The sequence below is a fragment of the Sphingomonas sp. PAMC 26617 genome, from assembly GCF_000242835.1.
Classification (GTDB): domain Bacteria; phylum Pseudomonadota; class Alphaproteobacteria; order Sphingomonadales; family Sphingomonadaceae; genus Sphingomonas.
In genome coordinates, this window is the sequence record NZ_JH594425.1 from 2,836,236 (window position 1) to 2,951,578 (window position 115,343).

General features: G+C 66.6%; 95 protein-coding genes (1 of these 95 only partly in view). 53 read left to right on the plus strand and 42 right to left on the minus strand.

What is annotated here, in order from left to right; translation table 11 throughout:
• A partial coding sequence (locus tag RH91_RS23150; protein WP_332306621.1) for a vitamin B12 dependent-methionine synthase activation domain-containing protein occupies positions 1-669 on the plus strand: 669 nt, incomplete at its 5' end.
• 55 nt (positions 670-724) lie between these two features.
• On the opposite strand, the gene RH91_RS12565 is transcribed toward RH91_RS23150, so the two are convergent.
• Entirely contained in the window at positions 725-1,936 is a 1,212-nt protein-coding gene (locus RH91_RS12565) for a cation:proton antiporter (protein ID WP_029623836.1), read from the minus strand.
• A gap of 176 nt (positions 1,937-2,112) precedes the next feature.
• Here RH91_RS12565 and RH91_RS12570 point away from each other — a divergent pair, with 176 nt between their 5' ends.
• Entirely contained in the window at positions 2,113-3,045 is a 933-nt protein-coding gene (locus tag RH91_RS12570; RefSeq protein ID WP_010163132.1) for a right-handed parallel beta-helix repeat-containing protein, read from the plus strand.
• A 110-nt stretch (positions 3,046-3,155) separates the two neighbouring features.
• On the opposite strand, the gene RH91_RS12575 is transcribed toward RH91_RS12570, so the two are convergent.
• Positions 3,156-4,796, minus strand: coding sequence for an alkaline phosphatase family protein (locus RH91_RS12575; protein ID WP_010163133.1), 1,641 nt, complete (start codon positions 4,794-4,796; stop codon positions 3,156-3,158).
• 96 nt (positions 4,797-4,892) lie between these two features.
• Here RH91_RS12575 and RH91_RS12580 point away from each other — a divergent pair, with 96 nt between their 5' ends.
• The 5 genes from RH91_RS12580 to RH91_RS12600 all read left to right on the plus strand — a co-directional run bounded on the left by RH91_RS12580 (position 4,893) and on the right by RH91_RS12600 (position 11,138).
• Positions 4,893-6,947, plus strand: coding sequence for a protein-disulfide reductase DsbD family protein (locus RH91_RS12580; protein ID WP_029623837.1), 2,055 nt, complete (start codon positions 4,893-4,895; stop codon positions 6,945-6,947).
• Positions 6,944-7,792 (plus strand): subclass B3 metallo-beta-lactamase, encoded by an 849-nt coding sequence (bla, locus tag RH91_RS12585; protein WP_010163136.1) that lies wholly within the window; start codon positions 6,944-6,946, stop codon positions 7,790-7,792. The genes RH91_RS12580 and bla overlap by 4 nt, the downstream gene beginning before the upstream one ends.
• Positions 7,793-7,873: 81 nt before the next feature.
• Positions 7,874-9,394 carry a circularly permuted type 2 ATP-grasp protein gene (locus RH91_RS12590; RefSeq protein WP_051116688.1) on the plus strand — a complete coding sequence of 507 codons (1,521 nt, stop codon included), beginning with the start codon at positions 7,874-7,876 and terminating at the stop codon, positions 9,392-9,394.
• Entirely contained in the window at positions 9,394-10,329 is a 936-nt protein-coding gene (locus RH91_RS12595; protein WP_010163138.1) for an alpha-E domain-containing protein, read from the plus strand. Before RH91_RS12590 ends, RH91_RS12595 begins: the two co-directional genes overlap by 1 nt.
• Complete coding sequence (locus RH91_RS12600) at positions 10,329-11,138, plus strand: transglutaminase family protein (protein ID WP_010163139.1); 810 nt, start codon at positions 10,329-10,331, stop codon at positions 11,136-11,138. The genes RH91_RS12595 and RH91_RS12600 overlap by 1 nt, the downstream gene beginning before the upstream one ends.
• A gap of 36 nt (positions 11,139-11,174) precedes the next feature.
• Here RH91_RS12600 and RH91_RS12605 read toward each other — a convergent pair whose 3' ends face one another.
• The gene (locus tag RH91_RS12605; protein ID WP_010163140.1) at positions 11,175-11,978 is read right to left on the minus strand and encodes an arginyltransferase; all 804 of its coding nucleotides are present in this window, start codon (positions 11,976-11,978) and stop codon (positions 11,175-11,177) included.
• Positions 11,979-12,162: 184 nt separating this feature from the next.
• Positions 12,163-13,410 carry a threonine ammonia-lyase gene (locus RH91_RS12610; RefSeq protein WP_010163141.1) on the minus strand — a complete coding sequence of 416 codons (1,248 nt, stop codon included), beginning with the start codon at positions 13,408-13,410 and terminating at the stop codon, positions 12,163-12,165.
• A gap of 154 nt (positions 13,411-13,564) precedes the next feature.
• Here RH91_RS12610 and RH91_RS12615 point away from each other — a divergent pair, with 154 nt between their 5' ends.
• Positions 13,565-15,241 carry an amidohydrolase gene (locus RH91_RS12615; protein ID WP_010163143.1) on the plus strand — a complete coding sequence of 559 codons (1,677 nt, stop codon included), beginning with the start codon at positions 13,565-13,567 and terminating at the stop codon, positions 15,239-15,241.
• Positions 15,242-15,401: 160 nt separating this feature from the next.
• Here RH91_RS12615 and RH91_RS12620 read toward each other — a convergent pair whose 3' ends face one another.
• The 4 genes from RH91_RS12620 to RH91_RS12635 form a co-directional block, all read right to left on the minus strand.
• Positions 15,402-16,073, minus strand: coding sequence for a hypothetical protein (locus tag RH91_RS12620; protein ID WP_010163144.1), 672 nt, complete (start codon positions 16,071-16,073; stop codon positions 15,402-15,404).
• Entirely contained in the window at positions 16,073-18,247 is a 2,175-nt protein-coding gene (locus tag RH91_RS12625; protein ID WP_029623838.1) for an alkaline phosphatase family protein, read from the minus strand. Before RH91_RS12625 ends, RH91_RS12620 begins: the two co-directional genes overlap by 1 nt.
• A gap of 234 nt (positions 18,248-18,481) precedes the next feature.
• A complete protein-coding gene (ctrA, locus tag RH91_RS12630; protein ID WP_010163146.1) occupies positions 18,482-19,186 on the minus strand; it encodes a response regulator transcription factor CtrA in 705 nt (234 codons plus the stop codon).
• A 145-nt stretch (positions 19,187-19,331) separates the two neighbouring features.
• A complete protein-coding gene (locus RH91_RS12635) occupies positions 19,332-20,234 on the minus strand; it encodes a LysR family transcriptional regulator (protein WP_010163147.1) in 903 nt (300 codons plus the stop codon).
• Between the two features lie 136 nt (positions 20,235-20,370).
• On the opposite strand from RH91_RS12635, the gene RH91_RS12640 reads away from it, so the two are divergent.
• Both RH91_RS12640 and wrbA read left to right on the plus strand, forming a co-directional pair.
• A complete protein-coding gene (locus tag RH91_RS12640; protein WP_010163148.1) occupies positions 20,371-21,069 on the plus strand; it encodes a pirin family protein in 699 nt (232 codons plus the stop codon).
• A 40-nt stretch (positions 21,070-21,109) separates the two neighbouring features.
• Positions 21,110-21,712: an NAD(P)H:quinone oxidoreductase gene (gene wrbA, locus RH91_RS12645; RefSeq protein WP_010163150.1), complete on the plus strand. Its 603-nt coding sequence runs from the start codon at positions 21,110-21,112 to the stop codon at positions 21,710-21,712.
• Positions 21,713-21,761: 49 nt separating this feature from the next.
• Here wrbA and RH91_RS12650 read toward each other — a convergent pair whose 3' ends face one another.
• Complete coding sequence (locus RH91_RS12650) at positions 21,762-22,538, minus strand: M15 family metallopeptidase (protein ID WP_010163151.1); 777 nt, start codon at positions 22,536-22,538, stop codon at positions 21,762-21,764.
• Positions 22,539-22,617: 79 nt separating this feature from the next.
• Between RH91_RS12650 and RH91_RS12655 the strand changes: the two genes are divergently transcribed.
• Together RH91_RS12655 and arfB are read left to right on the plus strand one after the other, a co-directional pair.
• Entirely contained in the window at positions 22,618-23,310 is a 693-nt protein-coding gene (locus RH91_RS12655) for an RluA family pseudouridine synthase (protein ID WP_010163152.1), read from the plus strand.
• Entirely contained in the window at positions 23,303-23,707 is a 405-nt protein-coding gene (arfB, locus tag RH91_RS12660) for an alternative ribosome rescue aminoacyl-tRNA hydrolase ArfB (RefSeq protein WP_010163153.1), read from the plus strand. The genes RH91_RS12655 and arfB overlap by 8 nt, the downstream gene beginning before the upstream one ends.
• A 160-nt stretch (positions 23,708-23,867) precedes the next feature.
• On the opposite strand, the gene RH91_RS12665 is transcribed toward arfB, so the two are convergent.
• Together RH91_RS12665 and RH91_RS12670 are read right to left on the minus strand one after the other, a co-directional pair.
• On the minus strand, positions 23,868-24,425 hold the full coding sequence (locus tag RH91_RS12665) for an ankyrin repeat domain-containing protein (protein ID WP_010163154.1): 558 nt from the start codon (positions 24,423-24,425) through the stop codon (positions 23,868-23,870).
• 70 nt (positions 24,426-24,495) lie between these two features.
• Positions 24,496-26,193 carry a catalase gene (locus tag RH91_RS12670; protein WP_010163155.1) on the minus strand — a complete coding sequence of 566 codons (1,698 nt, stop codon included), beginning with the start codon at positions 26,191-26,193 and terminating at the stop codon, positions 24,496-24,498.
• 235 nt (positions 26,194-26,428) lie between these two features.
• On the opposite strand from RH91_RS12670, the gene RH91_RS12675 reads away from it, so the two are divergent.
• Entirely contained in the window at positions 26,429-26,914 is a 486-nt protein-coding gene (locus tag RH91_RS12675; protein WP_010163156.1) for a GAF domain-containing protein, read from the plus strand.
• Between the two features lie 65 nt (positions 26,915-26,979).
• Entirely contained in the window at positions 26,980-27,390 is a 411-nt protein-coding gene (locus tag RH91_RS12680) for a hypothetical protein (RefSeq protein WP_232283493.1), read from the plus strand.
• A gap of 109 nt (positions 27,391-27,499) precedes the next feature.
• Here RH91_RS12680 and RH91_RS12685 read toward each other — a convergent pair whose 3' ends face one another.
• A complete protein-coding gene (locus tag RH91_RS12685; RefSeq protein WP_010163158.1) occupies positions 27,500-28,813 on the minus strand; it encodes a M20/M25/M40 family metallo-hydrolase in 1,314 nt (437 codons plus the stop codon).
• A gap of 153 nt (positions 28,814-28,966) precedes the next feature.
• On the opposite strand from RH91_RS12685, the gene RH91_RS12690 reads away from it, so the two are divergent.
• Both RH91_RS12690 and RH91_RS12695 read left to right on the plus strand, forming a co-directional pair.
• On the plus strand, positions 28,967-30,376 hold the full coding sequence (locus tag RH91_RS12690) for a dihydrolipoyl dehydrogenase (protein ID WP_010163159.1): 1,410 nt from the start codon (positions 28,967-28,969) through the stop codon (positions 30,374-30,376).
• 32 nt (positions 30,377-30,408) lie between these two features.
• The gene (locus tag RH91_RS12695; protein WP_010163161.1) at positions 30,409-31,029 is read left to right on the plus strand and encodes a glutathione S-transferase family protein; all 621 of its coding nucleotides are present in this window, start codon (positions 30,409-30,411) and stop codon (positions 31,027-31,029) included.
• Between the two features lie 35 nt (positions 31,030-31,064).
• Here RH91_RS12695 and RH91_RS12700 read toward each other — a convergent pair whose 3' ends face one another.
• Entirely contained in the window at positions 31,065-31,520 is a 456-nt protein-coding gene (locus RH91_RS12700; protein WP_010163162.1) for a universal stress protein, read from the minus strand.
• A gap of 127 nt (positions 31,521-31,647) precedes the next feature.
• Here RH91_RS12700 and RH91_RS12705 point away from each other — a divergent pair, with 127 nt between their 5' ends.
• The 6 genes from RH91_RS12705 to RH91_RS12730 all read left to right on the plus strand — a co-directional run bounded on the left by RH91_RS12705 (position 31,648) and on the right by RH91_RS12730 (position 36,885).
• Positions 31,648-33,018 carry a pyruvate dehydrogenase complex dihydrolipoamide acetyltransferase gene (locus tag RH91_RS12705; protein ID WP_010163163.1) on the plus strand — a complete coding sequence of 457 codons (1,371 nt, stop codon included), beginning with the start codon at positions 31,648-31,650 and terminating at the stop codon, positions 33,016-33,018.
• A gap of 7 nt (positions 33,019-33,025) precedes the next feature.
• Positions 33,026-33,244: a hypothetical protein gene (locus RH91_RS12710; RefSeq protein WP_232283494.1), complete on the plus strand. Its 219-nt coding sequence runs from the start codon at positions 33,026-33,028 to the stop codon at positions 33,242-33,244.
• Positions 33,237-33,647: an acyl-CoA thioesterase gene (locus RH91_RS12715; protein WP_010163165.1), complete on the plus strand. Its 411-nt coding sequence runs from the start codon at positions 33,237-33,239 to the stop codon at positions 33,645-33,647. The genes RH91_RS12710 and RH91_RS12715 overlap by 8 nt, the downstream gene beginning before the upstream one ends.
• Positions 33,640-35,034: a dihydrolipoyl dehydrogenase gene (lpdA, locus tag RH91_RS12720; RefSeq protein ID WP_010163166.1), complete on the plus strand. Its 1,395-nt coding sequence runs from the start codon at positions 33,640-33,642 to the stop codon at positions 35,032-35,034. The genes RH91_RS12715 and lpdA overlap by 8 nt, the downstream gene beginning before the upstream one ends.
• 1 nt (position 35,035) lies before the next feature.
• Positions 35,036-36,451, plus strand: coding sequence for a hypothetical protein (locus tag RH91_RS12725; protein ID WP_010163167.1), 1,416 nt, complete (start codon positions 35,036-35,038; stop codon positions 36,449-36,451).
• 98 nt (positions 36,452-36,549) lie between these two features.
• Entirely contained in the window at positions 36,550-36,885 is a 336-nt protein-coding gene (locus tag RH91_RS12730; RefSeq protein ID WP_010163168.1) for a phasin family protein, read from the plus strand.
• Between the two features lie 43 nt (positions 36,886-36,928).
• Here RH91_RS12730 and RH91_RS12735 read toward each other — a convergent pair whose 3' ends face one another.
• The 5 genes from RH91_RS12735 to RH91_RS12755 all read right to left on the minus strand — a co-directional run bounded on the left by RH91_RS12735 (position 36,929) and on the right by RH91_RS12755 (position 43,878).
• The gene (locus tag RH91_RS12735; RefSeq protein ID WP_010163169.1) at positions 36,929-37,450 is read right to left on the minus strand and encodes a GNAT family N-acetyltransferase; all 522 of its coding nucleotides are present in this window, start codon (positions 37,448-37,450) and stop codon (positions 36,929-36,931) included.
• A 92-nt stretch (positions 37,451-37,542) separates the two neighbouring features.
• Positions 37,543-39,126, minus strand: a complete 1,584-nt coding sequence (locus RH91_RS12740; RefSeq protein ID WP_010163172.1) for an efflux transporter outer membrane subunit — start codon at positions 39,124-39,126, stop codon at positions 37,543-37,545.
• Positions 39,123-42,353, minus strand: a complete 3,231-nt coding sequence (locus tag RH91_RS12745; RefSeq protein ID WP_010163173.1) for an efflux RND transporter permease subunit — start codon at positions 42,351-42,353, stop codon at positions 39,123-39,125. Before RH91_RS12745 ends, RH91_RS12740 begins: the two co-directional genes overlap by 4 nt.
• Before the next feature lie 6 nt (positions 42,354-42,359).
• Positions 42,360-43,562 (minus strand): efflux RND transporter periplasmic adaptor subunit, encoded by a 1,203-nt coding sequence (locus tag RH91_RS12750; protein ID WP_442852545.1) that lies wholly within the window; start codon positions 43,560-43,562, stop codon positions 42,360-42,362.
• A 133-nt stretch (positions 43,563-43,695) separates the two neighbouring features.
• Positions 43,696-43,878, minus strand: a complete 183-nt coding sequence (locus tag RH91_RS12755) for a hypothetical protein (RefSeq protein WP_026046530.1) — start codon at positions 43,876-43,878, stop codon at positions 43,696-43,698.
• Between the two features lie 86 nt (positions 43,879-43,964).
• Between RH91_RS12755 and RH91_RS12760 the strand changes: the two genes are divergently transcribed.
• Complete coding sequence (locus tag RH91_RS12760) at positions 43,965-45,131, plus strand: isovaleryl-CoA dehydrogenase (protein WP_198283256.1); 1,167 nt, start codon at positions 43,965-43,967, stop codon at positions 45,129-45,131.
• 473 nt (positions 45,132-45,604) lie between these two features.
• On the opposite strand, the gene RH91_RS12765 is transcribed toward RH91_RS12760, so the two are convergent.
• Positions 45,605-47,668 carry a M13 family metallopeptidase gene (locus RH91_RS12765; protein WP_010163178.1) on the minus strand — a complete coding sequence of 688 codons (2,064 nt, stop codon included), beginning with the start codon at positions 47,666-47,668 and terminating at the stop codon, positions 45,605-45,607.
• A 136-nt stretch (positions 47,669-47,804) separates the two neighbouring features.
• Between RH91_RS12765 and RH91_RS12770 the strand changes: the two genes are divergently transcribed.
• The gene (locus RH91_RS12770) at positions 47,805-49,406 is read left to right on the plus strand and encodes a carboxyl transferase domain-containing protein (RefSeq protein ID WP_010163180.1); all 1,602 of its coding nucleotides are present in this window, start codon (positions 47,805-47,807) and stop codon (positions 49,404-49,406) included.
• A gap of 141 nt (positions 49,407-49,547) precedes the next feature.
• On the opposite strand, the gene RH91_RS12775 is transcribed toward RH91_RS12770, so the two are convergent.
• Positions 49,548-49,892 (minus strand): GIY-YIG nuclease family protein, encoded by a 345-nt coding sequence (locus RH91_RS12775; RefSeq protein WP_010163181.1) that lies wholly within the window; start codon positions 49,890-49,892, stop codon positions 49,548-49,550.
• Between the two features lie 93 nt (positions 49,893-49,985).
• Here RH91_RS12775 and RH91_RS12780 point away from each other — a divergent pair, with 93 nt between their 5' ends.
• The 3 genes from RH91_RS12780 to RH91_RS12790 all read left to right on the plus strand — a co-directional run bounded on the left by RH91_RS12780 (position 49,986) and on the right by RH91_RS12790 (position 55,352).
• A complete protein-coding gene (locus RH91_RS12780) occupies positions 49,986-50,480 on the plus strand; it encodes a nuclear transport factor 2 family protein (RefSeq protein WP_010163182.1) in 495 nt (164 codons plus the stop codon).
• 1 nt (position 50,481) lies between these two features.
• Positions 50,482-52,344, plus strand: coding sequence for an acetyl/propionyl/methylcrotonyl-CoA carboxylase subunit alpha (locus tag RH91_RS12785; RefSeq protein WP_010163183.1), 1,863 nt, complete (start codon positions 50,482-50,484; stop codon positions 52,342-52,344).
• 266 nt (positions 52,345-52,610) lie between these two features.
• Positions 52,611-55,352, plus strand: coding sequence for a TonB-dependent receptor (locus RH91_RS12790; protein ID WP_010163184.1), 2,742 nt, complete (start codon positions 52,611-52,613; stop codon positions 55,350-55,352).
• A 179-nt stretch (positions 55,353-55,531) separates the two neighbouring features.
• On the opposite strand, the gene RH91_RS12795 is transcribed toward RH91_RS12790, so the two are convergent.
• From RH91_RS12795 to RH91_RS12805, 3 genes are all read right to left on the minus strand, one after another.
• On the minus strand, positions 55,532-56,218 hold the full coding sequence (locus RH91_RS12795; RefSeq protein ID WP_010163185.1) for an NAD(P)H-dependent oxidoreductase: 687 nt from the start codon (positions 56,216-56,218) through the stop codon (positions 55,532-55,534).
• A gap of 116 nt (positions 56,219-56,334) precedes the next feature.
• Positions 56,335-58,710: a TonB-dependent receptor gene (locus RH91_RS12800; RefSeq protein WP_029623841.1), complete on the minus strand. Its 2,376-nt coding sequence runs from the start codon at positions 58,708-58,710 to the stop codon at positions 56,335-56,337.
• Between the two features lie 199 nt (positions 58,711-58,909).
• Entirely contained in the window at positions 58,910-59,179 is a 270-nt protein-coding gene (locus RH91_RS12805) for a hypothetical protein (RefSeq protein ID WP_232283495.1), read from the minus strand.
• 184 nt (positions 59,180-59,363) lie between these two features.
• Here RH91_RS12805 and RH91_RS12810 point away from each other — a divergent pair, with 184 nt between their 5' ends.
• The 7 genes from RH91_RS12810 to RH91_RS12840 all read left to right on the plus strand — a co-directional run bounded on the left by RH91_RS12810 (position 59,364) and on the right by RH91_RS12840 (position 67,156).
• Positions 59,364-60,077, plus strand: coding sequence for a response regulator (locus RH91_RS12810; protein ID WP_010163190.1), 714 nt, complete (start codon positions 59,364-59,366; stop codon positions 60,075-60,077).
• Complete coding sequence (locus RH91_RS12815) at positions 60,074-61,384, plus strand: ATP-binding protein (protein ID WP_010163192.1); 1,311 nt, start codon at positions 60,074-60,076, stop codon at positions 61,382-61,384. The genes RH91_RS12810 and RH91_RS12815 overlap by 4 nt, the downstream gene beginning before the upstream one ends.
• A 149-nt stretch (positions 61,385-61,533) precedes the next feature.
• Positions 61,534-62,229 carry a carbonic anhydrase gene (locus RH91_RS12820; RefSeq protein WP_010163195.1) on the plus strand — a complete coding sequence of 232 codons (696 nt, stop codon included), beginning with the start codon at positions 61,534-61,536 and terminating at the stop codon, positions 62,227-62,229.
• Entirely contained in the window at positions 62,226-63,758 is a 1,533-nt protein-coding gene (locus RH91_RS12825; RefSeq protein ID WP_051116689.1) for a SulP family inorganic anion transporter, read from the plus strand. Before RH91_RS12820 ends, RH91_RS12825 begins: the two co-directional genes overlap by 4 nt.
• A gap of 169 nt (positions 63,759-63,927) precedes the next feature.
• Complete coding sequence (locus RH91_RS12830; protein ID WP_010163198.1) at positions 63,928-64,737, plus strand: TorF family putative porin; 810 nt, start codon at positions 63,928-63,930, stop codon at positions 64,735-64,737.
• Between the two features lie 138 nt (positions 64,738-64,875).
• Entirely contained in the window at positions 64,876-65,466 is a 591-nt protein-coding gene (locus RH91_RS12835; RefSeq protein WP_010163199.1) for an NADPH-dependent FMN reductase, read from the plus strand.
• A gap of 40 nt (positions 65,467-65,506) precedes the next feature.
• Positions 65,507-67,156, plus strand: a complete 1,650-nt coding sequence (locus RH91_RS12840; protein ID WP_010163200.1) for an FAD-dependent oxidoreductase — start codon at positions 65,507-65,509, stop codon at positions 67,154-67,156.
• 46 nt (positions 67,157-67,202) lie between these two features.
• Here the strand turns inward: RH91_RS12840 and RH91_RS12845 are convergent, their stop codons facing one another.
• From RH91_RS12845 to cyoA, 14 genes are all read right to left on the minus strand, one after another.
• Positions 67,203-68,507: an Hsp70 family protein gene (locus RH91_RS12845; protein WP_010163201.1), complete on the minus strand. Its 1,305-nt coding sequence runs from the start codon at positions 68,505-68,507 to the stop codon at positions 67,203-67,205.
• Between the two features lie 67 nt (positions 68,508-68,574).
• On the minus strand, positions 68,575-69,201 hold the full coding sequence (locus RH91_RS12850; RefSeq protein WP_010163202.1) for a glutathione S-transferase: 627 nt from the start codon (positions 69,199-69,201) through the stop codon (positions 68,575-68,577).
• Complete coding sequence (locus tag RH91_RS12855) at positions 69,198-69,581, minus strand: ribonuclease HI (protein ID WP_010163204.1); 384 nt, start codon at positions 69,579-69,581, stop codon at positions 69,198-69,200. The genes RH91_RS12850 and RH91_RS12855 overlap by 4 nt, the downstream gene beginning before the upstream one ends.
• A gap of 43 nt (positions 69,582-69,624) precedes the next feature.
• Positions 69,625-70,275, minus strand: a complete 651-nt coding sequence (locus RH91_RS12860; RefSeq protein WP_010163206.1) for a L,D-transpeptidase — start codon at positions 70,273-70,275, stop codon at positions 69,625-69,627.
• A gap of 1 nt (position 70,276) precedes the next feature.
• Entirely contained in the window at positions 70,277-72,688 is a 2,412-nt protein-coding gene (locus RH91_RS12865) for a two-partner secretion domain-containing protein (RefSeq protein ID WP_010163207.1), read from the minus strand.
• Positions 72,689-72,741: 53 nt separating this feature from the next.
• Positions 72,742-73,980: a ShlB/FhaC/HecB family hemolysin secretion/activation protein gene (locus RH91_RS12870; RefSeq protein ID WP_198283296.1), complete on the minus strand. Its 1,239-nt coding sequence runs from the start codon at positions 73,978-73,980 to the stop codon at positions 72,742-72,744.
• Between the two features lie 15 nt (positions 73,981-73,995).
• The gene (locus RH91_RS22850; RefSeq protein WP_198283257.1) at positions 73,996-74,409 is read right to left on the minus strand and encodes a POTRA domain-containing protein; all 414 of its coding nucleotides are present in this window, start codon (positions 74,407-74,409) and stop codon (positions 73,996-73,998) included.
• A 375-nt stretch (positions 74,410-74,784) separates the two neighbouring features.
• Complete coding sequence (locus RH91_RS12875) at positions 74,785-75,318, minus strand: response regulator transcription factor (protein ID WP_010163208.1); 534 nt, start codon at positions 75,316-75,318, stop codon at positions 74,785-74,787.
• Positions 75,308-76,621: an ATP-binding protein gene (locus tag RH91_RS12880; protein WP_010163209.1), complete on the minus strand. Its 1,314-nt coding sequence runs from the start codon at positions 76,619-76,621 to the stop codon at positions 75,308-75,310. The genes RH91_RS12875 and RH91_RS12880 overlap by 11 nt, the downstream gene beginning before the upstream one ends.
• The gene (locus RH91_RS12885) at positions 76,618-77,319 is read right to left on the minus strand and encodes an SURF1 family protein (protein ID WP_037478759.1); all 702 of its coding nucleotides are present in this window, start codon (positions 77,317-77,319) and stop codon (positions 76,618-76,620) included. The genes RH91_RS12880 and RH91_RS12885 overlap by 4 nt, the downstream gene beginning before the upstream one ends.
• Entirely contained in the window at positions 77,316-77,726 is a 411-nt protein-coding gene (gene cyoD / locus RH91_RS12890) for a cytochrome o ubiquinol oxidase subunit IV (RefSeq protein WP_010163211.1), read from the minus strand. Before cyoD ends, RH91_RS12885 begins: the two co-directional genes overlap by 4 nt.
• A complete protein-coding gene (gene cyoC, locus RH91_RS12895) occupies positions 77,723-78,346 on the minus strand; it encodes a cytochrome o ubiquinol oxidase subunit III (RefSeq protein WP_010163212.1) in 624 nt (207 codons plus the stop codon). Before cyoC ends, cyoD begins: the two co-directional genes overlap by 4 nt.
• Positions 78,343-80,349, minus strand: coding sequence for a cytochrome o ubiquinol oxidase subunit I (gene cyoB, locus RH91_RS12900; protein WP_010163213.1), 2,007 nt, complete (start codon positions 80,347-80,349; stop codon positions 78,343-78,345). The genes cyoC and cyoB overlap by 4 nt, the downstream gene beginning before the upstream one ends.
• Positions 80,350-80,361: 12 nt before the next feature.
• Positions 80,362-81,468, minus strand: coding sequence for a ubiquinol oxidase subunit II (cyoA, locus tag RH91_RS12905; RefSeq protein WP_442852546.1), 1,107 nt, complete (start codon positions 81,466-81,468; stop codon positions 80,362-80,364).
• Between the two features lie 126 nt (positions 81,469-81,594).
• On the opposite strand from cyoA, the gene RH91_RS12910 reads away from it, so the two are divergent.
• Entirely contained in the window at positions 81,595-82,929 is a 1,335-nt protein-coding gene (locus tag RH91_RS12910; RefSeq protein WP_010163217.1) for an MFS transporter, read from the plus strand.
• A gap of 78 nt (positions 82,930-83,007) precedes the next feature.
• Here the strand turns inward: RH91_RS12910 and RH91_RS12915 are convergent, their stop codons facing one another.
• The 3 genes from RH91_RS12915 to RH91_RS12925 form a co-directional block, all read right to left on the minus strand.
• On the minus strand, positions 83,008-86,121 hold the full coding sequence (locus tag RH91_RS12915; protein WP_010163218.1) for a helicase-related protein: 3,114 nt from the start codon (positions 86,119-86,121) through the stop codon (positions 83,008-83,010).
• Between the two features lie 231 nt (positions 86,122-86,352).
• Complete coding sequence (locus RH91_RS12920) at positions 86,353-88,689, minus strand: transketolase (protein WP_010163219.1); 2,337 nt, start codon at positions 88,687-88,689, stop codon at positions 86,353-86,355.
• Positions 88,690-88,732: 43 nt separating this feature from the next.
• The gene (locus tag RH91_RS12925; RefSeq protein ID WP_010163220.1) at positions 88,733-89,611 is read right to left on the minus strand and encodes a LysR substrate-binding domain-containing protein; all 879 of its coding nucleotides are present in this window, start codon (positions 89,609-89,611) and stop codon (positions 88,733-88,735) included.
• A 301-nt stretch (positions 89,612-89,912) separates the two neighbouring features.
• Between RH91_RS12925 and RH91_RS12930 the strand changes: the two genes are divergently transcribed.
• Genes RH91_RS12930 through RH91_RS12980 form a run of 11 tightly spaced genes read left to right on the plus strand, consistent with a single transcriptional unit; the run spans position 89,913 to position 102,916 of the window.
• The gene (locus tag RH91_RS12930; RefSeq protein WP_010163221.1) at positions 89,913-91,064 is read left to right on the plus strand and encodes an aromatic ring-hydroxylating oxygenase subunit alpha; all 1,152 of its coding nucleotides are present in this window, start codon (positions 89,913-89,915) and stop codon (positions 91,062-91,064) included.
• Positions 91,061-92,311 carry an aminotransferase class I/II-fold pyridoxal phosphate-dependent enzyme gene (locus RH91_RS12935; RefSeq protein WP_010163222.1) on the plus strand — a complete coding sequence of 417 codons (1,251 nt, stop codon included), beginning with the start codon at positions 91,061-91,063 and terminating at the stop codon, positions 92,309-92,311. The genes RH91_RS12930 and RH91_RS12935 overlap by 4 nt, the downstream gene beginning before the upstream one ends.
• A complete protein-coding gene (locus RH91_RS12940) occupies positions 92,308-93,720 on the plus strand; it encodes an FAD/NAD(P)-dependent oxidoreductase (protein WP_010163224.1) in 1,413 nt (470 codons plus the stop codon). Before RH91_RS12935 ends, RH91_RS12940 begins: the two co-directional genes overlap by 4 nt.
• Positions 93,713-94,873: an NAD(P)/FAD-dependent oxidoreductase gene (locus RH91_RS12945; protein ID WP_010163226.1), complete on the plus strand. Its 1,161-nt coding sequence runs from the start codon at positions 93,713-93,715 to the stop codon at positions 94,871-94,873. The genes RH91_RS12940 and RH91_RS12945 overlap by 8 nt, the downstream gene beginning before the upstream one ends.
• A complete protein-coding gene (locus RH91_RS12950; protein ID WP_010163227.1) occupies positions 94,870-96,126 on the plus strand; it encodes a sarcosine oxidase subunit beta family protein in 1,257 nt (418 codons plus the stop codon). The genes RH91_RS12945 and RH91_RS12950 overlap by 4 nt, the downstream gene beginning before the upstream one ends.
• The gene (locus RH91_RS12955) at positions 96,126-96,389 is read left to right on the plus strand and encodes a sarcosine oxidase subunit delta (RefSeq protein ID WP_010163228.1); all 264 of its coding nucleotides are present in this window, start codon (positions 96,126-96,128) and stop codon (positions 96,387-96,389) included. Before RH91_RS12950 ends, RH91_RS12955 begins: the two co-directional genes overlap by 1 nt.
• On the plus strand, positions 96,386-99,169 hold the full coding sequence (locus RH91_RS12960; RefSeq protein WP_010163229.1) for a 2Fe-2S iron-sulfur cluster-binding protein: 2,784 nt from the start codon (positions 96,386-96,388) through the stop codon (positions 99,167-99,169). Before RH91_RS12955 ends, RH91_RS12960 begins: the two co-directional genes overlap by 4 nt.
• On the plus strand, positions 99,162-99,596 hold the full coding sequence (locus RH91_RS12965) for a sarcosine oxidase subunit gamma (RefSeq protein WP_010163230.1): 435 nt from the start codon (positions 99,162-99,164) through the stop codon (positions 99,594-99,596). The genes RH91_RS12960 and RH91_RS12965 overlap by 8 nt, the downstream gene beginning before the upstream one ends.
• A 1-nt stretch (position 99,597) precedes the next feature.
• Positions 99,598-100,914 carry a spinster family MFS transporter gene (locus RH91_RS12970; protein ID WP_010163231.1) on the plus strand — a complete coding sequence of 439 codons (1,317 nt, stop codon included), beginning with the start codon at positions 99,598-99,600 and terminating at the stop codon, positions 100,912-100,914.
• Positions 100,911-101,774 (plus strand): formyltetrahydrofolate deformylase, encoded by an 864-nt coding sequence (gene purU, locus RH91_RS12975; RefSeq protein ID WP_010163233.1) that lies wholly within the window; start codon positions 100,911-100,913, stop codon positions 101,772-101,774. The genes RH91_RS12970 and purU overlap by 4 nt, the downstream gene beginning before the upstream one ends.
• 5 nt (positions 101,775-101,779) lie before the next feature.
• Positions 101,780-102,916, plus strand: a complete 1,137-nt coding sequence (locus RH91_RS12980; RefSeq protein ID WP_010163235.1) for a DUF3089 domain-containing protein — start codon at positions 101,780-101,782, stop codon at positions 102,914-102,916.
• A gap of 144 nt (positions 102,917-103,060) precedes the next feature.
• Here RH91_RS12980 and RH91_RS12985 read toward each other — a convergent pair whose 3' ends face one another.
• Positions 103,061-105,541, minus strand: coding sequence for a TonB-dependent receptor (locus RH91_RS12985; protein ID WP_232283496.1), 2,481 nt, complete (start codon positions 105,539-105,541; stop codon positions 103,061-103,063).
• Positions 105,542-105,880: 339 nt separating this feature from the next.
• Here RH91_RS12985 and RH91_RS12990 point away from each other — a divergent pair, with 339 nt between their 5' ends.
• The 5 genes from RH91_RS12990 (at position 105,881) to RH91_RS13010 (ending at position 112,704) form a co-directional block, all read left to right on the plus strand.
• Complete coding sequence (locus tag RH91_RS12990; protein WP_029623843.1) at positions 105,881-108,718, plus strand: PAS domain-containing hybrid sensor histidine kinase/response regulator; 2,838 nt, start codon at positions 105,881-105,883, stop codon at positions 108,716-108,718.
• 95 nt (positions 108,719-108,813) lie between these two features.
• A complete protein-coding gene (locus RH91_RS12995) occupies positions 108,814-109,698 on the plus strand; it encodes a ubiquinol oxidase subunit II (protein WP_010163238.1) in 885 nt (294 codons plus the stop codon).
• Entirely contained in the window at positions 109,695-111,782 is a 2,088-nt protein-coding gene (locus tag RH91_RS13000; protein WP_010163239.1) for a cbb3-type cytochrome c oxidase subunit I, read from the plus strand. Before RH91_RS12995 ends, RH91_RS13000 begins: the two co-directional genes overlap by 4 nt.
• Positions 111,779-112,390 (plus strand): cytochrome c oxidase subunit 3, encoded by a 612-nt coding sequence (locus RH91_RS13005; protein WP_051116691.1) that lies wholly within the window; start codon positions 111,779-111,781, stop codon positions 112,388-112,390. The genes RH91_RS13000 and RH91_RS13005 overlap by 4 nt, the downstream gene beginning before the upstream one ends.
• The gene (locus RH91_RS13010; protein ID WP_010163241.1) at positions 112,387-112,704 is read left to right on the plus strand and encodes a cytochrome o ubiquinol oxidase subunit IV; all 318 of its coding nucleotides are present in this window, start codon (positions 112,387-112,389) and stop codon (positions 112,702-112,704) included. Before RH91_RS13005 ends, RH91_RS13010 begins: the two co-directional genes overlap by 4 nt.
• A gap of 169 nt (positions 112,705-112,873) precedes the next feature.
• Here RH91_RS13010 and RH91_RS13015 read toward each other — a convergent pair whose 3' ends face one another.
• Positions 112,874-113,695, minus strand: coding sequence for a flagellin (locus RH91_RS13015; RefSeq protein WP_026046539.1), 822 nt, complete (start codon positions 113,693-113,695; stop codon positions 112,874-112,876).
• Between the two features lie 245 nt (positions 113,696-113,940).
• Between RH91_RS13015 and RH91_RS13020 the strand changes: the two genes are divergently transcribed.
• Both RH91_RS13020 and RH91_RS13025 read left to right on the plus strand, forming a co-directional pair.
• A complete protein-coding gene (locus RH91_RS13020; protein ID WP_010163245.1) occupies positions 113,941-114,366 on the plus strand; it encodes a flagellar biosynthesis repressor FlbT in 426 nt (141 codons plus the stop codon).
• An 87-nt stretch (positions 114,367-114,453) separates the two neighbouring features.
• Positions 114,454-115,343: the beginning of a hypothetical protein gene (locus RH91_RS13025; RefSeq protein ID WP_010163247.1), read on the plus strand. 1,894 nt of this gene lie beyond the right edge of the window; the window shows 890 of its 2,784 coding nt (coding positions 1-890); it begins with the start codon at positions 114,454-114,456; the stop codon falls past the right edge of the window.

Sequence of the window (115,343 nt, forward strand, 5' to 3'; positions counted from 1 at the left end):
GTGCCTGCTTCCGACGGCTCGGCTGCTGGACTGCCCCACCCCAACCCCTCCCCTGAAGGGGAGGGGCTAGAGGAAGTCCGCATGCCGTTCCTCCGCCAGCAGATCGCGAAGCGCGAGGGGCGCGCGAACATGTGCCTGACCGACTTCATCGACCCGGCAGGCGACTGGATCGGCGGGTTCGCGGTCACCACCGGGCATGGGATCGACGCGCATCTCAAGCGGTTCAAGGCGGATAACGACGATTATTCGGACATCTTGCTGAAAGCGCTCGCCGACCGTCTTGCCGAGGCGTTCGCCGAGCGGCTCCACCAGCATGTCCGCACGACGCTGTGGGGCTATGCCGAGGGCGAGCAACTCACCAACGAGGCGTTGATCCGCGAGCAATATCGCGGCATCCGCCCCGCACCTGGCTATCCCGCGTGCCCCGATCACAGCGAGAAACCGATGTTGTTCGAGCTGCTCGATGCGACCGCGGCTACGGGGATTACGCTGACCGACAGTTTCGCGATGCTGCCGACCGCGGCGGTGTCGGGCTTCTACTTCGGGCACCCGCAGGCGGAATATTTCGGCGTGGCGCGGGTGGGTCCGGACCAGTTGCACGACTATGCGACGCGGCGCGGGGTCGATCTGGCGACCGCCACGCGCTGGTTGCGGCCGAACCTGGACTAAGGCACCCGCGCCACCCCTCCCGTCATTCCCGCCTTCGCGGGAATGACGGGAGGGGTCAGGCGTCCACCCGCCCCGATGCGCGCCCCAGAGCCCGCAACCGGGGCGTCACCATCGGGATCGTCAGCATCGTCGAGCCGATCGCCATCAGCAGCAGCGCGGTGAACGCGTCGTTGGTGATGATCTTCTTGTCCAACAGGATGTTGACGAAGATGATCATGATCAGCGCCTTGGTCTGCAACAGCCAGCCGATCACACCCGCTTCGCCCTTGCCCCATCTCAGCAGCCGACCGGCGATCTGAACCCCGAGCAGCTTGCCGCCGACCGACGCCACCAGCAGCAGCGCCGCCGCCGCGAACACAGCGCCGCCGCCGACCTGGAACTGCGTGCGAAGCCCGGTCGACAGGAAGAACACCGGCATGATCGCGATCAGCACGAAGTGGCGGAACTGGTCCATCCGCGCGCGGTCGAACAATTTTCCATCGAGCACCGCCCCCGACAGGAACGCGCCGACCATGAAGTGCAGCCCCGCCCAGTCCGCCGCGAACCCGCACAGCGCGAGCCAGATCAGGCTGACATACCAGCGGTCGGTTTCCGCGATCGCCGCCATCAGTCGGCGTACGGCCCAGGTCGCGACCGCGAAGCCGACGAGAAACGCCGCCTGCCGCCCGACCCGCTCCCAGTCGAGCAGGATCAGCGCAAGGACGCCCCAGATCGCGATGTCGTCGAGACTGGCGTAGCGTAGCGTCCGCTGCCCGAGGGGCGCGCGCAGGATGTCGAGCTTTTCGAGGAACAGCACGAGGATCGGCAGCGCCGTCACCGCGCACGCCATCCCGATCCCGAGCACGACCTGCCACCGTGCTCCCGAAGGACCGGCCCAACCGGGATAGCGCAGCATCAGCAGCGCCGCCGCGCTTCCCGCGATCAGCGGCGTGAACAGCGCGAAGCCAGCGGTAACGCTGGTCTCGCCGCGGCGGCGCCAGGCCTCGCCGAGATCGAGTTCGATCCCGGCGATCCAGACGAACAGCATGACCGCCCACCACGCGATGCCGTTGAGCGACCCGATCGTCGCGGGCGTAAAGACCAGCGCATAATAGCCCGGGAACAGCGCACCGAGCACGCCTGGCCCAAGCAGGATGCCGCCGATGATCTGAACGACGACGAGGGGTGCCCAGTAATCGGTCCGTGCAAACCGCCACAACAGGTAGGGCGCACTGAAGATCAACAGCATCGCGAGGAGAAAGACCTCGGTCGGCGACATGGCGTGCATCAAATCCCCCCGTGCAGACCGCGTTTCCCCCCGGTCTTGCGGCTCGTCTACTTGGGCAGGCGCGGTTGGGCAACAAGGGGTTGGAGTGTCCTGACACGGGACGGTAAGACGTTAACCGTCTTTGCGGCTTCCGCACGGGGCCTACGCAGGGCAGGCGTGTCGGGAGGAGTCGATCGATGCACCGCCTTTTACCGCTTGTCGTTCTTGCGCTTGTCGCGCCGGCTGCCGCCGCTCCTACGCGGCCCCCGTTCACGATCGCGGAGACGGGGCAGGGGTTCGATACGATCGATGCCGCGGTCCAATCGGTGCGGATGGGGACCGCGACGATCCTGATCGCACCGGGCATCTATCATCAATGCACGGTGCAGGCGGGCGGGGTGATCACCTTCAAGGCGGTGACGCCGGGCAGTGTGACTTTCGAAGGCACCACTTGCGAGGGCAAGGCGGCGTTCGTGCTGCGCGGGCAGGGTTCGACCGTCGACGGGATCGTCTTTCGCGGGATGCGCGTGGCGGACGGCAATGGTGCGGGGATCCGCACCGAGATCGGCGACCTGACCGTCCGCAATGCGATGTTCCTCGACAGCCAGGAGGGGATTCTCGGCGGGCATCCATCCGCACAGAAGATCGTGATCGACCATTCGACCTTCGCCGGGCTCGGCCAGTGCGACCAGTCGACCGATTGCGCGCATGCGATCTATCTGGCGAACCAGGGGAGCGTGACGATCACCGCGTCGCGGTTCGAGCGGGGGACCGGCGGGCATTACGTCAAATTGCGCGTGCCCAATGTGACGATCACCGACAACAGCTTCGATGACACGCGGGGCAACAAGACCAACTACATGATCGACCTGCCCGAAGGCGCGACCGGACTGATCGCGCGCAACACCTTCGTCCAGGGGCGCGCGAAGGAGAATTGGACCGGCTTCATCGTGGTCGGTGCCGAGGCGAAGACCTATCCGTCGGCGGGGCTTCGGATCGCGGCGAACGATGCGCGGCTCGCACCGGGCGAGACTCGAAGCCCCGCGTTCGTCGCGGATTACAGTCGGGCGCCACTCGCAATCGGGACGAACCGGCTGGGCGCGGGGGTGCGCGGGTTCGAGACGCGCTGACGGGGGAGGAGCAGAGCGCGGCGATTGCCGCCCTGATCCTGCCCGGGATGACGTCATCCTACGCCAGGGATTCCGTCACCCCGGCACCCGGGCTGGGGTCACGACCGCCGTTACTTGCAGGGCACCCCGCCCCGGGATAGATCGAGGCACTTGCCATCCATCTTCGGTGCCGCGATCGGGAGGCCGATTTGGTGCGCGAGCGTCGGGGCGATGTCGACCGTTTCGATGCTGCCGGTGTGCTCGAACCCGGTCATCCCCTTGCGCCAGAACAGGATCGGCACGCGGCGGTCGTAATCATACGGGCTTCCGTGCGTCGCGACATAGCCCTTGGTCGGATCGGGGATCGGCGTCACGCGCGGCCTGAGGAAGATGATCAGCTCGCCCGAACGCCCGGTCTTGTACGAGGCGCGGGCGCGCTGGAGCATCGTCCATGTCTCGGGCGGTCCCTTCGGCGTCGGCGTGGCGAGGATCTGCGCCTGGGTGAACACCTCGGCGACCTGCGCATTCGCCTTGTAATAAGCGACCGCCGCTGCCTGCACCGCCTTGCGCTGCGCAGCCGTCAGGTCGCGCGCGAGATAGACGTCGCCATTGGGGATGTCGCCGAACAGCACCGGCGTGGCGATGCCGAGCTTTGCCGCAATCTCCTTCCCCGCGACGGCTGGCGCGAGCGCGACCTTGGCGCGCTGCGCGTCGGGGAGGCCGGCATCGACCTCGCGCTCGGGAATATCGTTGCCGCCATGATCCGCGGTCAGCACCAACTCATAATCGACCCCGGTCGAATCGAGCACGGCGAAGAACGACCCGAGCGTCGCATCGAGCTGCTGGAGCTGGATGCACATCTCGGCGCCTTCGGTCCCATTGGTGTGGCCGATGTAATCGGTCGCCGACGCACCGACGTCGATGATGTCGGTGGTGCTGCCCATGCCGAGCTTCATGTCCTGCACCAGCCCTGCGGCAAGCGCGACGATCGCGCCGTCGAACGCGGGCGAGGCGCGGAAGGCAGCAGGGCTGCCCGCATCGCGCGCGAAATGCCCCGCGCCGACGGTCTTGCCCGCCCCGATCTGGATTGCGCGGTCGTGCGACTGGCAGACGGCGGGAACCTCGAGCGCGGCTTGCGGCGCGGCGATCCGTTGCGCGATCGCGGCGTTGGCGCGCGCGACGACCGGGGGCGTGGCGCGACCGGCATAGCTGACCATCGCCTTGCCGTTCCACCACCAGAGCTCGTCGACGGTATGGCCGCCCATCATTACCGCGGCGCGATCCTTGCCCGCGACCGAGACGACGCGCACCTTCGGGTTGGCCGCCTTCATCCGCTCGCCGAGCGTGGGGACGAGCAGATGCTTGTCGCTGACGGTATAATTGGCGGAGGTGCTGCCGGGAACGGTCTCGTCCTCCGCGCAATAGACCTGCTTGTCGGCGCGCGCGACGCCGAGGTCGGTCCAGGTGTTCGCGATGATGCCGGTGTGTTCGGGGCGGAAGCCGGTCAGGATCGTCGAGTGGCCGGGGCACGTCTCGGTCGCGGCGTGGCTCTGGTAGCCGCTCGGGAACACCGCGCCCTTCTGCAGTCGCGCAAGGCCGCCGGTGAACGACGCGCGATATTCCGCGAACAGGTCGGCGGAGAACTGGTCGACCGAAATGACGACGATCAGCTTCGGCGGCGCGGTCGGGGTGGTCGCTGCAGAGGCCGGGGCCTGTTGCGCGGCGACCGGCGTGGTGACCATCGCGGCGGGCAGGGACAGGGCGATCGCCATGGCGGACGCGTAACGTTTCACACGAATTCTCCGAATTGGACGGCAGCCCGTCTTCACCGCTATGGCCCGTGGGTTGGGGCTCGACAAGGACGTGCGATGCGCTGGTTTCATGACGTAGTGGTTACGGTTCTCGCGCTACTGTCGTTGGGCGGTGTCGCGCAAGCGCAAGGCACCAATCCTGCTGCCACCAAGGCGCACCTCGCGATTTCATTGGTTGCGGTAACCAGTGCCCCCGCTGCCGGAAGCAGCGTCACGGTCGCGCTGGCGAGCGTTCCGGCTCCCGGCTGGCACGGGTATTGGCAGAACCCGGGGGATGCGGGCTTCCCGGCGAAGCTCGACTGGACCCTGCCCAAGGGCGTTACCGCGAGCGCGCCCGCTTACCCCGTACCCGGACGGCTGATCGTCGCGGACCTGATGAATTACGTGTTCGAAAAGCCGTACGCACCGCTGGTTACGCTTAAGATTCGGGCTGGGCTGGCGGTCGGGACCGCGTTGCCGGTGCGGCTCAAGACCAATTATCTCGTCTGCTCCGCCGAAGTGTGTGTTCCTGAATCCGCCGAGCTCGCGATCGACCTCGTGGTCGGCGATGGCGCGATCACGCCCGAGGCGCGCGCGCGGTTCGACGCGTGGCGGCGCGCGGTGCCCAAGCCGCTCGATGCGCGCGGAACGTTTCAGGCGACAGGCGGCAAGATCCGGATCGCGGTGCCCTATCCTGCGGGCGCGACGCTTGGGCAGGCCTATTTCTATCCCGTCACGACCGGGCTGATCGATTACGCCGCGCCGCAATCGGTCACGCAGGATCGCGACCGCCTCGTGATCGAGACCAAGGCTTCCGCCAACGGGGCGTCGACCGGCGCGCTCGAGGGCGTTCTCCAGATCGGCGCGCAACAGGGGCTGGTCGTGACCGCAGCACCCGGCCTGGTCGCCGCGTCCGCCGCCTTATCGAATCCAGTCAGCGGCGGCGTCCTCAGCGCGACGCTGATCGCCTTTGCCGGCGCGATGTTGGGTGGCCTGATTCTCAACATCATGCCGTGCGTCTTCCCGATCCTCAGCCTCAAGGCGTTGAGCCTCGCACGCGGGCATCTCGACGAACGCGCCGCGCGGCAGGAGGCGCTGGCCTATGCCGCTGGAGTGATTGCAGTGTGCGTTGCGCTGGGCGGGATCATCCTCGGGTTGCGCGCGGGCGGGACGGCGGTCGGCTGGGCGTTCCAGTTGCAGGATTCGCGCGCGATCGTCGTGCTGTTGCTGCTGACCGTGGCGCTCGCGCTCAATCTCAGCGGCCTGTTCGAATTTCCGACGCCTGCCTTCGTCAACCGCAGCGGCGGCGCGAGCGGCGCGTTCGCGACCGGCGCGCTCGCGGCGTTCATAGCGACGCCGTGTACCGGGCCGTTCATGGGGGCGGCGCTGGGGGCGGCGCTGGTGCTGCCGTGGCCCGCCGCGCTGGCGGTGTTCGCGGGGCTCGGGTTGGGGCTGGCGTTGCCGTTTCTCGCGCTAGGGTTCGTCCCCGCGTTGCGGCGGCGGCTGCCCAAGCCGGGGCTGTGGATGGAGACGTTCCGCCGGATCCTCGCGATCCCGATGTGGCTGACCGCGATCGCGCTTGCCTGGGTGCTCGGGCATGAGGCGGGGGTCAACGGCATGGCGATCGGTCTGCTCGTCGCGTTCGTGCTCGCGGTGTTGTTGTGGGTCGGCGGCGTCCGGCAGGCGAAGGGGCTGGCGATCGGCCCGGTCGTCACGGTGTTGCTGCTGGCCACCGTCATCGCGAGCGCGCTGCTGATCGCCGGGCGGCGTCCCGACAGCGTCGCGGCGGTCGCAACGGTGCCGGGCGGGGCGGAGCCGTTCAGCGAGGCACGGCTCGCGACATTGCATAAGGCGGGGCGGCCGGTGTTCGTCTATTTCACCGCGGACTGGTGCCTGACGTGCAAGGTCAACGAGAAGGCCGCGATCGAAACCGACGCGACGCGCAAGGCGTTCGCCGACCACAAGGTCGCGGTGCTGATCGGGGACTGGACCAATGGCGATCCGGTGATGGGGCGGTTCATCGAGGCACATAACCGCGCGGGCGTGCCCTTGTACCTCTATTACGCGCCCGGCTCTGCCGAACCGCGTGTCTTGCCGCAGGTGCTGACCTCTGCGATGCTCGCCGGGCTATGAAACGCTGGGTTTCCTGTGCGCTCGCTGCGCTTGTGTTCGCCACGCCGGTGATGGCGGAGAACCCGCCGGAATGGTCGCAGCCGATCCGACCGTTCAAGGTGGCAGGGCCGACATGGTACGTCGGAACGCGCGGGCTTGCGGCTTATGCGGTCGTCACGCACGACGGCACGATCCTCGTCGGCGGGCCGATGGAGGATGCGGCGGGACAAGTGAAGCGCAACCTCCGCGCGATCGGCGTGCAGCCGCATCAGGTAAAGTGGATCCTCAACTCGCACGCGCATTTCGACCATGCCGCGGCGTTCGCCGATCTGCGGCAGTGGAGCGGGGCGAAGCTGGCAGCGTCGGCGGGGGACGCGAATGCACTGCGTCGGGGGCGGCACGCAGCCGACAACGACAACGGTTTCACGCGCTTCCCCGCCGTTCCGGTCGACCGCATCGTCCGCGATGGGGAGCGGGTGCGGGTGGGTGCCGTCGCGATCACCGCGGTGCTGACACCGGGGCATACCGCGGGCTGCACGACGTGGACGCTGCCGATCGTCGACGCCGGTCGATCGCTGCAGGTGGTGTTTCCGTGCAGCATTACCGTCGCCGGGAATCATCTCCTCGCCAACCGCGGCTATCCCGGGATCGCCGCCGATTACCGGCGCAGTTTCGCGCGGCTCGGCGCGATGCGGGCGGATATCGTGCTGCCGATGCACCCGGAACTCGCCGACGTGCTTGGGCGCGCGGCACGCCGCGATGGTGGCGCGACGCAGGCGTTCGTCGACCCGACGCTGCTACCGCGGATCGTCGCGGAAGCGCGTGTCGACTATGCCACGGCATTGAATACGCAACGCAAGCATTGAGTTTCGCGCGAAAGCCCCTTGTGCAGCGCAACAATCCACCGCAGCATGGAACCGACCCGTAGTTGGAGGCTTTATCGTTCGATGGGGATGGGGCACGCGTTCGACGAGATCATGGGACAGGGCGGAAGCACGATTCCGCGCTCCGAGCTGGCTGCGCTCGGTGACTGGATCGAGGAGACGCCCTCGCACGAACTCCGGCGGCGGCAGCAATCCGCCGAGGCCACCTTCCGCCAGCTCGGCATTACCTTCGCCGTGTACGGCGAGAGCGACGCGAGCGAGCGGATCATCCCGTTCGATATCGTGCCGCGCATCTTCCTGGCGGACGAGTGGTCGCGGTTGTCCGAAGGGCTCGTCCAGCGGGTCGAGGCGATCAACGCCTTCCTCCATGACATCTACGGCGAGCGCCGTATTCTTGCGGAAGGGATCCTTCCTGCCGACCTGATTCTGGGCAATCCACAGTTCCGGCCCGAAATCGCCGGGATTCGTCCGCCGCATGACATCTGGGCGCATATCTGCGGGATCGATCTGGTGCGGACCGGGCCGGACGATTTCTTCGTGCTCGAGGACAATGCGCGCACGCCCTCTGGGGTGAGCTACATGCTCGAGAACCGCGAGGCGATGCTGCGGCTGTGCCCCGAGCTGTTCCGCTCGTTCCGGGTCGCGGCGGTCGATTCCTATCCGGACAAGCTGCTCGAAACGATGAAGTCGGTCGCGCCGATCGGCGTGGCGGCTCCGGTGTGCGTCGTGCTGACCCCCGGCCATTATAACTCCGCCTATTACGAGCACAGTTTCCTCGCGGATTCGATGGGGGTGGAACTGGTCGAGGCGGCCGACCTCGTGGTCGATGACGACATCGTGTGGATGCGGACGATCGCGGGGCTGGTGAAGGTCGACGTGATCTATCGCCGAATCGACGACGATTATCTCGACCCGCTCGTCTTCCGCCCGGATTCGATGCTCGGCGTTCCGGGGCTGATCGCGGCCTATGCGGCGGGCAATGTCGCGCTGCTCAATGCGCCGGGGAACGGCATCGCGGATGACAAGGCGATCTATTCGTACATGCCCGAGATCGTCCGTTTCTATTCGGGCGGTGAACCTAAGCTGCCGAACGTCGAGACGTGGCGCTGCCGCGAACCGCAGGCGCTCAAATACGTGCTCGACAACCTCGAGCATGTCGTCGTCAAGCTGGTCGACGGCTCCGGTGGGTATGGCATGCTGGTCGGACCGACCGCGACCAAGGCGGAGATCGAGACCTTCCGGGCTGCCCTGATCGCCGAGCCGCATCGCTACATCGCGCAACCGACGCTTGCGCTGTCGACCGTCCCGACGCTCGCCGAGGCTGGCCTCGCGCCGCGCCACGTCGATTTCCGCCCGTTCGTGCTGACCGGGTCGAAGGGCGTGCAGGTCGTCCCCGGCGGGCTGACGCGGGTCGCGCTCAAGGAGGGGTCGCTCGTCGTCAACTCGTCACAGGGCGGCGGGACGAAGGACAGTTTCGTGCTGATGGACAATGGCGCGCAGCCGGATGGCGCGGCGCTTCAGAGCCAGTCCCAGTCTCAGTCCTCGTTTCAGTCGCGGACGCAAGCGCAAGAGCAGGTGCGCTGATGCTCAGCCGGACCGCTTCCTCGCTCTATTGGCTCGGTCGCTATGTCGAGCGCGCCGACTTCATCGCGCGCCTGGTCGAGGCGACCGTGCGGCTCGACGTCCTGTCGCCTCGCCCGGCGGGCGAGGCGGCATGGGCTTCGGCGCTCGCCGTCACCGAGACCGACGCCGCCTTCGCCAAGACCGGGCAGCCGATCACGCAAGCGAATGTCGCGCGCTTCCTGACGATCGATTCGTCGCATCCCGGGTCGATCGTCCGCGCGCTCGACATGGCGCGTAACAACGCCCGCGCGGTACGCACCGCGCTGACGCGCGAGGCGTGGACCGGGATCAACCGCGCCTGGCTGATCTTTGACAACCGCGCGAGCCCAGGCGGCGCGATGGCGACGCTCAACCTGGTCGAGGCGGTCAAGGCCGAGACGCGTGGGTTCGAGGGCGCGATTCACCGGATGCTGCGTAATCAGACGACGTGGTTCATCCGGCTGGGACAGGCGATCGAACGCGCGGACAACACCGCGCGGCTGCTCGACGTGAAATATCACATCCTGCTGCCCGAGGGCGAACGTGTCGGCGGCGTGGTCGATCGCGACCAGTGGACGACGATCCTCCAGACCGTGTCCGCGGTGACGGCATATCGCTGGCTTTATTCGGAGGGCTTGCGTCCGGCGAACGTGATCGACCTGCTGATCGCGCGGACCGAATTGCCGCGCAGCCTTGCGGCATCGGTCGAGGAAGCGGTCGACATCCTCAACCTGCTGGCGAAGCGCACCGGGCTCCACGGCGAGGCCGACCGGATGGCGCGCGCGCGGCAGACACGGGTCGCGCGGACCAAGTCGGGCGTGGTGATCGCGGGCGGGCTGCACCAGTATCTGCAGGGCTTCATCAGCGAAAACGCGCAACTGCACACCGCAGTCGGCCGCCAGTTCAAGTTCGGTTGATGCGCCTCTCGGTCGATCATCGCACGACGTATCGCTTCACGGCCCCGCAGGCGCGCCTGACCCAGATGCTTCGGCTGATCCCGGAGGACACGCACGACCAGTCGGTTACGGGATGGAACCTCCACGTCGATTGCGACGCGCGGATGCGGCACGGTCGCGACGGGTTCGGCAACCGCATCACGATGCTGTACGTCGCGGGGCCGATTTCGGAACTGGAGATCGCGGTTTCGGGCGAAGTGCTGACCAACCCGTCGAACGGCATCGTCCACGGCGCACACGAACCGTTGCCGCCGCTGCTGTTCCTCCGCACCACCCCGCTGACCACGCCCGATGCCGCCATCACCGCCTTCGCCGCGGATATCCGAGAAACCGATGCGGTTGCTCGGCTGCATGCGCTCAACATCGCGGTCAAGCGCCGCTTTGCGCTCGATCACGGACGGCCGATCGCGGGTCGGACCGCGATCGAGGCGTTTGCCGAGGGTTCGGTCAGTTCACGCGACATGGCGCAGGTGTTCATCGCCGCGGCGCGGTCGCTCGGGATCGCGGCGCGCTATGTTTCCGGGTACAGCCCGGTATGCCAGGGCAAGGAAGACGGGCGGCCCGCACCGCATGGCTGGGCCGAGGCGCATGTCGACCGGCTTGGTTGGGTTGCGTTCGATCCGTCGACCGGGCTGAGCGCGGACACCGCCTACGTCCGGGTCGCGGTCGCGCTCGATTCGGCGGGCGCAGCGCCGGTGGCTGGTTCGCGGATGGGGGAGGGCGAGGAGATCCTCGACGTCGATCTGCATGTCGGCGGGAACGGGCAGTAGCCTGAACATTCACGCAGTCTGGAATAGCCTCGTCTCTTACCGCGTCCCGACGAGCTGCTCCGCCACCACCGAGTACTTTTCCGCCGGCGGCGCGAAGGTGGCGTTCTCATCGACCAGCAGGCTCCATCCGGTGGGCCCGAGCGCCTCGATCGGACGGTAGCGGATCTTATACTGCATCCGCGGCGATCCCTTCACCCAATAGCCGAGATAGACATAGGGCAGTCCTACGGCGCGTGCGCGCAGGATGTGATCCAGGATGATGAGGTTGCCGAGCCCGGGTCGGGTCGCATGCTCGGTGTCGAAGAAGGAATAGATCATCGACAGCCCGTCCGCCTGCTGGTCGGTCAGGCACGCGCCGACCAGCCGCCCACGCTCGCCATGCAGCGAGGGTTCGCGATATTCGACGATGAAGCTGTTGACCGGCGAATGCTCGACCATGTCGGCATAATCGCCTTCGTCCATCTCCGCCATCCCGCCGCCGGGGTGGCGCGATCCGAGATAGCGGCTGAGCAACTGGAACTGTTCATCGGTTGCCCATGGGCGACACGCGGTCACCTCGAGATCGCGATTGCGGCGCAACTGCTTGCGCTGCGTGGCATTCGCCACGAAGTCCGCGGTCACGACTCGGACTGACACGCAGGCGGTGCATCCCGCACAACTCGGCCGATACGCCACCGACTGACTGCGCCGGAACCCGATCCGACCGAGCGCATCGTTGAGGTCGCCCGCCTGGTCGCCGCGCAATTCGGTGAATACCTTCCGCTCCTGCCGATCCGGGAGATACGGGCAGGGGGCCGGGCTGGTGACGAAGAACCGCGGGAAACGAAAGGGCGCAGTCACCGCATATTGTCCTTTGCCGCAGGAAGGCGTCGTGCGTGCGTTCGACCTGGCATAGCGTTATGAAAGGTCGTCGGCATGATGAAAAGCCAGTTTACCCATTTTCCCGATCAAGCACGACCGGACGGTAGCATGATCGTCTAGCCGTGACCGTTACCCGGATTTGGTTAACGAAACTGTTCCGATCTCAGGCGAGTTCCACCGTCGTCACGACATAGCCCGCAACCTGTAGCGCTGCGGTCAGCCGGTCGAGATGCGCGCGGTCGCGCGTTTCGCACTCGACGTCCAGGAACAGGCCCTTGGCGGGGAGCTTGGTGAAGATCCGCTGATGCGAGAGTTCGAGGATGTTGACGCGCTGCGCATCGAAGATCCGCGCCACGTTGAACAAGGCGCCGGGCTGGTCCTGCAGCCGGATCCGCAACCGCGCGAGCCGCCCCGATCGCGCCAGATCGCGCAGCAGCACGTTGGCAAGCAGGCGCGTATCGATGTTGCCGCCGCACAGCACCACGCCGACGGTGCGCCCGGCAAACCGTTCGGGGTGCTGCAGCAACGCCGCCAGCCCCGCCGCGCCCGCACCCTCGACCACGGTCTTCTCGATCTGGAGCAACAGGCTGACCGCCTGCTCTAGGCTGCGTTCGTTGACCAGCACGATATCGTCGACCAGCGCATGGACCATCTGCGCGGTGATCACTCCGGGTTCCTTGACCGCGATCCCCTCGGCGAGCGTATCGCCCGCGCACGGCATGTTGGTGCCGTTGACGCGGTTGTACATCGACGGGAACAGTTCCGCCTCGACGCCGACCACCTCGATCCGATGCCCGCCCGGCGCACGGCTGGCGGCTTCGGCAACGACCGCCATCCCGGAGATCAACCCGCCGCCGCCGATCGGGGTGAGGAACGTGTCGATCTGGGGCACGTCCTGCAGCATCTCGAGCGCGACGGTGCCCTGACCTGCGATGACGCGCGGGTCGTCGAACGGGTGGACGAAGGTCAGCCCGCATTCGGACTCGAGTTCGCGCGCATGCGCATAGGCGGCGTCGAACGTGTCGCCGTGGAGCACGACGGTCGCGCCATGACCTTCGGTCTGGGTGATCTTCACGATCGGGGTATTGGTCGGCATCACGATCGTCGCGGGGATGCCGAGCCGGTTGGCGTGATAAGCAAGCCCCTGCGCATGATTGCCTGCCGACGCCGCGATCACGCCACGCGTTTCCGGGGGCAATTGCAGCAGCGTGTTGAGCGCGCCGCGCTCCTTGTAGGCGGCGGTGAACTGGAGGTTTTCGAACTTCAGATACACGGTCGCGCCGGTGAGCTCGGAAAGCGTGCGGCTGATGAAAAAGGGCGTGCGGACGATCTTGTCCGAAATGCGGGCGTGCGCGGCCTCGACGTCGGCGAGGGTGACAGGGAGGGTTTCGGACTTCGCTTGCGTCGCCATCATTCACTTCCGTTCGCCCCGAGCCTGGGAGGGCAGCCAATTGCTTTCCCACGCCGCAGGATCGGACGGTGCTTCGACAGGCTCGGCACAGACGGGAGCATCCGTCGCCTAGACTATCTGGCGCGATGAAGAAACACGCCTTATCGCAAGGCCCATGCTCATCCCATCCCGCGCCCGTTTGATCGCGCCGCTGCTCGTCGGCGCCGCACTCTCTGCCCTCGCATTACCGTCGCTCGCCAGCGCCGATGCGCTGATCGACAACGTCAACGGGATCACACTGGACAAGGACGGCAAGGTCGTCCGCTTCACCGGCCTGGTGATGACGCCCGACGGCAAGGTGGTGAAGCTGCTGTCCGCGAGCGACAAGCGCCCGGTCAAGCTCGACTGGCGCGCGGACGAAAAAGGCAAGGTGCTGTTGCCCGGCTTCATCGACGCGCACGGCCATGTGATGGAACTGGGGTTCCGCGCGCTCGAGCTCGACCTGTCGACCACGACCTCGCTCGAGGATGCCAAGGCCCGGATCGCCGCCTATGCCGCCGCCAACCCGGATCGCAAATGGATCGTCGGGGGCGGGTGGAACCAGGAGGCGTGGAAGCTCGGGCGCTTCCCGACCGCGGCCGATCTCGACTCCGTGGTGAGCGACCGCCCGGTCTGGCTCCAGCGCGCCGACGGCCATGCCGGCTGGGCGAACAGTGCCGCGATGAAGGCGGCGGGGATCACGGCCAAGACAGCAGCGCCGGCGGGCGGCCGGATCGAGAAGACCGGCACCATCCCGAACGGTGTGTTCGTCGATTCCGCGCGCGAGCTGATCGCAAAGGCCGCGCCGCAGCCGCTCCCCAAGGAGCGCGACTTTGCGTTTCTGAAGGCACAGGAGATCCTGCTCAGCCACGGCATCACCGCGACCAGCGACATGGGCAGCTCGATGGACGACTGGCTGAGCTATCGTCGCGCGGGCGACGTCGGCGCGTTGCGGGTGCGGATCATGAGTTATGCGTTCGGGGTCGATACCGCGGTCAAGATCGGCGGCTCGGGTCCGACGCCGTGGCTTTACAATGACAAGCTGCGGATGGGCGGGGTCAAGCTGTACGCCGATGGCGCCTTGGGGTCGCGCGGCGCGTGGCTCAAGGCCCCCTATAGCGATGCGCCGGGCCAGTCGGGCGCGGGGTTCATGTCCGACGACGTGCTGCGCAACCTGATGAGCCGCGCCGCGGTCGACCATTATCAGGTCGCGGTCCATGCGATCGGCGACCGCGCCAATGCCGAGGTGCTCGGTGCGATCGACGATATGGTCGGCACGTACAAGGGCGACCGGCGCTGGCGGATCGAGCATGCGCAAATCGTCGATCCAGTTGACCTCCCGCGCTTCGGCAAGAACGGGATCGTCGCGTCGATGCAGCCGACGCACGAGACGAGCGACCGGACGATGGCGGAAGCGCGGCTCGGGACGGCGCGGCTTGCGGGAGCCTATGCCTGGGCCTCGATGCTCCGCAACGGCGCGACGCTCGCCTTCGGGTCGGACTATCCCGTCGAATCGCCTGATGCGTTTGCCGGTTGGGCGGCTGGGTTCACCCGGCAGGGGGCGGACGGGCAGCCCTATGGCGGCTGGCGTCCCGAGGAACGCGTGACGCGGGAGCAGGCGTGGTGGGCGTTCACGGGGGCTGCGGCCTATGCCGGGTTCGCGGAGGAGAAGTTCGGGCGGCTTGGCGTCGGGCAACGCGCGGACTTCATCATCGTCGACCGCGACCCGCTACTGGCGAGCCCGAGCGACCTGCGCGCGACCAAGGTGGAGCAGACGTGGGTCGGGGGCGAAAAGGTGTTTGTGCGGCCTTAGCTGCTTAGTCTCGCCCCTCCCCTTCAGGGGAGGGGGTGGGGGTGGGGGGTGCCTCGCAGAGGCGCAGGTTCTGTTGGACTGCCCCACCCCAACCCCTCCCCTGAAGGGGAGGGGCTAAAGCGCGGTCTGCCGTTGCGATCTGCGCCGCTTGCGTCCCGCGTCAATCCGCCTCGATATCGCGATTCGCATCGTTCCGGATAAACCCGCGATCATCCGCGACGAACGTCGCCGCCGGGATCGGCCGCTGGTCGATCGCGGTCACGCGCCAGATCGGCGGGCCGCTTGCAGGGGCCATCAGCAGCGGCAGTTTGGCCTGCTCGTCCCAGCAGACGTGCGTGGTGCGCGAACCCTCGATCAGGTCGTACCAGCGACACGGCCGGCCGATCCGCGGCATCCCCGCGGGAGCCTTGGCGGCGACCAGGCGGTACGCGCTCTTGGGATGGCGAAGACCGTGGCCGAGATCGTACCAGTCGGTGAAGGATCCGATCCGGTAGAGATTGGTGCGTTCGATCACCGTGCTGATCCGGCGCTTCAGGTCGAGCACCTTGAGCGTATAGCCGGCGTCCTTGCCCTTGCGTGTGGCGTAGGTGACGAGCGCGGCGTCGGTGACGCGTTTGATCGAGCGATCATGGTCGCGCCACAGTTCCATCCGGTGCACCGCGCCGTTCGAGGCGAACAGAACGTTATAGTGAAGGAACGCAGGCTCTCCCGCCGCGCTGAACGTCCGGTCGAACGACAACGTTCGGGGGGGCTCCGCCGCCAGCCCCGGCGCAGCGGCGAGGGCGAGCAGCGGCAACAGGACACGCAATCCGGTGGTCGGCAGGTTCGGCATTACTGGCGGACCGCCTTGGCGTAATCGAAGTAGCGATAGGTCTTGCCGTCGATCGTCAGGTCCTTGACCTGCAGCGTGATCGAATAGGTCCCCTGCGTCAGCGCGGTATTCTTGCGGGCCCCGGTCGGATCGAGCGCGGTCTCGAAGGACAGGCCGGTCGCTGGCGCGGTCGGGGAGACTGCCGAGGCCGCCACGGTCGGGGTCGAGCCGCTTGCCGGAGTTGCCAGTGCCTCGTTGATGATCCGCCCGTCCGCCTGCGGCATCGCGAGGCGGAGGAGATACGCGACGGTCGGCGCGACGTCGACGTTGCCGGTCGGGGTGGTGACGGTCGCGCCCTTGCGGAACGACGGCCCCGCCGCGATCAGCGTGTTGTGAACGTCGACCGGGCTGAAGCTGCCGTGCATCCCGCGCTGGCCCCCGGTGCTCTCGAACTCGATCCCGGCCTTGCCCTGCACGACCGCCTGGTCGTCCCAGTTGAACGAGACGACGACATCGGGCTGGCCGTTGCCGCCACGCGTCGCGTTCTCGAGGTTGACCTGGCTCATCTGCAGCGTGCCCGGGATCGACCCGTAGCGGCTGTCGACGAACACCGCGCCATATTCCTCGCGCTGCTGGAGGAAGGTGACGAGGTTGCGGATCGTCGTCAGGTCGTGGCTCGGCACGTAGAAGTAATCCGATCCGCCGTTTGCGGCGACGACGATGCCGTTGGTCGGCAGGCTGCCGGGGGCGGGGACGCGGAAGCTTCCGGTCGCGCTGATTGACTGGTATTTCGCGTTTGCCGTGCCGCAGACCGAGCCGCTGGTATCGAGCCGGACCGGGACGGTCGGCGTGCCGGTCGCCGAGATGCCGTACATCGCACTGACCGAGCAACCGCTGCCGTCAAACGCCTTGAAGCCGCGATAGGTCAGCAGATCGGCCGAACGGACGTCGCCCGAGAAGGAATAACCCGACGGGTTGATTCCGCCGAAGCTCGCCGCGCTGGTGCCGCTGGTCGAGCCGTTGACGGTCGGGCCATTGGGCGTGGTCGCGGACGGGGTGATCGCGCGGAGCGGGTAGAGGTTGAGCGGTCCCGATACGCTCGAATGCGCATGGTCGGAGACGACGACGACGTTGGTGGTCGTGTCGAGCCCCTGCGCCTTGAGCGCCGCCATCAGTTCGCCCAGCCGTGCATCCTGCGACTTCAGTCCGGCGCGCGCGTTGCTCGAGCCCGGGCCATAGCCATGCTCGACATTGTCCGGCGTGCGGAACCAGATGACCGACAGCATCGGCTTCTTCTGCGGCAGGATGTACGAGGTGAAGACATTGAGCATGTATTTGTTGGCCGCGTCCTCGGGCGCGCCCTGGGTCGTGTCGCTCGAATCGCGTGCGGGGATCGTGATCGCGCCATTGGGATCGTAAGCGTTGGTATCGAAGGTCACATAGCCGGCGCGCGCGGTCGGCGTGCCGTTCGTCCCGGCGAGCGTCACCGCGTCGGTGCCCGAGTAATTGTTCACGACATTGGTCGGCAGCGCGATGTTGGCTGCCTGCAATTCGGTGACGAGACTGCGCGGCTGCACGGTGTTCTCGTCGAGGAAGATGCCACCCTTGCCGAGATCCTGAATATAGGCGGCCCCCGACTTGCCGATCGCGGCGGTGGTAAGCCCGGCGGCCTGCGCGGTCGCGAACAGGCTCTTCACCAGCAGAAGCTGGCCGCCGTAATAGTCATTGAGCGTGTTGAGGACCTGGTAATCCTCGGTGAAGACCGGGTCGGTGTAGCTTTGCGTTGCCCCGGCTGCGGTCTTGCCGGCCGGGATCGTGTTGCCGGTGCCCTGCGGCGGGGTCCAGAAAGTGTTGCCGTAGAAGCCCGACGTCTTCGGGAACGACCCGGTCGCGAAGGACGAGCCGTTCATCATCGTGAAGGTCGGGTAGGTCGAATGGTTGTCCTGGAAGTTCACGCCGCTCTGCTGAAGCGCATACAGGTTGGGGGTGTCGGTTGCGTTGACGTCATCGGGGCGCAGGCCGTCCCATACCATCACGATCGTCCGGGTGGCGGTTGCGACCGGGGTCGGGGTAGGCGTTGGCGACGGGGTCGGGGTGGGCGTGGGGGCCGCTGCGGAGCCACCGCCGCCACCGCTGCAGGCCGACAGGATGAGACTGGTCGCGCACAGTGCAGCGACGGCCGAATGCATCTTCATAAAGGAGCCCCACGAGTGACGGGTCGTGCCCTGGCAGCGACCGTATGACAGTGCAGTTAGATGGCAAAAATGACCAAGACGTGACGTATGGTAAACGAAGTGTAACGTAAATACTTGTTTTCGTGTCACTTAAAGCGCGGCGTCAGGGCTGGCGTCGGACGCACGACAAGGCCAGGCCCGCAGCAATTGCTGCGGCCTCGGCGTTATCCTGATCGTGAAACGGCGTCGCGGGTGTCAGGCGACTTCGGCGGATTCCAGCATTTCGTCGGGTTCGCGCAGCACATAGCCACGGCCCCATACGGTCTCGATGTAATTCTCGCCCTCACAGGCCATGCTGAGCTTCTTGCGAAGCTTGCAGATGAACACGTCGATGATCTTGAGTTCGGGCTCGTCCATCCCGCCGTACAGATGGTTGAGGAACATTTCCTTGGTCAGTGTCGTGCCCTTGCGCAAGCTGAGCAGCTCGAGCATCGCATATTCCTTGCCGGTCAGGTGGACGCGCGACCCATCGACTTCGACCGTCTTCGCGTCGAGGTTGACCGCGAGCTTGCCGGTGCGGATGACCGACTGGCTGTGCCCCTTCGAACGGCGGACGACCGCGTGGATGCGTGCGGTGAGTTCCTCGCGGTGGAACGGCTTGGTGACATAATCGTCAGCGCCGAACCCGAACGAGCGGACCTTCGAGTCCATTTCGTTGATGCCGGAGAGGATCAGCACCGGCGTCTGCACGCGCGCGACGCGAAGCCGCTTGAGCACGTCGTAGCCGTGCATGTCAGGCAAATTGAGGTCGAGCAGGATGATGTCGTAATCGTACAACTTGCCGAGATCGAGGCCTTCCTCGCCCAGGTCGGTCGTGTAGACGTTGAAGCCTTCGGCCGTCAGCATGAGCTCGATCGCCTTTGCGGTCGTCGGCTCGTCTTCGATCAGCAGCACACGCATCTTGCTGTTCCCCGTTTCAAGGCGTCGGTACCTCCTGTGGCCCGACCGACCTTCGCAGTAACTATTAACCTCAACACAAATGAAGGCAAAAGGTTAATTTGCGATTAATCCGGGATTAAGATGAGTCAATTTGAGTCGTACGCGGTTACGCATGCACGCAAATCGACTTGAGTCGGTCGGTCAGGAAGGCGATCAGCCCCTCGACGCGCGCGGGACGCAGGGTTCCCGGGGGCGTCATCAGGTGGAGTGCGCCGGTGTGCGGCGCCCAGTCCGCCAGGATGATCTCGATTCGTCCGGCGCGCAGGTCTTCGGCGACGATGAACTCGGGAAGCATTGCAATCCCGAGGCCGCGACGCAGCGCGGGCAGCATCGCCTCGCCGCTGTTGGTGGCGAGCGGTCCGTTGAGCCGGACCGAAACCTCGGTCCCGTCCGGCCCGACGAAGCGCCACGGTGACGTCACGTTGGTATAGGCAAAGCAGCGATGCTCCCCCAGCTGCCCGGGATGCGTGGGGCGACCGCGCAACGCGAGATAGGCAGGGGCGGCAACGACATGCATCCGCATGTCCGCAAGCTTGCGCGAGCGCAGCGAGCTGTCGGGAAGCGTCGCGATTCGCAAGGCGATGTCGAACCCTTCGGCGACGATGTCGACTCGCGCATCGGACAGATGCAGGTCGATCTCGATTCCCGGGTTCAGCACGAGGAAGTCCGCGATGACCGGCGCGATCGCGAGCAGCCCGAGCGACATCGGTGCGGCGACCCGGACCAGCCCGGTCGGCGCGCTGGCCGCATTGAGCGCGGCTTCCTCCGCCGCGTTCGCCTCGGCGAGGATCCGCCCGGCATGTTCCGCCAGCGCCTTGCCGTTCTCGGTCAGCGTCAGGCGGCGCGACGTGCGGTGGAACAGCGATTGTCCGAGATGGGCCTCCAGCCGCGTGACCGCCTTGGAAACCGTCGCCTTGGAGACGCCGATTGCTTCCGCCGCGCCGCTGAACGAGCGATATTCGACCACGCTGGCAAAGATCGCCCAGGCTTCGAGGTCGGGGAGGCGCATGGCGAAAGCTCCGGTCGGTACGGTCGCGTAATCCTTAGCTTCGGAAACGATCGGTTTCCAGTGTTTCCATTTACGATCTGATCTGATCGCCTATCTTGGTGGCAACGGAACAGGGCGTTCCTTCAGGAGATCCACGATGATCGAGAAACGATCCTTTGAAAGCCTCGGCCACGCCAACCACGGCTGGCTCAACGCACGCCACCATTTTTCCTTCGCCAATTACTACGAGCCCGCCCGCATGGGCTGGGGCGCGATCCGCGTATGGAACGACGATGAGATCGCCGCCAACAGCGGTTTCCCGCCGCATCCGCACCGTGACATGGAGATCATCACCTATGTCCGAAAAGGCGCGATCACGCACAAGGACTCGCTCGGTAACGAGGGACGGACCGGCGCCGGCGACGTGCAGGTGATGAGCGCGGGCACCGGGGTCCGGCATGCCGAATACAACCTCGAGTCCGAGCAGACGACGATCTTCCAGATCTGGATCGAGCCGAGCCGCACCGGCGGATCGCCATCGTGGGGCGCCAAGCCGTTTCCCAAGGACGACCGTTCGGGCCAGTTCGTGACGCTCGCCAGCGGCTTTGCCGAGGACAAGGATGCCTTGCCGATCCGCGCCGAAGCCCGTGTCCTCGCGGCGATGGTGCGCGCAGGCGAGACGATCACGCATGAAGTCCTGCCCGGGCGGCATGCCTATCTCGTCCCAGCAACCGGGATGATCGAAATCGCGGGCGAGACGTTCAAGGCGCGTGACGGTGCGGCGATCGATGGCGGGCAGACCGTGACGATCACCGCGCTCGAGGACGCCGAACTGGTTCTCGTCGACTCGCAATAAGCCCTTTTTCCTCCCCGTATTCATCAAGAAGGAAGTTCCCATGGCCAAGGTTCTGGTACTCTATTATTCGTCCTACGGTCACATCGAGCAGATGGCGGACGCGGTCGCCGAAGGCGCGCGTTCGGGTGGTGCCGAGGTCGACATCCGTCGCGTCGCCGAAACCGCGCCGCAGGACGTCGTCGAGGCTGCGCACTTCAAGACCGATACCAAGCATCCGTTGATCGAAGGCCCCGACGCGCTCGCCAAGTACGACGCGATCATCGTCGGTGCACCGACCCGCTATGGCCGGATGCCCGCGCAGATGGCGTCGTTCTGGGATACCACCGGCGGCCTGTGGTTCGGCGGCAAGCTGATCGGCAAGGTCGGCGGCGCGTTCACCTCGACCGCGAGCCAGCATGGCGGGCAGGAGACGACGCTGTTCTCGATCATCACCAACCTGCTCCACCACGGCATGACGATCGTCGGTCTGGATTATGGCTTCAAGGCGCAGATGGGCGTCGACAAGGTCCTCGGCGGCACGCCGTACGGCGCGACGACGATCGCGGACGGCGACGGCAGCCGCCAGCCGGCGCAGGAGGAGCTCGACGGCGCACGCTATCAGGGCAAGCGCATCGCCGAGACGGCAGCGAAGCTGTTCGGCTAAGGCTTTCGGGGGGCGGTTCGCCGTCCCCCGGACGTATCGTACCGATACTCTAGCGACGGCGCGCCCGCACTCCGGTTACGTCGGGTAGCTTTGCACGAACCGTCACGATCCGCCCCGCCGGCATTGCGACCGCCGCCGCATTCGCGCCCAGCACATCGCGCGCTGCGGGAAGCGCAGGATACATGTTCCGCGCGCGCGCGAACAACAGCCGCGCGACTGCCGCGCCGGGCTCCTCGACCCGTGTTCCAACCCAGCGCCAGTGCCACGGCTCCCACGTCACGCCCTGTCGGTTTGCCGCCGGGAACGACAGTTCGAACCCGAATTCGGGACCATGCGCCATCAGCCATTGCCCGGCGGGGGTGGAAGCAAAGCAATAATCTACGTCCGGACAACCGCGCGTCGGGCGGACGCCGAAGTCGATCGCATAGCCGGTTGCATGCTCGCTATACCCAGGCGGCGCGACCGAGCGCGCCCTGTCCGACGGATCGACGCAGGTGGTGCGGTGGCGCTCGCGACAAAACACCGATTCCTGATGCGCGACGCCGCGATAGCACGACACCGCGCGCAGGCTGGTGCCGACGCCCGGTGAATCCGCGGCCGCGACCAGCAAGCGGGCAAGGTCGGCAGCGGCATCCCGGTTGATGCGACAAGTCGCGCCGATCGAGAAGCCGGGCGGGGCAGGGACGAGATCGAGCGCGGCAATGTCGCCATAGGGCAGATGCCCGAACAGCCGGCCGTCGGCGCTCGGCATCGGGAGCGGCTGGAGCGGCGCTGCCGCCGCGACGCCCGGAAGCAGGACTATGATGGCGAGAATCGTCGACTTCAAACCCTGCAAACCACGTCTTCTCGCTGTCGTCGACGCGGCGCCTCTGGCATGCGCGGGCTTGCGGTGGCAAGAGGCGCCCATGCTGGCAAACCATGTTCTCTTCCTCGATGGCGAGGCGCTCGTCATCGACAAGCCCGCCGGGCTCCCGGTCGACCGTCCGCGCGACGGCTCGCTGAGCCTTGAAAACCACCTCGACGGGCTGACCTTTGGGTTCAAGCGCTGGCCGGTGCCGGTCCACCGGCTCGACCGCGATACGTCGGGATGCCTGTTGCTGTCGCGCAACCCCAAGGCGCACGCCCGGTTGCAGCAGGCGTTTGAGCAGGGGCTGGTGCGCAAGCGCTATCTCGCGGTGCTCGAGGGCGTGGTCGAGGGAGACAGCGGCATGATCGATCTCGCGCTCGCCAAGGTGAGCACCGTCGAGGACGGCTGGCGGATGATCGGCAGCCCCGAGGGTAAGGCGTCGCGGACGCACTGGCGCGTGCTCGCGGTCAAGGATGGTCGCAGCTTCGTCGAATTCATCCCCGAAACCGGGCGGACCCATCAGATCCGCGTCCACGCGCTCGAAGGGCTGGGGGCGGCGGTAGTCGGCGATCCGGTCTATGGCGCGGGCGGGGGCGAGACGCTGCTCCACGCCGCCGAACTGACGATCCCGCGCGCGGGCAAGGAGCCGATCGTGGCGAAGGCACCGCTGCCTGCGCGGTTCCTTGCTGCGGGGTTCAGCGAGAGCGAGGCGGTGGCGGCCGTCGCACCCGAAACGCCGTCCGATGGCTAGGACCGACCTGCCCGAGGATGCAATCGAGGAGCGGTTTCTCGCCGCCTCGGGGCCGGGCGGGCAGAACGTCAACAAGGTCGCGACCGCGGTCCAGCTGCGAGTCGACGTCTTCAAGCTCGGGCTCGAACCCTGGGCGTATCAGCAGCTCAAGACCGTTGCCGGCAGCCGGATGACCGCGGGCGGGACGCTCGTCGTCACCGCACGGCGGTTTCGCACGCAGGAAGCGAACCGGGTCGATGCGCGCGAACGGATCGTCGAGCTGCTCGAACGCGCACACGAACGGCAGGCGCGGCGAGTGAAGACCAAGCCGAGCAAGGCGGCGAAGGCACGCCGGGTCGATTCGAAGAAGGGCCGCGCGGTGGTGAAGGCGGGGCGGGGGCGAGTGAGCGTGGACTGACGACCGCCGTCCGCGGTCAATTCCGTTCTGGTGTAGTGCCTTACCCCGTTCGGGCTGAGCGAAGTCGAAGCCCTGGTTTCGCCACAGGCCCTGGTCTGTTGTGCGAGCGGCCCTTCGACTTCGCTCAGGGCGAACGGGTAGGGGTTGGGCCCCTATCCCCTCATCGCGCGACTCGTTTCGCCATCGCCGCATTGCCCTGGTCCGCCGCCACCGACGCCGCCGAGCGACCCGACTGGTCGGTGATCGTGCGATCCGCGCCGGCCGCGATCAGCATCTCCACCTGCTTGGTGCGGTTGAACAGCGACGCCATCATCAACGCGGTCTGCCCTGCGCCGTTGCGCGCGTTGACGTTGCACCCCGCCTTGAGTAACCGCGCCGCGACCGCGTCGTCGCCCTTGAACGCGACACCCATCTGCGCGGTGTTGCCCTGGTCGCGATCGGCGCGGCACGGGTCTGCGCCCTGCGCGATCAGCGTTTCGACCGTCGCGAGCTGGCCATTGTACGCCGCGAGGATCAGCGGGGTGAAGCCGCGGTCGTCGTAGCCATTGGCGTTCGCGCCCGCCTTGATCAGCGGCGCGATCAGGTCGGTCCGGCCGAGCCGGGCCGCCTCGAACAGCAATTGCTGCCGCCGCTCGGGCGAGGGCAGGGACGGGGCCGGGGCAGGCGTAGCCGCCGCCTGTGCCGCGGCAGCGGCGAGAAGCATCGCAATCAGGGTCATGTCGGTCTTTTCGATTGAGGCGGGTGCGTACCGGCGACAGCCCGGTCAGGGGCTGTCGCCGGTCGGTCACTCAGCGTGCGGGCTTCGCTGGATTGGCGGCCCGATAGTCGCTGACCGCGCGGCTCACGTCCGCCATCGGGACGTGGACCGCGGTCGCGAGCTGCGTGCCGAAGTCCTTGTCCGCCTGGTAGAAGTAACTGACCATCACCGTCTTGGTTCGCGCCGAGGTGACGACGTTGAGGTCGCCCGCCAGGTTGGCGATCAGGTCCGCCTTGTCCTGCGGCTTCAGCGCCCGGTAGAAGTCGCCGGTCTGCGCGAAGTTGCTGGTCTTTGAGATGGCCTTGGCATCGACCATTGCATTGACCTGATACGGTGCCGCGCGGAACTGTGCGTCGGTGGTCTTGGGCTCGGTCGCCGACGGATAGTAATTGACGTCCGAGGTCCGCTGCGACGCATTCAGCGTCCCGTCCTGATTGTTGTTCGCGACCGGCGCGAGCGGACGATTGACCGGCAATTGCAGCGCGTTGGCCCCAAGGCGATAGCGCTGCGTATCGGCGTAGGAGAACAGGCGACCCTGCAGCATCCGGTCCGGCGACGCCTCGATCCCGGGCACCAGGTTCGACGGCGCGAACGCGGACTGCTCGGTGTACTCGAAGAAATTGTCCGGCACCTTGTTGAGCGTCATCTCGCCGATCTTGCGGAACGGCACGCCGAGCCACTCCTTGGTGTCGTCGAACGGGTTATAGTCGAGCTTGGCGAAGTCGGCGGGCTTCATCGTCTGAACCATCAGGTCCCAGACGGGGAAGTTGCCCTTGGCGATCTCGCCGTACAGGTCGTCGGTAAGATAGTTGAACCCGGCGGTGGCGGCCTGCGCACCGTTGAGGTTGCGGACGCCCTGACGGCTGATCCAGCGGAACTTGGCGAAGATCACCTCACCCTTGGCGTTGACCAGCTTGAACGCGTGGACGCCGTTGCCGTCCATCGTGCGGTACGACGCGGGCGTGCCGAGGTTTGAATAGACGTGCGCGAGCATGTTGGTCGCCTCGGGCGTCGCCGAGAAGAAGTCGAACAGGCGGTTGGGATCCTGCTTGTTCGTCACCGGCGAGGGCTTGAGCGAGTGGATCATGTCCGGGAACTGGATCGCGTCGCGGATGAAGAAGATCGGCAGGTTGTTGCCGACGAGGTCCCAGTTGCCCTGGTCGGTGTAGAACTTGGTCGCGAAGCCACGCGGATCGCGCAGGCCCTCGGGGCTGCCCGAGGGATGGATCACGGTCGAGAAACCGACGAACACCGGAGTCTGCTTGCCTGCGGTGAACAGCGAGGCACTGGTGATCCCCGCCATGTCCGCGGTCGCGGTGAAGACGCCTTGCGCGCCGGTGCCGCGCGCGTGGACGACACGCTCGGGGATCCGCTCGCGGTCGAACCGCGCGAGCTTCTCGATCAGCGTGGTATCCTCGATCAGCACCGGGCCGAGGTCGCCCGCCGCCTTGCTGTGGCGGTTCTCGCCGATCGGTGCGCCGTTGTCGCGCGTCATCTGGACGGGCGCGGTGGTGCGCGCGCCGCGCTTGGCATCGACCGTTCCATTAACGCCGGCCTGTGCGGCAGCCGGCTTGTCAGCGCCGGTCGGGGCGGCGGCGGTGGTCATGCGGGTCTCGACCTGCGTGTCGGCGGGCGACAGCGTCTGTGCCGCGAGCGGCGCGGCGATCGCGCCCGTCGAGGCGGCGGCAGCGAGAAGCGCGCCAAGGCGATGGCGTGGAGTAGCGTTCATCAAAATCGGATTCCTTGTTGGCAACATCGGCGCGTCGCATCGAAACTGGCGACGAACCGCGCGGCGCCGTCCCCTGCGGGACGCGGGGGTAAATCCGAAACGGAACTTCTCGATCACAGCAAGTGTACGGGCCGATCACGGTCGCTGCGGGTGGCGCGATCGCGCAAGCGATACCAATTGGAGGCGTGCCGCTCTACAGGCCCCTCCATTCCCTGCGATGATCCCGGAGACCCCCATGTACGCCTTTTCGATCGACCAGAGTTCCAAGGCCGAACTCTACCGCGATCTCCACGCCGCGCTTGATGCGCTGACCGATGGCGAGCCGGACGCGATCGCCAACATGGCGAATGCGGCGGCGCTGATCTCGCAATATCTGCCCGATCTCAACTGGACTGGCTTCTACCGCATGGTTGGCGAATCGCTCGTCGTCGGGCCGTTCCTCGGCAAGCCGGCGTGCATCCGCATCGCGCTCGGCGATGGGGTTTGCGGCACGGCGGCAAAGAGCCGGAAGACGCAGCTGGTCGACGACGTTCACGCCTTCCCGGGTCATATCGCGTGCGACGCCGAAAGCCGCTCGGAACTCGTTGTGCCGATCGTGCATGAAGACCGCCTGATCGGTGTGCTCGATCTTGACAGCCCGAGCGCCGCGCGGTTCGATGCGCAGGATGCCGCCGGGTGCGAGGCGCTGATGGCGTTGCTCGCCCCGCGCATTGCGGGCTGAACGCGCCGGAATTTACCGAACCTTCATCCCGATCCGGCAGGCAAGCCTTTGCTGGGAGTGATCTGATGCGACGTCTGGGTGTTTTGACGGTGGCGATTGCGGCGGTGTTCGGCGCGACCACGGGCGAGGCGCAACGGTCACCCGCGCCCCCACGGCAGCAAGATCCGGGGCCGGCGGTCTATGTCGACGCAAGCCAGATCGTGCGGGACGCGACCGACCGGGCCGAACGCAATGGTGGGTACGGCTCCATCGACGAGCCGCCCGTCGTCATCCTGCCGCCGGTCGTGTCGCGCGGCGGGGTAACCAGTTATGCGACCAACGGGGCGTATCTCGACGGGGCAGCGCGACGATATGATGCCGGGGGCAGCAGCGTCGTTACGGTACAGAGCGGCGCGTCCTCTGGCGATCCGGACCGCCTCGTTTCCTCCCAGGCGCACCGCGGCAGCCGTCATCGAATCCGTTCGCGGCGGCGGTAGCCTTGGCGCCTCGACCGCGGGAGGATGCCCGAACTGCTCATGCTATGCTTTTCCCCGGCGAAGGCCGGGAAAGCGACCCTAGATCAGGCCGAATTGGCAATCCTCCACCTCAGCGCTTGCGCGGTTCCGGCCCGGCGAACGTTACCAGGCTTTCCGCCCCATCCGCACCGACCGCGCCGACGCCGACGAACGTGTCGTCGACGATCACGTCCTTGAGTACCGTCGTGACGGCTGGCGCTGGCACCTCGACCACTTTCTGCCAGTCCTGTGCATCGTTGCGGCGCAGGTGGACGCGGTAGCGGACCGCGCCGACGACCGGCTGCCAGGTCACCGTCGTATCGGTCGCAAGTGCACCCGCGATCGTCACGCCCTCGGGCGCGGCAGGGGCAGCGGCGAGGCGGCGGATCGTCGCCACGTTGATCGCGGTCACCTTCGCCAGATACGGGAAGTCCATCTTGTCGACCGTGTCGCCGTACGGAATGCCGTTTTCGGTGCGCAGGTCCTGATGTTGCTGCGTGTAATTCTCCGCGCCGACCGAGAACCGCACCGCGGGATAACCGAGCTTGAGGAACGGCTCATGGTCGCCGCCACGCCCGAAGCGATCGGGGCGGCGATCGAGCATCACGTCGAGCCCGCCGGGAATTCCCTGCGCGACGCCGTCGATCGCCTTGGCGAGGCTGCGCGAGGGGCCATCGTCCTCGCCGCCATTGCCGCGCCGCGCGATCTGCGCCGGGAGATCGTCCGACGCGCGAATGCCTTCGGAAAAGACCCGGACCCGGTCGGCGACGCGGACGCCGTTCTGCCCGAGCGTATTGCCGACGATATCGTTGTTGAGCATCGCCGAGACCGTCCAGCCGCGCTGTTTGGCGGTGTCGGCGAGCAGCGAGGCGCCCATCAGCCCCTGTTCCTCGCCCGAGAAGACCGCATAGACGATCGTCGCGCGGAATTTCTCCTTCGACAGCAGCCGCGCGGCCTCGAGCACCAGCGCGACGCCCGAGGCGTCGTCGTTCGCGCCGGGGGCGTCCTTGGTGATGTCCATCACGTCGGTGACGCGGCTGTCGATATGCGCGCCGACGATGATCACGCGCTTGGGATCGAGCCCTTGCTGGAAGCCGAGCACGTCGACGATGTTGACGCCATTCGGGGCCCGCGCGTTGGTCATCGTCTGCGCGATGTTGGCGACGGTGATGCAGCCATTGCACCCGTCCGCGATCCGCGTGAGCTCACCCCCCGCCCATTTGCGCGCCGCACCGATTCCGCGCGCGGGATCGTCAGGCGAGGACAGCGTGTGACGGGTGCCGAAACTGACGAGCTTTTCGACCGTCGCCTTCAGCCGCGCAGGGTCGGGCGCGGGACTCGCCTTGGTCTGGGCGAGAGCGGGGGTGGCGAGCATCGCAAGGGCGACGAGGGGAAGGGTGCGCATCCCCACATCGTGGCGGGGAAGCGGTCTCGCATCAAGGGCTTGTGTGTAGGGGCGAGGCTGGAGACGGTGTGCCGTCATTAATCCGGATTGCGTCGGCCCCATCCCAGCCGCCCGGCGTTGTGCAGGTCGCAAGAGCAATTTCAAGGACATCCGATGGCACACACCGAAGCAGCCGACCTGACGTGCGACGTCGCCGTGATCGGCGCTGGGACCGCGGGGTTGGCGGCGGAACGTGTCGCGCGTTCGGAGGGTGCGCGCACGCTGTTGATCGACGATTGTTTCGCCGGGACGACGTGCGCAACAGTCGGGTGCATGCCGTCCAAGCTGCTCGTCACCGCTGGCATGGCAGCGAAGTCGGTCCGGCACGCGTCGGTGTTCGGGATCGACGCCGTTCCGGAAATCGATGGCGCGCGCGTGATGGAGCGGGTGCGTCGCGAGCGGGATCACTTCGTAGCGGCGACCAGGAAGAGCTTCGATGATCTGCCCGAAGGCGTCGCCGTGCAGGGGCGGGCGCGGTTCACGGGCATGTCGACGCTTGTGCTGGGGGACGGACGAACCGTTTCGGCGCGTGCTGTGGTGATCGCGACGGGATCCAGGCCGATTGTCCCGGAGCCGTTTCGCGCGCTGGGGGATCTGATCGATACGAACGAAACGATTTTCGATCGTGAAACGCTTCCCGAATCGCTCGGCGTCGTCGGCGGCGGCGCGCTCGGGCTGGAGCTTGCGCAGGCGTTCGCGAGCCTTGGCGTCGCTGTGGCGGTGTTCGAAAGCGGCGACCGGATCGGCGGAGTCAAGGACACGGTGGTGCATGATGAGCTGTTACGGATCCTGCGAACCAGCATGACGGTCCATCTCGGGGTCGAGGTGACGCCTTCTGCCGGGCAAGGCGGCGTCGTGCTCAGTTGGGACGGCGGGAGCGCTCGGTTCGATCGCCTGCTGGTCTCGACCGGGCGCGCGCCGACGCTGGACGGGCTGGGGCTGGACGAGACGGGGATTGCGCTGGACGACCACGGCGTTCCGCACTTCGACAAGACCACGTTGCAATGTGGCGATTCGCCGATCTTCGTCGCAGGCGATGCGGACGCGGACCGCCCGGTGCTGCACGAGGCTTCGAACGAAGGAACCATCGCGGGCCGGAACGCGGTGCGCTTCCCGGACGTCAAGCCGGTCAAGCGCGACTTGCCGTTCACGATCACCTTCACCGATCCGCCCGTCGCCATGCTCGGCGCGCCTGCAGACGATGACAGCGTGATCGGATGTGCGCCGTATGACGATCAGGGACGCGCGCGCGTGATGGCGCGCGCCGAGGGCATGGTGCGGATCTATGCCAGCAAACCCGACGGGCTGTTAACGGGGGCGGCGATGATCGGGCCGGGCATGGACCACATCGCGCACCTGCTCGCGCTCGCCATCCTGCGCGGCGAGACCGCCACGAGCCTGCTGGAGCTCCCCTTCTATCATCCCACGCTCGAGGAAGGGCTCAAGCCGGGGCTTCGCGCGATCTGCCATGAAGTCCACGCGCCGCTGCCCGAGCGCGATCAGGGCGTGCCCCCAGGCGCCTGACAAAACCTGTTTCCCCCGAAGGAGTTCTACCGATGTTGACGCTTCACCATCTCGCCTTTTCGCGGTCGCAACGCATTCTCTGGCTGATCGAGGAGCTTGGTCTCCCGGTCGACCTCGTGCGCTACGCGCGGACCGCGGAATTTCGCGCGCCGCCTGAATTGAAGACGGTCCATCCGCTCGGCAAGTCGCCGGTCATCACCGACGACGGCCTGATGCTGGCGGAATCGGCAACCATCCTGCGGTATCTCGACGGTCGCTATGGCGGGAATCGTTTTTCGCCGGAAGCCGGAACGCCCGAGCATGCAATTCACGAAGAGTGGCTCGACTTCGTCGAAAGTACTGCCGCCGGTCCAGTCGTAACCGTCCTGCTGTCCGAGCGCGCCGGGGAGCAGGCCGCTGCCGATCGCGCCAAGCCGATGGTAAACACCGCGCTCGGCTACATTGCGGACGGCCTCGGCGACAAGCCGTTCCTGATGGGAGAGCGCCCGATGCTCGCGGATATCCAGATGAGCTACTTCCTCGCGATGGCGCGGATGGCCAAGTTGCTCGACGCGCATCCGGCACTGGTCGATTATCTCGCGCGGATCGAAGCAGAGCCCGGGTTCCAGCGGGCACAGGCGCGCGGTGGACCGATGATGCCGGAAAACTTCTGACCGCTCGAAAAAAGGGCGGAGGAGCGATCGACCGGTCAGCTCAACCGGTCGATCGCCTCGCGGTCCAGCGAGCCCGGCACGATCATCAACGGGATCGGCAAGCCACCCGCATCCTGCCCGGCGAAATGCGCGACCAGCGGCCCCGGCGCGCCCGAAGCCGCGGTCGCGAGGACCAGCGCGGCAATGTCGGGATTGGCCGCAATCATCTCGCGGATGACCTTCGGGCCTTCGCCCTGCCGGACCGTGATCGAGGGGCGCAGCCCCGATTCCTGGATCAGCGTTCCCGCCGCGCCCGTCACCAGCGCCTCGGCATGGTCGCGCGCCTCGTCCTCGATCGTCGCCTGAACGCCCCCGAAGGGCGTGAATTCGGTGGGGGGCACCAACGCCAGGATCTCGACCCCGCCACCGGTCTTGACCGCGCGGCGCGCCGCGAATCGCAGCGCGATACTGCTCTCGGGCGTTTCGTCGATCACGACCAGATAGATGCGCATGTAGCTGACTCTCCCCTACGGATAAGTGGGGCTAACTGGCGCAGGACGCAAGCGCCGGTCTTGACCGGGCGGTGATGGGGCGCGAAGGACGGCGGCAATAGGATTCGGTCAAAACAAGGACGTGTCGATGCCGGTCGAGATCAAAATGCCTGCGCTTTCCCCGACGATGGAGGAAGGTACGCTGGCCAAGTGGCTGGTCAAGGAAGGCGATGCCGTCAAATCGGGTGACCTGATGGCGGAAATCGAGACCGACAAGGCGACGATGGAATTCGAAGCGGTCGACGAAGGCACGATCGGCAAGATCCTCGTTGCCGAAGGAACCGACAATGTGAAGGTCGGCACCGTTATCGCGACGTTGCTCGCGGACGGTGAGAGCGCCGGCGAGACGACGCCCGAGCCCGCCGCGAAGGAATCGGAGCCAAAGCCGTCGCCGGCCGACCCCAACAAGACCGGCAGCGAAGCCAAGCCTGCCGAGCGCACGCTCGAACAGGCCGAGGATCACGGCAATCCCGAGGGCGGTGCCGCCCCGACGGCTGCTCCCGCTGCGACGCCCGCACCCGCTGCGCGCCAGGACGGCGACCGCGTCAAGGCGAGCCCGCTTGCGCGCCGAATCGCTGCCGAGAAGAGCATCGACCTCGCGTCGCTGCAGGGCTCCGGCCCGAACGGCCGGATCGTCCGTGCCGATCTGGAAGGCGCCAAGGCCGGTCATGCTCCTGCCGCGCAGGCCAGTGCACCCGTTGCCGCGCCGGCACCGACCGCCGCAGCCGCTGCTCCAACCGCAGCGCCCAAGCCCGCCGCGATCCCGGACATCCCGCACACCGCGGAGAAGCTCACGAACGTGCGCAAGACGATCGCACGGCGCCTGACCGAATCGAAGCAGACCGTTCCGCATATCTACCTGACGGTCGACATCCGGCTCGACGCGCTGCTCAAGCTGCGCAGCGACATGAACAAGGGGCTCGAGAGCCGCGGTGTGAAGCTGTCGGTCAACGATCTGCTGATCAAGGCGCTCGCTGCCAGCCTGATGCAGGTGCCCAAGTGCAACGTGATGTTCACGCCCGACCAGCTGATCAGCTTCGAGCGCGCGGATATCTCGGTCGCGGTGTCGACCCCGTCGGGTCTGATCACGCCGATTGTCTCGCATGCCGATACGAAGGGCGTCGCTGCGATCTCGACCCAGATGAAGGACCTCGCCGCGCGCGCCCGCGACAACAAGCTGAAGCCCGAGGAATATCAAGGCGGTACCGCGTCGCTCAGCAACATGGGCATGTACGGGATCAAGCAGTTCGAAGCGGTCATCAACCCGCCGCAGGGCATGATCATGGCGATCGGCGCGGGCGAGAAGCGACCGTACATCGTCGACGATACGCTCGGCGTCGCCACGGTGATGTCGGCGACCGGCAGCTTCGATCACCGCGCGATCGACGGCGCGGACGGCGCACAGCTGATGCAGGCGTTCAAGGCGTTGGTCGAGTCTCCGCTGGGCATGCTGGCCTGACATGCCGATGTGGCGCACCCTGATCGAGGTGTCGTGGATCGTCGCTGGGCTGATCGGCGCGGCGGTATTCGCCTGGCTTGCCACCTGGTCGGTCCCGGCGGCGCGCAGCTCGATCTGGGGTGTCGCTTACGTCTCGATGCTCGTCCTGGTGCTGATGGGGATCGGCCCGATCCGCCAGGCGTGGGCGCGGGATCGGGCGGCGCGGGACGCGAGCCGGCATGGCTGAGGCTCCACCCAGCGCCGCCCCCGCGATCCGCGCGACTGCGATGGCATGCGACGCCAACCCCTATGGCAAGATTTTCGTCGGCTGGTTGATGGGGCAGATGGCGCTAGCCGCCGGATCGGTGGCATCGCGCCATTGCGGCGGGCGCGCGCCGGTGGTTGCGGCGGACGCTTTCAGCTTCACCGCGCCGGTTGCAATCGGAGACGAGGTCAGTTTCCATGCCGAGATCGTCGCGACCGGCCGCACGTCGATGACGGTCGCGGTGGCGGTCTGGCGCCGCGACCGGCACGGCGAGCATACCGAACGCGCCGCGAACGGGCGGTTCACCCTGGTTTCGATGGGCGAGGACGATCGTCCCCAGCCCCTGCACGATATTCCGCTACATGAAGGATCCTCCCTTGGCTGATACGTTCGATCTCGTCATCCTCGGCTCCGGCCCCGGCGGCTATGTCGCCGCGATCCGCGCGGCGCAGCTTGGCCTCAAGACCGCGATTATCGAGCGCGAGCGCCTGGGCGGCATCTGCCTCAACTGGGGCTGCATCCCGACCAAGGCGCTGCTGCGCACGTCCGAAATCTATCATTACATGCAGAACGCCGAGAGCTACGGCCTCAGCGCGGACAACGTCAGCTTCGACCTGAACAAGGTGGTCGAGCGCAGCCGCAAGGTCGCGGGCCAGCTCAACGCAGGCGTCAAAGGCCTGATGAAGAAGAACAAGATCCAGGTGTTCGAGGGGGTCGGTGCGCTGACCGGCAAGGGCAAGCTGACCGTCCGCCAAGGCGACAAGACGACCGAGCTCGAAGCCAAGCACATCATCGTCGCGACCGGCGCGCGCGCGCGCGACCTGCCGTTCGCCAAGGCGGACGGCGAGCGGATCTGGACCTACCGCCACGCGATGGTCCCGCCCGAGATGCCGACGAAGCTGCTGGTGATCGGATCCGGCGCGATCGGCGTCGAATTCGCGAGCTTCTACAACGACATGGGCGCGGACGTCACGATCGTGGAGATGCTGCCGCGGATCCTGCCGGTCGAGGACGAGGAAGTTTCCGCTTTCATGGACAAGGCACTGACGAAGCAGGGAATCAAGCTGCTCGTCGGGACCGGGCTCGAGGGCATTGAGACGTCGGCGAAGGGCGTCTCCGCCAAGATCAAGGGGAAGGACGGCACCGTCACTTCCGAAGAATTCAGCCATGTCATCGTCGCGATCGGAATCGTCCCCAATACCGAGAACATCGGGATCGACACGCTCGGGATCGAGACCGAGCGCGGGCACATCAAGGTCGACGGCTATGCGCGCACCAACGTCGAGGGGATCTACGCGATCGGCGACGTGACCGGCGCACCGTGGCTCGCGCATAAGGCGAGCCATGAGGGCATCGTCTGCGTCGAGGCGATCGCGGGGCTGAAGCCGCATCCGTTCGAAAAGTGGAACATCCCGGGCTGCACCTATTCGCGTCCACAGGTCGCGAGCGTCGGCTTTACCGAGGCGAAGGCCAAGGAAGCGGGTTACGAACTCAAGGTCGGCAAATTCCCGTTCATCGGCAACGGCAAGGCGATCGCGCTCGGCGAGGCGGAAGGCTTCGTCAAGACCGTGTTCGACGCCAAGACCGGCGAGTTGCTCGGCGCGCACATGGTGGGCGCGGAAGTGACCGAACTGATCCAGGGCTATGTCGTCGCGCGTCAGCTCGAGACGACGGAAGCCGAACTGATGGAAACGGTCTTCGCGCATCCGACGCTGAGCGAGATGATGCACGAAAGCGTCCTCGGCGCGTACGGCCGGGCGATCCACTTCTGACATGACCAGCGACCGGCTCCGCCCCGCAATCCTCGCCGGGGCGGCGCTGGTCCTGTGCGTCGCCGCGCTCGCGTTGTTCTGGCCGGGTGTCGCTCTGTACGACACGGTCGCGCAATATGGGCAGGTGCTCGCCGGAGAATATGAGGATTGGCACCCGCCGGTCATGGCGCGGGTCTGGGCGGTGCTCCGTTTCGGGGTCGGCGGTGGCGCTGCGCCGATGCTGGTCCTGCAAATGGTGCTCTACTGGGCCGGGCTCGGGCTGATCGCCGCGGCATTGGCGCGGATCGACAAGCCGCGCGCGGCAATCGCCACGCTCGTCATCGGGGTGACACCACTGTTCCTCGGCTGGCAAGGCACCGTGCTCAAGGACGCGCAGATGCTCGGCGCGATGCTCGCCGCGGTCGGGCTTGTCGGGTGGTGGCGGTTGCGCGGGGTGGCGGTCCCGATCCTGGGGTGGCTGCTGATCGCGGTGTTGCTCGGCTATGCGACGCTGGTCCGCGCCAATGCGGTGTTCGCGACGGTCGCGTTGGTCGTCATGCTGATCGGTCCACGGGCATGGTGGGCGCGCGGCGTCGTCGCGTTGCTCGGGGTCGGCGCGGTGCTGGCGGTTTCGCCGGTCATCAACCACGGGGTCCTCCAAGCCGGCAGCAGCGGGGTGGAGCGGACCGAAGCAATCTATGATCTGGCTGGCATCGCGGTGCGCGCGCCGAATGCCCCTACCGGCCTGTCGGCGGACGCGGTGCGGGCAATCGTCGCGCGGCACTGCGTTAAACCCTATTTCTGGGATCCGCTCGGCGAACCCGAGCGATGCAACGCGCAGGTCGAGCCGTTGCGCGCCTATCCGGCGGCGACTCTGTATCGCATGCTCGCGGTCGCGATTATCCACGCGCCGATCGCTTATGCCGGACATCGACTGGCGCACTGGAATTCGACCGAACGCTGGTTGGTCGGGGCAGGCGGACCGGGCGCGTTGCCGCCCGTCGTCAGTCAGCCGAACGACCTCGGCCTGACCAGCCCGGGGCCGGCGGCGGGGTGGTGGCAGGCGCTTGAACGCGTTACGGTCGATACGCCGCTCGGCTGGCCGATTGCCTTTCTGTGCGTCGCGCTCGTCGGGCTCGGTGTCGGACTGCGGCGCGGCGGAAGCGCGGTGCGCGATCTGGCGATGGCGCTGCTGGTCTCGGCACTTCTGCTCGAGGCGAGTTTCCTCCTGCTGAGCATCGCGTCGGACTTGCGCTATCACCTGTGGTCGATGGTGGCGACGACGGTCGCGATCGTGTTGCTGGTCGCGGATCGGGCACCGTCGCGGCGTGAAGTGATCGCCGGTGTTACCGCGCTAGCGCTCGTGGTCGTAAGCGGGACGATCGCGCGGCTGGCCTTGCCGCGCGCGCCCTCGACCTATGCCGCGCAACTGTTGTAAGGTTCGAATTTTCGTTTCGTGCGTTGAAGATAGGGAACACCGGCAGCGAAGCCGGGATCGGCCGTTCGGAAGGCGGCACCAGCAGAAGGACTGAAGGCATGACCGACAATATGCGAGACGCGTTCACCGACAAGGTCGTCGACCCCGCGCGCAAGGCTGGCGAAGCGATGCGCGATGCGGGCAGCAAGATGTCCGAAACCGGATCGACGGTGAGCCTCAAGATGCTCGATCAGGCCGAGACCAACACGCGCGAGGCGTTCAACGCGATGCGCGCGGCGGCCGCCGCCAAGGACCTGTCCGAGGTGATGAAGATCCAGGGCGATTTCATTCGCGAGCAGAGCAGCCGCAACATGAACCAGGCGCGCGAGATCGGCGAACTGATCATGAAGTTCGGTCGCGATACCGTCGGCGTCATGCGCGGCGACAAGGGCTGAGGTCGCCATCTCCCTCCCCGGAGACGGGGAGGGACGTAGCCTTTCATCCCGCCGAATCCGGACTATCCCGTCCGATGTCCGCACTGAGGATCGCCAGATCGTGCGGGTTGCCCTCGCGATCGCGGACGTGATCGCGCAGCAGTGCCTCCGCCCGGAAACCGAGACTTTCGAACAGCATGACGGAGCCGATCTGGTCTGGCGTCATGTTCGCAACCAACTTGCTGAGTCCGCGCTCGCGGGCGATGACATAAATCCCTTCGAGCAGGTCACGCCCCACGCCCGCGCCGCGCCGCGACGGCGTAACCAGCAGGCGAACCTCGCCGACATGCGCGCTCCAGCCGAGTGGATCGCAGACCAGGGCTGCGGTGCCGACCAGCCTGTCGTTTTCTTCGGCCACCAGACCGTCGATATGGCCCGCCGCCATCGCATCGACCCATGCCGCGATCACACGAGGATGCCTGAGGTCTCGGCCCAGGAACAGCAGGTCGTGTTCCGGCAGTTCCTCGGCGAAGGCAATCATCGCAGTCTGGTCGGCGTCGGTGAAACGGCGAATCCGGTGGCTCATGGCGAACGTGTTCCCGGCCGATACACCGGGATGGCCACTACCCCCCGGTCCCCGCGGCCCCGCCGGCACCCTTACAGCGTGGCCGCGCAAAGTCACCTGATCGTTGGCGAAGCACCGCTCGTCGAAAGTCCGGTAACAGGACGCGGGCCGTCCGCAGCCACGTCGAGCAACGAGTCTCCACCCAGCACGCGATACAGCGTCACCAGATTTGCCGCGCCCGTCAGCCGTGTCGACACCAGCGTGCGTTGTGCCGAATAGAGCGAGCGCTGGGCATCGAGGCTTTGCAGGAACGTGTCGATCCCGCCGCGATAGCGCGCGTCGGACAGACGATAATTGTCGGTTGCCGCCGCCGACAGCGCGACCTGCGCCGCAAGCTGCCGGTCGATCGTTCCACGGCGCGCAAGTCCGTCGGCGACTTCGCTGAACGCGGTCTGGATCGTCTTCTCATAGGTGGCGAGGGCTGCATCGCGTTGCGCGCGGGTCTGTGCGACCCCGGCGCGGGCGGCACCGGCGGAGAAAATCGAGTAGCTCGCATTGGGCGATACCGAATAGTTGAACGCGCCACCCGAGAACAGGCCGGTCAGCGACGTGCTAGCGAGACCCGCGAGCGCGGTGAGCGAAATACGCGGGAACAGTGCGGCACGAGCGGCGCCGATCTCGGCGTTGGTCGCGCGCAATTCATACTCCGCCTGGACGACGTCGGGACGGCGGAACAGCACCGCCGAGTTGAGCCCGGCCGGGAGTTCCGCAACCGTCGGCGCGGCTTCCTCGATCGACCTGGGCAGCAGGGCAGGGTCGACCGGAGCCCCGACCAGCAACTGCAGCGCATTGGCATCCTGCGCGACGAGCGTGGTCTGTGCGGCCAGATCGGATTGCGCGGTTTGCAGCACGATCTGCGCCTGTGCCAGATCGGTGCGCGGGGCGATGCCACCGTTGAGGCGCGACCTGGTGAGATTGACGCTGGTCTGCGCGATCGCGGCAGTCTCGCGCGCAATGCGCAGGAGGCTGACGTCGGAGGCATAGGTCAGCCATGCCGTTGCGATATCGCCGACAAGCGTCAGGCGGGTTGCGCGGGCGGTCGCCTCGGTGCCGAAATAGCGCGCCTGCGCCGCGGTGGTGAGCGAACGAATCCGTCCGAACAGATCGATCTCGAACGACGTAATTCCGACGTTTGCCGAAAAACTGCTGCGCGCGCCGGAGCTTGTCGTCGTCGCCACGGCGCCGCCGGTGTTAGTCCCGGTGCCGGTGCCGACCCCGGTTCCAGTGTCCGTGCCGCCCGTTCCGGTTCCGGTACCCGACCCGACGCCGTTGTTGGTGTTCGTAACGACGCCGCCGGTCCCATTGTCCCGGCGCTGGAAGTTGGCGCTCGCCGCGACTTCGGGGAGCAGTTCGGCGCGCTGGATGCGATATTGCGCGCGGGCGGACTCGATGTTCGCTGCCGCAATCCGCAGGTCGCGGTTGTTGACCAACGCCTGTGCGATGATCGCCTGCAACCGCGGATCGCGGAAGATGTCGCGATAGGTGACGCTCGGCAGCGTCGCCTCGCTCTGGCGGAGATACGCGTCGCCGGTCGGCCAGCCCTGAGGAACGGGCAGTTCGGGGCGGACGTATTTGGGTGCCATCGAACAAGCGGAGAGTGCGGCGAGCGAAACGCCGACGAGGATCTTGCGCATCATGCCGTTGCCTCCGGGCGGTCTGAAGCCTTGGGTGCAGGCGGCCCGTACGGTTCCTCGTCCTTGCGGGTGCCGACGCGATCCTCGGCCTTGTTTCCGCGGATCTTGTTCATCAGATCCCGTGTCCCGCGCCGCACCAGCACGAAGAATAACGGGATGTAGAAGATCGCGAGGATCGTCGCCGTGATCATCCCGCCGATCACCGCAGTGCCGATCGCGATACGGCTGTTCGCGCCGGCACCGGTCGAAATCGCGAGCGGAAGAACGCCGAAGATGAACGCGAAGCTCGTCATCAGGATCGGGCGCAGTCGGATCCGCGCGGCCTCCAGCGCCGCCTCCATCACGCCCTTGCCTTCGCTCTCCGCCTGTTCGGCGAACTCGATCATCAGGATCGCGTTCTTCGCCGCAAGCCCCATCGTCGTAAGCAGCCCGATCTGCAGATACACGTCGTTCTGCAACCCGCGCAGCGTCACCGCGAACACAGCGCCGATCAGCCCGAGCGGGATGATCAACAGCACCGCGACCGGGATCGTCCAGCTTTCATACAAAGCGGCAAGGCACAGGAACACGACGAGCAGCGAGATCGCATAGAGATACGGCGCCTGACCCGAGGACAGTCGCTCCTGATACGACAGGCCCGCCCAGGCGACGCTGGTACCGGGATATTTCGCGGCAAGCTCCGTCATCTTGTCCATCGCCTGGCCCGAGCTCTGCCCGGGAGCGGCCTGACCCGAAATTTCGTAGGACGAAATCCCGGAGAAGCGCGCAAGCGACGGCGGGGCCTTGCTCCACGAGATCGTCGAGAAGGCGGAGAAGGGGGCCATCGTGCCCGTGGACCCGCGGACGAACCATTTCGACAGGTCGTCGGGCGACGAGCGATACGGCGCATCGCCCTGGACATAGACGCGCTTGACGCGCCCGCGGTCGTTGAAGTCGTTGACGTACGAGCCGCCCCAGGCGGTCGACAGCGTCGAATTGACGTTCGCCTGGGTAAGCCCGAGCGTGCTCAGCTTTTGCGAGTCGAGCTGAACCTGCAGCGTCGGCTGGTCCTCGAGATCGGTCGGACGGATCGCGGCGAGGGTCGAGTCCGCGCGTGCCGCCGCCAGCAACCCGTCGCGTGCCGCCTTGAACTGCTCGCGGCTCAGTCCGCCGCTGTTCTGCAGTTCCATCGTGAAGCCGTTCGACTGGCCGAGTCCGCGCACCGCCGAAGGAACGGTCGCGTAGAATTCGACGTCGCGCAGGCCACCGAGCGCCTTCGTCGCGCGCTGGGTGATCGCGTCCGCGCCGTTCTCGACGCCCGACCGGTCGGCCCAGTCCTTCAACGCGACGAACCCGCGCCCCGCGTTCGATCCGCCGCTACCGCCACCGCCGCCGGCGACCGTCAGATATCCGTCGACGTTTTTCGCCTCGGGGCCGGCGAAATACTTTTCGATCTCCAACTGCGCGACACGCGTCTGGTTGAGCGTTGCGCCGGGCGCGAGGTTATACTGGATCTGCGCGATCCCCTGATCCTCGGTCGGCAGGAAGCCGGTCGGCAACCGGACGAACAACAGCACCAGAACCGCCATCGTCCCGGCGTAAATAAGCAGGAACAGCCACTTGCGGTCGATCACCTTTTCGACGGCATGCCCGTACCGGTCGATCGTGCGGTCGAACCCGTTGTTGAACCAGTCCTTGGCACCCTGGGTCTTGCGCGCGAACCAGCCGTCCTGCTTCTCGTCGCTCTTCCGCTTGAGGAGGGAGGCGGTCAGCGCCGGGGTCAGAACGAGGGCAACGACGACCGACAGCACCATCGCGGAGACGATCGTGATCGAGAACTGACGATAGATGACGCCGGTGGAACCACCGAAGAACGCCATCGGCAGGAACACCGCGGACAGCACCAGCGCGATCGCGACCAGCGCGACGGTGATTTCCTCCATCGACTTTATCGTCGCGTCGCGCGGCGACATTTCCGGATTCTCGTCGAGCAGCCGCTCGACGTTCTCGACGACGACGATCGCGTCATCGACCAGCAGGCCGATCGCCAGCACCAGACCGAACAAGGTCAGCGTGTTGATCGAGAAGCCGGCGAGCGCGAACACGCCGAACGTGCCCAGCAGGACGACCGGGACCGCAATCGTCGGGATCAGCGTCGCACGCCAGTTCTGCAGGAAGACGAACATGACGATGACGACGAGGATGATCGCCTCGAACAGCGTCTTTTCGACTTCCTCGACCGACAGCTTGATGAAGGCGGTCGAATCCTGCGGGAAGCTGTACGCGTAGCCATTGGGGAACGCCTTGGCCGAACGCTCGATCTCGGCCTTGACGAGTTCCGCGGTGCCGAGCGCGTCAGCCCCTGGCGCGAGGCTGACCGCAATACCCGCGCCCGGGTGCCCGTTGACTCGGCTGGTGACCGCATAGCTTTCGGCACCAAGCTCGATCCGTCCGACGTCGGACAGATGGACCGTCGAGCCATCGGTCTGCGTCTTGAGGACGATGTTGCGGAACTGTTCGGGGGTCGACAGGCGCGACTGCGACGTGACGGTCGCGTCGAGCACCTGATCCGGCGTGTTGGGAACGCCGCCGATTTCACCCGCCGCGACTTCGGCGTTCTGTGCCTGGATCGCCGCCGTCACGTCGGACGGCATCAGGCTGAAGCTGGCGAGCCGGTTGGGGTCGAGCCAGATCCGCATCGCATATTGCGCGCCGAACACGTTGATGTCGCCGACGCCTTTGATTCGGCCGATCGTATCCTGGAGGTTGGAGACGAGATAATCCGACACGTCCTGATTGGTCGTCTTGTCGGTCGTGTCGTAGATCGCCGCGATCAGCAGGAAGTCCGGGTTCGACTTGGTGACCGTCAGGCCCTGTTGCTGGACCTGTTGCGGCAGCCGCGACAGCGCCTGCTGGACTTTGTTCTGGACCTGGACCTGTGCGATATCCGGGTCGGTCCCCTTGTTGAAGGTGGCCGCGATCGTCACCTGGCCACGCGATGACGAACTGGTCGTGAAATACAGCAGCCCGTCGATCCCGGTTAGCTGTTGCTCGATCACCTGAGCGACCGAATTCTCCAGCGTCTGCGCATTTGCGCCGGGGTAGGTGGCGCGAATGTTGACCTGGGGTGGCGCGATGTCGGGAAACTGCTCGACCGGGAGCGAGTAGATTGCGCCGACGCCCCCCAGCATGATGATGATCGCGATGACCCAGGCGAAGATCGGCCGGTCGATGAAAATGCGCGAAATCACGGGCGGTCAGTTCTTTTTCTGGTCGGAAGCGGCGTCTTTGCCTGGCGCGCGGATCTGCTGCGGCGTGTTTGCGGCCACGGGCTTGATCTGCTGGTTCGGCTTCACCTTGCCCACGCCTTGCGTGATGATCTTGTCGCCGGGTTTGAGCCCGTCCGTCACGACCCAGTTGGTGCCGACGGTGCGGCTCGTCGTGATGTTCCGCTGTACCGCCTTGTTGCCCGGACCGACGAGGAACACGGTCGCATTGCCCTTGGCATCGCGCGACACTGCCTGTTGCGGCACGAGGAAGGCGTTATTGTCGATCGACTGTGCGAAGCTCGCGCGGACGAACATGCCGGGGAGCAGCAGCCCTTGCGGATTGGGGAAGCGGGCGCGCAACGTCACGGTGCCGGTGGTGGCATCGACCATCGCTTCCGAAAATTCGACATCGCCGACCATGCCATAGTCGCTACCGTCCTCGAGCTTGAGCCGGACGTCGGCACGCCCCGCGGCGGAGGATCCGCCCCCGGCCAGCGCACGGCGAAGGCGGAGCAAGTCTGCACTTGCCTGCTGGATATCGACGAAGATCGGGTCTAGCCGCTGGATTACGGTTAGCGGGTCGGTTTGGCTCGCCGTAACCAGCGCGCCCTCGGTGTAGAGCGACCGTCCGATCTTGCCGGTGATCGGCGCGGGAACCGTGGTGAACTTGAGATTGATCCGCGCGGTTTCCAGCGCCGCGCGATTCTGCTGGACCGACGCGGACGCCTGACGCGCGAGCGCAGCGGCGTCCGTGTAATCCTGCGCCGCGACTGCCTGCATGTCGGCAAGCGGCTTGTAACGGTCTGCCTTGACCTTGGTCGCGGACGCGTTTGCCGCAGCGCTCTCGAGATTGGCCTCGGCCTGATTTGCGGACGCCCGATAGAGTCGCGGATCGATCTGATAAAGCGGCTGGCCCTTGCGGACGATCGACCCTTCGGTGAAATATCGCTTGGTGATCAGGCCGGTAACCTGCGGACGGACCTCAGAAGTCTGGTAAGCCGAAGTCCGCGCGGCAAGTTCCGTCACCGTCGGGACGCTCGATTTCTGAATTTCGATATAGCCGACTTCCGGCGGGCCTTTCGGACCGCCGCGACCACCCTTTGAATCCGTCTTTTGCGCGCATCCGCTGATCGCCACCGTCGCAAGACCAAGCGCGCCCAGCGCGCACACGGGAAGAGTCCGCAATTTCATCCGAGCCGCTGCTCCGCAGGGGTATGCGCCACAGGAGGATACCCTGCGCAATCGTCGCCTAACGCAAGCTCATACGGGTTGTTCCGGCGGCAGATCAACTGTCTCGGTACGGCCCTATTGCGGCGCAGCAACGTCAGCGCAATTTCGCGATCGTAAGCCCGTCTGCCTTGGCGCGATCCTTGGTCGATTCCTCGCTGCGCTTGAGCGCCTTGGAAATCGCCTTCAGCGCCATGCCCTTCTTGGCAAGCGTGTGCAGCTTCTGGATTTCATCCGTCGTCCAGGGCTGGCGATGGCGCTCGAATCGTTCTTCACTCATGCGGACATGCGGTATCGCATCGCGCGGCGACATACCATTGCCCGATACCGGCGCGACGTTTAGGCGGTGCGCAAAAGGAGATGGATATGATCGCCGAAATGGACTTCGCGCTGGGCGAGACCGCGGACATGATTCGCGACACCACGCAACGCTTCGCCACCGACCGAATCGCGCCCTTGGCGGCGAAGGTCGATGCCGAGGACTGGTTTCCGCAGCAGCTCTGGCCCGAGATGGGTGCGCTCGGGTTGCACGGGATCACCGTGGCCGAGGAAGATGGCGGGCTCGGGCTCGGCTATCTCGACCATGTCATCGCGTGCGAGGAAGTATCGCGCGCGTCGGCGTCCGTCGGCTTGAGCTACGGCGCGCACTCCAATTTGTGCGTCAACCAGATCGCGCGCTGGGCGAACCCGGAGCAAAAGGCGAAATATCTGCCCAAGCTCATTTCGGGCGAGCATGTCGGCAGCCTCGCCATGTCGGAAAGCGGCGCGGGATCGGACGTCGTCGGCATGAAGCTCAAGGCGGACAAGGTGCAGGGGGGCTATGTCCTCAATGGCACGAAATTCTGGATCACCAACGCAGCTTATGCCGATACCCTCGTCGTCTATGCGAAGACCGGTGAGGGATCGCGCGGGATCACGACGTTCCTGATCGAGAAGGACATGCCCGGCTTCGCGATCGGCCAGAAGATCGACAAGATGGGGATGCGCGGATCGCCGACCGCCGAGCTCGTCTTCACCGATTGCGAGGTTCCCGAAGCGAATATCATGGGCCCGGTCAACGGCGGCGTCGGCGTGCTGATGTCGGGGCTCGATTATGAGCGGACCGTGCTGGCGGGAATCCAGCTCGGGATCATGCAGGCATGCCTCGACGTGGTCGTGCCCTACGTTCGCGAGCGGCAGCAGTTCGGCAAGCCGATCGGTGCGTTCCAGCTGATGCAGGGGAAGATCGCGGACATGTACGTCGCGCTCAATTCGGCGCGGGCCTATGTCTATGCGGTCGCGCGGTCGTGCGATGCGGGGAAGACGACGCGATTCGATGCGGCGGGCGCGATTTTGCTCGCGAGCGAGAATGCGGTCCGCGTCGCGAACGAGGCGGTGCAGGCGCTTGGCGGCGCTGGCTATACCAAGGACTGGCCGGTCGAGCGCTTCTACCGCGATGCCAAGCTGCTGGACATCGGGGCGGGGACCAACGAGATCCGCCGGATGCTGATCGGGCGGGAATTGATCGGACACGACGCCCCGAACGCGCAGTAACGCGCTGTCGCCGGGGTGTGATTCCCCCGGCAACTACAGCGCTTCCCCGGCGGAGGCCGGGACCCATTCGTGGCGTCCAATGGCATTGCGCGTAGCACCTGCCACGCCCCGCCCTCAATTGGGCCCCGGCCTTCGCCGGGGAAGTGCCAGGGCGAGTTCGCCGCGGTTTACAGGACGTGGACGACGCCCTTGCGCTTCCCCGGTGGAGGCCGGGGCCCAGTCGTGATGTCCAATGGCATTGCGCGCAGTCATCGCCACGACCCGCCCTCAACTGGGCCCCGGCCTTCGCCGGGGAAGTGCTAGGGGGAGTTCGCTGCGGTTTACAGGACGTGGACGACGCCCATGCGCCTCCCCGGCGGAGGCCGGGGCCCAGTCGTGGCGTCCAATGGCATTGCGCGCAGCACCCGCCATGATCCGCCCTCGACTGGGCCCCGGCTTTCGCCGGGGAAGTGCTTTCAGGAGTGCGCCGCGCCTTACCAGACGTGGACGCGGTCCGTCGGAGCGAGATACAGCTTGTCGCCAGACTGCACCTTGTATGCCGAATACCAGGCATCGAGGTTGCGCACCGTCAGCACGCGGAACATCGCTGGCGCGTGGACGTCGGTCGCGATGCGCGCGCGGAGCGCCTTGTCGCGCATCTTGGTGCGCCAGCTCTGCGCGAACGCGAGGAAGAAGCGCTGGTCGCCGGTCATGCCGTCGATCACCGGGGGTTCCTTGCCGCCATAGGAAGCGCGGTACGCCTCGTAAGCGGCGGTAAGGCCAGCGGTATCCGCGATGTTCTCGCCCAGTTCCTGACGGCCCTTGAGCTTCAGGCCCGGGAGCGCCTGATAGGCATCATATTGCGCTACCAGCGCGGAGCCGGCCTGTTCGAACCGCTTGAGATCGGCCGGCGTCCACCAGTTGCGATACTTGCCGGTCGAATCGAAGTCCGCGCCGAGATTGTCGAAGCTGTGGCTGATCTCGTGCCCGATCACCGCGCCGATCGCACCGTAGTTCGCCGCTGCGTCGTATTTCGCGTCGAAATAGGGCGCCTGCAGGATCGCCGCGGGGAAGTTCAGCGCGTTCTGGAGCGGCAGGTTGACCGCATTGACGGTCTGCGGGGTCATCCACCATTCGGTGCGGTCGGGGGCCTTGCCGAGCTTGCCGATCTGGTAGCGATAGATTGCGCGGTCGGCGCGCTCGAGGTTGCCGATCGGGTCCTTCGCGTCGACCGCGAATTTCGGGAAGGCACGCCAGTGATCGGGGTAGCCGACGCCGACGTACAGTACCGAAAGCTTGCGTCGTGCCTCCGCCTTGGTCGCGGGGGCCATCCAGTCGAGCTTGCTGATCCGCTGATCGAACGCGCCGACGATGTTCTTGACCATCGTCTGGATCTCGGCCTTCGACTGCGCCGAGAAGTAGCGTGCGGCGTAGAGCCGGCCGACCTCGTCGCCGAGTGCTGCATTGACCGCCGCGATGCTGCGCTTGTCGCGCGGCAATTGCGCGGGCGTGCCGTTGAGCTGCTTGCCATAGAAGGCGAAGCGCGCGTCATCGAATGCCTTTGGCAAGACCGAGGCGACCGCACTGATGCGATGCGCGGTCAGCCAGTCCTGCCATGCGTCGAGCGGTTCGCTGGCGACCAGCGCGGAGAGTTTGGTGATCGCGTCGGGCTGCCACGCGATGAAGTCCTGCTGGCCTGCGGGGATCCCCGCTGCGGTCCAGTAGCTCGCCCAGTCGATCCCCGGGGCCTTGCGTGCGAAGTCGGCGCGGGTCCAGGGGTTGTCGCCCTTGCTTGCGTCCTGACTCGCCTCGATGTCGGTCTGCGCGGCGGCGATCTTCATCTCGAGCGCGAACACGCGCGCGGCACGACCGGCGGGGTCGCTCAGCCCCGCGAGGCCGAAGATCTGCTGGAGATACGCCTTATAGCCCTCGCGCAGTTCCGCCATCTGCGGGCTCTGCGAGAGATAGTAATCGCGGTCCGCGAGGCCGAGGCCGCCCTGCATCAGATAGGGGACGTTGCGCTTTGGCTGGTTGAGATCCTGTGAGACGAACAGGCCGAACAGGTTGGTCGTGCTTGCGTAATTGTTGTTGTTGAACGGGTCGGTGTCGGCACGCATCTGCGCACCCATCACCTTCGCCAGCGCTGCCTTGTCACGCAGCGCGTAATAAGGCGCGATCAAGGTCTTGAGCGGCGCGGTGCCGCGCGCTTCGATTCCGGCAGTGTCGTTATAGGCGGCGTAATAATCCGCGATCAGCCGCTGGCTGCTGCCCGGCGCAGCGTTCGCCTTGCCGGCGTCCTGGATGATCGTCGCGTTGCGCAGCTCGGCGACCTTCGAGACTTCGACCCCGACGCCGGTCGAGGAACGCGCGGGCTCGATCTCGGCGGTCTTGCGCCACGTGCCGTTGGCATAATCGTCGAAATTGTCGCCCGGCTTGACGCTCTGATCGACCAGCGCCTTGTCTACGCCCGACTGCGTACCGATCGCCTGCGCAGCAAGCGCGGTGCCGAGCGCAGAAGTGGCAAGCAGCGCAAGGGAAAGAAGCGGTACGCGAACCATGACAAGTATCCTCGGTAACTATCGGTTTGGCGTTGCGATAGACCCGCGCCACGGTTCTGCCAATCGGCTTTCCTTCGCCGCCCGGGGTCGCTAGGCAGTTTCAAATGCAACGGATACTGCAAGCAGGAAACCGCCCTTGAGCGCCCCCGTCCTAGACTCGAAGATCAGCGTCGAAAGCGACACGTTCCACGCCAATGCCGCGCACAATCGCGCACTTGTGGAGCGGCTGGCGGCGGACGTCGCGACCGCTGCGCTGGGAGGCAACGCCAAGAGTCGCGAGCGCCATACCGCGCGTGGCAAACTGCTCCCACGCGAGCGCGTCGAGCGGCTGCTCGATCCGGGCTCGCCGTTCCTCGAGATCGGCCAGCTTGCGGCGAACGGCCTGTATGACGATGAGGTGCCGGGGGCTGGCGTGATCGCCGGGATCGGGCGCGTGTCGGGGCGGCAGTGCATGATCCTGTGCAACGACGCGACCGTGAAGGGCGGGACCTATTATCCGCTGACCGTGAAGAAGCATCTGCGCGCGCAGGAGATCGCCGAGGCGAACCACTTGCCCTGCATCTATCTCGTCGACAGCGGCGGCGCGAACCTGCCGCATCAGGCCGAGGTGTTCCCGGATCGCGACCACTTCGGGCGGATCTTCTTCAACCAGGCGAACATGTCCGCCAAGGGCATTCCGCAGATCGCCTGCGTGATGGGGAGCTGCACCGCGGGCGGTGCGTATGTTCCCGCGATGTCGGACGAGACGATCATCGTCCGCGGGCAGGGGACCATTTTCCTCGCCGGGCCGCCGCTGGTGAAGGCGGCGACGGGCGAGGTGATCTCGGCCGAGGAACTGGGTGGTGCGGATACGCACGGGCGCAAGTCGGGGGTGGTCGATCATGTCGCGGAGGATGACGATCATGCTTTGACGATCGTGCGCGATATCGTCTCGATGCTGCCGCCGCAGACCGACGGTTCCGTCAATTACGCCGAGCCGCGTGCGCCGAAGTTCGCGCCCGAGGAATTGTACGGGATCGTGCCGGCCGACGTGCGCGCGCCGTATGACGTGCACGAGATCATCGCGCGGTTGGTCGACGGGTCGGAGTTCCACGAGTTCAAGGCGTTGTACGGGACGTCGCTGGTGTGCGGGTTCGCGCATATCTGGGGGATTCCGGTCGCGATCCTCGCGAACAACGGCGTGCTCTTTTCGGAGAGCGCGCAGAAGGGCGCGCACTTCATCGAGCTGGCGTGCCAGCGGAAGATCCCGTTGCTGTTCCTGCAGAACATCTCGGGGTTCATGGTCGGCGGGCGGTATGAGGCGGAGGGGATCGCCAAGCATGGCGCGAAGCTCGTCACTGCGGTTGCTACTGCTACCGTGCCCAAGATCACGGTGCTGATCGGCGGAAGCTTCGGGGCTGGGAATTACGGGATGTGCGGGCGGGCCTATTCGCCGCGGTTCCTGTTCAGCTGGCCCAACAGCCGGATCTCGGTGATGGGGGGCGAGCAGGCGGCTTCGGTTCTCGCGACGGTGCACCGTGATGCGGAGGGCTGGTCGGCGGACGAGGCGGAGGCGTTCAAGGCGCCGATCCGGCAGAAATATGAGGACGAGGGCAACCCCTGGTACGCGACCGCGCGGCTGTGGGACGACGGGATCATCGACCCAGCGCAGACCCGCGACGTGCTCGGTCTGGCATTCGCGGCGACGCTGAACGCGCCGATCCCGGAGCGGCCAGCGTTCGGGGTGTTCCGGATGTGATGGGGGTGGTTCGCTTAACCGACCGTCATGCTGAACTAGTTTCAGCATCCACCGTGCGACTGGCCCGGTCGGGACTCGTGGAGGGCTGGATCCTGAAACGAGTTCAGGATGACGGGGTGTGGTTATGAGTGCCCCTCTTCGTCATGCTGAACTTGTTTCAGCATCCACCGCGAGGCCAAGGACAGACGCCGGGGGCAGGCCCAACGCCGGCGCCAGGTCCAGCCAGTCGGGGTTGTCGCGCTCGATCAGGTTCATTTTCCATTCGCGGTGCCAGCGTTTGAGTTGCTTCTCGCGGGCGATGGCGGTGGGCATGTCGGCGTGGAATTCGTATCGGACTAGGTGCACTACGCCGTATCGTCTGGTGAACGCTGGCCCGTCGGCGTTGCGGTGCTGATAAAGTCGGGCGATCAGGCTGGAAGTCACGCCGATGTACAGCGTGCCGATCCGGCGGCTTGCCAGAATATAGACGCATGGTTGCTTGGGCATGGCGCAGCACCATAGCATGAATAGGCGGCACGGTGGATGCTGAAACAAGTTCAGCATGACGGCGGGTTAGTTGATTAGGACGAAGGAAACACCATGATGATCGCGCCAATGCTGCTTGTGCTCGCCGCGCAAATGTCGTCGCAAGTCACCCCGGTGCAACCGCTCCCCAAGGGCACCGGCCTGCCGCCCCCCGCCACCGAGGAGGGGCAGGTCCTCGCCCCCGTAACGGCGCTGCTCGCCGGGATCGGCGCGCGGGATGCCGCGCGGATCGGCGACGCAATGCGTGCCGATGCGACCGCCACCTCGGCAAGCGAGAACGCCGACGGCACGCGCACCGTTAAGCACATGACCCGCGCCGAGCTGCTCGCGCGCTTCACGCCGGGCGCGGAGCGGTTCGAGGAGCGGATCGCCACCCCCGCGATCGAGGTCGACGGCGACATCGCCATGGTGTGGGCGCCCTATACCTTCAGCATCAACGGCGTGCGCCACCATTGCGGCTACGATCATTTCGATCTGGTCCGCGAGAACGGGCGCTGGCTGGTCCAGAACATCACCTGGTCGTCGCGGACGACACCTTGCGAGAACTGACGTGATCCAATCGCTCCTCATCGCCAATCGCGGCGAGATCGCCTGCCGCATCATCCGCACCGCGCGCCACATGGGGGTGCGGACGATCGCGGTCTATTCGGACGCCGACGCGCAGGCGCTCCACGTTCGTGAGGCGGACGAGGCGGTCCACATCGGGCCGAGCCCGGCGCGCGAAAGCTATCTGGTCGGCGACAAGATCATCGCCGCCGCGCAGCAAACCGGCGCGGAGGCGATCCATCCGGGCTACGGCTTCCTCTCCGAGAACGCCGATTTCGCGCAGGCGGTGATCGACGCGGGGCTGATCTGGGTCGGACCCAACCCCGACAGCATCCGCGCGATGGGGCTGAAGGACGCGGCCAAGGCGCGGATGATCGCGGCGGGCGTGCCGGTGACGCCGGGGTATCTCGGCGAGGACCAGTCGCCCGAACGGCTCCGTGCCGAGGCGGATGCGATCGGCTATCCGGTCCTGATCAAGGCGGTCGCCGGGGGTGGCGGCAAGGGGATGCGGCGGGTCGAGGCGGCCGAAGAGTTCGCCGACGGGCTGCTGTCGTGCCAGCGCGAGGCGGCGTCGTCGTTCGGCGACGCGCGCGTGCTGATCGAGAAGTACATTTTGTCGCCGCGCCATCTCGAGGTGCAGGTTTTCGGCGATACGCAGGGCAACGTCGTCCACCTGTTCGAGCGCGACTGTTCGCTCCAGCGCCGCCACCAGAAGGTGATCGAGGAAGCACCCGCGCCCGGCATGACGCCGGCCACGCGCACGGCAATCTGCGCCGCGGCAGTGCGCGCGGCGAAGGCTGTGAACTATGTCGGCGCGGGGACGATCGAGTTCATCGCGGACGCGAGCGAGGGGCTGCGCGCGGACCGGATCTGGTTCATGGAAATGAACACGCGGCTGCAGGTCGAGCACCCCGTTACCGAGGAAATCACCGGGGTCGACCTGGTCGAGTGGCAGCTGCGTGTCGCCAGCGGCGAGCCGCTGCCGCATCGGCAGGACGAGCTCAGCATCAACGGCTGGGCGATGGAAGCGCGGCTGTATGCCGAGAACCCGTCGACCGGGTTCCTGCCATCGACCGGGCCGCTCGAGCATCTCGTGCTCCCCGAGGATGCGCGCGTCGAGACCGGCGTCGAGCAGGGCGGCGCGGTGTCGCCGTTCTACGATCCGATGATCGCCAAGCTGATCGTCCATGCGCCGACCCGCGTCGCTGCGATCGACCGGCTGTGGGACGCGACCACCGATGTCGAGGTGTGGCCGGTCCAGACCAATGCGGGGTTCCTCGGGCGGTTGTGCAGCGATCCCGATTTCCGCTCGGGGGCGGTCGACACCGGGCTGATCGCGCGGCGGGGGGATGCGCTGACGCAGCCGCCGGAAACGGAGGCTGCGGCGTTGCACGCGGTTGCTGCCGCGCTGGTAAGTGCGGACGACAGCACGCCGTGGACGACGGGGAGCGGGTTCCGGCTCAACGGCGCGGCGCGGCGGACCGTGCGGATCGTCGATCAGGCGGGGACGGTCCATGCGATCGACGACGTGACGCCCGATGACGATCTGGCGGAGGACGAGATCACGCTGTTCGCTCTCGGCGAGGCGCGGTCGTACCGGTTGTGGCGGCCTTATGGGACCGCCTCCGGGGCGGCGGCGGACGGTGCGATCCTGTCGCCGATGCCGGGGCGGATCATCGCGGTCGACGTCGCGGCGGGCGAGGTCGTGACCAAGGGACAGAAGCTCGTCACTCTGGAAGCGATGAAGATGGAACACAGCCTGACCGCGCCGTTCGACGGCACCGTCGCCGAGCTTTCGGCGACAAGCGGCGGGCAGGTGAGCGAGGGCATGGTACTGGTCCGGATCGCGCGGCGGGAGCCGGCGTAGGCTGTCTTTGCAGCGGCACCGACTCACCCCGTCCGTCATGCCGGGCTTGGCCCGGCATCCACCGTGCCGCGTATCCTGTGCAAGGTTCGGTCAGGACCACGGAGGATCCCGGTCTGACGCCGGGATGACGGTCGCGTTGACGATCCAGCCGGTTCGAACCTGGAACCGTCCGATTTTCTGTCGCGTGCCAGCAACCGGCACAATCTTGCGACACTTGCGCGATACCGCAGCTCCCACGCCGCGCCCTGCCAACGACCGGAACCCCGATGACGCGATCGACTGTCCTGCTTACGCTCGCGCTTGCGGCGACCCCGAGCTTCGCGCTTGCCCAACAGGCGACTCCGCCCGCGCGACCGGCCACCCCGGCGCCCGAGGCGGGCGAGGGCGGTACGGACGCTGGCGAGGACGGTCCGGACATCGTCGTGCGAGGCGCGCGCCAGCCGGGGTCGGTGGTCGGCGACATTCCGCCCGAACAGCAACTCAGCCCCGCCGACATCCGCTCCTACGGCGTCGGATCGGTCACTGAGCTGCTCGCCGAACTCAGCCCGCAGATCCGCAGCGATCGCGGCAGCGGTGGCGCGCCGGTGGTGCTGATCGACGGGAAGCGCATCTCGGGTTTTCAGGAAATCCGCGACTTGCCGACCGAGGCGATCCAGCGCGTGGATATCCTGCCCGAGGAAGTCGCGCTGAAATACGGCTATCGCGCCGACCAGAAGGTGGTCAACTTCGTGCTCCGTCGCCGATTCAGGGCAGCGACGGTCGAACTCGCGGACCGGCTGGCGACCGCGGGTGGGCGCAACGCGCCGCAGGCCGAACTCGACCTGCTCAAGATCGCGCGGACCGGGCGGCTCAACCTTCACCTCGAATATCAGGGCGCGAACGCGCTGACCGAGGACGAGCGCGGGATCGTCCGCACGCCGACACCGTTCGCGATCGGCGGGAATGTCGTCGGCGTGGGCGGCGCGGCGATCGATCCCGCGCTCGGCACTGCGACGATCGCGGGCGTGCCGGGCACGAACCCGACGCTCGCCGATTTCGCAGGGACCGCCGGGCGCGCCAACGCGACCGACGTGACGCGCTATCGCACGCTGTTGCCCGAGACTCGCACGTTCAACGCGAATGCGACCTATGCCCGTTCGATCGGCAAGGTGTCTGCAACGTTCAACGGGACGCTGGGTACGACCAGCAGCGATTCGCTGCTCGGGCTACCGACGGTCGCGCTGACGCTGCCCGCGGGCAACCCGTTCTCGCCGTTCGCCAATACGGTCGTGGTCGATCGCGCACTGACCGGCGACTATCTCCCGCTCGCGCAACATGGGTCGACCGTCGCAGCGCATTTCGGGACGGTGCTCAACGGCACGATCGGGACGTGGCAATGGTCGGTGACCGGCGCGTATGATCACAGCGAGGCCAAGACCTTCACCGACACCGGGCTCGACACCAGCGCGTTCCAGATGCGGCTGCTCGGAAATGATGCGACCGCGAACCCGTTCGGGGCGCTGACCCCGGGCGTGATTGGCCCGCTGCCGTCGAACTTCGGCTATTCGGTATCGAACGAGACGCAGGTCGACGCGCTGTTCACCGGCAGCCTATTCAAGCTGCCCGCGGGCGACGTGACGACGAGCGTCCATCTCGGCGGCGACATCAACGATTTCAGCAGCCGCTCGTTTCGCGCCGGGCTGACCTCGACCGGGGCGGTGTCGCGCAAGACCGGGAGCGGGCAGCTCAACCTCGACGTGCCGCTGACCAGCCGCGGCAAGGATGTGCTCGGGGCGATCGGAAGCCTTTCGGTCAACGGCAATTTCGCGGTCGACCAGCTTTCGGATTTCGGGACGCTCAAGACGATCGGCTACGGGCTCAACTGGTCACCGGTCGTGCCGCTGCGCATCATCGCGTCGGTCACCGATCAGGATGGCGCACCGACCCCGCAACAGCTTGGCAACCCGCAGATCACCACGCCCAACGTCGCGGTGTTCGATTACGTGCTCGGCCAGAATGCGGTGGTGACGACGCTGTCGGGGGGCAACCCGGGTTTGCGCGCGAGCAACAGCCATACGGTCAAGGTCGGCGCGACGCTCAAGCCGTGGAGCACCAGGCAACTCACGCTGTCCGCCAATTATGTCCAGGCGCGGGTGGAGAACCCGATCGTCGCGTTCCCGACCGCGACCGCCGCGATCGAAACGGCGTTCCCCGATCGCTTCACGCGCGGAGCGGACGGGGTGCTGCAACGGCTCGATACGCGGCCGATCAATTTCGCCGAGACGAGCCGGTCCGAACTGCGGTGGGGGATCAACTTCTCGGCACCGCTCAAGTCCAAGCTTCAGAAGCAGTTCGAGGCGTTTCGCGCCGGGACCGGGCCGAACCCGTTCGCGGGGCTGCGCCCGCCGGGGGGCGGGCGGCCCGGAGACGGTCCTGCGGCCGGCGGTCGTGGTCCCGGGGGTCCGGGTGGCCCCGGTGGTCCTGGGGGCCCGGGCGGTGGTGGCGGTCGCGGGTTCGGCGGCGGCGGGCGGGGCAATGCCGGCGGACGGTTGCAGTTCGCGCTGTATCACACCTGGCATTTCACCAATCGCGTGCTTGTCCAGCAGGGCGGCCCTGCGCTCGACCTGCTCAACGGCGATGCGATCGGATCAAGCGGCGGGCAGCCGCGCCATGAGCTCGAGGGGCAGGCGGGCTATAACAACAACGGCCTCGGCGTGCGCTTCTCGGCCAATTGGCAGAGCGCGACCGATGTCAATGGCGGGACGCTTGGCAACCCGCAGAACCTGCGCTTCTCGGGGCTCGGGACGGTCGGGGTGCGGCTGTTCGGCGATCTCGGGCAGCGGCTCGATCTGGTCAAGGCGCATCCGTGGGTGCGCGGGATGCGGGTCGCGGTGTCGGTCGATAACCTGTTCGACACGCGCCAGCGCGTGACTGACGCCAATGGCACGACGCCGGTGGCGTATCAGCCGGGCTATCTCAACCCGCTCGGGCGGACGGTACGGGTGTCGGTTCGGAAACTGTTTTTCTGAACCGGTAAATGCGCTCGGGGCGGTTTTGCCCTTCATCCTGAGCGCTTCCCCGGCGAAAGCCGGGGCCCAGTTGAAGGGGTCGCGGTACCGAAGCGCGGTGTGTGCCGTCGAACGGTATCGCTACTGGGCCGCGGCCTTCGCCGGGGAAGCAATTTCAGGAGTATGGCAAGCCCGCTCCCTCACTCCGCGATTGCGAAGCTTTCGAGCGCGCGCCGCGCGCCGATCGCATGACGTGCGGCGGCGAGGGTGCTGCACAAGGCGCGCGCGGTCTGCTCGACCGTTTCCAGCATTTCGCGCGCATATTGCGGGTCGAGATCGTCGACCACCGCCTCGAAATGGGTGTGCCCGCCATCCGCCATCCCGAAGATCGACAGCAGGTAGCGATCGAATGCCTGGTGGAGCGACTGCCACTGGCCCTGTTCCTCGAGCCACGCGCGCGTCGTCGCGGAGGTCGACAGGGTCGCGAAGGTGCGACCGTCGAGCACCGCGTCGGGGACGTTGTGCGCGATCGAATCCGGGGTCAGCGCCGCACCGAGCACGCGGTCGACATAGCCCTTGATGATCGCGGGCGGCATGCCGAACCACAAGGGATAGACGAACACCACGACATCGGCCTGCCTGAGCAACCCGAGTTCGCGCGACACGTCCGATGACAGGTGGTTGCCGAGCGACCCCGGACGATGGTCAGCGCGCAGACGCGGGTCGAAATCGAGGACGTACAGGTCGCGCAGGTCCGCTTCCTGTCCACAGGCGCGGACCGTTTCGCAATAGCGTTCGGCGATGGCATGGTTGAAGCTGCCCTCGGCGGGATGGCCGAGGACGACGACATGGCGAAGCGCGGGGGGAGTGCTGTCGAAATGGGCCACGGCGGATCTCCGGATAGAGGACGCGCCGGCTCGCCCCCTTGGCCAAGCCGGACCTTGCGTTTGGGCGATCCTGCGCCCCGCGGGATCGCGGCGCCATCCGTAGAGATACGCAGGCTTTACTGGCGCGCCCGCAACGTAATGCCGATCGTGCGCGGTTCGCTGGGCGTGCCGAGGATGAGGCCCGAATTGCCGGCCTGGATCGTCAGGTTCTGGATATAGTTCGAGTCGAACAGGTTGCGCACGAAGACCGCGATCTCCAGCCCGCTCGTCGCGCGGAAGCCGAGGCTCGCGTTGGTCTGGTTGAACCCGTCGATCAGCGTGTAGCGCGAAAGCGTCGGGTCGCCGTAATAGCTCGAGCGGAAGTTCGAATCGGCGTGCAGGACGATAGCGCCCGGTCCAATCGGCTGCGCATAGTCGAGCCCGATCGTCTCCGACCATTTCGACAGGCCCGCGAGCGGACGTCCGGTCAGGTTGCACGCGGTCGTCGCGTTGGTCTGGAGTTCGAGCGGGCACGGACCGGCAGGATAGTTGGAGTAGCGGCCGTCGGCGTACGCCATGTTCGCGCGCAGTTGCAGCGTGCGGGTAATCTGCGCGGTGACGTCGGCCTCGACGCCCTTCACCGTCACTTTCGGGATGTTCGACAGATAGCCGCGCAGCGCGACCGTTTGCGAGCTGTCGACCAGCGTCGCCTGGAAATCGCGCACGTCGGTCAGATAGCCTGCGAGATTGACCGTCAGCCGCCGGTCGAACACCTGCGATTTCAGTCCCACTTCGTAGGTCTGATTGCGTTCGGGCCGGATCACTGCGGTGGTCAGCACCGCCTGATTTTGCGCGTCGAGCGGCAGGCCCGACAGGTTGATCCCGCCCGATTTGAACCCGCGCGCATAGCTGCCGTAGGCGAGCACGCGGTCGGTCATCTGCCACGCGAGGTTGGCGCGGCCCGACAGGTTGCTCTCATCGTCATGCGCATCGTAGCTTTGCGGCCGCAGCACGCCGAGCTTGGCGTTGAGCAGCGCGGTGTTGGTCTTCTGCAACCCGCCGAAGACGGTGGTCGCATAAGTGCCGTCCTTGACCTCATAGGTATAGCGCAGCCCCCCGGTCAGCGTGATCCGGGGCAGGATCTTGTAATTGAGCTCCGCGAAGGCGGCATAACTATCCTGTTTCAGCCGCGTGCTGCCATCGGTGCCATAGCCGTCGAGCAGGTTGGTTGGGACGCGGACGGTGTTCGCGCCGGTGCCGGTGGTGGGGCCGATCAGCCAATAGGCGGCCTGCGATCCATAGACACTGTTAGGGCGGCCGACGATCTTCTGGTCGAAGACGTAGAGCCCCGCGACATAGCCGAGCAGGTGATCGCCGTTCGACGCGAGGCGCAGCTCCTGGCTGAACTGGTCCTGCCGCGACGGGATATGCTGGATCCGCTGGATCGGGACGCCGGTATAGTCGCGGTCGTTCGCGGCATCCCAGTTCCAGAACCGCCACGCGCTGACCGAGGTGAGCGTGCCGAACCCGAGGTTCCAGTCGGCGATTGCCGAGACGCCGCCTTCGTTGGTGGTGACGCCGAGCGGCGCATCGATGTCGGTCTTGCGGTCATAGGGGTTGGTGCTGGGGGGCGCATAGTTCAGCCCAGCCGCAAGCGCCGGATATTGCCGTGCGGCCGGGCGCAGGCTCTGCCCGACGCGCAGGTACACCTGCGTGCAGCATTCGCTTTCGAAATTGGTGAAGTCGGCGGTGAGCCGGAGCGAGAAATCGGTGGTGGGGCGGAACAGCAACTGGCCGCGGATCGCCTGATTGCCGATCCCGTTCTGCCGCGCGCCGGTCGCAACGTTGCGGATGGTGCCGTCACGGCGAGTGGCCAGCCCCGAGACGCGGAACGCGACCGTGTCGCCGACGAGGGGGCCGGAGGCGGATGCCTTGGCCTGGACGAAATTATAGCTGCCGACCGACAGTTCCTCGCTTGCTTCGGGGGTGAAGGTCGGCGCGCGCGTGACGATGTTGATCGCGCCCGCCGTGGTATTCTTGCCGAACAGCGTACCCTGAGGGCCGCGCAACACTTCGATCCGTTCGATATCCGAGAAATCGAACGCGGCGGTCGCCGGGCGCGCGTGATAGACCTGGTCGACATAGAAGCCGACGCCGGGCTCCAGACCGTCGTTCGCCTGGCTCACCGCAACGACGCTGCTGCCCAGGCCGCGGATCGTGAAGGCGGTATTGCGCGGATTGGCCGAGCTGTAGGTCAGGCTCGGCACCAGCAGGCTGAGCTGCTGCGTATTCACCGTGTACGACCGGTCGATCAACGTTCCCCCGACGACCGAGACCGCAAGCGGGACGGTCTGAAGGTCCTCGTCGCGGCGGCGGGCGGTGACGATGATCTCGCTATCGTCCGAGGTCGCCGCGGCCGGCGCCGCCGACGCGTCGCGCGCTACGGCGGGACTGGCGCCGCCGATGATGAACGCCGCCGTCGAGATCAAGACCGCCCAAGTCACTGTTCGCATGCAATCCCCGACGTTCCCTCGCCAGGCCGGCGACTCGCTATATTTCTTGGGATATAGCGATCGATACGAAGGTGTCGCGCGCGAATTGGCACGAGAGGAAAAAGAAGCCCCGGTTTCCCGAGGCTTCAAAGTCTGGTCATGAACCGTCGAGGATCAGGGTGGGGGGAACGACGGTCCCGCGGGTCGCTGGAGCTTTGGCTCAGTCGAGCCCGACTTCGCGCGAAGCCAGGGGGAGCTTCGGCGAAAGCGCGGCAATCTCGGAACGCGCGATCTGGCGGCAATTCTGCGGCTGGAAGATCAGGCCCTTTCCGGTCTGCATATGGGGCTGGCGGAGCTGGCACCGCGCGAAGGCGGTCTGCTCGGTGCGCGACATCGCGGTCGCACGGTCGGCGCTACCGTCGGCAAAGGCCGGAGCGGCGGCAAGGACGAGTACGGGAAGCGCGGCGGCGGTAAGGATCTGGCGGAACATCACAGTGCAATCTCCGAGGGAGTTCGATGACCACCAGATACGCCAGGCGCCTTGCCAGCCCTTCGCTGGCGTGTGAGGAAACGTTGCTCGCTGCGGGCCGTAACGGAAAGTCATGGTCCGTTGACCGCGCAGGCCCGCAACCGTACCGAAACAATTCCGGCCCCCCAACGGTTACGCGCTGCATATGACGACACCCCCAACGATTGTTCTCGTCGAGGACGACCCCGCGCTGCGGACGCTCACCACCCGGGCGCTGCAGGAACACGGCTATATGGTTCGCCCGGCCGCTTCCGCCCCCGAAATGTGGCTGGCGATGGAGGCAGGACCGGTCGATCTCGTGCTGCTCGACATCATGCTGCCCGGTACCGACGGGATCGAACTGTGCCGCAAGCTGCGACAGCAGAGCAACGTACCGATCATCTTCGTCAGCGCGCGTGGCAGCGAGACGGACCGGGTGGTCGGGCTCGAATTGGGGGCGGACGATTATCTCGCCAAGCCGTTCGGCACGCGCGAACTGACCGCGCGAATTCGTGCGGTGCTGCGGCGGGTCGATGCGCCGCGCGACACGCGTGATCGCGAGCAGGGGTTGATCAGTTTCGACGGCTGGACGGTCAACCTTCCGCGACGCGAGCTGCGCTCACCAAGCGGGGCGGTGGTCGACCTGACCGGTGCCGAATTCGATTTGCTGACGAGCCTGATCGATCATGCCGGGCGCGTCATCGCGCGGGAACGGCTGATCGAACTGTCGCGGACCCGCATGGGCGACAGCACCGATCGCAGCGTCGACGTGCTGGTCAGCCGGTTGCGACGCAAGCTCTCGGTCGATGACCAGCCCCCGCCGATCGTGACGGTGCGCGGCGTCGGCTATATGTTCAACGCGACCGTCGCGCGCACGTGACCCACTTCGTGCGACCGTCGCTCGGGTTGATCGGGCGGGTCGTCGCGATCCTGCTGTTCGCGACGCTGGTCGAGTTCGCGATGAGCACGGTGCTGTACGAACGCGCGAGCCAGTTCTCGGTGCGCGACGACGAGGGGCGGCGGCTGGCCGAACATCTCGTGATCGCGCGTCGGCTGGTCGCGGCACGCCCGCCGGCGGAGCGGGCGGAAATGGCGCGGGCGGTGTCGACCGCGCATTATGCGATGGCATGGCAGGCGGATGCCCCCCCGCCGAGCGACCGCTCGCTTTCCGAAATGCGGAGCAAGGTGCTCGCATGGGAGCCCGTGTTGCAATCGGCTCCGCTCCGGATGCGGCTGGAACCCGCCGGGACGGGATCGTTCGTCACCGGCGGTGCCGCCTTGCCCGATGGTAGCTGGATCCACTTCCGCACCGCCGAGGCGATCGACAGCCTGGACGAGTCGCGCAGCCGTATTCTCGTGGCCTTGGGCATAGCGGCGGCGGTGATGGCGCTTGGCGGCGGGCTGATCGGGCGGACGTTGCGACCGATGCGGCTGCTCGCGAGCGCGGCGGATCGGTTCGGCATGGGCAAGGCGGAACCGCTTGCCGAGGAAGGCCCCGCCGAAGTGCGACGCGTGATCACCGCGTTCAACCGGATGCAGGCGCGGATCCAGCAATTGATCACCGACCGGACACAGGCGCTGGCGGCGGTCGGGCACGATATCCGGACTCCGCTCGCACGGTTGCGGTTGCGCGCGGAGAGCATCGGCTCCGCGCCAGTGCGCGACGAGATCCTTGACGACGTCGCCGAGATGGACGCGATGGTCGGCTCGCTGCTCGCGTTCCTTGGCGGCGAGGACGATCCCGAAAAGCCGGCGCTCGCGGATCTTGCCGTATTGTGCGCGACGCTGGCGGACGATGCGGTCGATCACGGGCGTGCCGTCGAGTATGTCGGACCGTACCATTTGGAGCACGTCTTCCGTCAGTTGGGGATGAAGCGCGCGCTGTCCAACCTAGTCGAGAACGGGCTCCACCACGGGACCGAAGTGACGATCGGCCTGACGAAAACCCCCGACGCGGTGGTCGTGACGATCGAGGACAACGGCCCGGGGATCCCGCCCGAGCAGTTGCAGAGCGTGCTGGAGCCCTTCGTTCGGCTCGATACCGCACGTCGTCGGGATACGCTGGGGTTGGGGCTTGGTCTTGCGATCGTGGTGCGCGCGGTTGCGCTGGAGAAGGGGGCGCTGTCGCTGGTCAACCGACCGGAGGGCGGACTGCGCGCCGAGATCCGGCTTCCGACAGTCTCGTAACCCGTTCGTCGCTCAAGCCGAGCGGTCGGGGCGGCTGCGAAGACACGCTTTCTTACAAAGGTGCCGCGGCGCAGCAAAGCGTGTCCGCTATTTCATACTGTGAAGTCCGCGCACTCCATATCGCGCGGCCAACGCAGGAGCCCAAATTCATGAACGAGCTCATCGGTCGTGTCTTCGACTTTCAGAAGAACATTTTTCCCCAGAAGAGCGCGCTCTATCAGAACCTCGCCGCAAACGGACAGAGCCCCAAGGCACTGATCATTTCCTGCTCGGATTCGCGGGTCGTCCCTGAGGAGATTTTGCAGGCAAACCCGGGCGACCTGTTCGTCTGCCGCAATGCCGGCAACATCGTTCCCCCGTTCAGCAACGCCAATGGCGGCGTGACCTCGACGGTCGAGTTCGCCGTAATGGTCCTCGGCGTGCGCGACATCATCATCTGCGGCCATTCGGACTGCGGCGCCATGAAGGCGCTGATGAAGCCCGGTTCGCTCGACAGCATGCCCAACGTCGCCGCCTGGCTGCGTCATAGCGACGCCGCGTTCAGCGTCGTCCGCGACGGCTATCCCGAGCTCTCGGGACCGGAACAGGCACGCGCCGCCGCGCTCGAGAACGTCGTCGTCCAGTTGGCCCATCTGCGCACGCACCCGTCGGTCGCCTCCGGCATCGCACGCGGCGAGATCGCGCTGCACGGTTGGTTCTTCGACATCCACAACGGCGTCGTGCTCGCCCTCGACGGCGCGAGCGGTCGCTTCGAGGAAATCAACGCCGATCGTCCGATGCCGGTCGCGCTCGCCGCGCAGTCGCGTCTGGCCGCGGGTGAGCCCATGCTCGAGGCAGCCGAATGAAAACCGTAGCCGGTGTGAAGCTTCCGACACTGGCGATCGCCTCGCGGGACTTTACCGCATCGATCGTCGTGTTCCTGGTCGCGATGCCCTTGTGCATGGGCATCGCGGTGGCATCGGGCGTTCCGCCCGAAAAGGGGCTGATCACCGGCATCATCGGCGGCATCGTCGTCGGTGCGCTCGCGGGCTCGCCACTGCAGGTCTCCGGACCGGCGGCGGGGCTTGCGGTCGTCGTGTTCGAGCTCGTGCGCGACAAGGGTTTGTCCGCGCTTGGTCCGATCCTCATTCTCGCCGGGCTGATCCAGTTGATCGCCGGCATCCTCAAGGTCGGCGGCTGGTTTCGTGCGATCTCCCCGGCGGTCGTCCACGGGATGCTCGCGGGGATCGGCGTGCTGATCGTCGTCGGGCAGTTCCACGTCCTGTTCGACGCCAAGCCGCTACCGAGCGGGCTGCAGAACCTCGTCGCCATCCCGGAGCGGCTGATCGGCCTGTCCACCGTCAATCTTTCGACCGTCGAACATGCGTTTGCGATCGGCCTGCTGACTATCGCGACGATGCTCGGCTGGGAGCGCTTCCGTCCGGCATCGATGCGGCAGGTGCCGGCGGCGCTGATCGGCGTGCTCGTCGGTACGCTGACGGCTTACACGCTGGGGCTGGAGATCAACCGGGTCACGGTGCCCCAGTCGATCGTTTCCGCGGTTGCGCTGCCGGGGCCGGAATTCCTCGCCAAGTGGATGGACCCGTCGATCATCGTCGCGGCGCTCGCGATTGCGTTCATCGCCAGCGCGGAGACGCTGCTGTCGGCGGCGGCGGTCGACCGGATGCACGATGGCGTCCGGACCAACTATAACAAGGAACTGCGCGCGCAGGGGATCGGCAACCTGTTGTGCGGCTTTGCCGGGGCGTTGCCGATGACCGGCGTGATCGTCCGCAGTTCGGCCAACGTCCAGGCGGGCGCGACGACGCGGATGTCGACGATGCTGCACGGCGTGTGGATCCTCGGTTTCGTCGCCTTGCTGCCGTGGCTGTTGCGCGAGATCCCAATGGCGGCGCTTGGCGCGGTGCTCGTCATCACCGGTGTCCGGCTGGTCAGCCTCGCGCACGTCAAGCATCTGTTCCACAGCTATGGCGTGTTGCCTGCGCTGATCTGGGCGGTGACGCTGATCGTCGTGGTGACCGAGGATCTGCTGACCGGGGTGCTGACCGGGATCGCGCTTTCGCTGCTCGAGCTGCTGCCGCATCTGCGCAGCCTCAACCTCAAGGTCGTTCGGCCTGCGGTTGCGGACGAAGCGGACATGGTCCTTTCGGGTAGCGCGACGTTCGTGACGCTGCCGAAGCTGAGCGACACGCTCGATTCCCTGCCGCTGCGCGCGGCGGACCATTCGTTCGTGCGGATGGATGTGTCGGGGCTGACCAAGGTCGATCACACCTGCGCCGAGCTGATGAAGGACTGGCTCGCGCGCCGGAAGGCCGGCGGGAACCCGGTGGAGCTGACGGGCGCGTCGCCCAAGCTTGAGGCGATGATGGCCTGACCGCGGCCGACTCGGCAACGTTTCGTTACGAAGAAGCAATGCTGCGGTGCGGTATTTTCGGTACGGAGAGGATGTTCGGGAGGGATCGCTCACCATCGCCACGAAACGATGAGAGGTGCGACCCTTCGACCCCAGGCGGGAACCTTTCCTTATTTCCGAAGGGTATCCCATGTTGCGTTATTGTGTTGCCACGACCCTGTGCCTGCTCGCGGTTCCCGCTGCCGCACAGGATACCGCACCGCCCAAACCGGTCACGGTCACGGGCAACGTTGCGGTCGTCTCGGACTATCGGTTCCGCGGCGTCTCCCAGTCCGACGAGGAAATCGCGGTGCAGGGTGGCGTCACCCTCACGCACGAGAGCGGTTTTTACGGCGGCTTTTGGGGGTCCAACCTCGCCGGCTGGGGCACCTTCGGGGGTGCCAACCTCGAACTCGACGTCATCGGTGGCTACAAGCGCCCGCTCGCTGGCGGGACGGTCGACGTCGGACTGACCTGGTACATGTACCCGGGCGGCGCGGCGAACACCGACTTCGGCGAGCCTTACGTCAAGTATAGCGGCACGGTCGGCCCGGCGACGTTGCTCGCGGGGGTCGCCTATGCGCCGACGCAGCGCGCGCTCGGCAACTTCTCCGCGACGCCGCAAAGCCGGGGGCAGAGCCAGGACAATTTATATCTGTGGGGCGATGCAGCGGTTGGTATCCCGACCACCAAGCTGACCGCCAAGGCGCATATCGGCCACTCGTACGGCAATCCGGGGCTCGGGCCGAACGGCACGAGCGTTGCGCCGACCGGTGACTATTGGGACTGGCTGCTCGGACTCGATTACGTGATCGGACCGGTCACGCTGGGGGCGGCTTACGTCGACACCGACATCAGCCGCTCGGAAGCCGCCTATCTCCAGCCGAACTTTTCCCGGACCAAGAACGGGGAATCGATTGCAAACGGAAAGGTGCTATTCTCGATCTCGGCTGCGTTCTGACGCCTTTAGCTGGGTTCCAAAGGCGGGAACGGACCCGGCCGTCAGGCGCTGGAACGCTGACGGCCAGGCACATGCGACGCGTGGGGTGCAACGGCATTACACGCGCTTCGTTTGCGCCAATCACGCAAGGAACACAGCATGAGCGACCGGATCCTGATCTTCTACGGCTCCTACCGATCGGATCGGATGGGAATCCGGCTCGCGCACTATCTGGTCGAATCCTTCGCAGCCCGCGGCGCCAGCCCCGAACTGATCGACGCCAGGGCGATCGGGCTGCCCATGCTCGACCGCATGTACAAGGAATATCCGTCGGGTACCGCACCCGAGGCGCTCGAGACGCTGGCGGGCAAGATCCGCAACGCCGATGCGTTCGTGTTCGTTTCGGGCGAATATAACTGGAGCGTCCAGCCAGGGCTCAAGAACCTGACCGACCATTTCCTCGAGGAATGGTTCTGGCGGCCAGCCGCCATCGCGAGCTATTCGGCGGGTCGGATGGCGGGGGTGCGCTCGGGGCTGGCATGGCATGGCATCCTGTCCGAGATGGGGATGATCGTCACCTCGTCGACGCTCGCGGTCGGTGGCATTGGCACGGCGTTCGATGCCGAGGGGACGCCGACCGGCGAGGGCGGCGCCGCCGCCGCCAAGGCGTTCCCGCGCTTCGCCGACGATCTCGCGTGGTGGACCGAGGCTGCCCGCGCACAGCGCGCGCGCCGCGCGCCGCCGTTCTGACCCGGCGACGCTCAGACCAAAAACTGATAAAAGCGTGCGCATGAGCACGATCGATACGCGCCGTCATCAGATGTTCCCGTCGCTCGATGCGGCGCAGATTGCGATCGCAACGCGCTTCGCGAGCGGACCCGTCCGCAGCTTCGCGCCGGGCGAGGTCATCTTCAGCATCGGCGAGCGCGACGCGCCTGCGTGGCTCGTGCTGAACGGCACGATCGACGTCGTGCGCCGGGATGGGCTGAGCCATGAAGCGCCGATCACGACGCACGGTCCAGGGCAGTTCACCGGCGAGGTCAGCCAGCTTGCCGGGCGCGGATCGATCGCCGCGGGGCGCGCGGGTGGCGATGGCTGCACCGCACTACCGTTCGATCCCGCGCATCTTCGCGCCCTGATGGTCGGCTCGGCCGACGTGGGCGAGATCGTGATGCGTGCGCTGATCCTGCGGCGGGTCGGACTCATCGAGGAGGGCGGCGCGGGGACGATCCTGGTGGGGACGCCGGGCAGCCGGGATATCGTCCGCCTGCAGGGGTTCCTTACGCGCAGCGGCTATCCCAACTTGGTGCTCGACGCAGCAACCGATGCAGAGGGTCAGGCGCTGGTGGCGCGGCTCGGGGTGCAGTCCGACGAACTGCCGCTGGTGGTCTGTCCGAGCGGCGATCTGCTCCGCCGCCCCAGCGACGCCGACCTTGCGCGCTGCCTCGGGATGACGCCCGAAATCGATCCGGCGCATGTCTACGATGTCGCGATCGTCGGGGCCGGGCCTGCGGGACTTGCGGCGGCGGTCTATGCCGCGTCCGAGGGGCTGGACGCGATCGTGCTCGACGAACGCGCGATCGGCGGGCAGGCGGGGGCTTCGAACCGGATCGAAAATTATCTTGGCTTCCCCTCCGGCATTTCGGGGCAGGCGCTCGCGGGGCGCGCGTTCAATCAGGCGCTCAAGTTCGGGGCGGAGATCGCGGTGCCCGTGTCGGTCGACCGGCTCGAATGCGCTCCCGAGCGGGCGCCACAGGACCCGATCGCGCTGCTGCTGGCAGGCGCGCGCCAGGTGCGGGCGCAGGCTGTGATCGTCGCCTCGGGCGCGCGCTACCGGCGGCCCGACATTCCCGACCTCGCGCTGTTCGAAGGGGCGGGGGTCTCCTATTGGGCCTCGCCGATCGAGGCGAAGCTGTGCGCCGGGGAGGAGATCGCACTCGTCGGCGGCGGGAATTCGGCGGGGCAGGCGGTGGTGTTTCTCGCGCCGCGGGTCGAGCGGCTGCATCTGATCGTCCGGCGCGATCTGGCGGCGACCATGTCGCGCTATCTGATCGAGCGGATCGCGGCGTTGCCCAATGTCGTGCTGCATGTCGGCAGCGAGATCGTCGCGCTGCACGGCGACCGGGCGAGCGGCCTGACCGGAACCTCGATCCGCCAGCTCGACGGGACGGTGACCGAGTGCACGACGCGGCACCTGTTTTTGTTCATCGGGGCGGATCCCAATGCCGGCTGGCTGCGCGACTGTGTCGAGACCGACGGCAAGGGGTTCATCGTCACCGGAACGGGCCCGCGCTCGCTCGAGACCAGCCTGCCCGGCGTGTTCGCGATCGGCGACGTGCGCGCAGGTTCGACCAAGCGAGTCGCGGCGGCGGTGGGCGAAGGCGCGGCGGTCGTCGCGCAGATCCACGGATGGATGGCGGAACGTGCGGTCTCGCTCTAGTCGATGAGGGCGGCCGGTCCGGAAGAGTTCGGGTGGCGCGGAGGGCCTAAACCGACCACGCCGCGAGATCGTCCTGCTGCCCGATCAGGGCGAGTCCGTGCGCGATCGAGGTCAGTTCGCCTCCCGTCGCGATCCGGTCGTCACCGAAGCGTTCGGTGAACAGGCGGCGCACGCGCGGCGTCAGCGACGAACCGCCGGTGAGGAACACCCGGTCGATCGCGTCCGGCGTGGTCTGTGCAGCTTCGAGCACCTGATCGACCGCTCCCGCGATCCGCGCGATATCGGGCGCGATCCACGTTTCGAAGTCGGCGCGACTGACCTCCGCCTCGATCGCGAGCCCCGCGCCGCTGAACCGGAAGTTCGCATGCTCCGATGCGGACAGGTCGCGCTTCACCTGGCCGACCGCTTCGTGCAGCTGGAAGCCGAGCTCTTCCTCGATCACCGCGATCATCCGGCCGATCGCATCCGGGTCGAGTGCGGATTTTCGCAGCTTTTCCAGCTCGGCGATCGTCCGACGGTTGCGCATCAACGCAAGCCGCGACCAGTCCGCAAAATCGGCGAAATACCCACGCGGGATCTCGAGCGTCTTGTCGAACGAGCGATACGATCCGCCCTGGCCGAGCAACGGCATCACCAGTTGCTCGACGATCCGCGCGTCGAACCGGTCGCCGGCGATGCCGACGCCGGCATGCGCGAGCGGGACGCACCGTCGCGCCGCGCCGGGGGCCTCGATCCGCACGACCGAAAAGTCGCTCGTGCCGCCGCCGAAATCGGCGACGAGAATCGTCGCGGGATCGGCGATCCGTGCGGCGTAGCTATAGGCCGCGCCGAGGGGTTCGTAGACATAATGCACGTCCGCGCCGAGCGCCGCGAACATCAGGTCATAGCGTTGCCGCGCGAGCGCCGCGTCGGGGCGATGTCCGGCATATTCGACCGGACGCCCGACGACGACGCGGCTCGCGCGGTCCAGCATGCTGCGGGAGCGCGCGGCCATCCTGGCAAGGAAGGTCTGGCCGAGATCCTCGAACCGGTAGCGCCGCTCGAAGATCGTCGCGTGCTCGAAACTGGGGTTGGCGGCGACCGACTTGAACGACTGCAGGAACCGGCTGCCCTGCGGATATTCGAGATATTCGGCAATCGCCCAGGGACCGGCTTCGGCGGCGATCCCGCCTTTGACCGTATCGTCTTCCCAGAAGCACAGCGCCGAGCGGAAGGCGGCATCAGGGCCGTCGGGGCCGTCGAGCTCGAGCAGCTCGGACACACCGTCGCGAGCGACCGCCGCGACCGAGTTGGTCGTGCCGAAGTCGAGGCCGAGCGTGAACGGGGCGGGCGGGGAGGAGAGAGCAGCCATGCCGCGTGCCGCTACACAGCGCAGGCGCGGAGCGCAAAGCCTGTTCGGCGATCCGAGGGATGAAGGCTCATGGCCAGCGCAGCACCGGGTCGCCGGTTTGCCAGGGTGCAACCCGCAGCATCACCGTCGCGAACAATGCCGACGTCAGATGGCGGTCGAGCCAGGCATGGACTGCGGGCAGGGGCTGTGCTGCGAACCATCCCGGGTCGACGGCACCAAATTGACGGACGAACGGCATGATCGCCATGTCGGCAAGTGTCCGTGTGGCGCCGCACAGGTTCTCCCGCCCGGCCAGGCGATGTTCCAGACCGGTGAGCCAGTCGCGCGCGGCGGCGCGGTGTTCGAGCGGGTCGGCACCGTGACGATCGGGGTATTTGTAGCGGTCGAGATGGTGTTTGAACCGGTCGTCGCAGTCCGCGATCAGCGCAGCGTCGTCACCGGCGCGCCACGCCTCGGGGTCGTTCCGCCGAAGCGCCCAGCGCATGATGTCGAGGCTCTGGTCGATGACGCTGCCGTCGCCGGGGAGCAGGACCGGGACGGTGCCCTTGGGCGACGCCATCAGCATTTCGGCGGGCTTGGCGCGCAGGACGATTTCGCGCAGCTCGACCGACGTGCCACTGATCGCCAGCGCAAGCCGCGCGCGCATCGCGTAGGGGCAGCGGCGGAAGCTGTAGAGGATCGGCACCGCACTCAACGCTGGTGGTGCCGCGAAAGCGCGATCCCGGCTAGGTTCTGGGTACGCTTGATATAGCGGATCGGCGGGACGCGTCCGTTGCCGAGCGCGAGCAGGGTCGCGCGATGCGTCTCACCCGATCCACGACAGGGTTGTGTGCCGTTCGCCTGCGCGATCACCGCTACGGCATCGCCCAGCAGGACATATCCGTCCCGCCGCAATTCCAGCGCGATCGCGAGGCGCGCCGCCGCGATCAACGCGTGCCATTCGGCGTCCATGCTCGATCCTTCGCCCAGATCGGTGTGGAGGCGGACCGCACCGCGCGCGACCACCGCGATTTCCATCGCGCCGGGATTGGGGCGGCATCCCCCGTCGAAGAAGATCTTGAGACGTGCTGGCATCGCGTGGGCGATACCGACTTGCACCGCGGCGCGCGAGTCCCGCTCAGCGCTGTGCCGCGAGCGCGACCGGAAGCGCGGGGAAGACCTCCGACAGCGCGCGTTGTTCGGGTAGGATGTAGACCACCCCGTCCGCCGGCCGGAACATCGGCGCAACGACGGTCTCGTAGAAGATGCGGGGGACGTTTATGCAGCCGAACGACACCCGGTTGTCGGCGGTCGACGGGGTCGCCAGGCGGGTCAGCCGGTGTTCGGTGCGGCTGCCGGTGACGACGCGGTGGAGCGAGAGGCCGCTGTCATAGTCGATCCACAACACGTCCTCGTGCAGATCGGGGCCGATATGCGCTTCGAACCGGCCCGCCTGGGTGATCCGGTCCGCCGGACCGATCTGTGCGAGCGTGCGCTTCCCGATATCGGGCGGAGTCACGTCACCGCGCGCCGCACCGAGCAGCGCGGGCGTCGTCGCGCGCAGCGTGCCGTCCGCATCATAGGCGAACACCCGCGCCGCGACCTTGTCGATCACCAGGAAGGGCCGCCCCCTGGTGTCCTGCGATCGCGTTGCCCAGGCGGCAAGTCGCCGCGCGGCAGGCGTCGGTTCGGCGGCCGGAGCCGGGGAGGCGCGCGGCACCGGGGCCGCGCCTTGTGCGACCGCAGGGCTGCTCACCACCAGCAACAGCATCAGCCCCGCCGCGCGCACCTCAGTTGCGCGCCTGTCGCGCCGGAAGCGGTGGCGTCTGCCGCGGGGGTGCGACGGGCGGGACCGGCTGGACCGGCGGCACGAACTGGACCGGCGGGGGCGGGGGCGGCAGCAGCGTTTCGAGGACGGGCGGCGGCGGATAGTCGATCACCACGAGCGGCGGCAGCGGCGGCACCGGACGTTCGGGCGGAGGAACGGGCTGGAGTACGACCGGCGGCGCGGTGGGCGGACCGGGTGGCGTTCCGACCGGCGGTACGACCACCGGTCCGCCTGGCGGCACCACGACCACCGGCGGCGTAACGACGGGAGGGGTGACGGGGGGCGTCACGACCGGGGGCGTCGTAACGGGGGGCGTCGTAACGGGCGGCGTTACGACCGGCGGGGTGACGACAGGCGTCGTTGCCGGCGTGATCGTTCCGGTGGTGCGGAAGGTCGCGACGCAGCAGGAGCCCGCCAGGGCATATTGCCCCGCGTTTGCCCCCGCGAGCGTATAGCCCGTAAAGGTAATGCCGATCGCGCTTCCCGCGCTGGCGCTGTCGTAGGTCGCTGTCGCGTTGGTGCCCGCGACCAGCGTGATACCCGACGGAAGCCCGGTGACGGTGGTGCCGTTGAAGCCGGAAAGCGTCGCCGCCGTCGTTCCGTCCGCGACCTTCGTACTCCCCGGGAAGACCAGCATCCGCTGCGTCAGGCTCGCGCCCAGGCTGAGCGTGAAGAAGCCCGTATAATCATTCGGCGTGGTATAGGAGACCGGGTTGTAGTTGATCACCGCCGCGGCGTTCGGTCCGGTCACGGTGATCGGCGCGGTTCCCGGTGCCAAGCTGAGCGTGCCGTTGCCGGCCCCGGGACCAGTTCCCGCCGCGCCTGCGATGATCAGTAAGCCAGGTTGCAGGCCAAGGGCTTGCGCAGGGATGGTCGTGCCGCGTGTCAGCGTGATCGAGGCGGCGATGAAGGCATCGACGCCCGCGCACAGCGCAAGGTTGCCATCGGTGGTGGTGATCGCCGCGAGCACGTTCACGGTACGCCCGGCGTTGAGCAGGATACTGCCGTTGGTCGTCGTGAGCGCGGCGTTGACGATCACGTCGCGACCGCAGCAGGTCTGGATGTTGCCGTTGGTCGCAGTGACCGAATTGTTGAACACTACATCGCGCTCGGCATTCAGCCGCAGCGTCGTCGTGCTCGGCGTCGCGGTCCAGGCGATCGCATCGTTGACGATGATGTCGCCGTTGCCGGGCGAGGTCGTCCCGCTTTCAGTCAGCGGCGGCGTGCCCGGTGTGGTGACGGTGCCGGTCGGATTGGTGCTGATCGTCACGCTGTTGGTGACGAGCAGCGCGGACAGGGCTGCGCCGGAGATGTTGCCGCCCGCCCCGATGATGAAGTCCTGTGGATCGACCAGCCACGTGCCGGTCGTGCCCGCGGGCGCGAGCGTCGAGACCAGCGCGGAGTCGGCGATCGAGACGCTGGCGGCGGAGGTTTCGATGAAGCCGCCACTGCCGCCGTTCGGTGCGCTCGCGTCGAGCGTTCCGGTCAGGGTCAGCTTGCCGCTCGACATGTCGCCGAGCAGTTTGATCGTCCCGCCGCGCGTGTCGATCGTCTGCGCCTCGATCACACCGCTGTTGTTGACGACGGTGCCGAGCAGCGTTCCCGCGCCCTGCGCCGTCAGCAGGACGTTGCCGCCGTTCGCGCTGATCAGCCCGCCGTTGCGCACCAGCGCGCCGACCGTGCCCGCATCGACGACGACCGAGAGCAACCCGTCGCCCGCGACGTCGAGCGTGATCGCATCGCCGCCCGCGAGTGCGACCGTCCCGAGCCGCGCGGTGATCCGCCCGTCATTCGCGACGCTTCCGCCGAGCAAAGCGACATAGCCGCCGTCCGCCGCGGTAATCGTGCCCTGGTTGAGCACTGATGCCTTGCCCGAGCCGCTGAACTTGTACTTGCCCGCCATGAAGTCGGCGTCGCTGATATTCAGCGTCGACGCGACGAGCCCGCCGACATTGACCTGCGCGCCGCTACCGAACAGCACACCGTTCGGGTTGACCAGGAAGACCTTGCCGTTCGCGGTGAGGTTGCCGAGAATCTGCGACGCATCCGGCCCGGTCACCCGGTTGAGCGCGACCGAATTGCGGTCGGGCTGGACGAAGGTGACGCTGTTGCCCGCGGCGATATCGAAGCTCTGCCAGTTGAGCGCGGCGGCCTTGCTCGTCTGCGTAACGGTCAGCGCGGTCGCGCCGGACGCGACCGTCGCGGCACCCGCGGTTACGGTCCCGCCGGTCGGCAGCGGTTGCACCTGCGCTTGCGCCTGTCCCGCGAAACCGATCGCGGCGGCAAGCCCGAACAGCGCGAGGCGGACGACGCCGGGGAGGCCGGTCGTTTCAAGCAACTGGCGGCGGGAGAAAACCTGTCCGGAAATGGTCATGGTCGGGATCCTTGAAATAGCGTTCGGACGGCGTCGCGCGTGGCGCGCGCGCGTCAGAAGGTCTTGGCGACCTGAAACCAGAACTGGCCGGCACGGTCAGGCGCTGATGTGGCAGGGACGTTGCCGATCTTGCGGGCATAGGTGCCGCGCAGCGTGATCGCCTGTGGCGCGTACCAGACCAGCCCGCCGCCGAAGCCGCTGCGCTGGGTATGATTGCTGCCGAGGAACCACGCATCGTGCGCATATTGCACCCGCCCGGTCTCGACGAAGCCGATCAACTGAAGCTGGCCCGGAAAGCGCCGCGCCCAGTGGCTGAGCATCAGGCGGCCCTCGGCAGTGGCGATATAGCCCTGGTCACCGTAGGCCTCGCCCTCGGGATAGGCGCGGACGCCGTAGGCGCCGCCCAGTTCCATCTTTTCCGACGTGTCGAGATTGTCGAGCGCGATCTGCCCGCGCGCCGCGCCGTACAGTTCGAGCGGGCCGGTGACCGTCTGGAGCCGTGCGACGCTGAAGTTGAACTTGTTGAACGTGCCCGCGCTGTGCGCGGTGAGCGAGTCCGTCGCGCGGTCCAGTGGGGTACGGAGCTTGAGATCGCCGATCGTCCAGCCGACCGATGCGACGTTGAGGCCACCGCCCAGGAAGCCGTCGCGGCTGTTGCCGTTGAGGCCGAGCGTACCAGTCTTGCTCATCCGGCGCGACTGGCTGTTCGTCAGGTCGATCCGGTCGTCATACCATTTTGCGTCGAGTTCGCCGACCGCATAGAGGTTGGCGCGGCGCGAGCGGATCAGCGGGTAACTCGCGTAGAGGCCCGCGACATCGGCGGTGCCGTGCGCGTCGAGGCTCGCGAATTCCTTGCCGAGATCATAGCGGAAGTGCGCATAGGCCACCCCGACCGTGAGATTGCCGACCGGCACCTGCCACGAAGCGCGCCCGTAGGCGAGGCCATCGGTCGAGGCCAAGAGGCGCAGGCTGAGCATGTCGCCGAGCCCGGTCGCATCGTCGAGGTTGATCGACCCGCCGCCGCGATAGGCTCCGGTGTAGCGGTTGCCTGCGTTGTCGACCTCGATGTCGCCGGTGACGCGGCGGCCCGGCGCAAGCGCGACGTTGAGGTTGGAGGTGCCGAAGCTGGTCCCCGGCGACAGCGTCGACTGGACGACGACGCCCGGAATATCCGACAGCAGCAGCAGGCGGCGTTCGAGCGGCGCGATCGCAACGATGTCGCCGGTGTCGAGACCGTGGAGAACGTGGCGTGCAACGCCGGTGTGGAGGTTGGTCGCATTGTCGATTGTGATCGCGCCATAGTGGCCTTAGATCACCGCGATCGTGACCGATCCGCCCTGCACGTCCTGCGCGGGGAGATAGGCCTGGGCGAGGACATAGCCGTGCGCCTTGTAGAAGGCCGCGATCCGCGCGGCGGCGGCGCGCAACTGGTACAGGTTGAGGTCCCGATCCGGCGCGACCCCGCTGGCGGCGAGCAATGTCCGTTCGTCGTACAGCGTCTGGCCGGTGATCCGCAGCGTGTGCACGCGGATCGTCGGTCCGTTCGGATCGGTGTCGGGGGCCTTTGCCGTCGTCTGGACATCGAGGCCGGGGTCCGAACGCTCGGGTAGCGGGACGGGGGGAATCTGCTGCTGTAGCTGTCCGCCAAGAATGGGCACGCGTTGCGCGTGGACGAGCGACGTGCTCGCTGCCAGAAGCAGCGTGAAATATCTGATTTTCATGGGTTTGCCCCGCTCTGAACGTACAACCGTCGGCCGCGCGACCCCGGATGGGTCGACACGCCGTTAACTCCGGAGGAAGGTGGTTGTCCGAATTGCGTATCGGGACAGGGCGAGGACGCCTGTGGCAGTATGTGCCATCGTTGCGAAAATGATTGAATGCGACGAATAGTTCCAGAACTACGCCGTAATATCTATTTTTTCGAATTTAGTAGTTATTAATACATAGTCTTTACTACAGCAAGTTTGCCTTTGCTGTCGCAGAGAGGGCTAGGCCGTAACGGACGGCCCGGCGTTGGTTAGGCTGACGTCGGTTACGCCAGCAGATGCATTACCTACCCGCATTCTTTTAAAGATCAGTGAATTCCGTCGGGCGTCCTATACGATCCGGCGCTTCTCGAGCTTCCGCGCCAGCGTCCGGCGATGCATACCGAGGCGGCGCGCAGTTTCCGATACGTTGAAGCCCGTAGCCGCCAGCGTCTCGTTGATCCGTTCCCATTCGATCGTCTTGATCGAGGTCTGTCGGTCGCCAATCGGTGCATCCGCGTCGCCCAGCGTCATCCCGAACGCGCGTTCGATATCGTCGGTATTGGCGGGCTTGGCGAGATAGGAGGTCGCGCCAAGCTTGATCGCCTGCACCGCGGTGGTGATGCTCGCATAGCCGGTCAGCACGACGATCACCGTATCGGGGTCGTGCGCGCGCAGCGTCTCGACACAGACGAGCCCGGAGCTGTTCGCGAGCTTGAGATCGACCACGGCGTAATCGGGCGTGCGCGCGGCGAGCAAGGCGGGGAGGTCGCTTGGCCCCTCGGCCAGCACGACCTCGTAATCCCGCCGCCGGAACGAGCGTTGCAGCGTGCGCGCGAAGGCGGCGTCATCCTCGATGATCAGCAGCAGCGGGTTACTCGCCATCGTCCTCTCCTCCCAGCGCGATCGCGGCGAGCGGCAGGCGGAACGTCACCTCCGCGCCGCTGCGGGGCTGGTTCCGCGCGGTCAGCGATCCATCGAGCTTGCGCGCGACGTTGCTTGCGAGAAACAGCCCCATGCCACGACCGAGCTCGGGCTTGGTGCTGTTGTACGGCTTGCCGATGCTCGCGAGTTGATGCGCGGCGAACCCGGGCCCGGCGTCGCGGACCGTCAGCACGACGTCGTCGGCGTCGCGGGTCAGCGCGATCTCGATCCGCTGCGGCGAATATTCCGCGGCATTGTCGAGCATGTTGAAGACCGCCTGTTGCAGGACGACGTCCGACACGATCGGCACGTCCTCGCCGAACTGGTCGGTGTAGATCGCATTGGCGAAGCTGCGCGCCGCGATCCAGTCGGCGACGACGCGGTCGACGAAGGAGCGCACCGTCGTCGCGGCGGATTGTTCGCCGCGCGCATCGCCCGAGGACAGCAGGATGCTCGTGACGATCGCCTTGCAGCGTTGCACCTCGGCCTGCATCTCCTCGATATCGTTGAGCAGATCGGGATGTTGCGCGAGCAGGCGGCTGCGGCGCCAGTCGCCGAGGATCACCGACAGAGAGGACAGTGGCGTACCGAGCTCGTGCGCCGCACCCGAGGCTAGCATGCCGATCCGGACGATATGTTCTTCCTCGACCGCGTGGCGTTCGACATTGGCAAGCCGATTGTCCTGCGCCCGCAAATTCGCGTTGATCCGCCCGACGAAGGCCACCAGCAGCACCGCAACCAACGCGAAACAGACCCACATGCCTTGCACGTGCAACGCGAACAGCGAGCGGTCGAACCCGGCGGGCAGCGTGATCGGCTGGTAGAAGGCGGTGAGGACGGCGAACGACAGGCTGGTCGCGGCAACGATCGTCCATGCCGACCAGCTCGCCAGCAGCACCGATCCAAGCACGACCTGCAGCAGGAAAAGCGAGACGAACGGGTTGGTCGCGCCCCCGCTCAGATACAGTTGCGCGCTGAGCGCCAGCACGTCGAGCAGCAGCCCGCCGAACAACGCTCCGTTGGTGATCGGGCGGTCGAGCCGCAGCCGCAACAGGCTTCCGGCATTGAGGATGACGAGTCCGGTCAGCACGCTGAGCATCGCCATCATCGGGAGGCGGATGCCGAAGACCACGTGAGTCAGCAGGATCGTGCCGAGCTGTCCCGCCACCGCCATCCAGCGGAGTTCGACGAGTTGCAGCATGTTCGCATGGCCGGCGGTCTGCAGCGCGGGCAGACCGCGCAGGCTGGCGATCGCGCGGCTCACGCGGCGGGGGTGTGCCGCTGCCGCTCGACGCGGATCCAGTAGATCAACCCGGCGATGCCCATGAGGGCAAGAATGTACCATGTCACCGCATAAGCAAGGTGGCTGTTGGGAAAATGGATCACCGTAAGACCGCCGACGGGCGCGCCGGGGCGGGGGTCACTGGCATCGGCGTCGATGAAATAGGGCAGGGCGGGCGAGACCGCGCGCCGCGTGGCGATTGCGGCGACGTCGCGCGAATACCAGCGGTCGGTTGCCGGGACGTTGCTGCGCAGGAAGCCGCCACCTGGCTCGGTCAGGCGGAGCAGCCCGGTGATCGTCGTGGTGCCCGCCACCGGTGGGAGCGCCGCGCGGGCGGGGACGTAGCCGCGATTGATCAGGACGATCGATCCGTCGCCGCGCCGCAGCGGCGTGATCGCCCAGAAACCGGGACCGCGCACGGTCGAGGCCTGGACGAACGTATCCCGCCCCGAGAGATAATCGCCGGTAACCCGTACCCGGCGGTAGGCGTCGTCCTTGCCGGCGGTGGCGGGTGCCGCGACGGGCGCGGCGTGGACCCGCGCGTCGACCCGCGCGATCAGGTCCAGCTTCCACGCTCGGCGCTGGACCTGCCATGTCCCGAGACCGATCAGCGCGGCGATGACCGCGAGCCAGACCACGGTAACCGCGCCCCGCACGAAGCCACGGCGCGGTGTGCTCACCCCATCTGGCTCATGTCTTGGGCGGGCATCATGTTGGCGTTCATGTGATACATCACCCACAGCGACCCGCTGAGCGCGATCCCGACGATGACGATCGTGAAGATCAACGCCATCATCGACCAGCCGCCTTCAGCGCGCCGGTTCATGTGCAGGAAGAAGATCATGTGGACGACCATCTGCACCGCGGCGAACGCCATGATGATCAGCGCGGTCGCCTGATTGGTCAGCGTGCGCGTCATCACCAACCAGAACGGGATCGCGGTGAGGATCACCGACAGGCCGAAACCGATCCCGTAGCTCTTGTACGAGCCGTGCGACTCTTCGTGGGCGAGATCGTCGTGATGGCCGTTGCCGTGGGGCGCGCCGTGGTGCGCGTCGTGCGCGGCGTGGTGGAGGTCGGCGCTCATCGCAGCATTCCCATGAGATAGACGAAGGTGAAGACGCCGATCCAGATGACGTCGAGGAAGTGCCAGAACAGGCTGAGGCACATCAGGCGACGCTGGTTGGCGGGGATCAGGCCCTTGACCTGGATCTGCACCATCAGCGTGAACAGCCAGACCAGCCCGAAGGTGACGTGGAGCCCGTGCGTTGCGACCAGCGTGAAGAACGACGAGAGGAACGCACTGCGCTGTGGCGTCGCGCCTTCGTGGATCAGGTTTGCGAACTCGTAGAGCTCGATGCTGATGAACGCGATCCCGAACGCTGCCGTCACCGCGAGCCATGCCTGGGTCGCGCCGACCTTCTTGTTGACCATCGACAGCATCGCAAAGCCGTAGGTGATCGACGAGAACAGCAGCATCGACGTGTTGACCGCGACCAGCGGCAGCTCGAACAGCTGCTTCGGCCCCGGACCGCCGGCGTAGCTGGTCCCCAGCACGCCGTAGGTCGCGAACAGCATCGCAAAGATCAGGCAGTCACTCATCAGGTAGAGCCAGAAGCCGAGCATCGTGCTCGACCCCTCTGCGTGATGCAGCTCCTCGGCGAGGTGGAACGTGTCGATGTCGTAATCGGACGAAGACGTGCTCATGCCTTTACCTCCGCGAGGGCCGCGGTGCGGGCTTCTTCCTTGGCGGTAACGGTCGCCGCAGGAATGTAGAAGTCGCGCTTGTAGATGAACGTATGGCCGATCGCGACGGCGAGGATGGCGACGAAGCTGACCGCCGCGAGCCACCAGACGTACCAGATCATGCCGACGCCGAAGGCCACGCACAGACCCGCGAGGATGACACCCGAACCGGTATTCGAGGGCATATGGATGTCCTTGTAACCGGTCGTCGGACGCTCGTAGCCGCGTGCCTTCATGTCCGCCCATGCATCGCCCTGGTGAATGACGGGCGTGAAGGCGAAGTTGTAATCTGGCGGCGGCGACGAGGTTGCCCATTCGAGCGTGCGGCCGTTCCACGGGTCACCGGTGGTGTCGCGCAGCTTCTCGCGATCGCGGATGCTGACCGCGAACTGGAGGAGCATGGCGGCAATGCCGGCAGCGACGAGGAGGGCACCGATCCCTGCGATGATGAACCAGATCTGCAGGCTCGGGTCATCGAAGGTGCGCAGGCGACGGGTGACGCCCATCAGGCCGAGCACGTAGAGCGGCATGAACGCGAGATAGAAGCCCACGACCCAGCACCAGAACGACACCTTGCCCCAGAACTCGTTGAGCTTGAACCCGAACGCCTTGGGGAACCAGTAGTTGATCCCGGCGAACGCCCCGAACACCACGCCGCCGATGATGACGTTGTGGAAATGCGCCACGAGGAACAGCGAGTTGTGGAGCACGAAGTCGGCCGGTGGCACTGCGAGCAGGACGCCGGTCATGCCGCCGATCGTGAAGGTGATCATGAACGCGATCGTCCACATCATCGGCAGTTCGAAGCGCACCCGGCCACGGTACATGGTGAACAGCCAGTTGAAGATCTTCGCGCCCGTCGGGATCGAGATGATCATCGTGGTGATGCCGAAGAACGAGTTGACGCTCGCGCCCGACCCCATGGTGAAGAAGTGGTGCAGCCACACGAGGTAGGCGAGCAGGGTGATGACCATGGTCGCATACACCATCGAGGTGTAGCCGAAGATGCGCTTGCCCGAGAAGGTCGAGGTGACCTCGCTGAACACGCCGAACATCGGCAGGATGAGGATGTAGACTTCCGGGTGACCCCAGATCCAGATCAGGTTGACGTACATCATCGGGTTGCCGCCGAGCGTGTTCGTGAAGAACGCGGTGTCGGCGTAACGGTCGAGGCTGAGCAGTGCCAGCACTGCGGTGAGGACGGGGAAGGCTGCGACGATCAGGATGTTGGTGCAGAGTGCGGTCCAGCAGAAGATCGGCATCTTCATCATGGTCATGCCCGGCGCGCGCATCTTGACGATGGTGGCGATCAGGTTGACGCCCGACAGCAGCGTGCCGACACCAGCGATCTGGAGCGACCAGATGTAATAGTCGACGCCGACGCCCGGGCTGAACCCGATGCCCGACAGCGGCGGCATGGCGAGCCAGCCGGTCTGCGCGAACTCGCCGACGAACAGGCTCATCATGATGATCACCGCGCCTGCGGTCGTCATCCAGAAGCTGAAGTTGTTGAGGAACGGGAAGGACACGTCGCGCGCACCGATCTGAAGCGGGACGACGTAGTTCATCAGACCCGTCACGAATGGCATCGCGACGAAGAAGATCATGATGACACCGTGCGCGGTGAACACCTGGTCATAGTGGTGCGCGTTGAGATAGCCTTCGGACCCGTTGAAGGCCATCGCCTGCTGGGCGCGCATCATGATCGCGTCCGAGAAGCCGCGGAGCAGCATCACGATCCCGAGGATCATGTACATGATGCCGATCTTCTTGTGATCGACGCTGGTGAACCACTCCTTCCAGAGATAGCCCCACAGTTTGAAGTAGGTGAGTGCCGACAGCAGCGCGATCCCGCCGAGCGCGACGCCACAGAATGTGGCGACGACGATCGGTTCATGGAGCGGGAGCGACTCAAGCGTGAAGCGGCCGAGGATCGGACTGACGTTGAGGGGTGAAGCTTGCATGGTACTGGCCATTTAGAGGGGGCGCTGCTTGGGCGTATTGGACTCATCGGGAGCCGAAGGTCCGCGTTGCGGAATGTCGGACGGGCTTTTCGGCGGTGCCTGACCGGCGTCGCGCGTCGTCAGCGGGGACGAGTTGCGTTTGCCTTCGGCGTGACCGCTGTTGGGCATGCCTTCCATCGCCGCGCTGTCCTGCATGTCTTTCTTCATCATGTCGCTCATGCAGGTCGTGCCGGGGCGGATGCACTGGTTGACGACCGCGCTGAAGATACCGGGATCGACGTTCGCGAACCGCATGACAGGAACCTTCTCCGATGGTTTCTCGAGCTTTAGATAATCAGCGCGCGTCAGGTTTCCACCGGCCGCCTTGTTGCGCGAGATCCAGGCGTTAAAATCGCCCTCGCTCAGCCCGTGGAATCGGAAGCGCATTCCCGAGAAGCCCGCGCCCGAATAGTTGGACGAGAAACCCTCGTAATTGCCCGGCTTGTTGATTACCGCGTTGAGCTGCGTCTCCATCGACGGCATCGCGTAAATCATGCCGGCGAGGGTGGGGACGTAGAACGCGTTCATCACCGAGGACGAACTGATGCGGAAATGGATCGGGCGATCGACCGGTGCGGCGAGCTCGTTGACCGTCGCAATGCCATATTGCGGATAGACGAACAGCCACTTCCAATCGAGCGCGATCACTTCGACCTCGAGCGGCTTGACGTTCGCGACCAGCGGCTTGCCGGCGGACAGGCGGGCAATCGGGCGGTACGGGTCGAGCAGATGCGTGCCCGTCCAGGTCACCGCGCCAAGGCAGATGACGATCAGCAGCGGTGCCGCCCAGATCAGCAGCTCGAGCTGCGACGAGTGATCCCAGTCGGGTTCGTACGTCGCGTCCTCGTTGGTCGACCGGTAACGCCAGGCGAACAGGCCAACGAGCCCGATGACCGGAACGACGATCAGCAGCATCAGCGCGGTGGCGAAGATCACCAGATCACGTTGCTGCAATGCAACGTCGCCGGCCGGGTTCATGACGACCATGTTGCATCCGCCAAGCAGCAGCGTGAGCGAACCCGCGGCCAGCAAGTGACGAATCGGGCGGCGGGGAATCGGGGGGAGTCGGAGGGATGCCATGGGGGCGCGCTATACACAGATGCTGCGCTGCGACATTGGACATTTTGTCCAATGCCCTAAAGCCGTGGTATAAGGCATAGGGTGAAACAACGACCGATCGTCCCACGGTCCAGGAAGACGCGAACGATGACAGCACAAACCGCCTCCCACACCGCCGAGCGCGATGCGCGGGCGATCAACGCCCGGCACGGGCATGGCGATGGCCATGTCGACCCGAACGAGATCGCAATCGGCGTCGTCATCGGGCGTACGTCCGAATTCTTCGACTTCTTCGTCTATGCGATCGCATCGGTGCTGGTGTTCCCGGCGCTGATCTTTCCGTTCGCGGATCGCCTGACGGGCACACTGTATTCCTTCGGCATCTTCGCGCTGGCATTCATCGCCCGTCCGATCGGGTCGATGATCTTCCTCGCGGTCGATCAGGTGCTCGGCCGTGGCACCAAGCTGACGATCGCCCTGTTCATGCTGGGCGGATCGACCGCCGCGGTCGCGTTCCTGCCCGGGTATGAGACGATCGGTGCCTGGGCGATCGTGCTGCTTGCGATCTTCCGCATCGGCCAGGGTATTGCGCTGGGTGGCGCATGGGACGGCCTCGCCTCGCTGCTCGCGCTCAATGCGCCCGAGAACAAGCGCGGCTGGTATGCAATGATTCCGCAGCTCGGCGCGCCGCTCGGGCTGATCGTGGCGAGCGCATTGTTCGCTTTCTTCCTCAGCACCTTGTCGCCCGCCGACTTCCTCGACTGGGGCTGGCGCTATCCGTTCTTCGTCGCCTTTGCGATCAACGTCGTGGCTCTCTTCGCCCGTCTCCGCATGGTGTCGACGCCGCATTACGAAGCCCTTTTCGAAAGCCGCGAACTCGAGCCGTCGCATGTGCTCGAGACGATCCGCAGCGATTGGCGCAACATTGTGATCGGGGCGTTCGCGCCGCTGGCGAGCTTTGCGCTGTTCCACATGGTCACCGTGTTTCCGCTGTCCTGGGTGCATCTCTTTACGAACCAGAAGCCGGAACGGTTCCTGTCGATCGAGATCCTCGGCGGCATCGTCGGCGTGGTCGGCGTGATCGCGTCTGGCCTGATCGCGGATCGGGTCGGGCGGCGCTACCTGCTCGGCGTGACCGCAGCCGGGATCGCGGCGTTCAGTGGCTTCGCACCGCAGTTGTTGAGCGCGGGATATGCCGGCGAAATGGCGTTCGTGCTGGTCGGCTTCGCGCTACTCGGCGTGGCGTTCGGCCAGTCGTCGGGGGCGGTCGCCGCGAATTTCGGCAGCACGCGGCGGTACACCGGGGCTGCGCTGACGTCGGATCTGGCGTGGCTGGTCGGCGCGGGCTTCGCGCCGCTCGTCGCACTCCTGCTGGCAAGCAACTTCGGTCTGCTGGCGGCAGGTGCCTATCTCCTGTCGGGTGCACTGGCGACGTTGATCGCGCTTGGGGTCAACAAGGAACTTGGTCGGCGGATCTCGTAAGAGCCGCCAGCACGCCTGCGCAGGGCGGGGCGGTACCAATGGCGCACTGCGCCACTGGTACCGCCCCGCCCTGACATGTCAGGCGACCAGTTCCTCCAGCAGCGTCTGGACCCGTTCGGTCCGCGTGCCTTCATCGGTCGGTTCCGCGAGCAGGAACCGACCGTTCTTCTCGACCAGACCAGCTTCCGCCGTATCCGCCGCAAAGTCGCGCCGCGGCGTTAGCGCGATTGCCTTGTCGCCGGCGTCGATCCGCTCCACCCGCGCATCGCGCGCCAGCAACCGGACGCGGGCCCGCGCCAGCAAGCCCGATGCATCGACCGGGAGCGCACCGAACCGGTCGACCAGCTCATCCTCGAATTCATCAAGCATCGAGCCGTCTGAGATGCGGCTGAGCCGGATATAGAGCGACAGCCGCACGTCATCCTCGGGGATCCAGTCCGCCGGGAAACCACCGGCCGGGCCGAGATGCAGTTCGGGCGTCCAGCGCTCGACATCCTCGCCTTGCGCCTTTCGCAGCGCACCGCTCAGCAAGTGCTGGTAGAGGTCGATACCGATCAGCTTGGTATGCCCCGCCTGCGTCTCGCCAAGCAGATCGCCCGCGCCGCGCATGTCGAGATCCTGCGCGCTGATGTCGAACCCGGCGCCAAGCCGGTCGAAGGTGGCCAGCGTTCGCAGCCGCTTGAACGTCCGCTCCGCGATCGCATGATCCGAGTCGGTGAGCAGCACGACCTGCCCACGCCGGTTGCCGCGCCCGACCCGACCCCGCAACTGATGCAATTGCGCCAGCCCGAAGCGGTCCGCGCGCCACACCACCATTGTGTTCGCGCGCGGCACGTCGAGCCCAGCTTCGATGATATTGGTGGCGAGCAACACGTCACCGTAGCCTTCGGAGAACGCGACCATCACCGAGTCGATGTCGGCGGCAGGCATCTTGCCGTGCGCCTCGACGATCGTGAGGTCGGGTGCCGCGCGCCGGAGCTTCTCGCCGACGCTCGCCATGTCCTCGATCCGCGGGACGACGACGAAGCTTTGTCCGCCGCGCCCCTTCTCGCGCAAGAGTGCGGTGCGGATCCGGACGTCGTCATAGTGGTCGAGGCTGGTGCGGATCGGCTGGCGACGTGCCGGCGGAGTCGCGATGATCGAGATCTGCTGCAACCCGACCAGCGCCATCTGGAGCGTCCGCGGGATCGGCGTTGCCGACAGCGTCAGCAGATGGACCTCGCCCGATCCGCGCAACCGCGCCTTGTCCGCCGCGCCGAAGCGCTGTTCCTCGTCGATGATGACGAGCCCGAGCTTTGCGTAGCTGACGCCTTTCGCCATCACCGCGCCGGTCCCGATCACGATCTGGATCGATCCGTCGGCAAGCCCGGCCTTGACTGCTTTCTTTTCCGCTGCGCTCGACAGGCGGGAGAGGCCCTCGACCGCAATCCCCGCGGCTTCGAAGCGTCGTCGGAAACTCTCGAGATGCTGCCGGACCAGCACGGTGGTCGGCGCTGCGACCACGACCTGATAGCCCGCGAGCGCGGCGATCGCCGCCGCGCGCAGCGCGACCTCGGTCTTGCCGTACCCGACATCACCGACGACGAGCCGATCCATCGGGGTGCCGTGCGCGAGATCCTGTCGGACTGCCGCGATGGCGCGGGTCTGGTCCGCGGTTTCGTTGAACGGAAAACCGTTCGCGAAACGTTCGTAGGCGGCAGGATCGGGGGTGAGGACCGACGCTTTCAACGTTGCGCGCATGGCGGCAAGCTCGGTCAGCCCGCGCGCGCTTTCGGCGATCGCCGCGTGGATGTCACCGCGCCGCTTGAGCCAGGACGAACCGTCGAGCTTGTCGAGCGTCACCGCCTCCGCATCCGCGCCATAGCGCCACAGGCGGTCGGCATCGTCGACCTCGACCAGCCGCCGCGCGCCGCCGGCATATTCGAGCACGATCATCTCGCCCGAAGTCGCCTCGGCACGGGGCGCCACTTCGAGCCCGAGGACCGTACCGACGCCGTGATCCTCATGCACTACGACATCGCCGATCCGGATCTCCGCGCCGCCTGCAAGCGGGTTCGCCGAGCCGGGTTGCGCGTCATCGAGCAACGCGCGGCTGCCGAGCAGGTCGGCAGCGGCGATCACGACCCGCTTGTCAACGACGAACCCGCAGTCGACCGGCATTGTCACGGTCGCGGCCATTCCCGGGGTGAGATCGCGGAGCGAGTCCCACGTGTCATGGTCGACGAACTCGACCCCGAGCCGTTGCCCGATCCGCGCGCGCAGGAACCGGATGTCGCGTTTGCTCCCCGCCAGCACCAGGGCATGATCGGCGAGCAGCGGTTTGGTGAAGCGCACCAGCTTGGCAAGCGGCGCCTTCACTTCCGCGAAACGGGGGACGTCCGCCACAGCGTCGTCGAACGCCAAGGGCGTCCAGCCGTTTAGCGCGGCGTGCCACTGGTCGTCGTCGATCGCGTCGATCTTGCCGGTGCCGCGTGCGGCGACGTCGCCGGCGAGCTTGACGAACCGGGCCCGACGGCTGTCGGCCTTGTCCGCCAGCACGATCCGGCCCGGCTGCAGATGCGCGAGGATCGCGACCGGGTCACCCAGCGGCGGTTCGGCGGCACGTCCGATTTCGAGCGTATCGAGCGACTCGAGCGTCCGTTGCGTCGCGGGGTCGAAGCAGTGGATCGCTGCGATCTTTTCGTCGATGACATCGATCCGCGCGGGGCGGACCGCGTCGGCCGGAAAAATGTCGATCACTTCGCCACGGACCGCAACTTCGCCCGGCTCGTCGACGCGGTCGTCGGTGACGTAGCCGAGGTCTGCAACCATCGGCGCGAACGCTTCGAGATCGATCGCGTCGCCGATCGCAAGCGCTGGGGGCGCGCGGTCGAACTGTTCCGCGGCGGGGTACCGGCGCGCCGCCGCTTCGCCGCTGAGGATCAGTGCGATCGCGTCGCGCTCCGCTCGAGTCTGCGCGACCCGCAGCGCATGGAGCGTCGCCACTCGCCGCCCGGCGTTGGCGGGAGAGGCGGGGGCGACGTCGCCCGGGAGCGTGTCGCTCGACGGGAGGAAGAAGACGCGGCTACGGTCGACGATTGCGGCAAGCGCGCAGGCCAGCGCGTCGGCCTGCTGATCGTCATTGGCGATGAAGACGAGATCGTCGTCGCGCAGGGCTTCGGCAATCCGGGTTGCGAGAAACGCGACGGTCATGCTGCCCCCCCGTTTTTTCGCGCGCCACGCGCTTCAGGCGTCATGCTCGGGGGCGTGTCTTGCAGAACGACCTGGATTGGTCCGGCAATGCTTTCCAGCGGAGTGTCCTTCGCGTCGGTTACAGGACTCGAGGAAACGCGCAGGCCGCTTTTAGAACCATTTCCAAGGGGGGAATTTTGCGCTGATCCAAAGCAAGCTTGACGGGACGCCGTCCCCCTTCGCCAAAGCGTCCTACAGCAGCAATTCCGCTACCGCATCGACGATCGCCTCGGCGTCGAGCCGGTAGAGCCGGTAAAGGTCCGGCAGGTCGCCAGTCTGCCCGAACCGGTCGGTCCCGAGCGGGCTGACGCGCATCCCGCGCACCCCGCCGAGCCACGACAGCGTCGACGGCGCGCCGTCGATCACCGTTACCAGCCCGGCACCAGGCGCGAGCCGGTCGAGGAGCGTCTCGGCGTGGCACGCCGCGCGCGTGTCCCCGGTCCAGCGTTGCGCGTGGCGGGCGGAAAAGCCGCGGTGCAGCAGGTCGGGCGACGTCACCATCAGCAAGCCGAGGCCCGGGACATCGTCGGCGAGGGCGGCATGCGCTTCAAGCACCTCGGGCGTCACCGCACCGGTGAAGACGATCGCGACATCGCGCGCGGCGCCGGGTTCAACCAGCCAATAGCCGCCCTCGAGCGCATCTGCCTTCCATCGATCATCCGTGCGCGTAACCTGCGGGATCGTGCGGGTGGACAGCCGCAGATAGGTCGATCCGCCGTCGTCCGCCTGGATCTGCTCGAACGCCCAGTGCATCATCAGCGCGAGTTCATCGGCGAAGGCAGGCTCGAAATAGGTAAGCCCCGGTTGCCCGATCCCGATCAGCGGCGAGTTGATCGACTGGTGCGCGCCGCCCTCCGGTCCGAGGGTCAGCCCCGAGGGAGTCGCCACCAGCAGGAAGCGCGCATCCTGGTAACAGGCGTAGTTGAGCGCATCGAGCCCCCGCGCGATGAACGGGTCGTAGACCGTCCCGATCGGCATCAGCCGGGTGCCGAACAGCGGTGCCGCAAGACCAAGCGCGGCGAGCATCAGGAACAGATTGTTCTCGGCGATGCCGAGTTCGATATGCTGCCCCGCGCCGTGGCCCGCCCATTTTTGCGCGGTCGGAATGCGGGCAGCCGAAAACACGTCCGCGAGTTCCTGCCGCCGGAATAGCCCGCGCTGGTTGACGAACGCGCCGAGGTTGGTCGAGACGGTCACGTCGGGCGAGGTCGTCACGATCCGGTCCGCGATCGGATGCCCGCTCTTGGCGAGATCGAGCAGGATTCGCCCGAACGCCGCCTGGGTCGACCACTCCGCGCCCTCTGGGGCGGGGAGCGCGTCGGGCAGCGGGATTGCGGGGGCGGTGGGAACGGGCCGTGCGGTGGCGAGCGCGCTGCGTTCGACCACCGAACGCGCCTGCGCCGCGACATTGTCGCCGAGGCCACCGTAAGGCGCCCATTCGTCGCCCTCGGCGATGCCGAGACGGTCGCGCAGCGCGTGGATCTGGCCGGGGTTCATCAGCCCCGAATGATTGTCCTTGTGACCCGCGAAGGGGAGGCCGTAGCCCTTGATCGTATAGGCGATGAACAAGGTCGGCACGTCGTCGCCACACCGCGCGAAGGCGTCGAGCAGCGTCTCGATGCAGTGCCCGCCGAGGTTGGTCATCAACGCCGCCAGCGCATCGTCGTCAAACGTGTCGATTAGCGCGAGGCTTTCGCCCGCACCTCCCAGGTCCGCGTGCAGGCGAGTGCGCCAGGCGGCCCCGCCCTGATAGGTCAGCGCGGCGAATTCGGCATTGGGGCAGGCGTCGATCCAGTCGGCAATCGCCTGTCCGCCGTCGCGCGCGAAGGCGTCGCGCTGGAGCTTGCCGTGTTTCAGCGTCTCGACGCGCCAGCCGCAGGTTTCGAAAATGTCGTCGAAGCGTCGGAACATCCGGTCCGCGGTCGTGCTGTCGAGTGACTGACGGTTATAGTCGACGATCCACCAGCAATTGCGGATGTCGTGCTTATACGATTCGATCAGGCATTCGTAGATATTGCCCTCGTCGAGTTCGGCATCGCCCATCAGCGCGATCATCCGCCCGGCGTCCGCTTCTGCGAGATCGCCGTGCGCGATCAGATAATCCTGGATCAGGCTGGCGAAGGCGGTGATCGCGACCCCGAGCCCGACCGACCCGGTCGAGAAGTCGACGGGGATCGAATCTTTGGTCCGGCTCGGATAGCTCTGCGCGCCGCCCAGCCCGCGATACCGCTGGAGCGCGTTGAGCGATTGCTGGCCCAGCAGGTAATGAATCGCGTGGAGCACCGGCCCGGCGTGCGGCTTGACCGCGACCTTGTCGTTCGGGCGGAGCGCGCCAAAGTACAGCGCGGTCATGATCGCGGTGATCGACGCGCAGCTCGCCTGATGCCCGCCGACCTTCAGCCCGTCGCGGCTCTCGCGGAGATGATTGGCGTTGTGGATCGTCCAGGACGAAAGCCAGCGCAGCCGCGTCTCGATCGTCTCGAGAATCGCGATGGTTTCGGCCTCGGGGCTCGGAGCGATCGTTTCCATCGCAACCAAATAGCGCGTCGCGCGGCGGATGCGACCGGAAAATTCAGCCCGTCTGCCGCGCCGCGAATTGCGCGATCAGCCAGCTCCGGAACAGGCTGATCGTCGGATCGTCGAGATCGTCCGCGCGCAATTTGAGATAATAGCCAAACCCGTCGTCGACCATCGTGTCATGCGGCACGACGAGCTTGCCCGCCGCGATCTCGGGCGCGAACATCGCGATGTCGGCGAGCGCGATCCCACCCGACTGCATCGCATAGGTCGCGGCAAGCGACAGCGTGTCGAACGCGAGCCCGCGATTGGTGTTGAGCTCGATCCCGCTGCTGCGTGCGAAGCTGCTCCACAGCAGCCCGCGCACCTCGCCGTCGAGGGTCACGTGCAGCAGGTCGTTGTCCGACAGGAACTGCTCGAGCGACTTGCCCGTGTTGGCCGCTGCCACGGCGGGGGAACAGACCGGCGCGACTCGGACCAGCCACAACAGGTCGGTGATCCGGTCGTCGATGTTCGGCCGGTCGAAGACGATCGCCATGTCGGTCTCGGTGGTCGGCATCCCCGTCACCGGGGAACTCGAAATGTCGATCCGCACGTCGGGATAGTCGCGATGAAACGCGCGGATCATCGGCATCACCACCTGTTGCAGCAGCGATGGCGGGATGTGGATCCGGATCGGGCGGCCGCTCAACGGATCGTGGCTTACCGCATTCATCGTCTGTTCCAGCAGGTCGAACGATCGCCGTACCTCAGGGAGCAGCGCCGCGCCCGCCGCAGTCAGCACGAGGCGCTGGCCCGAACGGTCGAACAGCTTCTGCCCCAACAGTTCCTCCAGGCTGATGATGTGCCGGCTGACGGCGCTTTGCGAGACATTGAGCGCCTGCGCCCCCGCGGTGAAGCTCATCTGCTGCCCGACCGCGTCGAAGGCGCGCAATGCGTTGAGCGGGAGCCAGCGGCGGTTGATGATCTTCGACTTGGCGATGGCCCGTTCCCCGAATGACTGCGACGCGCTGTATGGCGGGTATCAATCCGGTTCCACGCCTGAATGCAAGAGCATGGCCGGTTCGCCGGACCGACGGCGAGGTTCGTCGCGGTTTTCGCATGGGTGTATGCGCAAATGGAATTTTCCGGGGGTGGTCCGCGCATGTCACACCCTGCATACGGGGCAGGAGCACGAGCGCGTGGACCTTTCAGGTGTTGCATCATGGGTTGGGTCGCGCCGCGCCGGGCATTCGTTGCCGCAGGACCTGTATCTTAGCGCCGAAGCCTTCGATTTCGATCTCGCCGCGATCTTCGGCACGTCGTGGCTGCTCGCCGGTTTCACCGCCGAAGTAAAGCAGCCGGGCGACTATCTGTCCTTCATGGTCGGGCGTTGGCCGGTGATCGTGGTGCGCGGGCGCGACGGGGCGTTGCGCGCCTTCCACAACAGCTGCCGCCACCGCGGATCAATTTTGTGCAAGCCGGGCGCGGGGCACGCGCCGCGGCTGACCTGTCCGTATCACCGATGGAGCTATGGGCTCGATGGGCGGCTGCTCGCGGCGGGGCGGATGCCGGATGATTTCGACAAGACCGATTATGGGTTGAAGCCGGTGCATCTGGAGACGATCGCGGGGGCGATCTTCGTATCGCTGGCACAGGTTCCGCCGGATATCAGTATCTTGTGGCGTGATCTGACGCCTTTGCTCGAACCGCACAATCTGGAGCGCGCCAAGGTCGCGCACAAATCCGTGCTGGTCGAATATGCCAATTGGAAGCTGGTCGTCGAGAACGGTCGCGAATGCTACCATTGCGCGAGCGGTCACCCCGAGCTGGCGCGGACCTTCCCGGTCGGCGCAACAAAGTATTTTGATCTCGAAGCCGCCGCAGCGCGACTGTTCACGGAACGGATGAATGCGATCGGGCTCCCAACGGGGCCGGTGGGCGAGGACTGGTGGCAGGCGGTCCGCTTCGCGCTCAACGATGGCAATGTCGCGATGACGACCTCGGGTCAGTTCGCGGTCAAGAAGCTGATGGTCGAGGCGGGTGGCGGCGATGCGGGGTCGCTACGTTGGGCGGTCGAGCCCAACAACTTCTGTCATTCGACCAGCGATTACACCTTCGCATTCAATGCGATGCCGGTGTCTCCGGGGGAAACCCACGTCGTCTCGACCTGGCTGGTGCACGAGGACGCGATCGAGGGCGTCGATTACGATATCGACGAGCTGACGCATCTTTGGACGCAGACCAACCTGCAGGACAAGGCGTTCGCCGAGGACAATCAGGTCGGTGTGTGGTCGCCGGGCTATACGCCGGGGCCGTACAGCCCGACCGCGGAATCGCTGACGCTGCGCTTCGTCGACTGGTATTGCGCGCGGGCCACCGAATATCTCGCGCGGGTCCCGGTATGACTGGGCCGCGCTGGCGCTCCGAAACGCTCGCGGTCCGCGCGGGATATGATCCGGCGGGTGCCGCCAATGCAGCGAAACCCCCGATCTACATGACGTCGACCTTCGCCTATGCCTCCGCGCGGCAGGCGAAGGACATTCACGAAGCTTATTTCGACGGCACGGGGCCGGAAGTCGGCGGCGCGGGGCACATTTATGCGCGCCTCAGCCATCCCAATCTCGACATGGTCGAGGAACGGCTGGCGTCGCTCGACGGCGCGGAAGGCGCGGCGGTGTTCAACAGCGGGATGGCAACGCACAGCGCGATCGCGCTCGCGCATCTGCGACCGGGCGACAGCGTGGTGTTCGGGCGGCCGATCTACGGCGGGACCAACGGTCTTTACACCGGGTTGCTGCCGGGGTTTGGGGTGCATCACGCGAGCTTCACCGACGGCTGTGATCGCGCAGACGTGATGTCGGCGGTCGAGGCGGCACTGGCGGCGGGGCCGCTCAAGCTGATCGTCGGCGAAACGCCCGCCAACCCGACCGCGGCGATGGTCGACGTCGCACTGCTGGTCGAGATCGCCGATACGGTCGGCGCGCGGACGGGGACGCGCCCGGTCGTCGTGATCGACAACACGCTGCTCGGGCCGATGATGCAGCGACCGATCGATCTTGGTGCGGATCTCTGCATGACGAGTCTCACCAAATATTGCGGCGGACACAGCGACTTGCTGGCAGGTGGTGTCACCGGGCGCGAAGCGCTGGTCGCGCCGCTGCGGCTGTTGCGCACCACGCTTGGGAGCCATCTCGACCCCTATACGTGCTGGCTGATGCTGCGCTCGATGGAGACGGTGCACCTCCGGGTCGAGCGGTCGATGGACAATGCGCGTCGGCTTGCCGAGGTCCTGCGCGACCATCCCAAGGTGGCGAGCCTCACCTATCTCGGTTTCCTTGCCGAGGGCACGCCCGCTCGTGCGGTCTACGACAGGCAATGCAAGGCGGCGGGTTCGACCTTTTCCTTCGCGGTCGTCGGCGGTGAGGCGGAAGCGTTCCGCTTTCTCGACCGGCTCGAATTGCTACGCTTTGCGGTCAGCCTCGGCGGGTCCGAGACGCTCATCACGCATCCGGCGACGACGACCCATTATGCGATCAGCCCCGAAGAACGCGCAGCGGGCGGGATTACCCCCGCCACGCTGCGGCTGTCGGTCGGGATCGAGCATGTCGACGATCTGATCGCCGATCTCTCCCAGGCTTTAGACGCGATATGAAGATCCTCGACCCCCACGCCATCGACGGCAAGATCCCCGCGCCCGACGAACAGTTCGACCTGATCGTGGTCGGCGCGGGTCGGGCTGGCCCGACGACCGCGATCCGCGCTGCGCTGAGCGGTGCGAGCGTGCTCCTGATCGACGAGAACCCGGTCGCGGGCGCGATGATCGGGAACGACGTGCCGCTGTTCTTCGGCGGTCGTGCCACTGCGGCGGTGCATCATCCCGACCGGCTGGTCGAACAGCTGTTCCGCGCCAATCCCGAACTGGAGGCGGCGTTCGATGCCGGGGTCGATGTGCGGCTCGGGACGGTCGCCTGGGGGCTGTACGTGCCGAATGCCGCTTTGCGGGCGCTGCCGGGGCCGTTGCTCGGGATCGCGGATGCCGAGGCGTCGCGGATGGTCGGCTTCCGGCGGTTGGTGCTCGCGACGGGCGCGCGCGATATCGCGATGGCGTTTCCGGGGTGGGATCAGCCCGGGGTAATGGGGGCGCAGGGATTTGCTGCGCTGCTGACCCGCTACGATGCGCTGGCGAGCCGGCGGATCGTGATCGTCGGATCGGGCGATCTGGCGCTTCAGACCGCGCGGCTGGCGCTGGAGCGGGGGATCGAGGTTGCCGGGATCGTCGAGGTCGCCGATCGGATCGACGGCGATCCGGCGCTGGCCGAGGCGCTCGGGGTGCCGATGTTCCTCGCGCACACTATTGCGGCGACCGATGGCGGGATCGACGGGGTTGAGCGCGTGACGGTCGCGCCGCTCGAAGGGGGCGGCGGACGTACTGTGCTGGCGTGCGATACGATCGTCTTCGCGATTGGCGTGACGCCCGCGACCGAACTGATCGAGGCGGCGGGGACGGTCGCAAACGGGCTGGTGCAGCTCGTGGGCGATAGCGCGACCGTAGTGTCGCCCAGCGACGAACGGCTGCTCGACTGGTCTGCCGGGCTTGGCCGTCATGCCGCCGCAGAAACGGTCGTCTGCCAGTGCGAGGCGGTCACGCGGGCAGACCTGCTCGGCGTACAGCCGCCGCGCTACCTCGACCGGCCCGCTCAGCTGGCGACCCGGTCGCTGGCGACGCTGCTGGCGGATGGCCCCGCGCATCCAGACCAAATCAAGCGGCTCACGCGCGCGGGCATGGGGCCGTGCCAGGGACGGCGCTGCCGTGAACAGGTGCGGTGCCTGCTTGCGGCAGAGCAAAACGTCCTGCCATCCGAGGTCCCGGTCGCGAGCTTCCGCGCGCCGGTTCGCCCGGTGCCGCTCAGCGTGCTCGCTGACTGGACCGAGGGCGCCGAGATGACCGCCGGTTGGGACGTCTGGTTCGGTATCCCGACACAATGGACGCCCTATGCGGTGATCGGCACGCCGGAGGAGGCGGAGCATGTCACCGGTCTCGGCGGGACGCTGCATGTCTGACGGCGCGATGCCGCGCTCAGCTTCGGTCGTCGTGATCGGCGCAGGCGTGACGGGGCTGAGCGCGGCGTGGTGGCTGGCGCGCGCGGGGGTCGATGTCGTTGTCCTCGACAAGGGCGTCGTCGGCTGGGAGGCGTCGGGCCGGAACGGCGGCGGCGCGTCGCATTATCAGAGCCCGTTGTTCGCCGAAGAACAGCGGTTGTGGCCACAGATGGACGAGCTGCTCGGCTATCCGACCGAATACCGGCGCGAGCGGATCATCATCCAGCGCGATCCCGACCTGCTTGAGCATTATCGTGCGGTCGGGCGGATGTGCACGGCGATGGGATACCGGGTCGACGATCTGGATGCGACGCAGGCGCAGGCGATGGTGCCGCTGACCGATCACACCTGCCTGGGCGGCATCCATTTGCGGTTCGGTGGCCACGCCAATCCGCAACGTACAGTGCAGGCCTATGCCTGGGCGTTGCAGGATCTTGGCGGACAGATCCTGCAACATTGCCCGGCGCTTTCGATCGAGACGCGCGGCGGGCGCGCGAGCGCAGTCGTGACGCCGCGCGGCACGATCGAATGCGATGCGCTGGTCGTCGCCTCGGGGCCGCAGGCCGAGGCGTTGGTCGCGCCGATCGGGATTCGCTTTCCGCTCGCCGCCGCGCGCGCGGAAATGATCGTGACCGAGCCTGCGCCGCTGATGGCGATCGGCGGGGTCGACGGGAACGGGCTGTACGGTCGCCAGACGCTGCGCGGCAATCTCGCCTTCGGGGGCGGGCCGCATGAATGGCTGGCGACCGATCCCGCCGGGCCATCTACGCGGCCGACCTCGCCGCTGGTGCGCAACCTCGCGCGGCGCGTGGCGGAGATGTTTCCGCGCGCCGCCGGGCGCGGCGTGATCCGGTCGTGGGCGGGAATCGTCGAGAATACCCCCGACGGGCGACCGATCCTTGATCGCCCCGCCGATCCGGGCAATGTCACCGTCGCGACGATGTCCGGGGTCGGCTTCGGCCTGTCGCCCGCGAGCGGCCATGCGATCCGCGATCTTGTGCTCGACGGGGTCTGTTCGTTCGCCGACATCGGCAAGCTCGGGCTGGCACGGTTCGCGACCCTCGAACCCGACTGGCGCGAGCGGCGCGGCTGGGCGCTGGAGCAGGCGGCGTGAAGCGCTATTCGGCGCTCGCCTTGCTCAAGGCGGGGTTGACCGGGCAGCGCGGCTGGGAGCGGGCGTGGCGCGATCCGGAACCGAAACGCCACTATGACGTCATCGTGATCGGCGGGGGCGGGCACGGCCTGTCGACGGCCTATTATCTCGCCAAGGTCCACGGCATCCGCAATGTTGCGGTGCTCGAGCGCGGGTGGATCGGCGGCGGCAACACCGGGCGCAATACGACGATCGTGCGCTCCAACTATCGGCAGAAGCCGCTTCACGACCTGTTCGATTTCGCGCTCGGGCTGTGGGAGGGGATGAGCGACGAGCTCAACTACAACGTCATGTTCAGCCCGCGCGGCGCGCTGTTCCTCGGCCATTCCGATGGCGACATGACGCAGCTGGCGCAGCGGGGAGACGCGCTGCGTTGTTCGGGGATCGACGCGGACCTGCTGTCGCGCGACGATGTGCGCAAGCTCGTGCCGTTGCTCGATATGTCGGAAAGCGCGCGCTTCCCGATCCACGGCGGGCTGATCCAGCGGCGCGGCGGGACCGCGCGGCACGACGCGGTCGCCTGGGGCTATGCGCGCGCTGCGGATGCGCTCGGGGTCGATGTGATCCAGCAGTGCGAGGTCACCGGCTTCACCCTGGCGGGCGGTCGCGTGACTGGCGTGGAAACCACGCGCGGGCAGATCGGGGCGGGGCGGGTCGGCATCTGCGTCGCGGGAAGCAGCGGGCGGGTGGCGGCGCTGGCCGGGCTCACGCTGCCGATCGAGGCGCATACCCTGCAGGCGTTCGTGACCGAGCCGGTCAAGCCGATGATCGATACCGTCGTCATGTCGCAGTCGCTGCATTGTTACATCAGCCAGTCGGACAAGGGCGGGATCGTGCTCGGCGGCGATCCTGACCAGTTTCCGAGCTATGCGCAGCGCGGGCTGCCGGTCCGGCTCGAGAAAGCGGCGGCGGAGGCGATCGCGCTGGTGCCCGCGCTGTCGCGGTTGCGGATGGTGCGGTGCTGGTCGGGGACGACCGACATGAGCTTCGACGGATCGCCGATCCTCTCGCCGCTGCCGGTCGACGGCCTCTATCTGAATGGCGGCTGGTGTTACGGCGGGTTCAAGGCGACGCCGGGATCGGGCTGGTGCTACGCGCATCTGCTCGCGACGGGGACGAGCCATCCGCTCGCCGCACCGTTCGCGCTGGATCGCTTCGCACGCGGGGCGACGATCGACGAGGCGGGAGTCGGCTTCATGCCGCAATTGCGCTGATGCTGCTGATCGACTGTCCTTATTGCGGCGAACGCGCACAGGTCGAGTTCGTCTATGAACGCACGCTCGATTCGATCGTGACGCCCGGCATGTCGCCGGAGGTGGCGGTTGCCCGGCTATATGCGCGGGCCAATCCGGTCGGGCTGGATGACGAGCTGTGGCGGCATGCTTACGGCTGTCGGCAATGGATCGTGCTGCGGCGGCACCGGCGGAGCCACGCGATTGCTTTGGTCGTCGCCTATGACCCGGCGCTGCTGCCATGAGTGGCCGACGGATCGGCGGCGCGCAGGGGACGCTGCGCTTCCGCTTCGACGGGCGCGCGATGCTCGCGCGCGAGGGCGACACGCTCGCTGCGGCGTTGCTCGCGAACGGGGTGATGCTGGTTGCGCGAAGCTTCAAATATCACCGTCCGCGCGGCATCATGGCGGCGGGGGTCGAGGAACCGAACGCACTGGTGACGGTCGGCGAGGGCGGGCGGACCGAGCCCAACACATGCGCAACCGACGTCTATGTCTATAATGGGCTGGTCGCGCGGAGCCAGAATGCGTGGCCCTCGCTGGCGGTCGATCTCGGCGCGGTCAACGGCCTGTTTGCACGGTTTTTGGGGGCGGGGTTTTACTACAAGACGTTCTTCGGGCCGCCGTCGCGGTGGATGGTGTATGAGCGGTTCATTCGGCGGGCCGCCGGGCTGGGCAAGGCCCCGACGCTGGCGGACCCCGATCGTTTCGAGCATCGCTCGGCGTTTTGCGATCTGCTGGTTGTCGGGGGCGGTGCCGCCGGTGTCGCGGCGGCGCGAGCTGCGCTTGTGGCGGGCGAGCGGGTGATGCTGGTGGAGCAGGATCGCGCCCCCCATCTGCTTTCCCGCGAAAGCGGGAATCCAGAGTCGCACACGCAGCGCTCGATCCCCTGGGCCCCTGCCTTTGCAGGAGCACGGACGGAAAATCTGCGCGTCCTCACGCGCACCACCGCGTCCGGCTTGTGGGACCACGGCTTTGCCACGCTTGCCGAACGCCTCGTCGAACCCGGCCAGCCGCCTGCGCCGGGCGAGCCCGTGCAGCGCCTGTGGCATGTCCGCGCGCGCAGGATCGTGCTGGCGACCGGCGCGATCGAGCGGCCGCTGACCTTCGCCGGGAACGACCGCCCGGGCGTGATGCTGTCGCAAGCAGTCCGCAGCTATATCGAACGGTTCGGCGTGCTCCCGGGGCAGCGCGTGGTGATCGCGACCAACAATGATGATGCCTATGCAACTGCCGATGCGGTTCGCGCCGCCGGCGGCGAGGTCGTGGCGATCCTCGACAGTCGGGAATCGTGTCCGGCGGGTGGGAATGCAGCGTCCTTTACCGACGCGCACGTCCTCCAAGCCCACGGCGGCGCGGGCGGGCTTAAGGCTGTCGTCGCAAGCATCGGCGGCAGGACGCAGCGCTTCGAGGCGGACCTGCTCGCCATGTCGGGCGGATTTACCCCCGTCGTCCATCTCCACAGCCAGGCGGGCGGCACGCTGGATTGGCGCGAGGACCTGCAGGCGTTCGTCCCCGGCGCGTCGGCACAGGCGGTGTGCAGCGTTGGTGCGGCGGCGGGCGACATTCTGCCGATCGCCGCCACCACCGCGGACCTGACCGATCCCAAGCACAGTTTCGTTGATTTCCAGAACGACGTGACCGCCGCCGACGTCGATCTCGCCTGGACCGAGGGCTATCGCTCGGTCGAGCATCTCAAGCGGTACACCACGCTCGGCATGGCGACCGATCAGGGCAAGACGAGCAACATGGCGGCGCTCGCGCGGCTGGCGCAGACCGGCGGCGTCACGATCCCGCAGGCCGGGCTTACGACGTTCCGCCCGCCGTATACGCCGCTGACGCTGGGTGCGCTGGCGGGGGCGGATGGCGGTGGGCATGCCGCGCCTGCGCGGCGGCTGGCGTTGTGGGACTGCCACCAGCGGCTCGCGCCGATCTGGCAACCGCTCGGACTGTGGCATCGCCCGCGCGCCTACCCCTTGGCGGGCGAAACGCTCCACGCCGCCGCGATGCGCGAGGCGCGCGCGGTGCGGATGGCGGCGGGGATCGTCGATGTCTCGACGCTTGCCAAGTTCGCGGTGAAGGGGCCGGATGCGGCAGCCTTGCTCGAACTGATCTGCGCAACGGGGATCGCCAAGCTGGCGGTAGGACGGGGGCGCTACACCTTCATGCTGCGCGAGGACGGCATGGTGCTGGATGACGGCACCGTCTGGCGGCTGGGCGAGACCGAGTATCTGCTGACGAGTTCGACCGGCGGGGCGGACCGGATGGAGGCGCATCTGAGCTACGTCCACCGCGTGCTCGCGCCGCAACTGCGCGTATCGGTGGTGATGCAGCAGGAGCATTTCGCCGGGATCGCGCTGGCGGGGCCGAAGGCGGCGCGGCTGCTGGGCGACGTCACGGGGATTACGCCGCCCGCGCACATGGGGCTGGCGCGCGGGGTGATCGCTGGCGTGGCCGTGCTGGTGCTGGCAGCAAGCTACAGCGGCGAGCGCGCGTTCGAAGTCTCTGCCGCGGCGCATGAGGCCGGGCCGGTGTGGGATGCGCTGGAGGCGGCGGTGCGCGGGGCGGGCGGATGTCCGTACGGACTGGAAGCGCTCGAATTTCTTCGGATCGAAAAGGGGCACGTCGTGGTCGGCGCGGAAGCCGATGGGCGCACCACGCCGGGCGACTTGGGGTTGGGGCGGATGCTGCGCAAGGCGGGTGGGTTCGTCGGCGCGCAGGGGCTGATGCGGCCGGCGCTTCATGCCGCAGACCGGCTGCAGCTCGTCGGGCTGACGTCCGACTCGCCGATCCCCGAAGGCGCGATGCTGGTGGCGGCGGAAGGCGGTGCGGCGCAAGGGCACGTGACCTCGGCGGGGCCGCGCGTGCTGGAGGCCGGATCGGTCGCCATCGGGTTGCTCGCCAGCGGTGCGGCGCGGCTTGGCGACACGCTGGTCGCGACGTCGCCGACCCGTGGCTTGCGCGCGACGGTCACGGTCGTCGCGCCCGTGTTCCACGATCCCGAAGGAGCGCGGTATCGTGATTGATGCGCACGTCGCCTTTGCGGCCGCGCGGGACATCGTTGCGGTCGACCTGTGGGACGGCATCTTGCCAATATTCCCCGGCGCTCGCGCAGTTCAGGTCGAGCCGAACCGCTGGTGGCTGATCGACGCCGAACCGGACGCCGCTGAAATCGCCGAGGTGATCGCAGATCGCGGGGCCTGCACCGCCATCGGCGGCGGCTTCGTCCGCGCGACGCTGTCCGGACCCGGCTGGCGTGACCTGCTGGGCGTCAGCGGGTTCCTCGATACCAGCGCGCACGCCCTGCCGCCGGGTGCGGTCGCGCGCACCGTGCTGCATCACGTCGCCGTAACCGTGCTTGTCACGAGCGAGTCGGGATGCGAGGTCTATTGCGCCGCCAGCTATGCGCAGACATTGGAAGCGCTCTGGCATGGAGCCACCGGGGGAAAGTGATTTGACGACCGAGACGCGACCAACCCTGTCCCCGGCGCGCTGGTATGTCGTCACGATTCTCGCTCTCGTCTACGCCCTCAACATCGCCGACCGCTACGTTGTCTCGACCGTGCTCGAGCCGATCCGCAATGAGTTCGGGCTGAGCGATACCGGGGTCGGCTGGCTGACCGGTGTGTCGCTCGCGATCTTCTACATCTTCGCCGGGCTGCCGATCGCGCGCTATGCCGATCGGGCGAACCGCCGCAATATCGTGGCACTTGCGCTGATCACCTGGTCGGGGATGACCGCGCTGCTCGGGATGACGCAGAATTTCTGGCAGTTCCTGCTCGCGCGGATCGGGGTCGGGATCGGCGAGGCGGGATGCACGCCGCCCTCGACTTCGATCATCGCGGACAATTTCCCGCGCGGGCGACGCGCATACGCGCTCACCCTGTGGGCGCTGGGTCTCCCACTCGGCGCGTGGCTCGGCTCGAGCGTGGCGGGGGCGATCGTCGATCATTTCCACAGTTGGCGCGCGGCGTTCATCGCGCTCGGCGTTCCCGGCGTGGTGTTCGGCGCGATCATCCTGCTGACCGTGCGCGAGCCGATCCGCGGGCGGTTCGAGCTCGTCACCGAGACCAGCGAACCCGCCGCCACGTTCGGCGAAACGTGCCGCTTCCTGTGGAGCCAGCGCTCGGCGTGGCACATCAACGCGGCGGGCGCGGTGATCTGCCTGTGGGGCTGGGGGATGCTGTTCTGGATGCAGACCTATTTTGAACGCGCTTACGGCCTGTCCACGTCGGACGCGGGCGCGCGGCTGGGGACGATCTATTTCTGGGCGGGAACGCTCGCGACGGTCGCGACCGGCGCCTTGCTTGCCTTGCCGCAGATGCAGGATGCCAAACGGATCGCGTGGTTTCTGGCGGGAATCACGATCCTCTCGACGATCCCGTCGTTCGTGATCTTCTGGACGCATTCGCTCCGCGTCGCGACGATCATGCTGTGGCTCGTGATCCCGTGCGTTTACCTTTATATGGGGCCGACGATGGCGTTGCTGCTCAACTTCCTGCCGCCGACGATGCGCGCGCAGGGGATGGCGATCAGCCTGCTCGCCGCGAACGTCTGCAACCTCATCATCGCGCCGACGGCGGTCGGCTGGATCAGCGATACGCTCGCGGTACGGCTCGGGAGCAACGCGGAATCGCTGCGCTACGCGTTGCTTGCGCTGTCGCTGACGGGGTTCTGGGCGGGCTATCATTATCTCACCAGCGTGCGGACCTATGACAGCGACGACGTGCGGCTCGGCTTTCCGGGCAAGACGCCGGCGTTAGAGGCATGAGCGGCGCGGCGCAGTTCATCCTGATCCTGTCCTGCCCGGACCGTCCCGGGCTGGTTGCGGCGGTGTCGGCACATATCCATGCGTGCGGCGGCAACATCCTCGAATCGAGCCAATATACCGACCCGGAGAGCGACCGCTTCTTCCTGCGCACGAGCTTCGTATTGGCGGATCCGATGGAAACCGAACGGCTTGCGGCGGGCTTCGACGCCCTCGCCGGTGCCTACGAGATGGACCTGACGCTGCGCCCCCGCGCCGCGCGGCAGCGTGTGCTGATCCTCGTCTCCAAGTTCGATCACTGCCTCGTGGACCTGCTCTATCGCCAGCGGATCGGCGAGCTCGACATGGACGTCGTCGGGATCGTCTCGAACCATGCACGCGAAGCCCTTGGCAGTCCGGACCTCGGCGCGATCCCGTTCCATCATCTCCCCGTCACCGCCGCGACCAAGCCGGCGCAGGAAGCGCGGATCATCGCATTGCGCGACGAAACCCGCGCCGATCTCGTCGTGCTGGCGCGCTACATGCAGATCCTGTCGGACGATCTTGCGACCGCGCTGTCAGGCAAGTGCATCAACATTCACCACAGCTTCCTGCCCGGCTTCAAGGGTGCCAAACCATACCATCAGGCGCATGCGCGCGGCGTGAAGGTGATCGGCGCGACCGCACATTATGTCACCGCGGATCTCGACGAAGGCCCGATCATCGAGCAGGATGTCGAGCGGATCAGCCACGCCGACACGCCCGACGATCTGGTCCGCAAGGGCCGCGATATCGAGCGACGGGTGCTGTCGCGCGCGGTTGGATTGCATCTGGCGGGGCGGGTGCTGATGAACGGCGCGCGCACCGTGGTGTTCAGGGACTGACGGTCATGCTGCTCGCTCTCGCTCTTGCTGCCACACCGGTCGACTATGCGCGCGGGGACGCCTGGCTATGCCGACCGGGCCGGACCGACGTCTGCGCGGCCGACCTGTCGGTCACGCGTATCGACGCCACCGGACAACCGCGGGTCGAGCGTGCGCCGACGCGGCGACCGGCTGACGTCGATTGCTTTTATGTCTATCCGACGGTGTCGCTCGACCCCGGTGGAAACAGCGATCTGGAGCCCGATCGCACCGAACGCGGGATCACCGAAGCGCAGTTCGCGCCCTTCCGCAGCGTGTGCCGGACCTTTGCACCGCTGTACCGGCAGGTTACCTTGACCGCGCTGCGTAAGGGCCTTGGCGGCGGCGGGATCCCGGGCGATTTCAACTTGGCGTATGGTGATGTTCGGGCCGCGTGGCAGCAGTATCTGGCGCACGACAATCGCGGGCGGCCGTTCGTGCTGGTCGGGCACAGCCAGGGATCGTTGCTGCTCAAGCGGCTCGTCGAGGAGGAGATCGACGGCAAACCCGTCCAGCGCCGGATGCTGTCCGCGATCCTGCCGGGCACTGCCGTGCTCGTGCCGACCGGGCGGGATGTCGGCGGGAACTTCCGGGCGGTGCCGTTGTGTCGCAGCGATGGGCAGATCGGGTGCGTCGTCACCTGGGCGAGCTATCGCGCCGGCACGCCGCCGCCCGCGAACGCGCTGTTCGGATCGTCGCGACGTGCGGGGCTGGTCGCGGGGTGCACCAACCCCGCGCGGCTGGCGGGCGGTGTCGCACCGCTGGATGCACGGTTCGGTGCACCGTGGTGGAAGGGCGGAGTCGCGCAATATGCGCCGCCGGCGGCGGGATGGAGCGTTGCCGGGAAGCCGATCACCACACGCTTTGTCGCGATGCCGGGATTGCTGTCGGGCACCTGCACCACCTTTGGCGCGGTGTCGTATCTCTCGGTGACGGTCGGCCCCGGATCCGCACTGGACCTTGCCGAAGCTGTCGCCGGCACAGCAACGATCGGCGACGCGGCGTATCCCGACTGGGGGTTCCACGTCGTCGACAGGGCGATCGTCCAGGGCGATTTGCTCGATGTGGTCCGGCGGCAGCGGCGTGCGTACGCGCGCCGCCGCGCCGGGACCAGGGCGGGGTAACGAGGCTTGCGCTGCTTCCCCGCCTAAGGCCGGGGCCCAGTAGCGAGACGTAACGGACCGGCTGGCTGCGCTTCGTTACCTCGACCACCGCGACTGGGCCCCGGCCTTCGCCGGGGAAGCAAGAGTAGTTCAGTCTCGACCGCCCTAGAAGCTGACCTTCCCGCGCAGGCCGATCGTGCGCGGCCGCGCGACCGTCACGCGGCTACCCGCCTGATAGACCTGATAATAGGTCGCCCTCGCGATGTCGGTCACGCGGACGCCGTTGGCGAGGTTGTTGCCGTATACGCCGAACTCGAACTGGCCGATGTTGTACGTCACCGCAGCGCTCAGATTGTGCGTCTCGGGGATCGTCGCGAAGCTCTGGTTCAACCCGTTGCGGGTCAGCACGCCGTTGGTGATGACCGTGCTGAACTGGTTGAAGTTGGTGTTCTGCGACGACTGATATTGATAGCCGGTCTGGACGTGCAGCGCGCCATCGCCGACCGGACGATCGTAGAACAGCTGAAGATTGCCGGTCCAGCGCGGGTAATAGGGCGTCCGGTCGCCGTCGAACGCGCCGACGGTCGGGATGTCGCCATTCGCCTTCGAATCATTGTACGACCCGCTCGCCGAGAGGGTGATCTCGGGTGTCGCCTTGACCATCGTCTCGAGCTCGACGCCCTTGCTGGTCACGCGGCCCTTGTTGTCGGTAAAGAAGTACGAGCAGTCGAGCCGCAGCCGGGTCTGCACGTCGCGCCAGTCGATGTAATAGGCGCTGGCGTTGAGCGTCACGCGACCGCCAGCGAACTTCGCCTTTTCGCCGATCGTGTAGTTCCACAGCTTGTCCGGCCCGAAGGTGAGCGGCGCGGCGCTATAGCCATAGCCGCCAAGCTGGCGCGTGCATTGCTGCGCTATCGTCCCGCCGGTCGCGGGGAAGCTCGTCGCAAGCGGTACCGGCTGGTTGCCGCCGCCATAGCGGAAGCCCTTCGCGGCTTCGGCATAGACCATGAAGTCGGGGTCGACATGGTAGGAGATGTTCGCGCGCGGATTGACGCCGTTCGACTTGAGCGTCGCATTGGTCGTCAGCGGCGTGTTGTCAATGACTCCGTAGACGCCGCTTTCGAACAGATAGTATCGTTCCTTGAAGTTGAAGTAGCGCAAGCCCGCGGTCAGATCGAGCTTGTCGGTCGCGTGCCACGTCCCGTCGGCATAAGCGGCGAACTGATGCTCGTTGGTATTTTGCAAGCCGGAGAAGATGTCGTTCGGCTGGAAGGCGGCGTCGACGGTCTGCGAATTGTAGAGACCATTCGGCGTCTTGTAAGGGCCATAGAAGAAATTCTGGTAGGACAGCGTGTCGAACCCGGCGACCGGGATATCCTGTCGCAGGTTGCGCTTCTGCTTCTCGTAGAATGCGCCGACCGTCCACGTCACCGGGCCGCCCGGCTTGGACACCAGCCGCCCTTCGATCATGTAGTCCTTAATCTTCTGGTCGATCTGGTACAGTTCGGCCGGAATCTGACGCGCGAGCGTGTCGCTGTACGCGGTGGGTGCCTCGAACAGCGGATAGGTGTTGGTCTTCGGCGTCAGTGCCGACCCATAATCCTGGAAGAAATAGCCGATCTGCGGTTCTAGGCTCGCATCGAAGCCGATCGCGCGGTCGGTATAGGCGCCCGTCACGATGACGTGGGCGAACCCGGCGTCATAGTCGGCCCCCAGCGTGTAGAGCCGGAAGCGGTCGTCGGTGCCTTCGGGGCCGTTGGTCAGCACGGTATAGTTCTTGAGGCCATCGAACGCCGAGTTGAGGCCGTTGGCGATGCTGCGCTCGTAGGTGATCGAGGCGTCGACGGTCAGCGCGGCGTCCGGCGTCCAGCGCAACGCGGCGCGCCCTTGATAAGTGCTGTTGCGGTTCGCGTCCTTCTTGTTGCGCAGCCCGATATTGTCGATGAACCCGCCATCGCGCCCGACATAGAAATTGGTGCGCAGCGCCAGCGTGTCCGCAACCAGCGGCAGGTTGAGCATCCCGCGGAAATTGAACCCGGGCTCGCCATGTTCGGTGAACACCACGCCCGCCTCGGCGGTGCCGAACGCCTTGGTGAGGCTTGGTTTTGCGGTGACGAAGCGGATCGTCCCCGCCATCGATCCCGCACCGAACAACGTCCCCTGCGGCCCGCGCAAAATCTCGACGCGCTCGAGATCATAGACCTTGAGATCGGGGGTCTGGCCCTGCACCGAGATCGGCGTATCGTCGAGATACACGGCGACCAGCGAGCGGTCCGACGTATCCGACGTGCGATACGGCCCGGTCGCGAGCCCGCGCATGTTGAACTTGTTGAACCCCGGCGCGCCTTCGGTGATCGCCAGTGAGGGCGTGAACTTGGCGAGATCCGAGAGGTTGCCCTGGCCCGACTTGGTGATCTGGTCGACGTTCACCACCGACACGGCGATCGGCACGTTCTGCAGCGATTGCGCGCCCGAGCGGTTGGCGGTGACGACGATGTCGGTCAGTTCGGAACTCGGCGTGGCGGCGCCATCGGCGGGCGGCGCGGATTGGGCGTGCACGCTCGTGGACGCGATCAGCGCCGCAAATGCGGCGGACCCGAACCAGCGTGCGCCGGACAGATATGGCTTGGTACGCAGTGACGTCATCTTACCCCCCAAGGTCGATTGATAGTCGCCGACATGCCGGGGGCCGTGGTGATGGCGCGCATTTTGCGCGTCGCACATCGTGGCGAGCACCCGGTGATCATGAAGGCTGGATGAATTCCGTTAGGCCGTGAAACACAATATTGACATGCCCATATGCTATTTTGCGATCCTGGCGATATGGTTTGATGCTCGCCTGTCACAAATATTGCGGGCTGTTCCGTCTGCGCGATCGTCACTCTGCGTGATGCCAGCGTGACGCGTTCAAATGATTTCGCTACCAACGCGCTTCTTTCCAATAGCCGCAGGGGTGCAGGAAGCGGTGACGAGTCGCGATCGACGATGAGAACGGAAGATGCCGCGAGCGCACGCCGCGGCGCCCGACAGGAGCCGCTGCCGGCACCCCTCGAGGCTTTGGCCGAGCGGGTCGACTGGACCGATACGCCGCTCGGTGCGGTCAGCGGATGGTCGCAAGCGCTCCGGACGACCGTGTTGCTGATGCTCGACTCGCGCCAGGCCATGTGCCTGTGCTGGGGGCCGGGTCTGACCTTGCTGTACAACGACGCCTACGCACCGTTCCTGGGGCAGAGGCATCCCGCCGCGCTTGGACGTCCGATGGCCGACGTCTGGTCCGACGTCTGGAATGACATTGCGCCCTTGATCGACCGGGCGCTCGCGGGCGAGGCGGTGTGGTTCGAGGAGTTTCACCTCGTCATGCACCGCAACGGCTATCCCGAAGAGACGTGGTGGAATTTCTGCTACAGCCCGGCGCGCGACGATGACGGGCGGATCGTCGGCATGCTCAACGTGGCAAGCGACGCCACCCCGGCAGTACTGGCGAAGGGCGAGGCGGTGGCCGAGCGCGAACGCCAGCGTCGCATGCTGCAGCAGATGCCGGGCTTCGCTGCGATGCTATCCGGCCCGGAGCATCGCTTCAGTTATGTCAACGACGCCTATGTCGACCTGTCCGGTCCGCACGATTTCATCGGGCGGACTGTTGGCGAGCTGTACTCCAGCCTAGCTGACCGGCGGATCATCGGGTTGCTCGATGACGTCTATCGCACTGGGACGCCCTTTTCCGAGCGCGCGATGGTGGTCAGGTTCGATCGCGTCGGCGGCGAACGCTTCATCGATATCCTGTTCGAACCGATCCGCGACGACGCGAATGCGGTGACCGGGATCTTCATCGGGGGCTACGACGTCACCGACCGGGTCCGGGCCGAGATCGAGCAGCGCGAGAGCGAGCAACGCTACCGCACGCTGTTCGAGGCGATTGATTCGGGGTTCTGCATCATCGAGCTGCGGTTCGACGCGGCGGATCACCCGGTCGATTATCGGATCGTCGAGGCGAATTCGGCATTCGAACGCCAGACCGGGTTGATCGGCGCGTCGGGCCGCTGGATCAGCGAGCTTGCGCCCGGTCTCGAGCCATATTGGTTCGAGGCGTACGGTCAGGTCGCGCGGACCGGCGAGCCGGTCCAATTCGAAAGCGAAGCCAGCGTATTCGGCCGCTGGTACGAGGTGCACGCCTATCGCAGTGGCGCGCTCGAACAGAATCGCGTGGCGGTGCTGTTCAACGATATCACCGATCGTCGGCGGGCGGACCTAGCGCTGCGCGAACTCAACGAGACGCTCGAGACCCGGGTCGAGGAGCGGACCGCCGAGCGCAACGTGCTCGCCAAGATCGTCGAGAGTACCGACGTGATGATCCTGGTCAGCGACCTCGACTACAATGTCATGGCGATCAACCGCGCCAATGCGGACGAGTTCGAACGGATCTACGGCGTGCGCCCCGTGGTCGGCGACAACATGCTCGATCTCCTGTCGCACCTTCCCGAAGAACAGGCGGTCGTCCGTTCGACCTGGGGGCGCGGCCTGCAGGGCGAGGAAATCACGGTGGTGACCCAGCACGGCGCCACAGACCGCGACCGGCCCTGGTATGAGGTCAAGTTCCGCACGCTCCGCGATGCGCAGGGCGCGCCTGTCGGATGCTACCAGTTCGTCACCGACGTGACACAGCGCATCCGCGATCAGCAGCGGTTGAGCGAGGCCGAAGACGCCCTCCGACAAAGTCAGAAGATGGAGGCGATGGGCCAGCTGACCGGCGGCGTCGCGCACGATTTCAACAATCTGCTGACGCCGATCGTCGGGTCGCTCGACCTGTTGATCCGTCGCGGGATCGGCGGCGAGCGCGAGCAACGGTTGATCGACGGCGCGCTCCAGTCGGCCGAACGCGCCAAGACGTTGGTCCAGCGGTTGCTGGCCTTCGCGCGGCGCCAACCGTTGCACCCCGTGCCGGTCGATGTCGGTGCGTTGATCGACGGAATGTCGGGGCTGATCGAAAGCACGCTCGGCCCCGCGATCGACGTTCGTACGGCGCTTGCGCGGGGTCTGCCGCCGGCGCGCGCGGATGCCAACCAGCTCGAGATGGCGCTGCTCAATCTCGCGGTCAACGCGCGAGACGCGATGCCGGACGGGGGGACGTTGCGGCTGATCGCCGAGCAGGAAGCAGTCGGCCCGGATCATCCGACCGCGCTTTCCCCGGGGGCCTATATCCGGGTGTCGATCGTGGACTCGGGGCAGGGGATGGACGCTGCGACGCGGACCCGCGCGATCGAGCCGTTCTTTTCGACCAAGGGGATCGGCAAGGGAACCGGGCTTGGCCTGTCGATGGTGCATGGGCTGGCGGCGCAGCTCGGCGGCGCGCTGACGATCGAGAGTGCGCTTGGAGCCGGCACGACGATCGAACTCTGGCTGCCGGTGAGCGCGGTCGCGCCGCCCGAAGAAGCGTCGGTGCCGTCTGTCGAGGTGCGGCCTGCGAGCACATCGCCAGCACGCGTCCTGCTGGTCGACGACGAACCCCTCGTGCGGCTGAGCACGAGCAATATGCTCGCCGAGCTTGGCTATACGGTCACCGAGGCCGGGTCGGCGGAGGACGCCCTGGTGCTGTTGTCCGACGATGCTTCTTACGGCGTCGTCGTCACCGATCATCTGATGCCCGGCATGACCGGGGCCGAACTTGCCCGGACGGTCCGGACCCGGTGGCCCGCGCTCCCGGTTCTGCTCGTGTCGGGTTATGCCGATCTGGACGATGTCGCGTCCGACCTGACGCGACTGGCCAAGCCGTTTCGTGGCGCAGAACTCGCGGTCGCTCTCTCTCAGGTCATGACTCAGACATAAAACCTTACAATCCGTCGACATCTCCCCCGCGATGGCGCTAGAGGACCGCGTCTTTGCCGGGCGCGTCGTCCGGCGGCGAGGGAATTGCGTAGAGGATGATCCGCCGGGAACAGGTCCGGATGCCGGGGGCGGCGCGGCTCGCGGCGCTGCCGCTCGCGTTCGCGCTGTGCGGGTGCAGCGCGCTCGAGCACGGTTTCCTCAATGCGGCGGGGCCGGTCGCGGCGGATGAGCGGCATCTGTTCATCATCGTGTCGATCGTACTGCTGTTCGTCGCGGGGCCGGTGCTGCTGCTGACGCCGTTGTTCGCGTGGCATTACCGGCTCGGCAATGCGGCGGACTCGTACAAGCCCAAATGGAATTTCTCTTGGTGGGTCGAGGGGTTGATCTGGATCCCGCCGACCGGAATCGTGATCGGTCTCGCGGTCCTGCTGTGGACCTGGACTCACGTCGACGATCCCTATCGCAAGCTCGCCGGCGGCCCGCCGATCGAGGTCGAGGCGATCGCGCTCGATTGGAAGTGGGTGTTTATCTATCCCGACGAAGGTGTGGCGACGGTCAACCAGCTCGCGATCCCGGTCGGTCGTCCGGTGCATATCCGGCTGACCAGCGGCACCGTGATGCAGTCGCTGCTGATCCCGCAGCTTGCCGGGCAGATCTACGCGATGGCGGGGATGACGACCGAGCTCAACGTCGCGGCATCGCGGCCCGGGCAATACCTTGGACAGAACACGCAATATAACGGTGCCGGTTTCGCGCGGCAGAAGTTCACGGTGCTCGCGCTGCGCGGCAACGGGTATCAGGCTTGGCTCGGGCGGATGCGCGCCGCGCCGCAGATCCTCGACCAGACCGTCTGGCACGCCCTGTCGCAGCGCGCGGTCGCGCCCAGGCCGTTGTTCTTCGGGGCGGTCCAGCCGGGCATGTTCCAGCGCGTTCTGGCGCAGACCAGCGGAATGCCGATGAAGCCGAAGGACGCACGATGAACACCCCCGTCTGGCCGCTCCTGCTCGGGCGGTTCGCCTGGCGCGACCTGCCATTCGTCCGCGCGTTCGAGAACCCGAGCGCGAGCGAACTGGTCGGCGCCTTTGCCGGCGGGCTTGTCGTCGTCGGCGCGATCGTGCTTGCGCTGCTGCTGACGCGCTATGGCAAGTGGCGGTATCTGTGGTCGGAATGGCTCACCAGCCTCGATCACAAGAAGATCGGCATCATGTACATCGCGCTCGCCTTCGTGATGCTGTCGCGGGCGCTGGTCGAGGCGGTGCTGATGCGCGGGCAGCAGGCGGTCGCGATCAACAATCCGGGCTTCCTCACCCCCGACCATTTCGGCGAGCTGTTCAGCACGCACGGGTCGATCATGATCTTCTTCATGGCGATGCCGTTCCTGACCGGTCTCATAAACTTCGTCATGCCGCTCCAGATCGGCGCGCGCGACATGGCATTTCCCTGGGCCAATTCGGTTGCCTTGTGGCTGACCGGCGGGGGGGCGGGGCTGATGATGGCGTCGCTCGTCGTCGGGCAGTTCTCGACCGGGGGGTGGACGGGCTATCCGCCGTATACCGAGACTGCGTTCAGCCCCGATGTCGGGCCGGACTACTGGATCTGGGCGGTGTCGCTCGGGTCGATCGGCTCTACGATGGCGGGGATCAACATCGCGTGCACGCTCTACAAGAAGCGCGCGCCGGGGATGAAGTGGATGCGGCTCCCGCTGTTCTGCTGGACCAGCCTGTGCACCGCGATCCTGATGATCTTCGCAATGCCGCCGCTGACGGTGGCAACCGCGCTGCTCGCGCTCGACCGGTATCTCGGGTTCCATCTGTTCACCAACGATCTCGGCGGGAACATGATGAACTACGCCAACCTCTTCTGGCTGTTCGGACATCCCGAGGTCTACATCCTGATCCTCCCCGCGTTCGGGGTCTATTCCGAGGTCGTCTCGACCTTCTCGACCAAGGACCTGTACGGCTACACCTCGCTGGTGCTGGCGACGATGGCGATCGCGGTGCTGAGCTTCACCGTCTGGGTCCACCACTTCTTCACGATGGGGCAAAGCGCCAATCTGAACGCGGTGTTCGGGATCGCGACGATGACGATTGGCGTGCCGACGGGGGTCAAGATCTACGACTGGATCTGGACGATGTTTCGCGGCGAGGTCCGCTTCACCGTGCCGATGCTCTATGCGCTCGCTTTCATGATGACCTTCGTGCTCGGCGGGTTCACGGGCATCCTGCTGGCGATGCCGCCGCTCGACTATCTGGTGCATAATACGCTGTTCCTCGTCGCGCATTTCCACAACATGCTGATCCCGGGGCTGCTCTACGGGATGCTCGCGGGCTACCATTACTGGTTCCCCAAGGCGTTCGGCTTCCGGCTGGACGAGCGCTGGGGGCGGATCGCGTTCGGCTGCTGGGTGCTGGGCTTTTACCTCGCGTTCATGCCGCTCTACGTCCTCGGCGCGAGCGGGATGGCGCGGCGGACGCACGAGATTTTCGATCCTGCGTTCCGGCCGTGGCTGTATGTCGCGATGGCGGGCGCAGGCGTGCTGTTCTGCGCGCTCGGGTCGCTCGCGGTGCAGCTCGTCGTCAGCATCCGCGACCGCGAGTTCACGCGCGTCTATGCAGGCGACCCGTGGGACGGGCGCTCGCTCGAATGGTCGATCGCGGCACCGCCGCCGGAGTATAATTTTGCGCGGCTGCCGCAGGTCGGCCAGCAGGATGAATTCTACAACCGCAAGCACGACGAGGGGCTCGATCCCCCATATGCCGAACCCTATGGGTATGAGGACATCGTCATTCCCCGCAACAGCGCGACCGGGGTCGCGATCGGGGTGTTCGCGGCAGTCTCGGCGTTCGGGCTGATCTGGCATATCTGGTGGCTTGCGGTGCTCGCGGCGATGGTCACGGTCGCGGCGCTGGTCGTCCGCAGTTTCGGGCGGAACCAGCATCGCGTACTGCATGCGGTGGAAGTCGCCCGCGAGGACCGCCGCTGGCGCGCTGCGCTCGCGGAGGCGCGGGCCGTGCCGCGCCAGCGCGAGATGACGCGCGACAATCAGGGGCTGGCGGACCGATGAGCGAGCGTACGATGCCGGCCGCCGACCGCCCCGACGCGGAGGAGGACGAAGAAGACACCGCTTTGTTCGGCTTCTGGATGTTCCTGATGAGCGACGCGGTGATCTTCGCGTTGCTGTTCGCGACCTATGGCACGATGACCGCCGCCACCGCCGGCGGGCCGACCGCGGCGAGCGAGTTCAAGCTGCTCCCGACCTTCGTCGAGACGCTGCTGCTGTTGACCAGCAGCGCGACCTTCGGGCGTGCGTCGGTCGCGATGAAATATGGCGAGCCGCGCCGCGTGCTGTTCGGGTGGCTGGTCGCGACGCTCGGGCTCGGGCTCGTCTTCCTCGCGCTCGAGCTCAAGGATTTCGCGGAGATGTTCGCGCATCACGCCTGGCCGATGCGAAGCGGGTTCCTCTCGGCGTTCTTCGCGCTGGTGCCGCTGCACGGGCTCCACGTCGCGATCGGCTGCTTCTGGCTGGTGGTGATGATCCTGCAACTCGGGTTCATTGGGCTCGATCAGCGCGTGAAGCTCAACCTGATGCGGCTGGGGCTGTTCTGGCATTTCCTCGACGTGGTGTGGATCGCGATCTTCTCGATCGTCTATCTGGGGGGACGGATCGCATGACCGACAAACAGGCGAGCGAACGGCGGACCGAGCTGCGCAACTATGCGGTCGGCTATGCGCTCGCGCTCGTGCTCACCTGCGCGGCGTTCGGAATGGTGGTGTGGCCGTCGTTCGGGGCTGCGACGACGTTCGGCGTCGTGCTCGCGCTCGCGCTCGTCCAGGCGATCGTCCACTTCCGCTGCTTCCTGCACATCACGATGCAGCGCGCGTCGCGGCACGATCTCCAGTTGATCCTGTTCTCCACGCTGATCATCGTGATGATGGTCGGCGGGACGTTCGTCGTGCTGCTCAACCTGCGCGGGCGGATGATGTAGCCGCGCGCGTCGCCCGAACGAACGAAGCGACAGGGGCCGACACGGTCAAGGGAGCGTCCGTATCGACCCCTGTCGTAACGCCGGTGCCTAGAGGGGGGCTGGCACCGACGATCCTTTAGCACCCGTGCGACGCCGGCGACGGTCATCCCGCCGCCGCCGGCGCTTCACCTTAGCGAAACAGCGAGGTGATGCTCTGCGGTGCCTGGTTGGCGATCGACAGCGCCTGCACGCCAAGCTGCTGCTTGACCTGCAACGCCTGCAGGTTCGCCGATTCCTTCGACAGATCCGCATCGACGAGGTTGCCGATGCCGCTGGTGATCACGTCCGACAGGCTGTTCACGAAGCTCGACTGACCGTCGATCTTGCGCGATGCCGAACCCAGCGTGCTGAGGCTCGAGTTGATCGTCGTCGAGACGTCCTTCAGCGTGTCGACCATCGTCTTGGCCGTTGCGGCGTCCGTGAACGTGGAGCCGATTGCCGTGACGACACCCGTGTCGAAGTCCTGGTTCGCGACATCGAGCGTTGCTGCGCTGGTGTCGGTGGACTGCAGCGCGCTGACGCTGCCACCGCTGCCCTTCAGCAGGTTGGTGCCGTTGAAGCTGGACGAGTCGATGATCGACTGGATCTGCTGCTTCAGCGCGTCGAAGTCCTTACCCATCGCATCGCGGCTGTTGGTGTCGAGACCCGCGTCCGATGCCGACGTGGCCTTTGCGGCCATCTGGTTGACCAGATCGGAAATCTGCTGCGTCCCCGCAACCGCCACGTCGACCGTGCTCTTGGCGCGGCTCAGCGACGACCCGACCGATGCGAGCTTGCCGACATCGCCGCGCAGCGTCTGCGCGATGGTGTAGGAAGCCGAATCGTCCTTGGTCGAGGAGACCTTGAGGCCGGTGCTGATCCGCTTCTGGGTCGAGGCGAGCTCGGTGCTCGTCATGCTCAGATTCTGCAGCGCGGTGAGAGCGGCGGTGTTGGTATTGACCGACATAACCATGATGTACATTCCTTCTCAAACAACGGCTGCTTCTGCAGCCGGGGCCAGAGCGCTGGCCCGCGCGATGCTCCGCGATTGGCGGGGCATGCTGCATTTGTAGAAACGCGCCTCGCGGGGCGGTTTCGGGTGGCGAACTTTTTCACGGTTAAGGCATCGCAAACGTCGCATGCGGCAAAATTTGCCGGGTGCCGACCGGTTGGCGCTTGCACGATCTACGATGGCCACAGGTGCAAGGGAGAGACACGGTGGCGCTCAAGATCTGGTTGCGGGACGGGGAGAAGGTCGTCGTCAACGGCGCGGTGCTGGTCGCGCTCGGGCGGACCCGGCTGGCGATCGAGAATCACGCGGCGGTGCTGCGCGAAAGCGAGATCATGGGGCCGGACGAGGCCAATACCCCGGCCCGGCGGCTCTATTTCGCGGCGATGATGGCCTATGTCGAGGAGAGCGCGCGCGAACGCTATCAGGATCAGGTCGTCTTGCTGCTTCATGCGTTGCTCGGCGCGATCGAAGCGGACGAGGCCAAGGCGCTGTGCGTCGCTTTCGCGCGGCATATCGCAGCGGGGGATTTCTACCGGGCGCTCGGGATTTGCCGCGAGCTGATCGCTTACGAGGCAGTCGCGCTGGCGCGGGATCCGGCGGCAGTGGCGGAGCGGGTGGAGGCGACGCACTGAATAAAGCGCCCGTCGGCGACCGGACACCCGGCGCGCGCGCTACGATGGGATCTGACCCAGAAGGGTCGTGATCCGGAGTGACATGCGATGGCCGCGGATATCTCCAATGGCCTGGCCGGCCTGAGCCTCCTGGCGGGGAAGAACGCGTTTGCCCTTTACGGTCCGACCGCGACGACCGCGCCCGCGAGCGAAACCAACGCGCAGCGCCGCGCGCACGCGCAGTTCAAGACGCCGGCCACCACCGCCCCCTGGACGCAGGCGCGCGTGCCGTCGCCCTCGGTCGCCGCAGTCCAGGCGATGGTATCCGTCATCGACACGCACGCCGCAACCGGGGCGCTGCCGCACGACGTGCAGACCGATTTTACCACCTACAAGGCGCTCGACCGGCTCCGCGTGCTTGCACAGGCTGCGGCAAATAGCGGCGCGAGCGACGCGCAGCGCACCCTCTATCAGGACAGTTTCGGGCGCGGCCTCAAGGACTTGCAGGCGTATCTGGGATCGACAGCCGGCGCCCAGTTGCAACTTGCCTTCGACCAGCCGCGCACCCGGGCGGAAAGCGTTGCGATCGGTGGGCCGCCAGTTCTCCCCGCGATCGTCGGGAAGGGCGTCGTCGCCGACCGCGCCGCTGCGCTGCCCGGTGTCGCGGGGACCGAGCGGTTCCGCATCACGCTGGCGCAGCGGGACCATCAGGACGTCGTCGAGGTCGACCTGTCGCAAGCGCCGCAACCGCCGACGCTCGACGGCATCGCCACCGCGATCACCAGTGCGATCGCCGCCATTCCGGCGCGCGACGCGGATGGTGCGGTGAAACTCGACGCATCGGGCAATCCGGTTCCGCAGTGGGACGTCAAGGTTCACGCGTCCAAGACCGGGGACGCCTGGGGCCTGACAATCGACCGAACCGGGAACGAGCGGATCACGATCGATCAGCCGGGCGCGCCTTCGACACTTGTCGTTGCGGCAGATATGACCGGAGC

Coding starts and splice junctions, on each gene's coding strand:
- RH91_RS12675 (WP_010163156.1), top strand. CDS start 26,429: ATGTACGCCTTTTCGATCGACCAGAGTTCCAAGGCCGAACTCTACCGC.
- RH91_RS12865 (WP_010163207.1), bottom strand. CDS start 72,688: ATGACCATTTCCGGACAGGTTTTCTCCCGCCGCCAGTTGCTTGAAACG.
- RH91_RS12955 (WP_010163228.1), top strand. CDS start 96,126: ATGCTGCTGATCGACTGTCCTTATTGCGGCGAACGCGCACAGGTCGAG.
- bla (WP_010163136.1), top strand. CDS start 6,944: ATGAAACGCTGGGTTTCCTGTGCGCTCGCTGCGCTTGTGTTCGCCACG.
- RH91_RS12640 (WP_010163148.1), top strand. CDS start 20,371: ATGATCGAGAAACGATCCTTTGAAAGCCTCGGCCACGCCAACCACGGC.
- cyoC (WP_010163212.1), bottom strand. CDS start 78,346: ATGAGCACGTCTTCGTCCGATTACGACATCGACACGTTCCACCTCGCC.
- RH91_RS12710 (WP_232283494.1), top strand. CDS start 33,026: ATGTGGCGCACCCTGATCGAGGTGTCGTGGATCGTCGCTGGGCTGATC.
- purU (WP_010163233.1), top strand. CDS start 100,911: ATGAGCGGCGCGGCGCAGTTCATCCTGATCCTGTCCTGCCCGGACCGT.
- RH91_RS12615 (WP_010163143.1), top strand. CDS start 13,565: ATGCTCATCCCATCCCGCGCCCGTTTGATCGCGCCGCTGCTCGTCGGC.
- RH91_RS12945 (WP_010163226.1), top strand. CDS start 93,713: ATGTCTGACGGCGCGATGCCGCGCTCAGCTTCGGTCGTCGTGATCGGC.
- RH91_RS12845 (WP_010163201.1), bottom strand. CDS start 68,507: ATGGCTGCTCTCTCCTCCCCGCCCGCCCCGTTCACGCTCGGCCTCGAC.
- RH91_RS12985 (WP_232283496.1), bottom strand. CDS start 105,541: ATGACGTCACTGCGTACCAAGCCATATCTGTCCGGCGCACGCTGGTTC.
- RH91_RS12740 (WP_010163172.1), bottom strand. CDS start 39,126: ATGATGCGCAAGATCCTCGTCGGCGTTTCGCTCGCCGCACTCTCCGCT.
- RH91_RS12600 (WP_010163139.1), top strand. CDS start 10,329: ATGCGCCTCTCGGTCGATCATCGCACGACGTATCGCTTCACGGCCCCG.
- RH91_RS12910 (WP_010163217.1), top strand. CDS start 81,595: ATGACAGCACAAACCGCCTCCCACACCGCCGAGCGCGATGCGCGGGCG.
- RH91_RS12835 (WP_010163199.1), top strand. CDS start 64,876: ATGAGCGACCGGATCCTGATCTTCTACGGCTCCTACCGATCGGATCGG.
- RH91_RS12750 (WP_442852545.1), bottom strand. CDS start 43,562: ATGAAATTGCGGACTCTTCCCGTGTGCGCGCTGGGCGCGCTTGGTCTT.
- RH91_RS12705 (WP_010163163.1), top strand. CDS start 31,648: ATGCCGGTCGAGATCAAAATGCCTGCGCTTTCCCCGACGATGGAGGAA.
- RH91_RS12855 (WP_010163204.1), bottom strand. CDS start 69,581: ATGCCAGCACGTCTCAAGATCTTCTTCGACGGGGGATGCCGCCCCAAT.
- RH91_RS12610 (WP_010163141.1), bottom strand. CDS start 13,410: ATGGCGACGCAAGCGAAGTCCGAAACCCTCCCTGTCACCCTCGCCGAC.
- RH91_RS12690 (WP_010163159.1), top strand. CDS start 28,967: ATGGCACACACCGAAGCAGCCGACCTGACGTGCGACGTCGCCGTGATC.
- RH91_RS12685 (WP_010163158.1), bottom strand. CDS start 28,813: ATGCGCACCCTTCCCCTCGTCGCCCTTGCGATGCTCGCCACCCCCGCT.
- RH91_RS12670 (WP_010163155.1), bottom strand. CDS start 26,193: ATGAACGCTACTCCACGCCATCGCCTTGGCGCGCTTCTCGCTGCCGCC.
- RH91_RS12790 (WP_010163184.1), top strand. CDS start 52,611: ATGACGCGATCGACTGTCCTGCTTACGCTCGCGCTTGCGGCGACCCCG.
- cyoA (WP_442852546.1), bottom strand. CDS start 81,468: ATGGCATCCCTCCGACTCCCCCCGATTCCCCGCCGCCCGATTCGTCAC.
- RH91_RS12810 (WP_010163190.1), top strand. CDS start 59,364: ATGACGACACCCCCAACGATTGTTCTCGTCGAGGACGACCCCGCGCTG.
- RH91_RS12655 (WP_010163152.1), top strand. CDS start 22,618: ATGCTGGCAAACCATGTTCTCTTCCTCGATGGCGAGGCGCTCGTCATC.
- RH91_RS12800 (WP_029623841.1), bottom strand. CDS start 58,710: ATGCGAACAGTGACTTGGGCGGTCTTGATCTCGACGGCGGCGTTCATC.
- RH91_RS12915 (WP_010163218.1), bottom strand. CDS start 86,121: ATGACCGTCGCGTTTCTCGCAACCCGGATTGCCGAAGCCCTGCGCGAC.
- RH91_RS12780 (WP_010163182.1), top strand. CDS start 49,986: ATGATGATCGCGCCAATGCTGCTTGTGCTCGCCGCGCAAATGTCGTCG.
- RH91_RS12960 (WP_010163229.1), top strand. CDS start 96,386: ATGAGTGGCCGACGGATCGGCGGCGCGCAGGGGACGCTGCGCTTCCGC.
- RH91_RS12980 (WP_010163235.1), top strand. CDS start 101,780: ATGCTGCTCGCTCTCGCTCTTGCTGCCACACCGGTCGACTATGCGCGC.
- RH91_RS12575 (WP_010163133.1), bottom strand. CDS start 4,796: ATGGCGATCGCCCTGTCCCTGCCCGCCGCGATGGTCACCACGCCGGTC.
- RH91_RS12565 (WP_029623836.1), bottom strand. CDS start 1,936: ATGCACGCCATGTCGCCGACCGAGGTCTTTCTCCTCGCGATGCTGTTG.
- RH91_RS12700 (WP_010163162.1), bottom strand. CDS start 31,520: ATGCGCATCTATCTGGTCGTGATCGACGAAACGCCCGAGAGCAGTATC.
- RH91_RS12725 (WP_010163167.1), top strand. CDS start 35,036: ATGACCAGCGACCGGCTCCGCCCCGCAATCCTCGCCGGGGCGGCGCTG.
- RH91_RS12570 (WP_010163132.1), top strand. CDS start 2,113: ATGCACCGCCTTTTACCGCTTGTCGTTCTTGCGCTTGTCGCGCCGGCT.
- RH91_RS12935 (WP_010163222.1), top strand. CDS start 91,061: ATGACTGGGCCGCGCTGGCGCTCCGAAACGCTCGCGGTCCGCGCGGGA.
- RH91_RS12665 (WP_010163154.1), bottom strand. CDS start 24,425: ATGACCCTGATTGCGATGCTTCTCGCCGCTGCCGCGGCACAGGCGGCG.
- RH91_RS12920 (WP_010163219.1), bottom strand. CDS start 88,689: ATGGAAACGATCGCTCCGAGCCCCGAGGCCGAAACCATCGCGATTCTC.
- ctrA (WP_010163146.1), bottom strand. CDS start 19,186: ATGCGTGTGCTGCTGATCGAAGACGAGCCGACGACCGCAAAGGCGATC.
- RH91_RS12625 (WP_029623838.1), bottom strand. CDS start 18,247: ATGAAGATGCATTCGGCCGTCGCTGCACTGTGCGCGACCAGTCTCATC.
- cyoD (WP_010163211.1), bottom strand. CDS start 77,726: ATGAGCGCCGACCTCCACCACGCCGCGCACGACGCGCACCACGGCGCG.
- RH91_RS12825 (WP_051116689.1), top strand. CDS start 62,226: ATGAAAACCGTAGCCGGTGTGAAGCTTCCGACACTGGCGATCGCCTCG.
- RH91_RS12765 (WP_010163178.1), bottom strand. CDS start 47,668: ATGGTTCGCGTACCGCTTCTTTCCCTTGCGCTGCTTGCCACTTCTGCG.
- arfB (WP_010163153.1), top strand. CDS start 23,303: ATGGCTAGGACCGACCTGCCCGAGGATGCAATCGAGGAGCGGTTTCTC.
- RH91_RS12875 (WP_010163208.1), bottom strand. CDS start 75,318: ATGGCGAGTAACCCGCTGCTGCTGATCATCGAGGATGACGCCGCCTTC.
- RH91_RS22850 (WP_198283257.1), bottom strand. CDS start 74,409: ATGAAAATCAGATATTTCACGCTGCTTCTGGCAGCGAGCACGTCGCTC.
- RH91_RS12730 (WP_010163168.1), top strand. CDS start 36,550: ATGACCGACAATATGCGAGACGCGTTCACCGACAAGGTCGTCGACCCC.
- wrbA (WP_010163150.1), top strand. CDS start 21,110: ATGGCCAAGGTTCTGGTACTCTATTATTCGTCCTACGGTCACATCGAG.
- RH91_RS12715 (WP_010163165.1), top strand. CDS start 33,237: ATGGCTGAGGCTCCACCCAGCGCCGCCCCCGCGATCCGCGCGACTGCG.
- RH91_RS12680 (WP_232283493.1), top strand. CDS start 26,980: ATGCGACGTCTGGGTGTTTTGACGGTGGCGATTGCGGCGGTGTTCGGC.
- RH91_RS12940 (WP_010163224.1), top strand. CDS start 92,308: ATGAAGATCCTCGACCCCCACGCCATCGACGGCAAGATCCCCGCGCCC.
- RH91_RS13015 (WP_026046539.1), bottom strand. CDS start 113,695: ATGGTTATGTCGGTCAATACCAACACCGCCGCTCTCACCGCGCTGCAG.
- RH91_RS12840 (WP_010163200.1), top strand. CDS start 65,507: ATGAGCACGATCGATACGCGCCGTCATCAGATGTTCCCGTCGCTCGAT.
- RH91_RS12760 (WP_198283256.1), top strand. CDS start 43,965: ATGATCGCCGAAATGGACTTCGCGCTGGGCGAGACCGCGGACATGATT.
- RH91_RS12580 (WP_029623837.1), top strand. CDS start 4,893: ATGCGCTGGTTTCATGACGTAGTGGTTACGGTTCTCGCGCTACTGTCG.
- RH91_RS12695 (WP_010163161.1), top strand. CDS start 30,409: ATGTTGACGCTTCACCATCTCGCCTTTTCGCGGTCGCAACGCATTCTC.
- cyoB (WP_010163213.1), bottom strand. CDS start 80,349: ATGCAAGCTTCACCCCTCAACGTCAGTCCGATCCTCGGCCGCTTCACG.
- RH91_RS13005 (WP_051116691.1), top strand. CDS start 111,779: ATGAGCGAGCGTACGATGCCGGCCGCCGACCGCCCCGACGCGGAGGAG.
- RH91_RS12590 (WP_051116688.1), top strand. CDS start 7,874: ATGGGGATGGGGCACGCGTTCGACGAGATCATGGGACAGGGCGGAAGC.
- RH91_RS12755 (WP_026046530.1), bottom strand. CDS start 43,878: ATGAGTGAAGAACGATTCGAGCGCCATCGCCAGCCCTGGACGACGGAT.
- RH91_RS12990 (WP_029623843.1), top strand. CDS start 105,881: ATGAGAACGGAAGATGCCGCGAGCGCACGCCGCGGCGCCCGACAGGAG.
- RH91_RS12775 (WP_010163181.1), bottom strand. CDS start 49,892: ATGCCCAAGCAACCATGCGTCTATATTCTGGCAAGCCGCCGGATCGGC.
- RH91_RS12820 (WP_010163195.1), top strand. CDS start 61,534: ATGAACGAGCTCATCGGTCGTGTCTTCGACTTTCAGAAGAACATTTTT.
- RH91_RS13010 (WP_010163241.1), top strand. CDS start 112,387: ATGACCGACAAACAGGCGAGCGAACGGCGGACCGAGCTGCGCAACTAT.
- RH91_RS12595 (WP_010163138.1), top strand. CDS start 9,394: ATGCTCAGCCGGACCGCTTCCTCGCTCTATTGGCTCGGTCGCTATGTC.
- RH91_RS12620 (WP_010163144.1), bottom strand. CDS start 16,073: ATGCCGAACCTGCCGACCACCGGATTGCGTGTCCTGTTGCCGCTGCTC.
- RH91_RS12735 (WP_010163169.1), bottom strand. CDS start 37,450: ATGAGCCACCGGATTCGCCGTTTCACCGACGCCGACCAGACTGCGATG.
- RH91_RS12805 (WP_232283495.1), bottom strand. CDS start 59,179: ATGTTCCGCCAGATCCTTACCGCCGCCGCGCTTCCCGTACTCGTCCTT.
- RH91_RS12830 (WP_010163198.1), top strand. CDS start 63,928: ATGTTGCGTTATTGTGTTGCCACGACCCTGTGCCTGCTCGCGGTTCCC.
- RH91_RS12635 (WP_010163147.1), bottom strand. CDS start 20,234: ATGCGCCTCCCCGACCTCGAAGCCTGGGCGATCTTTGCCAGCGTGGTC.
- RH91_RS13000 (WP_010163239.1), top strand. CDS start 109,695: ATGAACACCCCCGTCTGGCCGCTCCTGCTCGGGCGGTTCGCCTGGCGC.
- RH91_RS12995 (WP_010163238.1), top strand. CDS start 108,814: ATGATCCGCCGGGAACAGGTCCGGATGCCGGGGGCGGCGCGGCTCGCG.